Genomic DNA, 113692 nt, shown 5'->3' on the forward strand with positions numbered 1-113692 from the left:
TCGACGAAGGCCAGCAGGCTGTCCGTCGCACCCGAAACGGCAGCGCCGGAGGGAAATTGGGGGCGGTCACCAAGATGGCGCCCACCACGGATCATGGCGATGTTGACGCAGGTCAGTCCGTCCTCTTCGACTGCGGCGAGGACGTCGACATCCTCATCCTTGCGGCTATCGACGAACTGCCGGTGAAGTACCGCCTGCAGCACGCGCACCTGGTCGCGGCACGCGGCCGCCTCTTCGAAGGCGAGGCGCTCGGCTGCCGTGTGCATGCGCTTGCTGAGATCATCGATCACTTCGTTGGCCTGACCGTCGAGAAACCGGCTGGCCAGTCGGACGTCGGCTGCGTATGCGGCGTTGTCGATCAATCCGACGCAGGGGCCTGTGCAGCGCCGGATCTGATGGAGGAGACAGGGGCGCGAGCGGTTCTGGAAAACCGAGTTTTCGCAGGTCCGGAGCTGGAAGGTCTTCTGCAGCAAGTGGATGCTCTCACGTACTGCGTAGGCATTCGGAAACGGGCCGAAATAGCGTGCGCCCTTCGCAAACGCACCACGATGGTAGGCGAGACGGGGGAACGCGTCTGCAGAGAGTTCGATGTACGGGTAGGTCTTGTCGTCGCGAAACAGGATGTTGTAGCGCGGCGCCAGGCTCTTGATCAGGTTGTTCTCGAGAATCAGCGCTTCGGCCTCGGATCGCGTCGGCGTGATATCCACGCGCACGATCTGCGCCACCATCATGGCAATGCGGGGGCTGGGCTGGGTGCGCTGGAAGTAGCTCGATACCCTGCGCTTCAGATTCTTCGCCTTGCCCACATACAGCACCTTGTCTTCCGCCCCAATCATGCGATAGACACCGGGCTCCTCGGTGAGGGAGCGCAGAAACGATTTTGCGTCGAAGGCGGGCGCGTCGGCGGGTTTGCTCATTTTCAGCGTGTGTGAGTGGTGAGAGCTGACAGGTGATTCCCCTGCAAGCGCATTATCGGCCCCTGCCCCGACCGGCGCACGCGCGGGCATTTCCGAGCGGACGCGCCCTGGACACGATGCCAGCGGCGCCTTGAGCCTGCAGCGGCACTCAGCCGAGCGGCTGATCGCCGATGGTCGACGCCGTCATTGCCGCGCCTGACGCCGAGCCGTCGTCGATGGCGCGAACCTGCTCGCGGGCGCTCAGATAGGGGGCGTGGAGTTCGAGTGCAAAGAGGTCCGGACGATCCCCACGGGGCGTCGCCAGCGCCGCCAGGCGTCGCAGGCTCACCGCATCGGGTGCAGGCACCCAGCGGTCGAGCAGATCGGCTGCCAGGTCCGGGCGATTGCATACCAGCACCATGTCACAACCAGCCGCATGGGCGGCCTTGGCCCGTGCGACGATGTCGCCCGCGACGCTTGCCCCTTCCATGTTCAGATCGTCACTGAAGATCACGCCCTCGAATCCGATACGCTGGCGCAGCACGTCCTTGAGCCAGAATGACGAAAAACCGGCCGGGTCGGGCGCGATTTGCGGATAGATCACATGCGCCGGCATGACACCGGCCAGCTGCCGGCCAAGCCGATGGCGATAGGGCGCGATGTCTTCGTTCCAGACCGTTTCGAAATCACGGGTGTCGAGCGGGATGTCGTGATGCGAGTCGGCCTCGACAAAACCATGTCCGGGAAAGTGCTTGCCGACGCACCCCATGCCCGCCTCTGCCATGCCCGCCACCAGCGCCTGTGCCAGGGAGGCCACCACCTGCGGATCGCGATGGAAGGCCCTGTTTCCGATTGCCCTGCTGACGCCATAGTCGAGATCGAGTACCGGGGTAAAACTCAGATCCACGCCATGGGCGATCAGCTCGGCGGCCAGCACATAGCCAGTCGCGCGTGCGGCATCGAGTGCCTTCAGATGATCGTAATCCCAGAGCTGGCCGAGACTTCGCATCGCCGGCAGACGCGTGAATCCGTCGCTGCGGAAGCGCTGCACCCGCCCACCCTCGTGATCCACGGTCACAATCAGGGCGGGGTCGCGCAGGCCCCGGATCTCGGTGGTCAACGCAGCCAGCTGTTCCGAACCGGTGAAATTGCGGGCAAACAGAATCACGCCCCCGACCAGCGGATCGCACAGACGCTCACGTTCGTCGTCGGTCAGCACGGTACCCGCCACGTCGATCATGACCGGGCCGCGCGGCAAGCTCAGGGCAGCATTCTTCATAGGGTCTCTATCACCGCAAAAGCAACGACGTACTCGTGCTCGTCGGTCAGGCTCAGGTGCGCCCTCAAGCCGCGCTCGAGCATGTGAGCCGCCAGTCGTTCGTCGTACCGAAACAGCGGCTTGCCCAGCTCATCGTGGGCGATGGAGACGGCATGCAGGGTCGCCGGTACGGCCACTCCCGTACCGAGGGCCTTGCCGAAGGCCTCCTTGGCGGCAAAACGCTTTGCGAGCATGCGCGCCGGATCGCGGCTGGCGAGCCAGGCATCGCGCTCATCCTCGGCGAGGATACGGCGCATGAAACGCTCGCCGTGGCGCTCCATGCTTGCGCGCAGGCGATCGATTCGTACGATATCGGTGCCGATGCCGTGGATCATCGTGTCAGCGCACGACAGCTGGCGCCGCGGCTTCGCGGATGAGTCGTTTCATCTCCGCGACCGCCTCGCGCAGCCCGACGAACACTGCGCGGCTGACGATGGCGTGACCAATGTGCAGCTCACGCACGCCGGGCAGCGCCGCGACGGCCTGAACGTTGTAGTAGTTGAGCGCGTGACCGGCATTGAAGCGCATGCCGAGTTCTAGCACGCGTTCGCCGGCGAGTCTGAGCTTTGCCAGTTCGGCCTGCACCGCCGGGCTTTCGGCGTCGCGTCCGGCGTCATGAAAGGCGTGTGCGTAGGGGCCGGTGTGGATCTCGCACACCCTCGCACCGATTCTCGCTGCCGCTTCGATCTGCGGCAGTTCGGCATCGATGAAGACGCTCGTCACGATGCCATTGTCCGCAAGTCGCGCCACGACCTGCTTGAGCCGCGCCTCCTGCGCCAGCACATCGAGGCCACCCTCGGTGGTGATCTCGTGCCGCCCTTCGGGCACCAGCATGGCCATCTCGGGCTTCAAGCCACAGGCGATACCCACCATCTCGTCGGTCGCACCCATCTCGAGATTGAGCTTGATCTGGGTAAGCTCCCGCAGCCGTCTTACATCGACATCGTTGATATGACGGCGATCCTCGCGCAAATGCACGGTGATACCGTCGGCACCTGCCAGATGCGCCTCGACGGCAGCCCATACAGGGTCCGGCTCCCATGTCCGGCGCGCCTGGCGCAAGGTGGCAACATGGTCGATATTGACGCCCAGTTCGATCACAGTTCCTGCAACTCCTTCAGTACCCGGCGCGACTGCAGCACCTGTCCGCCCAGATAGTGGTTGATCAATGCACGCAGCAGTCGCTTCGATTGAATCTGCGTCTCGGCGCGCGAAAAGTCATCTGCAGCCATGTCCAGCAGCGTCTGTCCGCTGAGCGGCAGGTCGTCTTCGCCGCAGGCTCCGTCGACCCACTCCAGCCCGTCGGCATCCATCGCCACCGGACCGCGCTCGATTATATAGCGGTAACGTCCGTCGGGCCGGACGGCGCCGTCCTCACCGGCATCGAGCGCAAGACCATAGCCGAGCTCGTGCAGCAGAGCGACTTCGAACCGGCGCAACACCAGCTCGAAGTGCTCATTGCGAGCCAGTGCGGACACGGCCGCTTCATAGGCCGCGAACAACTGCGGATGCGGGTCTTCGCGCGCAGTCAGGCGCAGCATGAGTTCGTTCAGGTAATAGCCGCACATCAGCGCGCGCCCGGTCAGCAACGGCTGCCCGCCCCGCCATTCGGCACGGATCAGGGTCTTGACCTCTCCCCCACCCGACCAGTCCATGAGCAGGGGCTGAAAAGCCATCAGCACGCCCCGCAGCGCCGACATCGGCCGCCGAGCCCCCTTGGCCGCCAGCGCCGCACGTCCGTGCTCGAGCGAAAATACCTCGACAATCAGGCTGGTTTCGCGCCAGGGGAGCGTATGCAGCACCCAGGCCGGCTGCTGCTCGATACGTTGCTTGAGCGCCACGGCAACGCCACTTACTCGTAACCCAGGCTCTTGAGCGCGCGTTCGTCGTCGGCCCAGCCGCTCTTGACCTTGACCCAGACCTCGAGAAAGACTTTGCCGTCGAACAGTTTCTCGAGCTCGACGCGCGCCTCGGAGGAAATGCGCTTGAGTTTCTCGCCCCCCTTGCCGATGACGATGCCCTTGTGCCCGGCCTTGTCGACGATCACCGCCGCATGGATCCTGCGTAGCTGCCCTTCGGTTTCGAACTTTTCGATTTCGACCGCGATGCCGTAGGGCAATTCGTCTCCGAGCAGGCGGAACAGCTTCTCACGAAGGAATTCCGCTGCGAGAAAGCGCTCGCTGCGGTCGGTGATCTCGTCCTCCTCATACATCGCAACGCCTTCGGGGAGCAAGGGCGTCGCTGCGCTGATGAGGGTGTCGCAGTTACTGCCGCGCTCGGCCGACAGCGGAACGATCTCCGCAAAGTCGCGCAGGCCCCGCACGCTGTCGATGAAGGGCAGCAAACGCGCCTTTTCCTTCAGCTGATCGACCTTGTTGATCACCAGGACGACTTTTGCGTTTTCCGGAATGACCTCCAGCACCCGACGATCATCGTCCCCCATGCGTCCAGCCTCGACCACGAAGAACACCAGATCGACGTCCGCGAGCACCTGCGACACCGTGCGGTTCATCGAACGATTGAGGGCATTGCGATGCTGGGTCTGGAACCCTGGTGTATCGACGAAGACGAATTGCGCATCGGGGTTAGTGAGAATGCCGGTGACGCGATGACGCGTCGTCTGCGCCTTGCTCGACACGATGCTGATCTTCTGCCCGATGAGGCGATTCAGCAGCGTCGATTTGCCCACATTGGGCCGCCCGACGATCGCGACGAAGCCTGCCCTGAAACCAGGCTTCTCGATGGTTTGATCCGTGTCCGACGCGATGTTCATTTTTTCCTCAATTTGGCCAGTGCCAGTTCGGCCGATTGCTGCTCGGCCGCGCGCCGGCTCGGGCCGCGGCCAGTCGTGCGCACGCCAAGCTTCGGCACCTCGCACGACACTTCGAATTCCTGTGCGTGCGCCTCACCGAGTACTTGGACCATGGTGTAGGTCGGCAGTGCAATCTTGCGACCCTGCAACCACTCCTGCAACGCTGTTTTCGGATCCTTCGACGGTGCAGACGGATTGATCTCGGCGAGCAGCGGAACATACAGGCGGTCGATCACTGCCTTGGCCGCAGGAAAACCCGCATCCAGAAAGACGGCTGCGATGATGGCCTCCATCGCGTCGGCCAGAATGGACGGCCGCCGAAACCCGCCAGACTTGAGCTCGCCCTCGCCCAGTCGCAGGCAGTCCCCGAGCCTCAGGTCGAGCGCCAGTCGATGCAGCGTCTCCTGCCGCACGAGCGACGCGCGCACCCGGGACAATTCACCCTCCTTCAGATCGGCAAAACGATCGTAAAGGGCAATCGAGGTGACGCAATTGAGCAGACTGTCGCCGAGAAACTCAAGCCTTTCGTTATTGGGCGAGCCGAAGCTTCGGTGAGTCAATGCCTGCTGCAGAAAGTCGGGATTCGTGAAGACGTGGCCAATCTCGCGTTGCAGGCGATCAGTGAATTCCGACATCAATTTTCGGCGCTCGAGGCCTGAAAGTCGAACAGCAGACTGACATTGCCGGCAACGGGCACCTTGCGCGCGTAGCTGGTCTCGACCACGACCTTGCCCGCAACCTTTCTGATCTCGAGATCCGCACCTGTGATCGACGATACATCGTCGATCTGCCCGCGGCGATCGAAACTGCGCCGCATCTCGGAAATGGAGGAACCGTTGTCGCCCTCGTCCGCCACAATCTTGACCACGCGCTTGATCGTAAGATATTCGTTGATCGCCGGTACGGTACGAAAGCCGATCAGCAACACGAAAGCCATGAAGGCGCCAACGATGAGAATGCTGATCAGGCTGAGGCCGCGTTGGCGGAATTGAGTCATGACTGCTGTCTCCGTCTTCAGTGGAAGCGGCCGATGCGCTTCATGTCATTGAAATTGAACCAGATGAAGAAGGCCCGACCGACGATGTTCTCGTCCGGCACGAAACCCCATACCCGACTGTCACTGCTTGCATCGCGATTATCCCCCATGGCGAAATAATGCCCTTCGGGTACGATGCAACGCACGCCGCTGCTAGTATAGGTACAGTTATTGCGATTGGGGAAATTGAGCACTTGGGGAACATAGGCGGGTGCCTCACGTTCATTCAGGATATTGTGCTCAACGTCACCCAGTTTTTCGACGAACTGCGGCGAGTAATAGAGACGATCGGGATGCAAGTAGTTTTCCACTTCCCTGGTCGGCACTTCCTCACCGTTGATGCGCAGCCGCTTGTCGATGTACTCCACCTTGTCGCCGGGAAGCCCGACCACCCGCTTGATGTAGTCCATCGATGGATCAGCCGGATAACGGAAAACCATCACGTCGCCACGATGGGGATTATTGATCGAGATGATCTTCTTGTTGATGATCGGCAGGCGGATCCCGTAGGTGAACTTGTTCACCAGGATGAAGTCGCCCACGAGCAGGGTCGGAATCATCGAGCCCGAAGGAATCTTGAACGGCTCGACGACGAAGGAGCGCAGGCCGAACACGATCAGGATGACCGGGAAGAAGCTCGCACCATACTCGACCCACCACGGCGACGGCGCGCCCGCCGCACGGCGCTTGCGTGCGTGGAAGCGGTCGAAGGCCCACAGGATGCCGGTTGCAACAAGCAGCAGAAACAGGATCAAGGCAAAATTCACGCAGACTCCAGTCGGTTGAGACGCCGCCGAGACGTCGGGTTACAGGTTTACTTGCCCTCGTCCGTGCGCAACACGGCAAGGAAGGCTTCCTGCGGAATCTCGACGTTTCCGACTTGCTTCATGCGCTTCTTGCCTTCCTTCTGTTTCTCCAGCAACTTCTTCTTGCGCGTGATGTCACCACCATAACACTTGGCCAGGACGTTCTTGCGCAATGCCTTGATTGTCTCGCGTGCAATGATGTTGGAGCCGATCGCGGCCTGAATGGCGACGTCGAACATCTGCCGCGGAATCAGACCGCGCAGTTTGGCCGACAGTTCACGACCGCGGAAGGCTGCGTTGACCCGGTGCACAATCACCGACAGCGCGTCGACTTTTTCGCCGCCGACCATCAGATCGAGCTTGACCAGATCCGCCGTGCGATATTCCTTGAACTCGTAGTCGAGCGAGGCATAACCACGCGATACCGATTTCAGCTTGTCGAAGAAGTCCATCACCACTTCGTTCATCGGCATGTCGTAGATCAACTGCACCTGACGTCCGTGATAACGCATGTCAACCTGAGCACCGCGCTTCTGATTGCACAGGGTGATGACCGGCCCCACATAATCCTGCGGCAGGAAGATCGTTGCAGTAATGATGGGTTCACGAATTTCCTGATACTTGCCCTGGTCGGGAAGCCTGGAAGGATTCGAAACGGTAATGACCTCACCGTTATTGAGCACAACCTCGTAGATCACCGTCGGCGCGGTGGTAATGAGGTCCATGTCGAATTCGCGTTCGAGCCGTTCCTGGACGATGTCCATGTGGAGCAAGCCAAGAAAGCCGCAACGGAAGCCGAACCCCAGCGCTTGCGAAACCTCGGGTTCGAACTGAAGCGACGCGTCATTGAGGCGCAGCTTCTCCAGCGAATCCCGCAACTGATCGTATTCGCTCGACTCGACCGGATACAGGCCCGCGAACACCTGCGGCTTGATCTCCTTGAAGCCGGGCAAGGGCGATGCGGCAGGCTTGGCCGCAAGGGTCACGGTATCGCCGACTTTTGCCGCTTCGAGCTCCTTGATGCCGGCGATGATGAATCCCACCTCGCCCGCCGACAGCTGATCGCGGCTGACCGATTTCGGCGTGAATACGCCGACCTGTTCGCACGGATACTGCGCGCCATTGGACATCAGCAGGATGCGGTCCTTGGGCTTGAGCACCCCGTCGACCACCCGCACCAGCATGACCACGCCGACATAGTTGTCGAACCAGGAGTCGATGATCAAGGCCTTGAGTTGGCTGTCCGGGTTGCCCCTGGGGGCAGGCACCTTGGCCACAACCGCCTCCAGCACCTCCTCGATGCCGATGCCGGTCTTCGCCGAACACAGGATCGCATCACCGGCGTCCACGCCGATGACGTCCTCGATTTCCTGACGCGCATTCTCGGGATTGGCTGCAGGCAGATCGATCTTGTTCAGAACCGGGATAACCTCAACATTCTGATCGAGCGCGGTATAGCAATTCGCCACCGTCTGCGCCTCGACCCCTTGCGACGCGTCGACGACCAGCAATGCGCCTTCGCATGCGGCCAGCGAACGGCTGACTTCGTACGAAAAATCGACGTGTCCCGGGGTGTCGATCAGGTTGAGGTTGTAGACCTTTCCGTCCTTCGCCTTGTACTGCAAGGCGGCCGTCTGGGCCTTGATGGTGATCCCGCGTTCGCGCTCGATATCCATCGAGTCGAGCACCTGGGCCTCCATTTCACGGTCGGAAAGTCCGCCACAGAAGTGAATCAGTCGGTCGGCCAGTGTCGACTTGCCATGGTCGATGTGGGCAATAATGGAGAAGTTTCTGATATGTTGCATGCGCACGCAAAAAGGGTGCCTTTCGGCACCCGTTCTGGAATTGGTTGGCCTCGTCAAGCCCCGGATTCTAGCGGAAAAGCACCGCAATAGGCACGGATGGCCGATTCATCGAGATGGTAATGACACAGTTCGTGCTCGCCATGGAGCACCACCGGGACGAATTCGTCCCACTTGGCCTCGAGTTCGGGGTGCTGGTCGACATCGACGACGCGCACCGCCCACCCAAGCTCTGCGGCAAGCGGTGACAGCGCATCGACGAGGTCGTGGCACAGGTGGCACCACTCGCGGCTGAGTACGGTCAGTTCCGGTGTCACTTGCCGGCCCGCAGACTGATGTAGGAGCTGACCTCGCCGCGCTGCACCAGCAAACTCAGCTGCTGCCCCTCCTTCAACTCCCGCACGAGCTGTTCGAAGCTATCAACGGTGGTCAGTTTGGTCTGCTTGCCCGCCAGGATGACCGCCAGCACGGCATCGCCCACCTGCAAGGACGAGCGCGCAGCCGGACCTTCAAGGCGGTCCACGATCAGCCCCGCCGCATCGCCCTGATCCCGTCCGCGCGTGAGCGGCGCCTGAATCAGCAACAGGCCGAGGCTGTTGCCGGTGCCCGCCAGCGCGCTCGTCATTCGTGGTCTGGATGGTTTGGGATCGCGCCACTCGCCGAGCGTCACATTCATCTCCTGCGCTGCGCCGCCGCGATAGACCATCATCCTGGCGTTCGTACCAGGACGGTTCGATGCCACGATCCGCGGCAGGTCACTCGATCTTTCGACATTGCGGTTATCGAAACGCATGATGACGTCTCCACGCTCGATCCCCGCCCTGGCTGCCGGGCTGTTGGGCTCGACTGCGCTGACCAGCGCTCCAGCCGCGCGCGGCAGGCCGAAGCTCGCAGCCAGGTCAACCGTCACCTCCTGAATGGCGACACCGATTCGTCCGCGCTGAATCCGTCCGGTCGTGCGAAGCTGCTGCTGCACATCCATCGCCACATCGATCGGAATCGCAAACGACAGCCCCATGAAGCCGCCGGTACGGCTGTAAATCTGCGAGTTGATGCCGACCACTTCGCCGCGAAGGTTGAACAGCGGCCCGCCGGAATTACCCGGATTGATCGCGACGTCGGTCTGAATGAAGGGAACGAAATTCTCGTCCGGCAGGCTTCGGTCCTTCGCGCTCACGATCCCGGCGGTCACCGTCTGTTCGAAGCCGAACGGCGAGCCGATCGCCAGCACCCATTCACCGACCTTGAGCTTTGACGGATCGCCCAATATGATGCGCGGCAGTTCTTTCGCTTCAATGCGGATCAGGGCAACGTCACTGCGACTATCGGCCCCGACGACCTGCGCGCGATACTCACGCTTGTCGGCGAGCCGCACCAGGATCTCGTCGGCATCCTCGACAACATGCGCATTGGTCAGAATGTAACCGTCGCTGCTAATGATGAATCCGGAACCGAGCGACTCGTTGTCCGGATCCTCTTTCGGAACGGCGCGGTGACGCGGAATGATGCGGCGAAAGAAATCGAACATCGGATCCGACTCGTCCAGACCGGGGAAGGCCTGCCCCTTCTGGCTCGCACTCGAAATCGCGCTGATATTGACCACCGCAGCCCCCTGCCTGGCGACAAGCGCGGTGAAATCGGGAAGCGAATCAACGGCCCATGCCGACAAGGTCGACACGCACACCAGGACGCCAAGCAGGACAAGACGGAGCGAACGGATCATGGCGTATGGAAATGTGTGCATTCGGCGCCATCAGGCTGAATGGAGACACCGAGACGATGACGCCAGTGCCTGCTTCGCGCCAGCAACCGGTTGACCCCAACGGCAAGCACCAGCCCTGCCACCATGCCGGCAAGCGCGCCCGCGTCGGACGATCCCGCCTCCGCCACCGCGCTTCCGCCGGCCGCACCGACAAGTACCAGCACCGCCGCAAGTCCGTAACTCATGAGCGCAGCGCGCAGCGGCCCGCCGTCGGGCATCGACAGCCTGACGCGGTCACCGGGATGCAGCGTGAGGTCGCTCCTGAGCGCAAAGACGTCCGTCTGCTTGCCGAAGGCATCGGTGATCCGCATCGAGCGACAACCGCCCGGTTCGTCGCAACGCCCGCAACCGCCCTGGCGTTCACGCAAGCGCACCCAGACGCGGCCACCTTCAACCCGGACCACCTCGGCAGGCGCCTCCATCATTGCGCGCTCGCCTCGATACCCTCGGCGATTCGCTGTACGGCGCGCGGCGGAACCTCGCCCAGCGCAGTAACCAGATGCGAACCGACAGTCCGTCTGAAAATATTGATCGCACCGCTTGCCGACGAGCCGGCTTGCACATTCGAATCCGCAGCGGCCGGCTCGACAAAGACCGAGATCGATGCCAGGCCATCACTGAATACCATGTGCATGGCCTCACCCCGCTCCGAGCCAAGCGGACGACGCACCACGGACGCCAGCGTAAAACCGGGCACGGGCGTTCGCAGCGACCACCCCGCTTCCAGCTTGCCAACTTCATCGCCGCGCACGCTGACGACGCGCCAGCCATCGCCCTGCTCGTAACGCTGCCTGAGCAAGGCCTTGTCGACCTCGCCGCCGATCCGAAGGTCGCTGAAGGTAAATTGCTCGATCATGTCGCCTCGCGCATCGATCATCCTTGACTTCAACAGCAAGCCCGTCTGCAACTCCGCCCAGAAGATGTGCCCGTAACGCATGTCATCCCTGGGTTCGAGAATGATCGATTGCGCCTCATAGCCGGCGACCCGGCTGACCTCGCCCTTGCGGATGCGATAGTTCTCCGCAAGACCATTGTACGAAGCAGGAAGTCGAGCCGGAAATGCCCGTCGTCCGCCCGGCTTGTCGACAATGACGGTGCGTTGCTCGGGCAGGACGCAACGAACCTCGTTCGCGCTCCTTATGACCTCGCGCGGACTGCCATCGAGCACTTCGAGGCGTTCGAACTCCCCGTCGCCGTTGGCCTTGTGCGCGATGCGGGAGGTCTCGATCTGCTTGCCGAACTGATAGGTAAAGGTGCCAACGTAGTTCAGGCGCTGACTGGCGGTCGAAATTCGTCCAAGCCAGGAAATCGGATCGCTGGGCGCTTCCGCGCTTGCGGCAGACTGCAGGAAAAGCGAGCAAAGTCCAATGGCAACAAACCAGCGCCTCATTGAGCGGCTTCCTTGAACTGCGCGGACACCGTGCGGACATACTGCGAGGCGCCCGGCATCGAGCCGCCCCCGGTCATGGCCTGATGCACGAACAGGTACTCCCGGTGCGCCACCTCGTCGGGCGTCGCCGACACCAGCGTGGCCGCCTGCGACACCGGCGCCGCGCTGACGCGTTTGGCAGCCGCGACCGGCGCCACGCTGCCATCGGAACCATACATCGTGGCGGCAACCAGCCCGACCGCAGCCACCCCCATGACCGAGGCCGCGATCGGCATCAGGGAATGCCACAGGCCGCGCCGGGCGGCATCGGCCGGTCTCCCACGAGGCGCAAGCACCGTCGGTTCCGCATCCAGCCCGGCCATCACGCGCTCAACCATGTCCGGCGTGCCGCCATGCTCGTCGCGGATGACATCGCCGATCAGGCAGTAGATATCCCAGTCTTTCCTCAACGAATCATTACGATTCAGCTGATCGATCATCTGGCTCGTCGGCAGATCATCAAGGTCGCCGTCAATCAGTGCAGAGAGTTTTTCGTTCATGCCATCCACCTACCAACGTTTATCGTGCGTCGTGCCAAGCAACGGCCGCAGTCGTTCAGCAATCGCCTCACGCGCACGGAAAATCCGGGAACGCACCGTTCCAATCGGACAATCCATAATGTTGGCGATCTCTTCGTAACTCAGGCCTTCAAGTTCCCGCAACATGATGGCCGTCCGCAATTCCTCTGGCAGCCCGGCCATTGCGTCGTCCACCGTTTGCGCAATCTGCTTCGTCATCATCAGGCGCTCGGGCGTGTTGTTGTCACGCAACTGATCGCCATCATCGAATGTTTCTGCCTCCTCGGAATCGAAGCCGGTGGACGTGGGCGCCCTGCGCTTCTGGGAGACGAGGTAATTCTTCGCCGTATTGATGCCTATCCTGTACAACCATGTATAAAAGGCGCTTTCCCCCCTGAACGATCCCAAGGCTCTGTAGGCCTTGATGAAGGTTTCCTGGGCTACATCTTCAACTTCTGCCGGATCGCGAATCAAACGGGAAAGCAGGCGATTCAACTTGCGCTGGTATTTCGATACCAGCAAGCCGAAAGCCTGCTTGTCGCCGCGCTGAACGCGTTCGACCAGTTGCTGATCGATTTCACGATCACTCATTGGAGGTCTGTTCTTCTTGGTAGGGTGGAATAACCCCGGAAGTATAAGCGACCGCCGCTGGACATCGCAAAATCGGGTCCTGCTGATGAAGACCGGCCGGTGTGCAATTAGTTCATACGACAGAAGGGGCAATGTCGTCGTTATCGACAGCAAGGTCTCAGCCCGTCACATAATGTTCATCTCGCTGCCTCGCGCTCACGCACACCGAAATCTGCGTGATATATTCGAGCGCTTCGTCCTTGCCTGGCCGCCATCTTGCAAAAACAGTACGACGTTCTCATTCTGGGGAGCGGAACCGCGGGCCAATCGCTCGCACTTCGCCTCGCTGACAAGCTGCAGGTTGCCATTGTCACCAAGCGCGAACTGGCCGATAGTGCAAGCGCCTGGGCACAGGGCGGCATCGCTGCGGTACTCGATACCGCAGACAGTATCGAAGCGCACATCGAAGACACCTTTACCGCGGGAGCAGGCCTGTGCGACGCGGAAGCCACGCGCTTCGTGGTCGAGAACGGGCGCAAGGCCATCGAGTGGCTGATCAATCGTGGCGTTCCCTTTACCCGCGAAGACCAATCGGCACTCGGTTACCACCTGACACGCGAAGGGGGCCATTCCCACCGCCGGATCATCCACGCGGCCGACGCAACCGGCGCAGCTGTCCAGGCCACGCTGAGCGAAGAGGTTCTCGCGCATCCCAACATCACCGTTTTCGAACACCACATCGCAATCGACCTGATTCTTGGCGAGAAGATCGGCCAACCCGAACTCGGATGCGTCGGTGCCTATGTACTCGATATCGAGCGCGACGAGGTCATCACCTTCGGTGCGCGGGATACCGTTCTTGCGACTGGCGGCACCGGCAAGGTCTATCTCTATACGACCAATCCCGACGTGGCGACCGGTGACGGGGTCGCCATGGCCTGGCGCGCAGGATGTCGCGTGCGGAACATGGAGTTCATTCAATTCCACCCGACCTGCCTCTATCATCCGCAGGCGAAGTCCTTCCTCATTTCCGAGGCCGTGCGCGGCGAAGGGGGCCTGCTCCGCCTCCCCGACGGCACCCGCTTCATGCCTGATCACGACGCGCGCGCAGAGCTGGCACCGCGCGACATCGTCGCCCGTGCAATCGACTTCGAGATGAAGAAGCGCGGTCTCGACTGCGTCTACCTCGACATCAGTCACAAGCCTGCAGACTGGCTCAAGGAGCATTTTCCCAACATCTACGCGCGCTGCCTCGAACTCGGCATCGATATCACCTGCGAGCCGATACCGGTCGTGCCTGCCGCGCACTACTCCTGCGGCGGGATTCTTACCGATCTCACGGCACGAACCGACGTTCCCCGTCTTTATGCGGTCGGCGAATCGGCTGGCACGGGACTGCATGGTGCGAACCGGCTTGCCAGCAATTCCCTGCTCGAATGTCTCGTTTTCGGTGAAGCCGCGGCGCAGGACATTCTCTCCCACCAGGATCGCGATCAGCCCGCGTTGCCGGCATGGGACGAGAGCCGGGTCACCGACGCCGACGAAGAGGTCGTGATTTCGCACAACTGGGCCGAGTTGCGCCGTGCCATGTGGGATTACGTGGGCATCGTACGCACCACGAAGCGGCTCCAGCGCGCCCAGCACCGGATTCGCCTGCTCGAACGCGAAATCCACGAGTTCTACACCAACTTCCGCGTATCGAACGATCTGATCGAGTTGCGCAATCTCGTCGTCACCGCCGAACTCATCGTTCGCTGTGCGCTGAAGCGCAAGGAGAGCCGCGGCTTGCACCACTCCCGGGACTTTCCGCACACGCTCGGACGTGCCCGCGACACGGTATTGACGCCACGCACCTTCAAGCAGACAAGACTGACGCGCTGAGACTGCGGTGCCTTAGCCAGATCTGCAACTGACGCCACTGATCGCCACACACATTGGCGCGCACCAACATGACTCGCCACCGCCGGGCCGGGCTCGCCTGTACCGGCGGGATGTCGATCACCAGCCACGCTACACCGGCAAAGGCCATCGCGGGCGTCGCCAGTCGAACGGGCACAAGGGCAGACGACGTGCGACCGAGCAGCATGTGACCATCGCCCGCAAGGGCCAGGCAGATGCCCGCTTTCCGTGCTTCACCGTGCCAACTCTTCCATGCCGAAGCCAGGATCAGCATAGTGCACAGCGCCCGGAGCCAGAACGGCTCGAGCGCGAAGAAAAGCGCCAGCCCTGCGCTACCATGTAACGCGAGGACTGACGCCTGGACGAATCTCGACACCGACAGGTGCAGTCGCAGGGGAGCGGCCATCTGTCCCCCGCCGGCGCTGAAACTCAGATCTTCCGGAACACCAGCGTCCCGTTGGTCCCGCCGAAGCCGAAGTTGTTCTTCATCGCCACGTCGATCTTCATTGAGCGCGCTTCGTTCGCACAATAATCAAGATCACATTCCGGATCCTGCTCGAAGATGTTGATCGTCGGCGGCGAAATCTGATGATGCACGGCAAGCACGGTAAAGATCGACTCCAGACCGCCCGCTCCGCCAAGCAGATGCCCAGTCATGGATTTGGTGGAATTCACGACGAGCGACTTTGCTACATCGGCGCCAAAGGCGAGCTTGATCGCATCGGTCTCGTTCTTGTCACCAAGCGGTGTGGAAGTGCCGTGAGCATTGAGATACTGCACCCCGTCGGCATTGACACCAGCGTTGGTCAAGGCATTAACCATGCTGCGACGCGGACCGTCGGTGTCGGGTGCGGTCATGTGATAGGCATCGCCACTCATGCCGAAACCGGCCAGCTCAGCATAGATCCGGGCGCCCCGCTTGACCGCATGTTCGTACTCCTCGAGCACCATCACGCCAGCCCCCTCGCCGAGCACGAAACCGTCGCGATCCTTGTCCCACGGGCGACTTGCTGTCGCAGGATCGTCGTTGCGCGTGGATAGCGCCTTTGCCGAGGCAAAACCACCAACGGCCAGCTCGGTGACCGTCGACTCGGCACCACCACAGACCATCACGTCCGCATCGCCGTACTCGATCATCCGCGCGCTCAGACCGATGGCATGCAAACCGGTGGTGCACGCCGTCACCACCGCAATATTGGGCCCCTTCATGCCGAACATGATCGACAGATTGCCCGAGATCATATTGATGATCGTCCCGGGGATGAAGAAGGGGGAAATTTTCCTCGGACCACCTGCGACGAAATCGACGTGGGTGTTCTCGATCATTGGCAAGCCGCCGATTCCGGAGCCAATGTTCACGCCAATGCGCTCGGCATTGGCTTCGGTGACTTCGATGCCGGAATCACGAATCGCCTGGATGCCAGCCGCCATGCCGTAGTGGATGAACACATCCATCCGGCGTGCTTCCTTCGCGGACAGGTAGTCGGTGACCTCGAAATTCTTGACCTCACCGGCGATACGCGCGGAAAAGGTACTTGCATCAAAGCGGGTGATAGGACCGATGCCGCTCTTGCCAGCAATCAGGTTTTCCCATGCTTCGGGAACAGTATTGCCGACCGGCGAGACGAGTCCCAGACCGGTGACGACGACTCTACGACGCGACACAGGCATCTCCGTAAGAAATCAGTGCGGAGGTGAAAAATCAAGCCGGACACTGCCTTGGCAGCGTCCGGTGTAGATACGGTTACTTCTTGAGGTGGGCGGTGACGTAGTCAATCGCCTGTTGAACGTTTGTGATCTTCTCGGCCTCTTCATCCGGAATCTCGCATTCGAACTCTTCTTCCAGCGCCATGACCAGTTCCACGGTGTCCAGCGAATCCGCGCCCAGATCATCCACGAACGAAGATTCGTTCTTGATCTCCGATTCGTTTACGCCAAGTTGCTCAGCAACGATCTTTCTTACGCGTTGTTCGATGTTCTCCATGAACATACTCCTTCCCTGAAAGTGCAGGTGTGTTAGAAAAAAACCTGTGTATTCTACCAAAAAGGAACGCTTCCGCTATCGCGGCAAACGTTCACGACATATACATTCCGCCATTGACATGAAGGGTCGTGCCGGTAATGTAAGCTGCCGAGGGCGACGCCAGGAACGCAACCGCACCGGCGATCTCTTCTGGCCTGCCAAGACGCCCGAGTGCGATGTTTCCGAGCAGCGCATCGCGTGCCGCATCGGGCAGCGCCTTCGTCATGTCGGTATCGATGAATCCCGGTGCAACGCAATTCACTGTAATGTTGCGGCTACCCAGCTCGCGGGCGAGTGCGCGACTCATCCCGGCTACGCCCGCCTTCGCTGCGGCGTAGTTGGCCTGACCCGGATTCCCGGCACTGGCCACCACCGAAGTGATGTTGATGATGCGTCCGGTGCGCGCCTTCATCATCCCCTTCATGACCAGGCGTGACATGCGAAAGACGGCCTTGAGATTGGTGTCGATCACCGCATCCCACTCCTCGTCCTTCATGCGCATCGACAGATTGTCACGTGTAATGCCGGCGTTATTCACCAGGATGCCGACAGCACCGAAGCGCTTTTCGATCTCACCGATGACGCCCTCGCATGCAGCCGCATCGGTGACATTCAGCTCCAGACCCGCGCCCTTGATGCCCACCTGCGCGAGCGCAGCCTCGATTTCGGCCGCACCGGCGGCACTGGTTGCCGTTCCGATGACGGTTGCGCCCAAACGCCCGAGTTCAATCGCCACCGCGCGTCCAATCCCGCGCGACGCACCGCTGACGAGAGCTACCTGTCCTTCAAGAGAAAAACTCATGCCGACCTCACTGTTGCCACCATCTGTTCAAGGCTCGCAGCATCATGCACCGAACCGCCTTCGACTTCCTTGGCAATGCGCTTGGTCATACCGGCGAGGACCTTTCCCGGTCCGCACTCGATGATGTGCGTCATGCCGCGGGAAGCCATGACCTGAATCGTCTCGATCCACCTGACGGGCGAAAAAGCCTGACGAATCAAGGCATCACGAATCTGATCGGGTTCGCGACACACGGCGACATCTACATTATTGAGGACATCGATTGACGGCACCATGACATTGACCGCACGCAAACGCTCCGCGAGACGCTCGGCCGCAGGCCCCATCAATGCACAATGGAACGGCGCCGACACGGGCAACAGCATTGCGCGCTTGGCACCGCGACCCTTTGCTGCCTCGATGGCGCGTTCCACCGCAGCCTTGGCGCCAGCAATCACGATCTGACCCGGTGCATTGAGGTTCGCCGCCTCGACGACCTCCCCTTGCGCGGCTTCCGCACAGGCTTCGCGCACCGCATCAACCTCGAGCCCGAGCAATGCAGCCATTGCGCCGTCGCCAGCTGGAACGGCCTCCTGCATGGCTTGCGCACGAAAGCGTACCAACGGCACAGCATCGGCAAAGGCCAGCGCCCCCGCGGCCACGAGTGCCGAATACTCGCCCAGGCTATGGCCAGCCACCATCGACGGGCTCGCCCCGCCGGCCTCAAGCCATGCGCGATAGGCTGCAACGCCCGCGGTCAGCATCAGCGGCTGGGTATTGACAGTCAACGCCAGTCGTTCAGCAGGGCCGTCACACACCATCTGCCACACATCCTCGCCCAGGGCTTCAGAGGCTTCCGCGAAAGTGTCGCGAATGACCGCAGACTCGCCATAAGCGGACATCATTCCGACCGATTGCGAACCCTGGCCAGGAAAAACCAGTGCAAATGCCATCGTATCTCCAGTAGAAATGGGAAGATTCAGAATTCGATCAGGGCCGCGCCCCAGGTGAACCCGCCACCGACGCCCTCGATCACGATGCGGTGTCCGCGCTGGATGCGACCGTCGCGCACCGCGAGATCGAGCGCCAGCGGAATCGAGGCCGCCGACGTATTGCCATGCTTCTCGACCGTGGTAATCACCTTGTCCATGGGCATGCCGAGTCGCTTCGCCGTCGCCTGGATGATGCGGATATTAGCCTGGTGCGGAATGAGCCAGTCGACGCTGGCAGCTTCGACACCGGCGCTGTCGAGCACCTCGTTCGCAACGTCGCCGAGCACCTTGACGGCGAACTTGAATACAGCTTGACCATCCATGCGCAGGAACGGGTCGCCGATCACCTGACCGGAAGCCACCCCGCCCGGAACACAGAGAATCGGATGATGACTGCCATCGGCATGCAATGCGGTGGCAATGATACCCGGCGTCTCCGACGCCTCGATGACCACCGCACCGGCACCGTCACCAAAAAGCACGCAGGTACCACGATCGGACCAGTCGAGAATGCGCGAGAACACCTCGGCCCCGACGACCAGCGCCCGCTTGTTGGCTCCCGAGCGGATGAACTTCTCCGCCACCGTCAGCGCGTAGACAAAACCGCTGCAAACCGCCTGAACATCGAACGCTGCGCCACCATTGCGAATCCCAAGCTTGGATTGCAACAGCGCAGCCGTACTCGGAAAGATGTAGTCCGGGGTCGATGTTGCGACGATGATGAGATCGATATCCCCTGCCTCGCATCCGGCTGATTCGATGGCGCGCTGGGCGGCGATCAACGCCAGGTCGCTCGCGCCGGTTTCGGCCGACGCCAGGTGGCGGAAACGGATGCCCGTGCGCGTCGCAACCCATTCATCAGAGGTATCGATACCGCGCTGCACGAGATCGTGATTGCTGACGGGCTCACCCGGCAGATAGCTCCCGGTTCCGGCGATCCTTGCGTGAATCATGCTGCTGCCTCGTTCAAGCTTGCCATTTTTTCGGTAATCCGCTCGATCAGTCGATTTCCTGCCGCATCGGCTGCACGCGCGATGGCTTGCTCGAAGGCGAATCCATCTGCGGAGCCATGACTCTTGACCACAACACCGCGCAAGCCCAGCAGTACTGCACCATTGTATCGACGGTGATCCACACGATGTTTGAACTGCTTGAGGACCGGCAGCGCCACAAGCGCCATCAGGCGAGTCAGAATGTTGCGCCTGAACGACTGGCGCAGGAAGGTCGACAGCATCTGCGCCAGACCCTCGGATGTTTTCAGCGCGACGTTGCCGACGAAGCCATCACAGACGATGACATCGGCTGAACCCATGTAAATGTCGTTGCCCTCGACGTTGCCGCAGAAATTCAATCCGCTGGCACGTAGCAACTCCCCCGCCTGCTTCACCACCTCGTTGCCCTTGATCGCCTCTTCGCCGATATTGAGCAGGCCAACCTTGGGTCGATCGATATGATCCACTGCGGCCACCAGCATGGAGCCCATGATGCCGAACTGAAGCAGATGCTCCGCGGTGCAGTCGACATTCGCCCCCAGGTCCAGCACGTGAGTGTGACCCTTCAGCGCCGGCAGAATCGAGCAGATGGCGGGACGGTCAATGCCGGGCAAGGTCTTCAGAACGAAGCGGGAGATCGCCATCAGCGCCCCGGTATTGCCCGCAGAGATCGCAGCGGCGGCTTCTCCGGCCTTGACCAGATCGATCGCCACGCGCATGGACGAATCTTTCTTGGTACGCATGGCAATGGCTGGCGGATCGTCCATGCCGACGACTTCGGATGCGTGGAGAACACGGATTCGGGGACCGAACGTCGCCAGCGCGTCGCCGAGCAGCGGCGTCAGCGACGCTTCGCGCCCGACCAGGATTGCGCTCACGGCAGGATGGCTGCGCAGAAACGCCAGCGCAGCGGGCACGGTCACGACCGGACCGTGATCGCCACCCATGCAGTCAATTGCAACGGTGACACCCATCGGCTTCTCGCGTGAATCGAAATAAGGAGATAAAAAAAGCGGCGTGGGCGCCTCGCGCCCAGCACCGCCTTCAGCGTGTCAGGATAAGGACTTATTCGCCCTTGACCTTGAGCACCTTCTTGCCGCGATAGAAGCCGTTCGGGCTGATGTGGTGGCGCAGGTGAGCTTCACCGGTGGTCGCCTCGACAGCCAGAGCCGGCGCGGTCAGGAAATCGTGTGCACGATGCATGCCACGCTTGGAGGGGGACTTCTTGTTCTGCTGGACTGCCATGAAAAACTCCTAATACAAAAACATTACCTAGCTTGCATTGCCCTTGGCCTTGAGGGCCGACAGCACCGCAAAAGGCGATTCCTTTACAGCCCCGCCCTCAGGGCGAGACGGTTCACATTCATCATGGCGAGGCGCAAGCGGCAGAGCGAGAATGATCTCGTCCTCCAGAAGCGACAACACGTCGAGATCACCATCAACCTCGATCGCGTCGACTTCGTCGTCTTCCAGCTCTTCCTCGGGGATTTCCTGCCCCGATCGAACCGGTTGCAACGCATTGCTGACCGCCAGATCCCAACCAAGCCCACCGAGGCAACGCTGACAACGCAACATCAGACGTCCGTCAATGCTCAGGGTCAACCGCGGCCTGCGCATTGCATCGAGATCACCTTCGATCCGGTATGTCAGCACGCCCGCGGGTTCGGCAAGAAGATCAGACAACCGTTCGAAAACAGCCACCTTCACTTCGCCGGACAGCGTGCGCTGCTCATACGCGAACTTGAATACGTCCGCGATGTACCCGAGTTTTGCGTCTTGGTTGGACATAAGCCCAGCATGATATTATTTTTTGCCAGCCCCTGTCAAAGCCCATCAATGCGCGCATGCGGAGAATATCCCGCACGGCCGATCAAGCCATGAAAATCGTACTCGCCTCCACCTCCCCCTACCGCAAGCAATTGCTCGAGCGCTTTCAACTCGACTTCGATACCGCCCGCCCGGAGACCGACGAAACGGCGCATCCCGATGAAGCGCCAGCTGCCCTTGCCGAAAGGCTCGCCACCGAGAAGGCACTCGCAGTAGCGAGAACGACGGATGACGCCCTGGTCATCGGCAGCGATCAGGTTGCGTGCATCGGCTCGGAAATCTTCGGCAAACCAGGCACCGTCGAGCGCGCCATCGCCCAACTTCACCGTCTCAGCGGCGAGGAGGTCATCTTTCATACGGCCGTTGCGGTAATCAACAGCAGCACGGCGCATGTGCAGTGCGAGAACGTCATGACCCGTGTGCGCTTTCGCGTGCTCGGCGACGCGGAGATTCGCCGCTATGTCGCCACCGAACGCCCGCTCGACTGTGCCGGTAGCGCCAAGTCGGAAGGACTCGGCATCACCCTGCTGCAGGCCCTCTCCGGCGACGACCCGACCGCACTGATCGGACTGCCACTCATTGCCCTGGCACGCATGTTGCGCGCCGAAGGTGTTCAGCTGCCATGACAGCACCCGCACGCGGCACCCTGTTCCTCGTCCCGGTCAGCCTCGGCGAGGCGCCATGGCACACTTTCCTTCCGGCAGCTGCCCAGCACTGCGCCGCGGGGCTGAAGCACTTCGTGGTTGAAAACGCCCGTGCAGCGCGCGCCCATCTCAAGCAGATCGATTTTCCCGGGGTGTTGCGCGACACGGACATCCGCGAACTGCCTCCGCGGGCGGACGACAGCGCACTTGACGCCCTTCTCGCCCCCGCGATGCAGGGTGGCGACGTCGGCCTGATGTCGGATGCGGGCTGCCCCGCCGTGGCCGACCCCGGCGCCCGCCTCGTCGCCCGGGCCCATCAGCTCGGCATCCGTGTCGTACCGCTGGTGGGCCCCTCCTCCATTCTGCTCGGCCTGATGGGCTCGGGGCTCAATGGTCAGAGCTTCGCCTTTCACGGCTACCTTCCCGTTGCCGAAAATGCGCGCGACCTGCGCCTGCGCGAACTGGAAGAGGAATCACGGCGAATCGGCCGCACCCAGATCTTCATCGAAACCCCCTACCGCAACGACCGCATGTTCGAAGCGCTGCTCAAGGTCTGCAACGGCGACACCCGTCTGTGCATCGCCTGCGACCTGGCCACCGAAAGCCAGCTGCTGCTGACCCGAAGCATCGCCGCCTGGCGCAAGGACGAACCGCCATACATCGCGAAACGGCCCACAATCTTCTTGCTCCTCGCGGGCGCACACTGAAAGGCGCAAGTCGGGGCTGCGGCGACCTGCGAGCCGCGACAGGCGTCCGGCGCATGCCGTGCCGCACGGACGATCCTAGCCGCCACCTTCCGTCACGAGGTAAACGGCACCATGCTCCTCGACGACGCTGAGCGCCCGCAGCGCACCGCCCTTGCACGGCCCCATGACGCAGCGGCCGTTGCGCGGGTCGTAATGTGCGCCATGGACTGCGCAGACGAGCAGATGCCCGGTCAGATCGAAGAATTTCCCCGGCATCCAGTCAAGCTCAACCGGAACATGCGCGCATCGGTTCAGATAGGCGTGAAGCCGGCCACCATAGCGCACCACAAAGGCGGCACCACCGTGAAGGTCGTCACCGGGCACATTGAAGCGGACGCCATCGCCGGCTTCAACAACCTCGACGCTGCGGCAGATCAGATGTTTTTGCGCAGCCATGCATCGAGCTCGGCAGGGGTCGCCACGCAGGCCACCGGTGTTTCGGCCAGCAGCGCCTCGACCGGATGCGCACCGAAGCTCACCGCAAGGCCTGCAGCACCCGCGTTTTTTGCCATCTGGAGATCATGCGTGGTATCGCCGATCATCAGCGTACGCGACGGCGGCACATCGAACTCCTCCATCAACTGCTCGAGCATCGCCGGATGCGGCTTGGAGAAGCACTCGTCGGCACAGCGCGTGCTATTGAAGAACCGGCCCAGCCCGGAGTGCGCAAGTGCACGATTCAAACCAACCCGGCTCTTGCCCGTCGCCACTGCCAGATAGCGCCCCTGCCCTACGAGCCATTCGATGGTGCCGGCCACGCCGGGAAACAACGTGAGCTCGTGGTCGGCCGCGAGGTAGTGGTGCCGGTAGCGTTCGACCATTCTCGGATACTGATCCTCGGACAGGGCAGGCACGGCATGACGCAGCGCATCGCCGAGACCGAGGCCAATCACATAGCGGGCGCGCTCCTCGCTAGGCTCGGGTAGACCGAGGTCGCGACAGGCAGCCAGGATCGAACGCACGATGGCCGCAGCCGAATCGAGAATAGTGCCATCCCAGTCAAATACGATCAGATCAAAACGCTCAGCCATGATTACGTGGTTCCAGTGCATCCAGGCGATCGATGAATTGCTGCAACTCCAGTGGCAGCGCCGCTTCGAGCGTCAGCCGCTCGCCTGTCAACGGGTGAATGAAACTCAGCTTCGCCGCATGCAGGAACATGCGCTTCAGCCCCTCGCCTTCGAGCCGCTTGTTGAGTGCAAAGTCGCCATACTTGTCATCCCCGCACAACTGAAAGCCAAGATGAGCAAGGTGCACGCGGATCTGATGCGTGCGCCCGGTCTTGAGTTCCACTTCGAGCAGACTGTATTTCTCCCAGCGCCGAACCAAGCGAACGATACTGTGTGAGGGCTTGCCCTCCGGACTCACCCGCACCCGCCGCTCGCCGTCGGCCGTCAGGTACTTGTACAGCGGCGCTTTCACATGCTGCAGCGGGTTGGTCCAGCGCCCCGGCACCAGCGTCAGGTAGCGCTTTTCCATGGCGCCGTCGCGCATCATGTCGTGCAGCACGGTCAGGGCCGAGCGCTTCTTTGCGACGATGAGCAGACCCGAGGTCTCGCGATCGAGTCGGTGCGCGAGTTCGAGCATACGCAACTCAGGACGCTGCACACGAAGCTGTTCGATCACGCCGTGGCTGATTCCACTCCCCCCATGCACGGCTTTGCCGGAAGGCTTGTCGATGACGAGAATCGCATCGTCCTCATACACCACGGGCAAAGCCTTGCCCGCCGGCGGCGGCACGGCACGGGCGGTCTCGGCAATGCGTATCGGCGGAATGCGCACCTCGTCACCCAGCGCAAGCCGATATGTCTGCTGCACGCGCCCGCCATTCACCCGCACTTCGCCGCTGCGCAAGATGCGATAGACGTGACTCTTGGGCACCCCTTTCGCCAGGCGCAGGAGATAGTTGTCGATACGCTGGCCGGCCGCCGATTCGTCGATTGTTTCATGCCGAACCGCAATCGCTTTGCCTTGAGTCGTCATCCTGAAATATACTTCCCTGCGGTTGAATCCGGTTGCGGTCGGCATCCCCTCGCGCCAAGAGGCGGCTGAGGATGTACGACGATGAGCCCGCACCAGCGCTCCCGGTAAACCGAAGCGTGCCACACGAAGCCCAAAAAGGGCGCCGATGGTAACGCAAACGACAAACTTCGACACACCCATCCAGCCTCGCGGTTGGATTTAGACGCGCAGCACATACGCAGGATCAAATGCATTTGCCTGCTGATCCACGGACACTAGCAGGCAGATTCAAGAGAGTATCGACCAGCCGACCCATCACAGCCAATATTGACCTATTGACCACCGGATGAAAGTAGCCTTACCAAACTGCTCCTGACCCCGGAAAGCGCGATGGTGCGCGCCGTTCGTCCTGCCCGTGTGCATTGCGCGGGAGAACGATCCAAATGAAGCGAATGCTCTTTAATGCGACGCAGGCAGAAGAACTGCGCGTCGCGATTGTCGACGGTCAGAAACTGATCGATCTCGACATCGAATCGGCCAACAAGGAAGAACGCAAGAGCAATATCTACAAGGCGGTCATCACCCGCCTCGAGCCCAGCCTCGAGGCCGCTTTCGTGGATTACGGCGCCGAGCGCCATGGCTTCCTGCCTTTCAAGGAGATCTCGCGTTCCTACTTCCAGCCTGGCGTCGACGCCAGCAAGGCGAGCATCAAGGAAGCACTGCGCGAAGGCCAGGAGCTGATCGTCCAGGTCGAGAAGGACGAGCGCGGCAACAAGGGCGCCGCGCTCACCACCTATATCTCGCTGGCCGGCCGCTACCTTGTGCTGATGCCGAACAACCCGCGTGGCGGTGGCGTATCGCGCCGTGTCGAGGGTGACGAGCGTGCTGAACTGCGCGAAGTGATGGACAATCTCGAGGTTCCCTCGGGCATGAGCCTGATCGCCCGCACCGCCGCCATCGGCCGCGGGGCGGAAGAACTGCAGTGGGACCTCAACTACCTGCTGCAACTGTGGACCGCCATCGAAGGCGCAGCCCAGGGTCAGGCCGGTGCGTTCCTGATCTACCAGGAAGGCAGCCTGGTGATTCGCGCCATCCGCGATTACTTCCAGCCCGACATCGGCGAGATTCTGATCGATACCGACGAGATCCATGAACAGGCTCACCAGTTCATGGCCCACGTAATGCCGGGCAACGTCAACCGGATCAAGCGTTACAGTGACGATGTTCCGCTGTTTTCCCGCTTCCAGATCGAGCACCAGATCGAGTCCGCCTATTCGCGCCAGGTCGGCCTGCCTTCAGGCGGCGCGGTGGTCATCGACCACACGGAGGCGCTGGTCTCCATCGACGTCAACTCGGGCCGCGCGACAAAAGGTGCCGACATCGAGGAAACCGCCTTCCGCACCAACCTTGAAGCGGCCGACGAGATTGCCCGTCAGCTGCGTCTGCGCGACCTCGGCGGCCTGATCGTCATCGACTTCATCGACATGGAGTCGCAGAAGAATCAGCGCGAGGTCGAGAACCGTCTGCGCGAGGCCTTGCGCCACGATCGTGCTCGCGTACAGACCGGCAAGATCAGCCGGTTCGGCCTGCTCGAGCTGTCGCGCCAGCGCCTGCGTCCGGCCCTGGCCGAGACCAGCTACATCACCTGCCCGCGCTGCAACGGCACCGGCCATATCCGCAGCACCGAATCGTCCGCCCTGCACATCGTGCGCATCCTCGAAGAGGAGGCCATGAAGGACAACACGGGCGCGGTGCATCTGCAGGTGCCGGTTGACGTCGCCACCTTCCTGCTCAACGAGAAGCGGGTCGACATCGCACGCATCGAGTATCGCCACAAGGTTCAGCTGATCATTGTGCCGAACCGACACATGGAAACGCCCGCACACGAAATCGTCCGCCTGCGTCACGACCAGCTCAATCAGGAAGATATCGCGCTGGCCAGCTACCAGATGGTGCAGCAACCGGCGGACTCCATCGCCGGAATGCCCAGCAAGGAAGGCGAGAAACCGGTGCGCCAGGAAGCGGCCGTCAAGGGCATTTCTCCCGCCCAACCAGCGCCAGTCGTCGCAGAAAAGGTGGAGACGCCCCCGGTCGCAGCGCCCGCAAAGGGCCTCATCGCCCGTTTCCTGGGCTGGCTTACCGGCGAACCCGCCCCGGCCGCAGCGCCCAAACCGGCTGTCGAATCGACCCCGAAACGCGAGCCGCGTGGACGTGGTGAGCGCGGCGGCGAACGTCGGGGCAACGGCCGTAACGGCCGTCGCGACGGTCAACGTGGAGAACGCGCCGAAAGCGAAGCCGGTGCCCGCAACCAACGCGCCGACAAGACCGACAGCTCCGAACGCGAGAAGCCACAGCGTCAGGCGCAGGAGCGGGGTGAGCGCGGCGAGCGAACCGAGGAAGGCACGCGCAACCGCGGCCGGCGCCAGCGCCAGCCACGCCAGGACGAGGCGAGCAAGGTCAGCGAAACCAATGTCGAACTGCTGGCTACCGAAGCAGCGGTCGCCGCTGCCGCCGTGGCCGAAACGGTAAGCTCGACGGTTGCGCCGACGAACGATGAAGGCACCCCCGAGAAACGCCGCCGACGCAGCAGGGGACGTCGCGAACGTCGCAACGGTGAGAATCAGGAAAATGTCGAGCAGCAGTCGGTGACGACGGAAGACAACACTGAAGCCGCCCCCGCGGCCGATGCGTTGCCGCAGGCACCTGCAGCGCAGACTGCCGCTGAACCGTCACCGGCCCCGTCGCTCGAATCACCAGCGGAGTCGCCCGTGATCGAAGCCGCACTTCCGGTTGCCGTTCCCGAATCAGCAGTGCAGACCGAAGTGGCAGCCCCGTCCGAGCAGGCACCATTGCCGGTTGCGGTCTCGACGCTCAGCGCCGACCCCGCGATTGAAGCAGCTCCCGCCACAGTCGAGGCTGCACCTGCGCCTGCTGACGTTGCCGAAACCGAGCCTGTGACCGTCGTCGCCGAAGCCATCGTCGACACAACGGCGGAGCGCGCCGATGCTGCTGGGACCCCGGACACGGTATCTGCAGCCGTTGCGCCCGTACAGGAAACCGCCGCAGCGTTCGAGGATTCAGTGGTCGACGGCGAACCAGCACTTGCATCGGCAGCGGCCACGGAGACGGCACAGGCACCCGAAGCGGACCTTGCCCGTCACACCGCGACAACGACGGATCAGGCCACTGTCGCTGCAGACGAAATGCCTGCCGGCGGCGCGAGCGCCTCAGCCCAGGCCCCGGCCACACTGGGACCGATCGACCTCGCCGGCGCCCTGGAGGAGTCCGGACTGGTCATGATCGAGACCAGCGAGGACAAAAAGGCTCGGTTTGGTACCGGGGCGCCGGAAGCCCCCCAACAGCTTGGACGCAAGCCCCGTCCGCAGGTGGTCGTCATCGAGGAACCCTTGCAACAGGTCGAAACGCAGAAGTAAGCCAAGTCTGACCGCACCTGCGGGTGCGGCAGCACAGCACGAAGCCGCCGGCACACGTCCGGCGGCTTTTTTTCTTTCGGACGACTGCCGTACCGGACTACCTTCGTCAGTTGTCGTGATCGGCAGTCGCCGCAAGCGCGGCCAGGAGTGCCTTGACCCCCTCCTCACACTGATCCAGCACGTACTCGAAGCCCTTCAGACCGCCATAGAAGGGGTCGGGCACTTCATCATGCTCGGCGGATGGGGCAAATTGCATGAACAGACCGATCTTGTGCCGGTACACCTCGGGGCAATCCCGCATCATGAACTCGAGGTGGCGACGATCCATCGCGAGCAGAAGATCGAATTCCTGATAGTCGCGGAGCTCGATCTTGCGCGCACGCAAGGTAGTCAAGTCATAGCCGCGCTGCGCCGCCGCGCGCGCGGATCTCGGATCCGGGCCTTCTCCGGCGTGATAGCCCTGCGTGCCAGCCGAATCGACCTCGATCTCGTCACCAAGTCCGGCGGCTTCGATGAAATTCCGCGCAACGCCCTCCGCCGTCGGCGAACGGCAGATATTGCCCGAACACACGAACAGTATTCTTTTCATGTTGATCCCTCTCCCTGTCAGCCGCTTCCGTGCTGGTCGGCACCGAAAGCCCTCTCCCGTAGGCGGAACAGTTCGTCCCGCGCTGCTGCAGCCTTCTCGAATTCGAGATTGCGCGCATGCTCCTGCATCTCTTTTTCCAGCTTCTTGATCATGCGGGCAAGCGCTTTTTCGTCCATGAGAGCGTAATCCGCCCGCGCCTCGGCCGCAATGGAAGCACGCTTTTCATCGTCCGCGGAATAGACCCCATCGATGATGTCCTTGATGCGCTTGCTCACCGTCCTTGGGACAATCCCGTTGGCCTCGTTGAAGGCAATCTGCTTCGTGCGCCGGCGCTCGGTCTCGTCGATGGCCAGTTGCATCGATCTTGTGACGCGATCGGCATAGAGAATGGCCGTACCGTGGATATGGCGTGCCGCGCGCCCGATAGTCTGGATCAGCGATCGTTCCGAGCGCAGGAAACCCTCCTTGTCGGCATCGAGAATGGCAACAAGTGACACCTCGGGAATATCGAGCCCTTCGCGGAGAAGGTTGATGCCGACCAGAATGTCGAACTCCCCCAACCGCAAGTCGCGGATGATCTCCACCCGTTCCACCGTGTCGATATCCGAATGCAGATAACGCACGCGTACGCCGTTCTCGTTCAGATAGTCGGTCAGGTCTTCAGCCATACGCTTGGTCAGCACCGTAACGAGGACCCGCTCCTTCGCCGCCACCCTGCGCTTTATTTCACCGAGCAGGTCGTCCACCTGAGTGCTGGCCGGGCGCACCTCGACGACCGGGTCGATCAATCCGGTTGGGCGCACCACTTGCTCCACGACCTGCCCCTGGTGCTCGGCCTCATACGCTGCGGGCGTGGCGGAGACGAAGATGGTCTGCGGCATCAGGCGTTCGAACTCGTCGAACTTGAGCGGCCTGTTGTCCAGCGCAGAAGGCAGGCGAAAACCGTAGTTCACCAGATTCTCCTTGCGCGACCGGTCGCCCTTGTACATCCCGCCCACCTGTCCGATCGACACGTGCGATTCATCGATGAACATCAGCGCATCGGGCGGCAGATAGTCGATCAGCGTCGGTGGCGGCTCCCCCGGACTGCGGCCGGACAGATGGCGCGAGTAGTTCTCGATGCCTTTGCAGAACCCCATTTCATTGAGCATTTCGAGATCGAAGCGGGTGCGCTGCTCGATGCGCTGCGCCTCCACCAACTGCCCCTGGGTCTGGAAGTGGTTGATCCTGAGCTCGAGCTCGGCCTTGATCGCCTCGATCGCCTTCAGCACGGTCGCGCGCGGGGTGACGTAGTGGCTGGACGGATACACGGTGAAGCGCCCGAGCCGGTGCTTGAGGTGGCCAGTCAGCGGATCGAACAGCGTCAGGTGTTCGACCTCGTCGTCGAACATCTCGATCCTGATCGCCAACTCCGCATTCTCCGACGGGAACACGTCGATCACATCTCCGCGCACGCGAAAGGTGCCGCGCCGGAAGTCGATGTCGGAGCGTGTGTATTGCATCGCCACCAGGCGCTGGATGAGATCGCGATGCGCCATCTTCTCACCCTCACGCAGGTGCAGGATCATGGCGTGATAATCCACCGGATCGCCGATACCGTAGATGCACGACACCGTCGCCACGATCACGACGTCGCGCCGCTCCATCAGACTCTTTGTCGCCGAAAGACGCATCTGCTCGATGTGCTCGTTGATCGACGAATCCTTCTCGATAAACAGATCGCGCGAAGGCACATAGGCCTCGGGCTGGTAGTAGTCGTAGTAGCTGACGAAGTACTCCACCGCGTTTTCCGGCAGAAACTCTCGAAACTCAGCGTACAACTGCGCCGCCAGCGTCTTGTTGGGCGCCAGCACCAGCGCCGGCTTGCCCATGTGAGCAATCACATTGGCCATCGTGTAGGTCTTGCCCGAGCCGGTCACCCCGAGCAGGGTCTGATACATCAACCCATCCTCGACCCCCTCGACCAGTTTCGCGATGGCCTCCGGCTGATCTCCGGCGGGCGGAAACGGCCGATGCAGGCGAAACGGACTGCCCTCAAAAGTAACGATGTCGACTGCGTGCTGCGAAGCACTGTCGTCTGAAGTCTGCATGCTAGAATTTCCGATTGTGCCGAGTGTCACCGGAACATCCGGAGAGACTCGCGTCAAACGTTGATTATTTCCCAAAACGCACGTCACGGCTCGGCCCGATTGCCAGCCCGACGGGCGAGAACCGCAAGCGCAACTGGAGCTAACATGTCTGCATCGATCTTCGCCAATGTCGAAATGGCGCCCCGTGACCCGATCCTCGGTCTGAACGAAGCCTTCAACGCCGACGCGCGCGCCGAGAAGGTGAACCTCGGGGTCGGCGTGTATTACGACGACAATGGCAAGATTCCGCTGCTGGGGGCGGTTCGCGCGGCAGAAAAAGCCCGTCTCGAAGCCATGCCGCCGCGCGGCTACCAGCCGATCGAAGGCGCCGCCAACTATAACAGCGCCGTTCAGAATCTCCTGCTGGGCAAGGATTCGCCGCTCATCGCCAACGGCCAGGTCGTCACCATCGAAGCACTGGGTGGCACCGGCGCGCTCAAGGTCGGTGCCGACTATCTGAAGCGTCTGCTGCCGGGCGCCAGCGTCTACATTTCCGATCCGAGCTGGGAAAACCATCGCGCGCTGTTCGAGTCCGCCGGCTTCACGGTCGAGAACTACCCCTACTACGATGCAGCCACCCGTGGTGTCAATTTCGACGCCATGAAGGCAAAGCTCGACAGCCTCCCGGCCGGCTCGATCATCGTCCTTCATGCATGTTGCCACAACCCCACCGGTGCCGACCTGTCCGATGCGCAATGGGACGAAGTGGTCGCCGCCTGCCGCAGCCGCAACCTGGTTCCCTTCCTCGACATGGCCTATCAGGGCTTTGCAGACGGCATCGACGCCGATGCCGTGGCGGTACGCGCGTTCTCCGCCAGCGGCCTGCAGTTCTTCGTCTCCAGCTCCTTCTCGAAGAGTTTCTCCCTCTATGGCGAGCGTGTCGGCGCACTGTCGATCATCACCTCCGGCAAGGAAGAAAGCGCACGCGTGCTGTCCCAGGTCAAGCGCGTCATCCGCACCAACTATTCCAACCCGCCCATCCATGGCGGTGCGGTGGTCGCAGCCGTGCTCAACTCGCCTGAACTGCGGCAGCAGTGGGAAGACGAGCTCGCCGGCATGCGTGATCGTATCCGCAGCATGCGCACCAGTCTGGTCGAGCAACTCAAGGCGGCCGGCGTCACGCAGGATTTCTCCTTTGTCATCAAGCAGCGCGGCATGTTCTCCTACACCGGCCTGAGCGCTGCACAAGTCGAGAAGCTCAAGGCCGACTTCGGCATCTACGCTGTATCGACGGGACGGATCTGCCTTGCCGCGCTCAACTCCAAGAACATCGCCTATGTGGCAAACGCAATCGCCGCAGTGGTGAAATAAGTTGTCCGAAGGGAATACGCGCAAAATTTGCGTTTAATTCCTTGACGAAATGGCGCGTGCTGCCTACAATGCGCGCCTCTGTTCCTCGATAGCTCAGTCGGTAGAGCGCCGGACTGTTAATCCGTAGGTCCCTGGTTCGAGCCCAGGTCGAGGAGCCAGACTGAATACCGGGCAATCATCAGCATGACGAAGTGATTGCCCTTGGGGGTCACCCCGACAATTTGATTTGCAGATTTATTCCTCGATAGCTCAGTCGGTAGAGCGCCGGACTGTTAATCCGTAGGTCATCCGTAGGTCCCTGGTTCGAGCCCAGGTCGAGGAGCCAGCATCAAGCGGAAAGCCAACCTTTCGAGGTTGGCTTTCTTGCGTTCGGCGGTCCCGAGTCGCGCACAATGACACGGGATGGATCATGCCCCCCAATGCCCCCACACGCGCACCCCAATCGGCTTTTCCGTCGTGCCGGCCGCCCGGCACCGTACTCGATGCACGCAAGCCGCGTCCTGCCGTAAGATTGCGAGCCACGCCCGGCGTTATCAAAATTGGAAGGTCCCCCCAAATGCTCGAACCGCACAAACCGCTCTCAGGGGTCAAGGTAGTCGAATTGGGGACGCTGATTGCCGGACCGTTCTGCACGCGGATACTGGCGGAGTTCGGTGCGAAGGTGATCAAGGTCGAATCCCCGGACGGCGGCGACCCCTTGCGGAAGTGGCGCAAGGTGTATGAGGGCACCTCCCTGTGGTGGTACGTCCAGGCGCGCAACAAGCAGTCCGTCACCGCAAACCTCAAGCATCCTGAGGGCATCGCCTTCGTTCGGCGTCTGCTTGCCGGCGCCGACATCCTCGTCGAGAATTTTCGTCCCGGTGTTCTGGAAAAACTGGGGCTGGGCTGGGAATCATTGCGGGCGGAGAATCCCGGCCTCGTCATGGTTCGCCTGTCCGGGTTCGGGCAGACTGGCCCATACAAGGATCAACCCGGCTTTGGCGCCGTCGGCGAATCCATGGGCGGACTCCGCTACGTGACCGGCTTCCCCGATCGTCCGCCGGTGCGCACCGGCATCTCGATCGGCGACTCCATCGCCGCCCTGTGGGGCGCAATTGGCGCCCTGATGGCGCTGCGGCACAAGGAGGTCAATGGCGGACCAGGGCAAGTGGTCGATGTCGCACTCTATGAAGCCGTTTTTGCGATGATGGAGTCGATGGTGCCTGAATTCGACGTCGTCGGTTTCGTTCGCGAACGCACCGGGAACATCATGCCCGGCATCACCCCGTCCAATACCCACACCACCCGCGACGGCAAGCACGTCACCATCGGCGCCAACGGCGATGCGATCTTCAAACGTCTCATGCTCGCGATGGAACGTCCGGATCTGGCCAATGATGCGACACTTGCCGACAACACCGGGCGGGACGCGCGACGCGAAGAACTCTATCGTTTGATCGATGAGTGGTGTGCGCAGAAGGATGAGGCGGAAGTGCTGGCCATCCTCGCCGAAGCGGCGGTTCCGGCGTCACGAGTCTACTCGGTGGCCGACATGTTCGCCGACCCTCAGTTCATTGCCCGGCAAATGATCGAACGCACACAACTGCCTGACGGCAAGCCGTTCAGCATGCCGGGCATCGTCCCAAAACTGTCGGAAACACCGGGCAGCACCGAATGGCTGGGTCCGCAACTGGGCGAGCACACGGACAAGGTGCTGGCCACGCTGGGCTACACGACCGAGCAGATCGCTGCGCTAAGAGCGGATGGTGCTGTCTAGTCGCGCCCATCTCGTCCAGACCTATCCCACCCTCACGGTGCGGCATGGCGCGCATACGGATCGATCGATGAAGGTAGAATGCGCGCATTCCTTCGACGGCTCCGGTTTCGCGAGCCGTACTCACCCTCGCTTGAAGTCAGTTAGATGATCCGTTTCTTTCTTCTTTTTCTTGCGCTCCTGGGCGGCCTGCTGGTCTTCGAATTGACGCCGCCTGCTCAGCAGTGGGTCGTCGTGCCATGGACATCCCTGCTCACCCGGATCAGCGCCGCGCTGATGCAGGCCTTCGATCCGGACGTCGTCGCCCATGGCAAGGTATTGATGGATGCGACCAGCGGCATGGGGGTTTCCGTTGAAGCCGGCTGCAACGGTATCGAAGCCTGCATCATCCTGCTGTCGGCCGTGCTCGCCTACCCGGCCCCGTGGCGGATGAAATTCGTCGGACTGATCTGCGGTATGGTCGCCATTCAGGCCGTCAATGTGCTGCGCGTGATTTCACTGTTCTATCTTTCCATCTGGAACCACAGTATCTTCGAATTCGCCCACCTGTATCTGTGGCAGGCCTTGATCATGATCGATGTACTGATCGTGTGGCTGGTCTGGATCCGTCTCGTGGCGCGTCGGGACGCCGGCCACAGGCCACTTCCCCCACCCATGGCGCAGGGTTCCGCATGACCCCGGCGCCGGCCTTCAGCGTGATCGGCGGGTTCTTTCTGCGAATCCTGCTGTTTCTCGTGCCCACACTCATGCTCTGGTACTGGGGGCGTGACTGGGTGGCCGCCGCGCCCGCATGGCTGGCCGGGAAGACTCTGCACATGTTCTTTCCGCACTGGGTCGTGACGGTCGAACGCGAAGGGCCGGCGCATGTCCTGGTCACACTGCTGCGAGTGGCCATGCCTGATGGCCGCGTTGGCGAACTCACACCCGAAGTGCGCGCCCTGAGCTACTGTTACGGCAGCGCCCTGCTCCCTGCCCTGCTCCTTGCAAGCCGGGCCACCCGCCTGTGGTGGAAGATTCCACTCGGACTGGTCCTGCTGGTTCCTTTTCAGGCCTGGGGCCTGAGCTTCGCGTGGCTGCTGCAGATCGCATTTCAGTCAGGGACGTCGGTGGCGGCCCAAGCCGGCATTTCGGCGTTCGGCGCCAACCTGATCGGCGTAGCCTACCAGTTCGGCTATCTGCTCATGCCGGCGCTGGCGCCAATCCTGATCTGGTTTGCCCTCGACCGCACGATGGTGGCCACCGTATTGATCGAGGGCGCACTTTCGGGCCGCCAGTAACCGCCGACGTCTGGCAATCTGGCTCGCATTACCCGCCGCTGAGCGCCTGCACGATCAGCAGTTCATCGCCGTCCTCAAGCCGAGCCGCCAGATCGAAAACCATCTGCTGCCGCCTGAACAGGCGAATATGGCGACGAATGCGGCCCTGCTCGTCGATCATGCGGAAGCGGATGCCCGGGTACTGCCGCTCCAGATCGACAAGTACCGCTGCGACCGTATCGCCGGTGGCATGCACCCAGTCAGTCCCAGTGTACGACCTCAGCGCGCTCGGAATGAGGACTCTCATCGGCGTGCGCTCAAGGCAGTTCGGTAACTTCGACAGCATAGATTTCCGGCAGATGCTGCGCCATGCAGGCCCAGCTCTCGCCCTCATCCCGGCTATACCAGAGCTCACCGCTGGTGGTGCCGAAATACAGCCCGACCACGTCCTGCGCATCGGCACACATGGCCTGACGTTTCACCGTCCACCACGCCTGCGCGCCCGGCAGGCCGCGGTCGAGACGCACCCAGCTGTCACCGCCGTTGTGGCTCACATACGCGGCGGGTCGTCCGCCGGGGCTGGTACGCGGCCACACATCGGTGCCATCCATCGGAAACACCCACAGGGTGTTGTCGTCACGCGGATGCACGACGATCGGAAATCCGATGTCACCGACCTCTGCTGGCATGCTCACACCGATGCGCTGCCAGCGCGAAGCCGGCCGATCCAGCCGATAAATGCCGCAGTGGTTCTGCTGGTAGAGACGATTCGGATTGCTCGGGCACAGCCGCACGCAGTGCGGATCGTGGAAGCTCGCATCGGTAGCGTCGAACCCCTCGACCACCTGCAGGCCCTCGATCAGCGGCGCGAAATGGCGCCCGCCATCGACCGACTCATGAACACCGCCGCCGGACATGGCGAAATAGAGATGGTCGGGGTCGCGCGGATCGATGATGATCGAATGCAGCTTGGGGCCGTCGGGCGTGCCGTCCTGAACGGTGCCAAACCATTTTCGATATTGCGGATCGTCGTTGATGCAGGAATACGGAGACCATGACCTGCCGCCGTCGTCGGACCGGAACAGTCCCTGCGGCGAGGTGCCGGCAAACCACACGTCCGGCTGCGCGGAATGTCCCGGCGTCAGGGCGAAGGTGTGATTGACGGCACGCGCCTCCAGCCCATTCACGGCGGGGCCGAACGCGGGCGGTCGCTCCGCTTCCTTCCAGCTGGCCCCGAAGTCGGTGGAGCGGAATATCGTCGGCCCCAGATGCCCGGTAGACGCCGCGGCCAGCAATGTGCGGCCGTCACGGGGGTCGAGCACCATGTGGTTGATGATGTGCCCGAGAAAATGAGGGCCGTCCGCGCGCCAGTGTTGTCGCGAAGCATCACCGCGAAAGATCCAGGCACCCTTTCGCGTAGCGACCAGAACAGCCGGATGTATATGGTTCGCGCTCATCGTTCTGCTCCTTTGGCCCGTTCAGCCTCGATCGCCGCCACGGTTTCACGAATCGGGCGGACGGGACGAATCTCGATACTGCCCACGCGCGCAGGCGGTATTGCGGCCGCCAGTGATATGGCCTCATCCAGATCGCGCGCGTCGATCATGTAGAAGCCCGCAAGCTGTTCCTTGGTCTCGGCGAAGGGGCCATCGGTCACCAGGCGCCGGTCGTTGCGGACCCGCACCGTCGTGGCCGTGCTCACCGATGCCAATGCCTCGGACGCGAGACAGTGTCCGCTGCCGCGGATCTCACGGTCGTAGGCCACGCACTCCTCGTCCGGCAACTCCGCCAGCCGGGACTCATCCAGGTACACCAGGCAGAGGTATTTCACGGCTGGGCACCCTCCATGCTTCCCTCGACATTGACCATCCAGCCAACGCCGAAGCGATCAACCAGCATTCCGAACGCAGGAGACCAGAAGGTGGGTCCCAAGGGCATGCGGACACTGCCCCCTTCGGCGAGCGCGGCAAACAGGCGAGCGGCCTCGACAGGGTCGGCGGGCGACAGCGAGAGCGAGAAACCGGCGAAGCCCGGATCCTCGTTGCAGCCGTCCGACAGCATGAGCACCGACTCGCCGAGCTTCAGCGATGCGTGCATCACTTTTTCATCGTAGCCGGGCGGCACGGCGCCGGGCGGCGGGGTATCGGGACTGTCCTTGTAGCGCATGAACATCTGCAATTCGGCACCCAATGTCGCGCGATAGAATTCGATCGCCTCTTCGCAACAACCGGGAAAAAAAAGATAGGGCTGGATGTGCATGATCTGCCTCCGCATGTTTGATTTGAACGGATGAATCACTTGGACCGCGTGCGCGATTCGCATCGCCGACGCCCTGTAGTCGATTGGCACCCGTCCAAATCGACACGCAGACAAAAAAATCTTCATCGCCGCGACAAGTGCGCATCTGGCCGCGTGCGCGCTCCGGCAGATGGCCTTGCCGCATCCGCTATCGGCTGCATTCAGCCTGCGAGTTCGATCAGGCGCCGCTCGATAAGCCGGCGCTCGGAAACCTGTCGCGTCAACGCCAGCGCACGCCGGTAGGAATTCAATGCTGCCTCCCTGCGCCCCAACCTGCGACAAAGATCGGCATGCGCGGTGTGGGCAAATCGATAGTCGCTCAAGGCGCCTGTCGCCATCAGCGCCTCGATCAGCAGCAAGCCGGCTTCGGGTCCGTCGCGCATCGCCACCGCAGCGGCACGATTGAGCTCGACTACCGGCGAGGGGTCGAAGCGGAGCAAGACATCGTAGAGTCCGACGATTTCGTGCCAGTCTGTTGTGTCCGTGCTCGGCGCTTCGGTCAGCACCGCCGCGATGGCTGCTTGCAGGGCATAGGGGCCATAGCGGCGCGATCGCAAGGCATGCTGCACCAGCCGTCCGCCCTCCTCGATCAGGGCCTGGTTCCACAATGACCGGTCCTGCGCGTCCAGCAGAATCAGGTCGCCGTCGGCCGAAATGCGCGCCGCACGCCGGGACTCGTGCAGCAGCATCAACGCCAGCAAACCCTGCACTTCGGGTTCGTCCAGCAGGGTCACCAGCAGACGCGCGACCCGGATGGCCTCGGCGGACAAGTCGCTGCGCGTCGGCGAATCCCCCGTCGAGGCGAGATAGCCCTCGTTGAACACCAGGTAGATCACCTGCAGCACGCTGGCGAGGCGTTCCGGCAACTCGTCAGGCGAGGGCAAGTGATAGGGAATGCGGGCAGTGCGGATCTTGGCCTTCGCACGCACGATGCGCTGCGCGAGTGTGGGCGCAGGAACCATGAACGCATTGGCAATCTGCTCGGTGGTCAGACCGCACACTTCCCGCAGCGTAAGCGCGATGCGCGCGTCCGGCGCAAGCGCAGGATGACAGCACAGGAAGACCAGCCGCAGCCGGTCGTCCTCGATGCCTTCGTCGGCCTCCGCGGGTTCGCAACCCATCGAATCGACCAACTCGGCCACGTCCTCCTGCGACACGAAGCGTGCGCCGCGGCGGATGGCATCGATGGCCTTGAAGCGCCCGACGGAGACCAGCCATGCGTAGGGGTTGTGCGGCACGCCCTCGACCGGCCAACGCTCCAGCGCCGCCCGAAAAGCGTCGTGCACCGCTTCTTCCGCACGGTCGAAGCCACCGAGCAGACGAATCAGCGTCGCCAGTACCCGCCGCGAGTCCCGGCGATAGATGACCTCAACCCGTGCGGCGATCTCGCGGGCATCGTCCGCAGGCGGCGCACCACGCGCCGGATCATCCGCGCGCGCGTCCATCTTCCCCTTCCCGCACGAAAACCAGGCTCAAATCGACCACTTCTGCCCCCTGTTCCGCAGGCTTCGGCTAGACGCCAAGCGCGCAAGGATACGATCCCTGCGCAGTCATCGCCCCCTTGCGAACTATAGTCCGGGAAGATGAGCCGCGAGCGAACGCGGCGTCCGGCCCTGACTCAAATTGCTCACCGCCGGCGTCCGCGAGCACTACCGCCCGACCTCGCAGGTCGGCGGCCCCGTAACGCGTCCTCATCGACCTTGGGCTTGGGCATCAGCAGGTTCTTGCCCCCCTGTTTCGACAGCGCAGCCTGAACGCGGAGTGCCTCGTCGAACTCTGCGCCCCCGATCGGGATGGAGGGACTCTTCTCCGCCGGCATATAGACCGACAGCTTTTCGCGCAGCAGAAAGACCTGCTCATCCGGCTCGGCCTTTCGAGGCAGTTCCCGCGCCATGCCTTGCGCACTGTCCGAGGCCAGGTAGCCGCCATCGGCCGCCAGCAACAGTCCGTGCGTCGCCAGGCGACGAAATGCCTCGCCCCACTGATTTGGCACCGCTACCTGAAAACCCAGCAGATCGGCCGCGGCCACGATGTCGGGCAAGGTGGCAGGGCGACGCTTGGCCGAGAGAAGAACCGCCAGTAGCAACTGGGCGTCGATATTGTGGATCGGGTACATGGCGCGCCTCGGGGCAGTCTCTGCCCTCAAAGCGCGCCATCATGCCCTAGTCGGGCCTCGAACGCATCAACGGCCGAAGCCCCAGCCCTGCGCGAGTGGCATGTCCCGTTGCGGCATGCCAATGTGGAATCCCTGCACGTAGTCGACGCCGATGTCCTGTAGCAGGTCCAGGGTTTCCTCGGACTCGACGAACTCGGCAACCGTCCGGATGCCGATCTCCTGGCACAGTTTGGACAGATTCCGCACCAGTGCCCTGTCGACGGCAGAGCTCGCGATATTGCGCACGAACGCACCGTCGATCTTCACGTACTCGAAATGCAGCTCGCGCAAATAGTGGAAGGAGTTGTAGCCACTGCCGAAATCGTCGAGCGCGAATTCGAAACCCTTCGCCCTGAGCCTGCTGAGAAAGCGGCGCATGCCGGTCATGTCGCCGATCGCGTCGCGCTCCAGGATCTCGAACACGACCTGATCCGGCCGTATCTGCAGCTTCTGACAGTGAGCCTCCGCAAACCCGAGAATGTCGCGCCCCTGGATCTCCTGCGCGGACAGGTTGATGAAGATGCGCTGACCCGCACCGCCGCCCGCGGCGGGAACCGCATGAAGATGATTCAGCGCCTGCTCGATCATGCTCCGGTCCAGGCTGCGCCCCAGACCGTACTTTTCCACCGTGTCGATGAAGGCCCCGGCAGCAATGGTCTCTCCCTCGGGCGTAATCATCCTTGCCACTGTTTCGCATGCAAAGAGCTCGCCACTACGGCAATCGACGATAGGCTGGAAGAACGGCACGATCCGCCGCTCATTCAATGCGACCCGCAGGATTTCGGCGTAGTCGCGGGTGGTACGGGTGGCAAGCAGCCGATCTTTCACCGCGTCGAGAGAGCAGGCACTGTCCTTGCCCATTTCCTTGGCGCGATACATGGCAATATCGACGCCTGCCATCAGATCGGTGATGGTGGACGCATCGCCCGGAAACACCACCACGCCGATCGACACCGTCACGTGAAAGTTTTTTCCACCGGGTTCGATGAAAGTGCGCTCGCGCAGCGCCCTGCCGAGCTTGTCCGCCACCCGCATGGCGCCTTCGCGTCCGGTCTCCGTGAGCAGAAGCGCAAATTCGTCGCCGCCGATACGGGTCGCAAGGTCGCCCTTGCGAATCGCCTCACGCACGGTTTCCGCGACACCGCACAGCACGCTGTCACCCGCCGGATGCCCGTACGAATCGTTGACGTCCTTGAAGTCGTCCAGATCGAGCAGAAGCACCGCGAACTCGTGCTGATGGCGCTCGGAGCGCCCGATCTCATACTCGAGCATGGCCTGGAACTGGCGTCGGTTGTAGAGCCCGGTCAACGGGTCGTGCGCCGCGTAGTACTCCAGTTCGCCCAGCGTGCGCGACAAGACCTTGCTCGATCCGACCACCATCACCAGCACCGCGAGAATCGACCGGATCACGCTCTGCTCGCGCGGATTCAAGGACATCGACGACAGGTAGGTCACCCCGAGCAGGCCCGCCAGTTGGGGGGCATGCTCGGGCACCTTGACCGTGATCATCTGGTTGTTTCGCGGATTCTGGATCTGCCGTCCGCTGGCAACGTGAAACTCTTCATAGTCGATCGCGGTAGATGCCGGCAGTCCGAGCCCCTCCACCATGTGCCGTGACAACTGCTCTCGAATCGCACGCCGTGCGTCATCGGTACTGCCGCCCATGTAGTACACATGCATCATCAGCCCGTTTTCTTCGGCAAAGGCGACGAAGAACATGTCGAACGGAAAGATGGCATGAAAATCCAGCAGGATCGCCTGAACGAACTCGCGCCATTGACCGACGCGCTCGTGCGACAGGATGATCTGCTCCAGGACCTTGCTTTGGCGCTCGAGCAGATCGCGCTCGATCAGCGAGTGCTGCATGATCTCGAACATGTGATTGAACTCGTCAATCACGCTGACCAGATGCCGTGTATTGGAGTTTGCCTGACGGTTGCGCTCATCCAGCAGCAACGCACGGCTGCCGTCCAGACGTTCGCACAGTCCCGCGATCTCCTCCAGTTCTGCAGCATCGTATTGTTCGGACATACCGTCGAGCCGCTGCCGGATCTCACCGAGCGTGGATTGCGCCATGTTGCCGAGCACACCTGCAAACCCGTTCGCCCGGACCTGCGTTTCCAGCAGCGATCCGAGCCGATCGATGACGCGGCGACGAAGCGCGCCGATGTTGATGACGGGCTCGGCGCCCATGACCGGCCCGCGTTCAGTCAGCATGGTCGAAACGCCCGCCCGGACCCATCAGGTCAACACCGCAACGCAGGTCGCGCAGCCACGCGAGGAACTGGCCCACCGCCTCGCCCCGATAGACGGGCCCATGCTGGGGCGCAATCATGTCGATATCGAGGCCGGAAATCGTTTCCAGCCAGCATCGGATCGCCCGGTTCGAACACATGTAGCGCCGATGAAAGCCCTCGACAAAAGGCAGATGGGCGGCAAAATCGTCCACATACGGATTGTCGCACTCGTTGGGCATCATCGCCGCACCGATGTCACCACTGAAGAGGATGCGTGAAGTCGGATCATAGACGTTGAACTGCCCCTCGGAGTGCAGGAAATGAGCGGGTACCAATTGCAGCGGCATGCCAGGCACCGGTTCGACGCTCATTCCCTCATCCGGAATGCCGACGAAACGTTCCATGTCCGACAGGCCGTAGTGCGGCAGAAAACGCAGCCAGATCCTCGAAATGAAGATGTCGGCCCGGATCAGCTCCATCCAGGTCGTCAGCCCGCCGATGATGTCCGGATCCTGATGCGAAAGAAATATGGCATCGACGGCTTCCGGCTTGATGTAACGCAGCAGCTCCGCCAGCACATGCGGCATGACACCGAAGCCACCCGGATCGAGCAGTACGCCGCGACCGTTGCGGACGATCAGGTACTGATTGGAACGGATTCCACCTTCTTCGTCGGTTTCGCTCTCATTAAGCAGGATGAAACGATGATCGTCGCGTCTGAACAGTTCGATATTTCGCATCTTTCTGAAAGGTAAGATCCGGCCGCGCAGCCCCCGACGGAGGAGGCCAGGCCCGGCGATATTTATCCTGAGGATGATCGCTGCTTCCGTCTATGCGACGTGGAAGCAGGCGATCCTTTGCCCGTGCAATTGATGTGGTTATCGGGGCAGGACTATAACTCCCCACACTGGGCAATAGAAGGTCATTCTGACTGTCACGTCGGATACCTTTCACACCAGCGTGCAAAAATGCACGACTCGCCCCAAAACACGCCAGACGGCCCTTTCAACCTTCATCGCGGACATCAGTGATGGGTGCGTCTTCGGCGTCGTACATCGCCATCTCCATCCGCAAAGGCGTGACGGGCCGCCGTCATGTCGGCGAGTACGGCTGCGACCTTGTAGTTCAGCGAACCGCGCGGCATCACGCCCTTCGAGTCCGGTACACCCGCCGGAATTCCGGTCAGGACGGCCATTGCCTCGTCGACCGTGCATACCGGGTAGATGTGAAAGCGTCCCGCCCGCGCCGCCTCGACCACATCCTCGCGCAGCATCAGGTGGCGCACACTGACCGCCGGAATGACCACGCCCTGAGTCCCGTCGAGCCCGCGCGCCACACACAGATCGAAAAAGCCCTCGATTTTCTCGTTGACGCCGCCGATCACCTGCACCTCGCCAAACTGGTTGACCGACCCGGTGATCGCCAAGCGCTGCTCGATCGGCAACTGCGTAAGGGACGATAGCAGCGCGCACAACTCGGCCAGCGATGCCGAATCACCTTCGACCGGTGCATAGGACTGTTCGAACACCAGGCTCGCCGACAGCGACAGAGGTTGATGGCGGGCATAACGCGCAGCGAGAAAAGCCGACAGGATCAGCACGCCCTTGGAGTGAATGGCGCCACCGAGCTCGGCTTCGCGCTCGATATCGACGACATCACCTTCGCCCAGGCGCACCGTCGCCGAGATACGCATTGGATGGCCAAAACGTTCGCCGGCGAGTTCGATCACCACCAACCCGTTGATCTGCCCGGCACGCGCACCGCTGGTGGCAATCAGCGTCGTGCCATCGAGCATCGACTCGCGAACGCGCGACGGATAACGGTTGCTGCGTCGCATGCGCGCTGCGAGCGCGGCCTCGACGTGCTGGCGAGTGACACATTCCGCACGATCCAGACGGGCAAAATGGTCCGCCTCCCGCATCAGATCGGCGAGCATCCGCGTCTGCAGCGACAATCGGGCCGCATCCTCGGCAATCCGGGCGCCGTGCTCCACCATTCGTGCGACCGCGCTACGGTGGAGTGGAAGCAGCTTGGCGTTGCGCGCGAGCATGGCCAGCAGGCGCGCGTACTGCAGTTCGTTGTCTCGCGTGCGTGGCAGATCGTCGTCGAAGTCCGCGGCAACCTTGAACAACTCCGCAAATTCGGGATCGTGCTCCATCAGCGTGTAATAGAGATCGCGATCACCGATCATCACCACTTTCAACGCGCAGGGTACGGCCTGCGGCTCGAGGGTCAGCGCGCCGCTCCAGCCCTGAGCTTCCGCCGGCGGCTCGATGCGGATTTCGCTCGAGCGAAGGGTGCGCTTCAGACCCTCCCATGCAAACGGCTGGGTCAGCAGGCGCTCGGCATCGACGACCAGGTAGCCGCCATTGGCGCGATGCAGCGCACCGGCTCGAATCAGGTTGAAATGGCTCACCTGGGCGCCCTGTTGCACCACATGCTCGACGCGGCCGATCAGGTTGCCGTAGCCCGGATTATTCTCAAAGACAATTGGCGCACCGGTCGAATTGGCGTGATCGACCAGCACCTTGACCTGATAGCGGCTGAACCGGCCGGCATCGTCGCTATCGGCTTCGTCGTCATCCTCGTCGATCACGATGCCATCCACGGCGTAATCGAGGACATCCTTGACCACTGCATCGAAGAAGGCCAGGACTTCTGGCAGGTCTGCATGGCGCTCACGCATCGCGCGCATCAGGTGGCTGACAGCGGGCGACAATGCCTCGTGCTCAGCCCGAATCATCGCTTCGCGCAGGCTCTTGCGCCAACCCGGGAATTCGTTGAGCAGATCTTCCAGCTTGTCGCTCCAGCGTGCGACCCGCGCTTCGATCGCATCGCGCTCACTCTCGGGCAAGGCATCGAAGGCCTCGGGGGCCATGACCTCGCCGTCGGTCGAAGGCGCAAAAACGAAGCCATCGGGCGTCTGCAGCAAGGAGATCCCTTCGCCCGCGCATTGCTGGCCGAGCTCGCGCAGGGCGGTCTCCTCACGGTTCTTGTGGGCGGACTGCAAGGCCTCGATGCGTTCGTTGTGAGGATCGCTGCCGAGCGCGCTCTCAATGGCCGGCCCCAGATCGCGAATGAAGGTCTGCATCTCGGCACGCAAGGCCGCGCCGCGCCCCGGCGGCAAGGTCAGCAGGCGCGGATGCAGGGGCTCATCGAAATTGTGCAGGTAGCACAGATCGGGCGGCACGGGCTCGGCCGCGGCACGTTCGCGCAGCAGGCGGAAAGTCGTGGCGTGCTTGCCGCTACCGGCTTCGCCGAGGACGAAGACGTGATAATCGCTGTGCCCCATCGACAGACCGAACTGAAGGGCCTCCATGGCCCTCGCCTGTCCCAGATCGCCGGGATGGTCGTCGAGTGTCGCAGTGGTTTCGAAGGGAAACTGCTCGGGGTCGCAGCAGGCCCGCAGCTGCAGTGCGGACAGAGGCGCAATGTCGGCCATGTTGTTGTTCTCCTGAAGCCGAAACGAGGATGTAGGGTGTCCGGCCATTCAGACCGGACCCCCTACATCTTTACCTCTGGCGCGCGTGGCGGCAAGTTGCAGATTGAATCATCTGCCCGCGGGGCGGATCCGTTCATCCCCCCAGCGCAGGTCCACCGGCTCGTTTTCGAATTGGGGAAACAACCTGTCGTGCTCCATCTGCAGTCGCATGATCGTCATCGCATGTTCAGGCAGGAAGCCCTGCCGCTTTCCACCGCGAGTGTCCGTCATCAAGTTCATCAGGTAACGCCGGCACTCGCGCGACCCCCACATGAGATCGATCTGCTGCAGATGCGGATAACGTTCATAAAGCGCCTTCGTGTCCGTCTTGTACGGAAGCGGGCCAACTCGTGCATTCACGATCCAACTCCTTCTGCCAGGCAAACCCGGGAGGCTTGTGGCCGTAGGGTCCATATAAGCATTTTTATCATTTAATACCGAATTAAATCGTAATGTTCAACTTTAGTATTAGATTAATACAGTGCGTGCCCATCACGTGTGAGCGTTTTCACGCTTCACGCCCCAATCTGGGCTGTCCTGCGCTATAAACCACATGAAGGGGCTTGCGTTGTTCGGCTTGACCGCAGACAAGGCCTTATGGAACAGTCAGGACGAAGATGACCCGGCATCGAGAAATCCGCCGACCGAGACCATGAAAATCATCCCCATACGAGACGCCGAATCACTTCCGATTCCCCACGCAACGACGCCCGACGGCCCCTTGTTCGACCGGCGGGGCCGGACCGTGCGTGACCTCAGGATCTCTGTCACGGACCGCTGCAACTTCCGCTGTGTCTATTGCATGCCGCGGGAAGTGTTCGACAAGGACTATCCCTTCCTGCCGCGCACGCAGCTCCTCAGCTTCGAGGAGATCGTCCGCGTCGCACGGGTCTTCGTGGCCAGGGGGGTGCGCAAGATTCGCATTACCGGTGGCGAACCCCTCCTGCGCAAGGACATCGAACGCCTGATCGAGATGCTGGCGCGAATCGACGGCGTCGAACTCACGCTGACGACCAACGGGGTGCTGCTGCCGAGAATGGCACAGACCCTGCGCGATGCCGGTCTGCACCGGGTGACGGTGAGCCTGGACGGCATCGACGATGCCGTCTTCCGCCGCATGAATGACGCCGACTATCCGGTGGAACGGGTGCTGGAAGGGATTGCTGCGGCGAGTGCCGCCGGCTTCGAAGCGATCAAGGTCAACATGGTGGTCAAGCGCGGCAGCAACGATCAGGAAATCGTGCCAATGGCGCGCCACTTCCGCCACAGCGGGCACATCCTTCGCTTCATCGAATTCATGGACGTAGGCGCCAGCAATGGCTGGAAAATGGACGAGGTGGTGTCGTCACGCGACGTCGTGGCACGCATCGCGGAACATTTCCCGCTGGAAGCCATCGACCCCAACTATGCGGGCGAAGTCGCCGAGCGCTGGCGCTACGTGGACGGCGGCGGCGAGATCGGCGTCATCTCCTCCGTCACCCACGCGTTCTGCGCGTCGTGCACACGAATCCGCCTGTCGACCGAAGGCAAGCTATACACCTGCCTGTTCGCACAGCGCGGCCATGACCTGCGCAGCCTCCTGCGCGGCGGCGCCGATGATCATGCGATCGACGACGCGCTGGCCGGCATCTGGACGCAGCGTGACGACCGCTACTCGGAACTGCGCACCGCGGCAACGGCGGCTGCGCCCAAGATCGAGATGTCCTATATCGGGGGCTGAAGCGCGCCCGCCGGCGCATCGTCCGGTTTATCGATCTCGTCCAGGCGGGCGGACTCGATCTTGTGGAAATGGGCGCTGATCTTGCGGCTCGAAGTCTGCACGTCCTGCACATCCTTGCTCGCCTGCTCGATATGCCGCGCCAGCGCATTCATGCGTTCGTCGAAGCGATTGAAATCCTTGGCGAGCTTACCCAGTGCATCCTGGATGACGTGGATCTGCTTGCGCGTTTCGACGTCCTTCAACACCGCGCGCGCGGTGTTGAGCACCGCCATCAGCGTCGTCGGCGAGACGACCCACACCCGCTTGCCCTGTGCATAAGCGATCACCTCCGGATGATACGCATGCAGCTCGGCGAACACCGCTTCGGCCGGCAGGAACATCATTGCACCATCCGAGGTCACCCCGGGCAGGATGTATTTGCCCGCGATCGCATCGACATGGCGCCGGACATCCGCACGAAAGGCCATCTGCGCCGCCTTGCGGTCGAGTTCGGCCAGCCCGTCGTCGAACATGCGGTGATAATTCTCGAGCGGAAACTTCGCGTCGACCACGACTGCCCCGGTGGGCTCCGGCAGTTTCAGCAGGCAGTCGGCGCGCATGTTGTTAGGCAAGGTAGCCTGAAATTCGAATGCGTCGGGCGGCATGGCGTTGCGCACCAGGGCCTCGAGCTGGACCTCGCCGAACGCCCCGCGCGCGCGCTTGTCGCCGAGCAATTCCTGCAGACTGACCACGTTGGTGGTGAGACCATCGATCTTCTTCTGCGCCTCGTCGATCGTGGCAAGCCGTGACATCACACTGGCGAAGGTGTCGTTGGTTTTGCGAAAACCCTCGTCCAGGCGTTCATTCACCTGACCCGCGAGCGTCTGCAGGCGTCCATCCACACTGCGGGTCAGCGCCTCGATGCTGCGCGAAAGCTGCACCGATGCCGCCCCCAGCCCGCGCTGCAGCAACTCGCGGTCGGCGCGCGCATGCTCGCCGATGCGATCGGTCTGCCGGCTCAAGCCTTCATGCAGGTCACGCAATACGTCGCGGTGCTGCGCGCCCAGCGCCTGATCGAGGCGCTCCCCCAGCCTGGATTGCAGGTCGCGCTCGATCCGGCCAGTGCGCAGCAGGACCCACAGCATCAGGACACCGACAAACAGCGTCAGGCCGACGAGGACCAGTTCCGCTTCTGTGAATAAACTCGTCATTTCAGCCCAGCGCCCTCAGGCTGGCCAAGGGAGGTCTCGACAGCAGCCCCCGAGTACCCAGCCAGCCGCCGAGCATCACGCCCGCTGCGCCCACCAGGGCGGACAGAATCAGCACTGCAGCATCGGGCGCGTAGGGCATCTTGAAAACGTAATGCGCCAGCCCCCACGCGATCGCCATCGCGCCAATACCGGCGAGCGTCCCCGCCACGACACCGAGTACCAGGAACTCCGCCCCGAGCGCCTGTCTGACCTGCCGATTGCGCGCGCCAAGGGTGCGCAACATCGCCAGCTCGAACTCGCGCTCGTCATGCGTCGCCTGCAATGCGGCCGCCAACACCACCAGCCCGGCGAGCACCGCAAAGCCGAAAACGAACTGCACGATCATGATCAGCTTGTCCGTCATCGACCTGACCTGGGCCAGCACGGCACCGATGTCGATCACCGACAGGTTGGGAAAGGCGGCGACCAGCCGCGTGGTGAAATCATGACTGTCCGCCGGCAGATGAAAGCTGGTGATCAGACTGGACGGATAGTTCTCGAGTAAGCCGTTCGACGCAATGAAGAAGAAATTGACCCGCATCGAATTCCAGTCGAGTGCCCGAATGCTGGTAATCGGCGCCTCGACCGACTGTCCCGCCACCTCGAAGCGCACCCGGTCGCCAAGCTTGAGCCCGAAGGTGTCGGCCAGCCCCTTCTCGACCGAAAACTGCGCCTCGGCACTTTCACCATGCCAGCGCCCGCCGACGACCTCGTTGCCCGCTGGCAATGCACTGGCGTAGGACAGATTGAATTCGCGCTCGGCCAGACGACGGGTGCGCCTGTCCTCGTAATCTTCCGCTTTCACCGCCACGTCGTTGATCGCCATCATCCGCCCGCGAATCATGGGTTCGATACCGGGCCGGGGCAAACCGGCATCGACAAAGAAGGCTTCGAGCGCTTCGCGTTGATCGGGCTGGATATTGATCACGAACCGGTTTGGCGCATCGGGCGGCGTCATCCGCTGCCAGCTGTCGAGCAGATCCCCTCGCACCAGTGCAAGCAGCAGCAGCGCCGTCATGCCGAGGCCCAGTGCGCTCACCTGAATCACGCTTGGCAACATTCGCCGGCCCAATGCGGCAATGCCGTACCGCCATCCCCCGCCGCGCAGGCTTCCCCTGCCCCTCGCCCGGGTCGCAAGCACAAGCGCCGCCCATCCCGCCAACGCGAACATACCGAGTGCAATCCCGAATCCGCCCGCCACCGCAAGGCCGAGGCGCAGATCCGCCGCAATCCAGAAAATCAGACCGAGCAAGGCCAGCATGCCAAGCACCCACACACTGCCACTCAAGGGTTCGGCGGACGAGATCTCCCGACGCAGCACGCGCAGCGTCGGCACCTTGCCCAGACGCAACACCTGCGGCAGCACGAAGCCGATCAACAGCACCATGCCGACCGCCAGGCCGTGCGCGAACGGCAGCATCGACGGTGCCGGCAGTGCGGTCTCGAGAACCTGGTGCAGACCATTGCCCAGCCCCCACTGCACCACCCATCCCAAGGTCGAACCTAGCATCGATACGACAAGACCGAAGATGACGAACTCGCCGACGACGATGCCCAGCACCTGCGATTGCCGGGCACCCAGGCAGCGCATCACCGCGCACGCGTCGAGATGGCGCTGCATGAACCTGCGCGCCGACAGACCGACGGCGACCGCCGCCAGAATCACCGCCAGCAATGCAGCCAGACGCAGGAAGCGCTGCGCCTGATCGAGCGCCGCGCGTACTTCGGGCCGCGCATTCTCGATCGTTTCCACTGACTGCCCGCGCCCGAGCGCACCCTTCGCCCATGTTTCGTACGCGGCAATGCCTTCCGGCGTCCCGGCCAGATGAAGGCGCCAGTTCGCCCGGCTTCCGGCCGTGATCAGACCGGTGGCCTTCAGATCCGACAGGTTGAAGATGGCCCGCGGCAGCAGGCTGAAGAAATTCGCGCCGCGATCGGACTCGAAACTGATCATGCCGCCGACGCGGAACTCGCGCACGCCAAGACTGACGGTATCGCCGACCCTCGCGTTGAGTTCGGCAAACAGACGCTCGTCCAGCCACACTTCGCCGGCCCCGGGCACGCGCCCCGCCACTGCATCCGGCTGGTTCGGACCGGCCGCCAGACGCACCGCGCCGCGCAGCGGATAACCCTCCTCCACCGCCTTCACGCCCGCCAGCACGGCGGCATCCGCGGTGCCCACCATGCTCGTGAACAGCACCGTCTTCGCCACCACCAGCCCGCGCCGCCGCGCCTCGTCGACAAAGGTGTCTGGCCACGGCTGGTCCGCACGCAACAACAGGTCGCCACCGAGCAACTGGTTGGCTTCACGGTCCAGACCCCGCCCTACCCGATCGGCGAGGAACCCGACGCTGGTCAGGCTGGCAACGGCAATGATGATGGCAAGACCGAGCAGATGGAGTTCGCCTGCGCGAAGATCGCGGCGCATCATGCGAAAGGCGAGACGAAGTGAATTCATGAACAATCCGGGAGACGTAACACGGAGATTGACGGCCCCGCGGCAATTCGGTTCAACGCAGCCACCCTGCCCGATCAGGCATGAGGGGGCAGGATTCGCTTCACCAGCTCCACCCAGTAGGCAACACCGACATTGAGGATATCGTCGTTGAAATCGTAGTTCGGGTTATGCAGCATGCAGCCGCCCTCGCCCGGCCCGTTTCCGATCCAGACGTAGGCGCCGGGTTTGCGCTGCAGAAAATAGGCAAAGTCCTCTGCGCCCATGCTGGGGCGCGCACCGGTATCCACGTTCTCGCTGCCGACCAGGCTGGCCGCCGTCTGCGCACACAGCGCAGCCTCGGCAGCCGTATTGATGGTCGGCGGATAGCCGCGGCGATAGGCCAGCTCGATACGCACGCCGAAGGCCGCTCCCACACCCTCGCACAGCTCCCTCAATCGACTTTCGATGCGCTGCTGCACCGATTCCGAGAACGCCCGCACCGTTCCGCACAGCGTCGCCCGGTCCGGAATCACGTTGTAAGCTTCGCCCGCATGGAACTGCGTGACCGAGACCACGGCCGCATCTGCCGGGTCGAGCGTGCGCGAGACGATGGTCTGGATCGCCTGCACCAGTGCGGCACCGGCAGCCACCGGGTCGGCCCCGAGGTGCGGCATCGCCGCATGCGCCCCGGTACCGAACACCTCGATGTCGAAGCGGTCCGCACTCGCCATCACCGGCCCCGTGTGCACCGCGAACTGCCCCGCGGGAATGCCCGGCCAGTTGTGCATGCCGAACACGGCCTCCATCGGAAAACGCTCGAAGAGCCCGTCTTCGATCATGACCCGGCCGCCCCCTTCACCCTCTTCCGCAGGCTGGAAGATCACATAGACGACGCCGTCGAAGTCGCGCGCCGCGGCCAGCGCCTGCGCCGCGCCGAGTAGCATCGTGGTGTGACCGTCGTGTCCGCAGGCATGCATGCAGCCGGCGTGGGTGGAGCGATGTTCGAAGGTATTGCGCTCAGTAATGGAAAGCGCGTCCATGTCGGCGCGCAGCCCGATCGCCCGCAGCCCGCGCCCGCCCCTGATCACCCCGACGACGCCAGTGCCACCAATCCCCTGATGCACTTCGATACCTGCCTTCTGCAACTCGCGCACGACGACGGCAGCAGTGCGGTGCTCGGCAAACGCCAGTTCGGGATGCGCGTGAATATCGCGCCGAATGGCCTTCAGCTCTGGCGATACGGGGGCAATTCGGTCGATGGCACTCATGTTCTTGCCTGTTGTATGTGAGTCAATGGCGTGGGGGCTTTTAGTGTATTACACCCACTCCGTCATTGCTGTGCAGGCTGCTTGGCGCACAATGGCGCCAACCGAGCGATTTGGGTGCTCGTCGATACGGGGTAGCACCAAACCGGTGCATCCATTGGAGGTTTCCCGCCATTTCCATGCAGTTCATCATGGCGCGGGAATTGCTCATGTTCATTTCATTCTGACCGAGAACGAGGAAGCACTCATGTCGATCCATGTGGCACTGTCTCACGTAACTTCGTACCACTACGACCGTCCGATCAAGCTCGGCCCGCAAGTCGTTCGGCTGCGGCCGGCGCCGCACAGCCGCACGCGCATCCTGTCCTATTCGCTGCGCGTGCTGCCCGAAGAGCACTTCATCAACTGGCAGCAGGATCCTCAATCCAATTACCTGGCCCGCCTGGTGTTCGAGAAACCGACGGACCACTTCCGCGTAGAGGTGGATCTGGTCGCCGAGATGACGGTGATCAACCCCTTCGAGTTCTTCCTCGAGCCGTACGCCGAGAACTTCCCGTTCAAGTATGTAGAGTCGCTGAACCACGAACTCGCGCCCTATCTGCTCAAGCTGCCGCTGTCGCCGAAGTTCGACGAATACCTTAAATCGATCGATACCACCGAGCGCCGCAGCGTTGACTTCCTGGTCAAGGTCAATAGTGACCTGTATTCACACATCGGCTACCTGATCCGGCTCGAGCCGGGCGTGCAGACGCCCGAGGAAACGCTGCTGAAGAAGTCCGGATCGTGCCGCGACTCGGCGTGGCTGCTCGTACAACTGATGCGCCACCTCGGACTGGCCGCGCGTTTTGTCTCCGGCTATCTGATCCAGCTTACCGCCGACGTCAAGTCGCTGGATGGCCCCAGCGGTCCGGAGCAGGACTTCACCGATCTGCACGCATGGTGCGAAGTCTATCTGCCAGGTGCAGGCTGGATCGGTCTCGACCCGACGTCCGGCCTGTTCGCCGGCGAGGGCCATATTCCGCTGGCCTGCTCACCCGACCCAACGTCCGCCGCCCCCATCACCGGCGCGCTCGAAAAGTGCGAGGTCAGTTTCGAGCACGAGATGAAGGTCACCCGCATCTGGGAGGCACCCCGCGTCACCAAACCGTACACCGAAGAGCAGTGGGACGAGATCGTCCGCCTCGGTCATGCGATCGACGGCGAACTGGTCGAACACGACGTCCGCCTCACCCAGGGCGGCGAACCGACCTTCGTCTCGGTGGACGATGCCGAAGGTGACGAATGGAACACCGCGGCCATGGGCCCGGACAAGAAGCGACTGTCGATCGACCTCTATCACCGCCTGCGCGACCAGTACGGCGCCAACGGTCTGGTGCATTTCGGACAGGGCAAATGGTATCCGGGCGAGCAGCTGCCGCGCTGGTCACTCAACTGCTACTGGCGAAAGGACGGCGAGCCGATGTGGTCGCGTCGCGAGTTGATTGCAGACGAAACCAAACCCGGTAGCGCTGACGACATCGTCGCCGGCCGCTTCCTGCGCGGGGTGGCGGACAAGCTCGGTCTGGCCGCAGAGTTCGTCTTTCCGGCCTACGAGGACGTGTTCTACTACATGTGGCGCGAGCGTCGTTTGCCAGCCAACGTTGATCCCTTCGATGCAAGAATCGATGACGAAATGGAACGTGAGCGCCTGATGAAGGTGTTCACCCAGGGGCTGGCGAAGGTCACCGGCTACGCCTTGCCGGTGGCCCGCAACCTTGCCACCGGCAGATGGCAGACCGGACCCTGGTTTCTGCGCAGCGAACGCTGCTACCTGTTCCCCGGCGACTCCCCGATGGGCTACCGCCTGCCGCTCGACTCGCAACCGTGGGTCACGCCTGGAGACCGTCCGGTGATTCATCAGCCGGACCCCTTCGACCACTACCCGCCCTTGCCTGCACACGCCGCACTCCGTCACCAGCTGAATCCGGCATCGCGGCTCGAGGGTGCAACGTTGCGCCGCTCCGGTGTCACCGGCGCAACGTTTGACCACAGAGCCGATGCCGGCAATGGCGCGGGAGTGGCTGCTGCCAGCAGCAAGGGCACGAGCGCGGCCGAGTCCACCGATCGTCGTCCGGCACGCAAGGAATCCGCCGGCTGGATCACGCGGACCGCAATGTGCGCCGAAGCCCGCAACGGCACGCTCTACATCTTCATGCCGCCAACCGAGTCCCTGGAGGATTACCTCGAGATCGTCGCGGCCGTTGAAGCGACCGCCGAGCAACTCAACCAGCCCGTTCTGCTCGAGGGCTATGAGCCGCCGCGCGATCCGCGTATGCAGCATTTCCGCATCACCCCCGACCCTGGCGTCGTCGAAGTCAACATTCATCCGGCCACCAACTGGGACGAACTTGTCGATCAGACCGAGCATCTCTACGAGGCCGCACACTATTCCCGTCTCACCAGCGAAAAGTTCATGGTCGACGGCCGTCACACCGGCACTGGCGGCGGCAACCACTTCGTCATGGGCGGCGCCACGCCCGCCGACTCGCCTTTCCTGCGCCGACCGGACCTGCTGCGCAGCCTGATCAGCTTCTGGCACAACCATCCAAGCCTGTCCTACCTGTTCTCGGGCATGTTCATCGGACCGACGTCGCAGGCGCCGCGCATCGACGAGGCACGTAACGACTCCGTCGCCGAGATCGAACTCGCGTTCAAGGAAATGACGCGGGTCATCGAAGCGTCGCCGAATGGCTGCCCACCGTGGATGGTGGACCGGTTGCTGCGCAACCTGCTGATCGACGTCAGCGGCAATACCCACCGGGCCGAGTTCTGCATCGACAAGCTCTACTCGCCGGACGGCCCCACGGGTCGCCTTGGACTGCTCGAGATGCGCGCCTTCGAGATGCCCCCGCACGCACGGATGAGCCTGACCCAGCAACTGTTGCTGCGAGCGCTCATTGCCCGCTTCTGGAAGGATCCCTATACGCCCCCCAAACTCGTGCGCTGGGGCACCGAGCTGCACGACCGTTTCCTGCTGCCGCATTTCATCTGGCAGGATTTCTGCGATGTCATGGAGGATCTCCAGGCCGACGGCTATCCGATCAAGCCCGAGTGGTTCGCCTCTCACCTCGAGTTCCGTTGTCCGAAGTACGGTGACTACGCCATCAAGGGCATGACGCTGGAGCTTCGCGCCGCACTCGAACCCTGGCACGTGATGGGTGAAGAAGGCGCCGCCGGCGGCACGGCACGCTATGTCGACTCCTCGCTCGAGCGTGTTCAGGTCAAGCTCACCGGCGCCGCGCCCGACCGCTACGTCGTCACCTGCAACGGCGTTCCGGTTCCGATGCAGCCCACTGGCGTCGTTGGCGAGTTCGTTGCCGGCGTGCGCTATCGTGCGTGGCAACCGCCATCGGCGCTACACCCCACGATCGGCATCGACAGTCCGCTGACCTTCGACATCGTCGACACCTGGAATCAGCGCAGCCTTGGCGGGTGCCAATACCACGTCGTGCATCCGGGCGGTCGCAACTACGATGATTTCCCGGTGAACGCATTTGCGGCGGAGAGTCGACGGATATCGCGCTTCTTCCGCATGGGGCACACGCCGGGCAAGATGTCAGTAGGGGAAGTTCGCACACACCCCGAGTTTCCTTTCACGCTAGACTTGCGCCATTACTAATCCGCACGCCGCCCGTCGAGCCTTCGACGGGCGGGTGTTCTGTGTGCAAACATGCCCGTCGGTCTCACCAAAAATTATCCGCTCAGCGACAATCGTTTCGATGAAATGATGTCCGCCAGCGGCGAGGCTCGTCCGCACTGGCAGTCCTTTGTCGACCGTCTGGAAGGCTTTCCTGACGAGACGCTGACCCAGCGCGCCGCCTTTGTCCGCAGCGCAATCGAATCGGATGGTGTCAGCTACAACGTCTACGCCGACCCCAAGGGCACCAAGCGCCCGTGGGAGCTCGACATGTTGCCGCTGATCGTCGGTAACGACGAATGGCAGATGCTGTCCACCGCAATTGCGCAGCGTGCACGGCTGCTCAACGCCATTCTCGCCGACCTCTACGGGCCCCAGCACCTGCTGGCCGAGGGGCTGCTGCCACCTGCACTCGTGTTCGGTCAACATGGATTCAAATGGCCCGCGCGCGGCCTCACCCCACCCGGCAACGTCTGGCTGTTCAGCTATGCGGCCGATCTGGCGCGCGCGCCCGATGGCCGCTGGTGGGTCATTGCCGACCGCACCCAGGGTCCGTCCGGCGCCGGCTACGCCTTGCAGAACCGCATCATCGTCTCGCGCGCTTTTCCGGATGCGTTCCGCGAATTGCACGTCAATCCGCTTGCGAACTACTTCCGGACCATGCAGGACAGCCTTGCGCGCCTGGCCCCCGCCGACGGGGACGTGCCGCTCACCGTGCTGCTGACGCCCGGCCCCTACAACGAAACCTATTTCGAGCACGCCTTTCTCGCCCGTTACCTCGGCTTTCCACTGGTCGAGGGGCAGGACCTGACGGTGCGCGACAACACCGTATTTCTCAAAACCTTGCGCGGACTGCGCCGGGTCCACGCGATTCTGCGGCGACTCGACGACGATTTCTGCGACCCGCTCGAACTGCGCTCCGATTCGGCCCTGGGCATTCCCGGCCTGCTGGGCGCGATCCGGGCCGGGCGGGTGCTGATGGCCAACGCCGTCGGCAGCGGGGTGCTCGAATCCGGCGCCCTGTTCGGCTTTCTGCCCGCCATCTGCGAGCGCCTGCTGGGCGAAAAGATGGCGATGCCCTCGGTCGCGAGCTGGTGGTGCGGCGAACCACCGGCGCTTGAATACGTGCTCGACCATCTCGACGAACTGGTCATCAAGCCCGCATTCCCGAGCATGCGCATGGAGGCGGTCTTCGGCCACGAACTCAAGGGCGACTCGCGTCGGCGCATGATCGAACGCATCCTGGCCCAACCCCATGCCTATGTCGCCCAGGAATGGGTCCGTCTTTCCCAGGCACCGGTGTGGAACCGTCGCCTGCTGCCGCGCTCGGTCGGCATTCGCGTGTTTGCCAGCGCCACGCCCGAAGGCTATAACGTCATGCCCGGCGCACTCGGCCGCATCGCTCCGCGTGCGGGCATGGAAGTCATCTCCATGCAGCGCGGCGGCCTGTCGAAGGACACCTGGATACGCGCCGAAGCCCCCGTCGTTCGCACCACCCTGCTCAAGCGCCGCCTTGCGGTCATCGATCTCGTCTGTGGCGGCGCCGACATTCCTTCGCGAGTGGGCGAGAACCTGTTCTGGATGGGTCGCTACGCCGAGCGGGTGGAGGCCGGCGCACGGCTGCTGCGCGCCGCATTCGTGCGCGCCGCGAGCACCGATGCGGAGACTGAATCCGGCCTTCAAGGGGTGCTTCAGGCTACGCGCAGACTCGGGATCATCGTCGATGACGACGAGGACAAGGACGAGACCAGACCCGACGACATTCCATCCCAGCTGTTGCGCGCCCTGCTCGATCACAGCCGTCCCGGTTCGGTGGCCAGCAACCTGCGGGCGCTGAGTTTCTCCGCCAGTCAGGTGCGCGAGCGCCTGTCATCCGACAACTGGCACGCGCTCAATCGCCTTGAGCAGCTGCTGTCCGAGCAGATCACCAGTATCGACCAGGCCCTGTCTGCAATCGACCGGGTCATGCAGTCCTGCATTTCCCTTGCCGGATTCGCGATGGACGACATGACGCGCGACGAGGGTTGGCGCTTCCTCATCCTGGGACGGCGTATCGAACGCCTCGAGGGGCTGGCCGGGCTGATCCGGGTGCCGATGCAAGCCGAACCCGACGCACGCGAGCGCATGTTCGAGTGGCTGCTGGAAGCGGCAAACTCGATCGTCACCTATCGTGCCCGCTACCGGCGCACGCCAGAACTGCTGCCGCTGATTCACCTGCTGGTGTTCGACCGCACCAACCCGCATTCGGTGGGATTCCAGGTCGACGTGCTGCAGAAGTACCTTGCCCGCAGTGCAAGAGAGCTTGGACACCCCTACCCTTCGCTGCTGATCGACCCGCTGGCCCGACGACTGGAGAACTTCGATCTGACACGTTTCGAAGCCGACGATTGCGAGCTTGCAATGGGGACGCTGGGCACGCTCCTGAACGAGTCCATCGATACCGCCCTCAATCTGTCGGACGAAGTCCATCGTCGCTATTTCACCCACACATTGCGTCCAATGCGACTGCGGAGAGTTGCATGACCCCGGTCCGCTACCATATCCGCCACGACACGCTGTATCGCTACGACCAGCCCGTCGGCGAGTCGCGCCAGAACCTCCGTCTCACCCCGCGCGAACTCCCCGGTCAGCGCTGCGTATCGCACAAGGTCGTGGTGCGTCCCGAACCCCAGCGCGTCGAGGATTTCGCAGACGGATTCGGCAATATGGTGAGATCCCTGCACTTCGAACGCGATCACGACGAGTTGTTCGTTCGGGCGGAAAGCTGGATCGAACTCGATCCCCGGCCTCCGCTGGTGCTGGAGAGCTCCCCCCCCTGGGAATCGGTACGGGCGGATCTTGCCTACCGAGCCGGCCGGACTGTCAGCCCCGCGATGCTGGAAGCCTGCGGCTACCTTTTCGAGTCCACGCATGTGCGCGTCAAGCGCGACTTCGCCGACTACGCCGCCGCCGACTTCGGCCCGGATGTTCCTTTGCTGCTGGCCGTCGACAAGCTCATGCGCAGGATCAACAAGGAGTTTGCCTTCGATCCCGAGGCCACGGACATTTCCACCCCGGTGACCGAAGTCTTCGAGAACCGGCGTGGGGTGTGCCAGGATTTTGCCCACCTGATGCTATCTTGCCTGCGCTCGATGGGCCTGTCCGCACGTTACGTAAGCGGCTACATCCTGACCCGCCCGCCCCCGGGCAAGCCCCGTCTGGTGGGTGCCGATGCCACCCACGCCTGGGTCTCGGTGTACTGTCCGCTGACGGGATGGGTCGATTTCGACCCGACCAACGCCCTGATTCCGTCGCAGGAGCATGTCGTCATCGGCTGGGGGCGCGACTTCGGCGATGTTTCCCCGTTGCGCGGCGTCATACTGGGCGGCGGCGGCCACGAACCCGAAATCGCCGTCACGATGGTGCCCGAGAACGAGTTCGAGACGCTCTACACCAACGCCGAGGCACCTGTCGCGAACCTGCTGCAGGTGACGTCCTAGTGTGGTGATTTGCTCTTGATGGCGATTATCTCAAGGGGCCGTTGCGATTGATAGCTTTTTGCTCCCTCCCCTTCAAGGGGGTGAGAGCGGGGTTTCAGCGAGCATCGCTCGCTGCCGCTCGAACGACAGCACGTCTCTGCGCTGGCTACCGGGTTGAGGTGGCGCTGTCTGGCTCCCTCCCCTTCAAGGGGAGGGTTGGGGTGGGGATGGGTTTTGACGGTTCGCCACAAAACCCATCCCCATCCTGTCCTTCCCCTTGAAGGGGAAGGGACCTGCCAATGAGGTTCGAGAGGGCAGCTTTTTTCTCCCTCCCCTTCAAGGGGGAAGGTCTTCGCAAAACCAACTTAAGTGTCAAACGACGCGCAACGCAACACTACACTAACCTCCCGCAATGGGGCGCATGTCGGACCCGGGACACCTTGAAACTCTTCTACGCAGACCACTTCGTGCTCCCACTACCGGAAGGCCATCGCTTCCCGATGGTCAAGTACGCCCGCCTCAGGGCGCGGCTGCTGGCGTCGGCGCTTTTTCACCCCGACGATTTCGTCGTGCCCGACGCTGCGACGGACGAAGCCATCCTGCGTGCGCACGACGCCGCCTATCTCTCCCGCGTGGCCGAGGGGTCACTCGATGCTGCCGAGATCCGCCGCATCGGCTTCCCCTGGTCACCCGGCATGGTGGAACGCTCCCGCCGCTCGGCCGGCGCGACGCTGGCCGCGTGCCGCGCAGCGCTGACCGAAGGTTGCGGGGTCAATCTGGCCGGCGGAACGCACCATGCTCACCGCGATTTCGGTTCCGGATTCTGTGTTTTCAACGATGCGGCCATCGCCGCGCTGGCCATGCGTGCCGAGGGGCGTGCGCGCAGGATCGCCATCATCGACTGCGATGTCCATCAGGGGGACGGCACAGCAGCCATCCTGCGGGACAAGCCCGATATCTTCACCTGCAGCCTGCATGGTGCGAAAAACTTTCCCTTCCGAAAACAAACCAGCGACCTCGATGTCGAACTGGCGGACGGCACCGGCGACGAGGATTACCTCAAGGCCCTCGAGCTGGCGCTCGAACAGGTCTTCACCCGTGCAGCCCCGGATCTGGTGATCTACCTGGCCGGCGCCGACCCCTACAGCGGGGACCGACTCGGTCGTCTGGATCTGAGCATCGAAGGACTCGCGCGCCGCGACCTGACGGTATTGAGCACTTGCCGCGCCCACGGCTCAGCGGTGGCGGTGGCGATGGCGGGCGGCTACGCCAGCGACATCGACGACACCGTTTCGATTCATGTCGCAACGGTGTTGACCGCCGCGCGCGTATTTGCCGACAACGGGAACCGTGACGCCCCTGCACGACTGACAACCGAATCGAGGTGACGAGCGTGACCATGGCACATCATCCGAACCCGGCCTGGACCGGAAACGTTCGCCTGCTCGGGGTCGATTTCACCTCGGCGCCTCGTCCGGCAAAGCCGATTACGGTCGCCTCGGGCCACCTCGACGGCACGTCCATACACCTGGAGACACTCGAGCACTGCCCGGACTGGACCTCGTTCGACGCCATGCTGGCCTGCCCTGGCCCCTGGCTGGGTGGCTTCGACTTTCCCTTCGGCCTGCCACGCCGCGCCGTTGAAGACCTCGGATGGCCTCTCGACTGGGCCGAACTCGTCGCCCACTGCGCAACGCTCGGGCGCGAACGCTTTCGCGCGGCACTCGATGCCTATCGACAGTCACGCCCGATGGGCAGCCGCTACCCCCATCGCGCCACCGACCTCCCGGCGCGCTCGCACAGCCCGCTCAAGCTGGTCAATCCGCCGGTCGGCCTGATGTTCCTCGAAGGCGTACCGCGCCTTTACGCCGCTGGCGTCACCGTTGCCGGCATGCATTGCGGCGATCCGGCTCGCGTTGCGGTGGAAGCCTATCCCGGCTTGCTCGCACGCTGGATCCGCGCCGATTCATACAAGAGTGACGACAGACGCAAGCACACGGCGGAACGGACCCAGGCGCGGGCGCACATTGCCGACGCACTGGCGCTCGGAAACCATCCGCTGCGGCTCAGACTCGACATGTCCGCGCAGCTTCGCCAGCGTCTCATCGACGACCACAGCGGCGACCTGCTCGATGCCGCCCTCGCGCTGGTGCAGGCGGGCTGGTGCGTGAGCGCTGGCCCACCCGGGTTCGGCCTGCAGGACGGGTTCGATGCGCTCGAAGGCTGGATTGCCGGCGCGCAGCTCGGCGACGCCGCAGTCTGAGCGCCCTGCGCGTCCTTGCCTACCTGCGTCGCGCCGCAGTCTGGATCATGTCGGCAATATCGGTATTGCCGTTCGACAACGCCCAATCGACCGCCGTCAAGCCGGCGTCGTTGCGCCGGTCGAGCGGCACGCCAAGCTTGAGCAGATGCGCCACCATGTCGGCATGGCCATTGCGGGCGGCGAGCATCAGCACATCGGACTGGTTCGGCGCCAGCGCATTGATGTCCGCACCGGCGGCAAGCAGCTTGTCCAACAGCGCGACCCGTCCCTCGAAAGCAGCATAGTGCAGCGCCGTCCAGCCCTCGTGGTTGACGGGGGCGCCAGCCTTGAGCAGCACATCGACGACGTCATCGCGACCGCCCAGCACCGCCAGCATCAGGGCGGAATCGCCTGCCATGTTGCGGTAGCCGATGCGGGCGCGAAACCGGAGCAAGGTGGCGACGGTTTCCGCATTGCCTTCGCGGGCGGCAATGATGAGCAAGGTATTCCCGCCGGCATCGACCGTATCCGGGTCGATGCCCCGTGCCAGCAGGCTCGTCAGCTGCGGCGTATCCCCCTGCCGCGCGGCATTCATGGCGTCGTCGTAGCTGCCGGCGGTGGCCGGTCCGGCCAGCAGAAAGCTGCTTGCCGCAGCAATCAGGAACAAACGGATGGTGTCAGATCTGAGCATGGGTAAAAAGCCGGAAGAAGTTGTCGGTCGTGGTCTGCTCGACGGTCTCGAGCGGCAGATCGCGCAAGCGGGCGATCTCGTCCGCCACATGCACCACCCAGCCCGGCTCGTTGGTCTTGCCCCGATGCGGCATGGGCGCGAGATAGGGCGCATCGGTTTCGATCAGCATGCGCTCGAGCGGCACCCACGCAGCCACCTCCTTGAGCGCCTTGGCATTGCGAAAGGTCACGATGCCGGAAAAGGAGATGTAGAAGCCCATCTCCAGCGCAGCCTCGGCCACTTCTCGCGACTCGGTGAAGCAATGCATCACGCCACCGCAGGCCTGGGCGTCTTCCTCGCGCATCAGGCGCAAGGTGTCGGCAGCCGAATTGCGCGTATGGATGATGAGCGGTTTGCCGCATGCGCGGGCGGCGCGGATATGGGTACGGAATCGGTCGCGCTGCCACGCCGGCTCATCCTTGTGCCAGTAGTAGTCGAGACCGGTCTCGCCGATGGCCACCACCCGTGGATGGTCGGCAAGCTCGAGAAGCCGGTCGACATCGGGCTCCTCGCACTCGGCATTGTCGGGATGCACCCCCACCGAGGCCCACAGATTGCCGTGGCGCTCGGCCAGACTCCGGACCCGGGGGAAGTCCTCGAGCTTGACGCTGATGCACAGCGCATGACCCACCCCGTTGACCGCCATCGTGGCCAGGATCTCATCCTCCCGTGCGGCAAGGTCGGGAAAGTCCAGATGGCAGTGCGAATCTACGAACATGTATGGCTCAAAGAGTGTGGGTCGGTCTGCTCGATCCGAGGTGACCGGCCAGGATCTGCTCGATACGGTGGCGCAGCCCGGCGCCGGCTTCGTCGCTGGAAAAATGTACGCCGATGCCCGCCGCCTTGCCCCCCTGGGCGCCGGACGGCGTCACCCATACCACGGTGCCCGCGATCGGATGCTTGGTCGGATCATCCATCAGCTGCAGCAGCATGAACACCTCGTCGCCCAGGTTGTAGGTCTTGGGCGTGGGCACGAAAATGCCGCCGTTGGAAAGAAACGGCATGTAAGCGGCATACAGCGCCGACTTGGAATTGATGTTCAGCGACAGCACGCTCGGACGTGCGACATGGGGACGATTTGCTTCGCTCAACTCCGGGCTCCTTTCAGTGCGCGCGCATAGCGCATCAGCATGTCTTCGATGAAGAGGCGAAGATTCAGCGGATGTGCCACCACACGTCGAATCTGGGCGAGCTCATTGTAGCAGTTGCTCGCACTTGCCACGTTCATGCGTGCGGCAAGGGCGGTCAGCGTTTTTTCCTGCCCGGGATAGAAGCGGGCGCGCCCACCCAGGCGAAGCGCAACGAGGTCGGCGACCCAGCGCTGCATCCAGTCGACCAGCATGGGCAGTCCGAACCCTGCGGCGAGCGACTCTTTCGACTTCAACCACGCCTCCCATTGTCCGGCCAGTTTCAACACGTCGGGATCGCCGGACAGGTCACGCACGAAGCGCGCGGCAAAGGCAGCGCCGTCGCGTTCGGCCAGCCGGGTGGCCGCCAGCGGCAGACCGCCGGCAAGATCGAGCAGGACCTCGATATCCTTGCCCTGTCCGCGCAGCCAGACCTCGCGCTGGGCGGCATCCGGACGCGGAAAGCTCCATTGCTGGCAGCGGCTGCGAATGGTGGGCAAGAGTCTTCGCGGCGCCGACGACACCAGCAGGAAGGTGCAGCCCGCGGGCGGCTCTTCAAGCAGCTTGAGCAGGGCATTGGCGGTAAACGTGTTCATCGCCTCGGCAGGATCCACCACCACCACCCGCTGTTCGCTGTGATGGCCGGTCACCGCCAGCGCGGACTGCAGCTCGCGGATCTGTTCGATCACGATCTGACTCGACTTGGCCTTTCCAGCCCCGCCGTCGGCCGCAGCCGTGGCACCGCCCTCCTCCCCGCCGTCGGCCTGGTCGGCCACCGCCGCAGGCACCACGCGATAGAAATCCGGATGATTGCCGCCTGATCGCCAATTGCACGCATCGCAGGTGCCGCAGGCATGGCCGTCCGCCCGCGGCGATTCGCACAACAGCCGGGCGGCCAGCGCTTCGGCCAGATCCCGCTTGCCCAGGCCCGGCGGTCCGACGAACAGCATCGCGTGCGGCAGCCGCGCGCCCAGCGCAAGCAGCCGTGCCCACGCGGATTCGAGCCATGGCTGAATCATGTGAAGAAACGCTCCCGGACCACCGCCTCGATCTCCGCTCGAATCAGCGCCGGCTCGCGGTTGGCGTCGATTACGCAGATGCGTGCCGGATCGCGCTGCGCCCGCAACAGATAGGCCTCGCGCACGCGCTCGAAGAACGCACGCTGCTCGCGCTCGAAACGGTCCGGGCTTTCGCCGGTGGAGGCCACGCGCGCAGCGGCGATCTCCGGCGGCAGGTCGAACAGTAGCGTGAGATCCGGCTGCAGCCCGGGATGCACCCAGTGTTCGAGCACCGCGAACTTGTCCGGGTCCAGGCCCCGCCCGCCCACCTGATAGGCGAAAGTGGCATCCGAGAAGCGGTCGCACACCACCCATTGCCCGCGCGCCAGCGCAGGGGCAATGCGCGCGGCAAGGTGTTCGCGCCGGGCGGCAAACATCAGCATGGCCTCGGTTTCGAGATGCATGGGTTCATTGAGCAGCAGAGCGCGCAAGGCCTCGCCAAGCGGGGTTCCGCCCGGCTCGCGCGACTGCTCGACCGCGACGCCGTTCGCCGTCAGCATGCTGACGACGGCCGCGATCTGGCTGCTCTTGCCGGCGCCATCGATGCCTTCGAAAGTGATGAAACGGCCCCGTTGCACGACGTTCTGCAAAGACTGCTCCTCAGCGCTGGTAGCGATCCACCGCGCGGTTGTGTTCATTCAGGTTGCGCGAGAACTCGCTACTGCCATCTCCGCGCGAAACAAAATACAGGTAATCCGTTCTTTCCGGATTGACGGCCGCACGCAAGGAATCCAGCCCGGGCATCGCGATCGGGGTCGGCGGCAAGCCTGCGCGGGTATAGGTGTTCCAGGGGTGGTCCGTATCCAGATGCCGACGGCGCAGCCGCCCGTCGAAATCCGATCCCAGGCCATAGATCACCGTCGGATCGGTCTGCAAGCGCATGCCGATGCGCAGGCGATTGGAGAACACCGATCCCACCCGCGCGCGATCTTCGGCGCGCCCGGTCTCCTTTTCGATGATGGAGGCCAGGGTCAACGCCTCGTATGGCGTGCGCAGCGGCGAAGCCGGATCGCGTCCCGCCCAGGCCTCCGCCAGTCTGGCCTGCATGGCGCCATACGCCCGCGCCAGCAGTGCCAGCGCGCTCGAATGCTTGTCGAACAGGTAGGTGTCAGGAAAGAACAGGCCTTCGGGGCTGGATTCCGTGGCCCCGATCCGCGCCAGAATATCGCCGTCGCTCAGACCGGCAGTGTCGGCGACCAGGTTCGGGTTGTTCTCCAGCGCCGTCCTGACCTGGCGGAAGTTCCACCCCTCGACCAGCAGCAACTCGCCTTGCGACACGTCGCCCGACGACAGCTTGAGAATCAGCAGCCAGGGCGTGATGCCCTCGTGCACCTCATAGCTGCCGGCCTTGATCAGACTCGCCTTGCCACCCAGGCGGGCGAGCCAGTACAGCAGCGCCGGCCGGATATCGACGCCGGCATCTGCGATGACGCCCGCCGCCTGCCGCATGTTCGATCCGCGCTGCACGGTAAAGTCGACGACCGGCGTCTTCAACGTCAGCGGACGATGGGCAAACCACCAGCCCAGGGCACCGGCTGCCATCGCAAGCAGCAACACCAGCAAAGTGATACCAACAATGTGTTTCTTCATCAAAATCGGATAAGCGGGCCTGTCGATGGCCTTCGACAGGCGAAAGCGACGCCGACAAGGCGCTGCCTGAGCGCGGCGGGGCCCTATAATACTTCATCGACAGGGCCGCTGGCCCCACCCTCAAACATCCTGACACTGATCGGCGAGACCATGACAATCTGGACCGAATACCTTTCCGGCGAGGGCGCCGCCCTCGACAACAACGGCATTTCCTTTGGCAACGCGGGAGCGGATGCAGACATCCTGGCGACGGGGTCGGCGGTCGTTCCCCTGGTGCATCTGGGAATGGTGCAGAGCACCGGCCCGGATTCCGCGCCCTACCTGCACAACCTGTTCTCCAACGATGTGAACAAGCTGCCTGCCGGCGCCGCGCAATGGAACAGCTTCAACAGCCCCAAGGGGCGCATGCTGGCGAGCTTCCTGCTGTGGCACGAAGCCGAAGGGCACAGTCTGGTGATGTCCGCCGACATCCTGCCGGCCATGCACAAGAAGCTGTCGATGTACATCCTGCGCAGCAAGGTCAAGCTGTCCGACGTCAGCGCCGGGTACGCGCTTATCGGGCTGACGGGCAAGGCGACCGCAGCTTGTCTTGCCGCCGCTGCGCTGCCGTTTCCGGCGGCCGACATGCAGGAAACGACGCACAACGGGGTGCGCGTGATTCGCCTCGGCGCCGAATCGGCCGTCGTGGTCACCGCAACGGACAATGCCCCCGCGGTCTTCGCAGCGCTCCGCAGCGCAGGTGCCGTGCCGGCCGGCACCGACACCTGGCAGCTGGCGATGGTGCGCGCGGGCCTGCCCCTGGTGACCGCGCCGACGCAGGAGGCATTCGTCGCCCAGATGCTGAACTACGACCTCATTGGCGGCATCAGCTTCCAGAAGGGCTGCTATCCGGGTCAGGAAATCGTGGCCCGTACGAAATACCTCGGCAAGCTCAAGAAGCGCATGTACCGCGTGTCGCTGGCGGCGGGCAGCACCCCGGCCGTCGGCGCCGACCTGTTTTCGCCCGAGTTCGGCGATCAGTCCGCGGGCGTGCTGGTCAACGTCGCCGCCTTGAACGACGGCCGCTTCGAAGCGCTTGCGGTGATGCAGACCAGCGCCGCGGAAAGCAATGACATTCACCTCGGCGCGCCGGACGGTCCGCGCCTCGAAGTGCTGTCGCTGCCCTACGCCCTGGCCTGACGGCCCGTCACGGAGCAATGCGATGGCAGCAGACGACAAGGCACCGAGACATTACTTCATCTACTACCGCGTCCGCGACGATGTGGACGTGGACGACGCCCACGCCACCGTGCGCAGCATGCAGGTCGAACTCGAGAAAGCGTGCGGCGTGGCCGGACGCCTCTTCATCCGCGCGCACGAGGACGCCACCTGGATGGAAGTCTACGAGGGCGTGACCGAGCCCGAGCGCTTCGAGCACGCCCTGCGCGAGGGCGTCGTCCAACATGCACTCGAAGACATCGTGCAGCCCGGCGCGGCGCGTCACATGGAGTGCTTCGTCGAGTGTGTCTGATCGTTGTCGGCTGGCATGCCCATCCGGATTATCCGCTCGTCGTGGCCGCCAACCGCGATGAGTTTCGTGCCCGTCCGGCCAGTCCCGCGCATTGGTGGATCGACGCGCCGGACCTGCTCGCCGGCCGCGACCTCGAGGCCGGCGGAACATGGATGGGCATCAGCCGCAGCGGCCGATTCGCGGCGCTGACGAATTACCGCGACCCCAGCCAGCGCAACAGCGGACGCCCCTCGCGCGGGGCGCTGGTGCGGGCGGCGCTGGAGAACTCGGCAGACACCCTCGCCACGCTCGACGACATCGCGCGCACCAGCGCAAACCATGCCGGATTCAATCTGCTGGTCAGTGACGGCCGCCAGTTCGGCATCCACGAAAGCACCACCGGCCAGGTGCGCCTGCTGGATGCAGGCATCTACGGGCTGTCGAACCATGTGCTCGACACCGCGTGGCCGAAGGTGACACGCGCACGCGATGCGTTCGCGCGCGCACTCGACACGCTGCCCGATCGCGGCGCCTTCCTGGCGCTGCTGCGCAACACCACCCGGGTGCCCGATGAGGAATTGCCCGATACGGGTGTCGGCCTGGAATGGGAGCGCAGGCTATCGACCGAGTTCATCGACGCCCCTGCCTACGGCACCCGTTGCTCGAGCCTGCTGACCATCGATCACGCAGGCAAGGTGTGCTTTACCGAATGGACCTGGCACGCCGGCGGCAAGTTGCGCGGCGAGCTCACGCACCGCTTCGCGATCGACGCATCGCACGGTGACGAATGCCCGCCTCCATGAAGAACTCGCCTTCGGCCATGAAGCCATGGCGAAGGTAGAACGCAATTGCATCGACCTGGGCATTGAGCAGTACCTCGTCCATCCCGCGCGCCCACGCCGCCGACACCAGCGCTTCGAGCACACGTCCCCCCACCCCGCGGCCGCGCCACGCCGCATCGACTGCCATCCGGCCGATATGTCCGTCCGGCAGCAGGCGCCCGGTTGCAACCACCGCTTGCCCCGCATCGAGTGCCAGCGCGTGACAGGACACCGGGTCGAACTCATCCAGTTCCATCTCCGCAGGCACGCCCTGCTCCACCACGAATACGCGCTCGCGCAGCGGCATCGCACGCGCGGCAGCGGCATCCCAATCCAGGATCAGTACGTTGATATCGGTCATTCGACGATCTCCACCGGTGTGCCTGCGCTCACCAGATCGAACAGTTCAATGATGTCGTCGTTGCGCATGCGGATGCAGCCATGCGAGCGCGGCACCCCCATCGGCTGATCGTCTCCGGTGCCGTGGATGTAGATGTAGCGCCGCATGCTGTCGACGAGCCCGCCGCGATTGACGCCCACCTCCTCCCCGCACAACCACAGGATGCGCGACAGAATCCAGTCCCGACCCGGATGCGCGGCGGCGAAAACGTCGGACCACACCTCGCCGGTCGGACGCCGACCGCGAAAGACCGCGCCCCGCGCGGCCCCCGCACCGATACGGGCCCGGATGCGATGACGGCCGCGCGGCGTGCAGCCGCTGTCCATCTGCTCGCCCGCCCCATTGGCGGCGGTCGACACGGCATAGCGACGGATGCAGCAGGCATTCCCGTCGAACAGTTCAAGGCGCTGCGTGGACAGCGCAATACGGATATACATGGCGAAACTCGTGCAGATGCATGGGCCTGCACCAAAGAAGGAAAGCGCACGTGCCGCCCTCCCGGTGCAAGACATGCGCGCAGTTTAGCCCACACATCCGCCCCGCCGCACCGGGCGCGGCGAATGTGCTCAAACCTCCACGAGTCGTCGATTGCCGCTTCCGGGCAGCACACCCAGCGTCTTCTCCAGCCTGCTGGTGAATCCAGGGGTTTTCACGCTGGAAACAAAATGCCACTCGGCCTCGCACGCCGTGGCCGTTGCGGTGACGAGCATGTAGCCGCGTTCGCTGGTATTGGCGTATTTCAAGGGCTCGACAATCTGGACGACGCCGGCCGCCACGACGGCCGGGTCATCGGTAATGTACTCTTCGAGGCCCGGTGAAGACACCGAAGTCGTCGCAAACTCGACGCCCACCTGATTGCCATCACTGTCCTGCAGATCGTTTGCCCACGCATTGTGCGTATCGCCGGAAAGAACAATGAGATTCTTGTCGTATGCGCGCGCCATTCCAAGCACGGTTTCGCGCGCAACGGCGTAGCCGTCCCAGGCGTCGAGGTTGTAGGGAATCGAGGGCTGGGACAGCATCGCCAGCTGCTCCGCGGTCAGCGTTTCGGGCGCGGTCTGGGCCTGGGCCGCCAGCGCCGCGTAGGCACCGAACCCGATTGCCTGGGTTGCGATGGGCGCCGGCAGCCACATCCGCCCCATCACCACCTGCTGGCCGAGTATCTGCCACAGCGCGGGCGACGCGGCAAACTGCCCCTGCAGCCACGCGCTCTGCTCGGTACCCAGCAGTTGACGCGCTGGATCGGCCATCGCAGCACCGAAGGCCGTGGTGTCGAGGCTGCCATCCGGGTTCATGAAATCGGCGTAGGCCAGTTGCCGGTCGCGCCCGATGATCCGGGTATCGAGCATGTGCAGGGAGACCAGGCTGCCGAAATCGAAGCTGCGATAGATGCGCTCCGGATTGGCTGCATCGGCCGTCCGAACGGGCAGCCATTCGTTAAATGCACGGATCGCCGCCGCGCGACGCTCGGTGAACGCGCCTTCGGTCGCGGGGTCGTGATTCTCGGCGCCGTCCTTCCACGTGTCGTTGGCCACCTCGTGGTCATCCCACACGACGATGAAGGGCGCCCGCGCATGCAAGGCAAGCAGATCGGGGTCGGTGCGATACTGCGCATGGCGGCGGCGGTAGTCGTCCAGCGTCAGCAGTTCGCCCGCCGGTTCGACCAGACGGCCAAGCGCCTCGGCGTCAGCCGACGCGTATCCGCCACGCTCGTATTCGTAGATGTAATCGCCGAGGTGGACAACCGCGTCGATATCGTCCCGTGCCGCCACGTCGGCATACGCGTGAAAGTAGCCGGCCGGATAGTTGGAACAGGAGAACACGGCAAGGCGCACCTGGCTCACATCTCCCGCAGGAAGCGTGCGGGTGCGACCGACCGGCGAGGTGACGCTGCCGCACTTGAAGCGAAAATAGTACGACTGGCCGGCCGCCAGACCGGTGGCATCGACCTTGACCGTGAAATCGCCGGCTTCGGCAGCATTGGCCGTACCACTGGCAACGACGGTGGAGAAGCGATCGTCGGTCGACACCTCCCAAGCCACGTCGACCGTACTCGTGATGCCGCTCACCCGGGTCCACAGGATCACCCGGTCGGCCAGGGGATCACCGCTGGCAACACCATGTACGAAACTGGCCTTCGTCTTGTCCCCGTCACTGTCGGAGCCCACACAGCCGCTCAGCCCGGCTCCGCTTCCGAGGACAAGCGTGGCGAGACCGAGGTCTCGAATGAATTGACGGCGGGCAGGCTTGATCGGCTGCATGGACATGACCCTTTGTGAATGGAGCGCATAGGGTATGTCTCGCGCTTGACGGGACCATGACGGTGACGGCGCCTTCGTTCGCTGCGCGGCGGGCGGGGTGCGGATGACGCGTGGGCAGTGGCCGGGCGCGGGGCGGATCTCGTGAGCCTGTGGAGGTGGTGGGTTATTGGTCGGATAGCGTTGAGTTCTGGTGTCGGAGTGGGTAAACATGGACGGGCCGGGCCGGCTGCCTCCGTCTGTTCGCGCTAATGGATCGCGGACTGGTGCCTGCCCTCTGCTGAGGTTCGAACTGTCTGAGGCCGAGAGACGAGAAAGCAATGCGCGACAGCTGTTGATTTCCTACCGACTTTGAGGCGGCAATTTGTCGATCGGAGCTGTCAGCCCGACGAGTCCATTTAACCTACAACCTCGGACCCCGAGCGGTCAGTCGGGCTTCAGTAAGCAGAAATCAAAGCGATGCGTCAGACTACAACGCATGCCTCCTTGCAGACCCGATAAACATGCTAGTACCACCCCACCGGCGCAACTTGCAAGACGGCCTTGTGCGCGGGAGCAATTGCGATGTCTAGCCACGTCCGGGAACAAGACGCACGCCGAGGCCGTCCCGATGTACTAGAATCACGCGACGCTTAGGGAGAAAAAGTAAGAATGACAAGCGATGCTCCGGTGAAGCCAGTGTTGAGATGGGCAGGAAGTAAAAGGCAGATACTTCCGAAACTGACCAGCCTGTCACCACATATAACAGGGCGCTACATTGAACCGTTTTGCGGGTCTGCCTGCCTGTTTCTAGCTCTAAATCCAAGTCGCGCCCTGCTTGGTGACGTGAACCCGCATTTGGTTTCCGCATATAGAACGCTTCGAGCAAGGCCAGAAACCGTCGCATCCGTCTTGGGAGGTTGGACTGCTAGTAAAGAAACATACCTCCACTTGCGCGCCTTACCGCCGGGAATGGACGACACTTTCGATGCGGCGAAATTTCTTTACCTGAACCGCTACTGCTTTAACGGTGTATATCGCGAGAACCGCCAAGGACAGTTTAACGTTCCATTCGGCGGATATCGAACTGGCACGCTGCCAAGCGTGGAGCACCTTCGTCAATTTTCGGCTCGGTTGCAAAACGCAGAACTGTACTGCGGTGACTTTTCGCATGCTGTCCAAGAAGCAACTGCGGGCGATTTCATCTACCTGGACCCGCCGTATTACTACGGCAGCGTCCGCAACCGAGGTGAATACGGTTGGAACGCGTTCTCCGACACCGATGTCGAGAGATTGATTGAACTGGTGCGATCGGCTCATGAGCGCGGCGTCAGAATTCTAATTTCATACAATCAAGCTCACTCCCTGCGCAAAGCACTGCCAGGCTGGTTACTCACATACGCTCTCGTTCGGCGAAGCGTCGCCGGATTTTCGAAGGGACGCAAATCAGTGCGAGAGTATCAGCTCCGCAACTATGGGTAGGAGCCGGCGCATGAACCCAAGAGTCACATTTGCGGTATTGAGCGACCTTCATGCCGCCCCAAAAAGTAGCGACCCGAAGGGAACCGAGGTGAAGCTATATTCGGACGGTGACAGCTTTGGGAAGCATGATAATCCTCTATCGTCACTTTACGAACTTATCAGTCGGGAACCATTGTCTGCAGACTTTGTAGTATGCCCTGGTGATATGACAAATCGCGCTGACGGAGGTGCGCTAAAGTACGTATGGGAACAATTACATAACCTAAGGGCGAAGCTCAACGCCCAGCAGGTTATAGCGACCGTCGGCAACCATGACGTAGACTCTCGCTGTCACGATGTGGGAACTATCCCTCGCGAAGCCCTAATGCGACTAATACCGAGATTCCCAATTCCCGTCGATACACACGCCGACCATTTTTGGGCCCACGGTTACTTCCTGACGACCATTGGTATGGTTCGCTTTCTCGTTCTCAATTCGTCCTGGTTGCATGAGCATCGAGACGAACTTGAGAGAGGCTCAGTGACAAATTATACCTTGGAAAAACTACGCCAAGACCTAGAAATGCACCCCGTCGCTGCATTCAATGTCGCAGTATGTCATCACCACCCTCACGTGCACAGCGACCTTGATCTTGGCGGTGACATTATGTTAAACGGTCAAAAATTCCTTGATGTCTTGTCGGCAGACGCCGCATGGCTAGTCATTCATGGACACAAGCATCATCCAAAGATCGAGTTGGCCCAAGGGGAGTTTCAGCAACCCATCGTTCTTGCATGCGGCAGCTTTTCAGGAAAGCTTGAAGGAGCGAACGCCACTGTTTCCCGTAACTATTTTCACATGGTGCACGCTGAGAAATTTGGGCAGGACGCCGAATTGAGGGGCGTTGTTGAGTCATGGAATTGGGTGTCAGGCTTAGGGTGGGAACGTTATGGAAACGCAAACGCCACATTTCCTAGCCGTCTCGGTTTTGGATTCGGAGGTAGCATTCAGGAGTTGGTGCGTAAAGTGGCTTCGTCAATGGGTGCTCATCAGCTGAAGAGATGGGAGGAGATTGTGACGTTACAGCCCGATTTGGCGCACCTCACGCCTCGTAAGTTGAATGCTCTCTGCACAGAACTTCAAGTTCGACACGGCATAGTGATAGCACGAGACGAGACAGGACTTCCGTCCGAACTCGGGGTAAGGTCAACATGCTGAAAATCGAGAGATCAAGCCTCGCAATCAACGCGGAGGCGTTTAACGCTAAATACCTTGGGCCGACAGAGGTCGCACGCGGCTTTGTATACTCCACCCATTTCGAGCAGCTTGCTGGCGACTATCATGCGGTACTCATCGGACCAAGAGGTAGCGGCAAGACAACATTACTTAAGATGCTTCAGCCGAGCGCACTTGCCGCTTGGTCTGGTCCGAGGGCGGGGGCCTTTCGCGCTGCTGTCAAGTACAGCGGCGTATTCATTGCTTCCGATATAAGCTGGTCTAAGCAGCTGAATTCCCTTGGCTATGGGAAGCTGAACGAGCAGAACCACAGGGCGCTCGTCTTGGCATGCTTCACAACGCACGTCATTCATTCCGTATTGGAAACGATGGCTTCGCGTGCAAACTCCAAGACCGAATACCGAGCCGTCAGTCTAAACGGCGACCAAGAGGCACTCTTAGCTCGAGATCTAGCTGCTGCGCTCAGAGTCAAGCCCGCAATTCCGAGTTTGCTCGCTATTCGCCAAGCGCTGCGAAACCGTCTTTCCGACATTCGAGCGCTTGCGAACTCCTGCAGTCTGCTTGAAGATGAACAATGCTCGAGGGAGTTAGCCTCGATGGACTATCTTCATCTCGACTTTCTTGATATATGCTCGAACATATGCGCGACGTTTAATGAAGCGGTTGGAGAGTCTGGCGCCAGATGGGGACTTCTTTTTGACGAACTCGAGACCGCTCCGGATTGGATTATTGACCAACTGTTCTCCGCTCTTCGCACCTCTGACCCGAGGCTCTACCTTAAGCTCGCCATCAGCCCTGTTTCCGCAACTGCCTATAGAGCACTATTCAAGCAAGATGGCGCATCCCTAGGCCACGACTATCATCAAATTCGTCTTTGGTATTCCGACCGCACTGATTCAAAAGCATTTTGTCGAGCCCTGTGGTCTTCTCTGGTGCAAAAGCACGGGCTAGACATTTCGGCCGAAGAGGCATTAGGGCGCTCTGTTTTCGAGCCAAGAGACTCCCGCGGTGCTCGCAGACGCAGCCCGTACAGCCCGGGCGAGCATTGGCACAAAGTGTTTACCTCTCTTGCGAAGAAGGACCGCTCATTTATTTCTTTTCTCAGACAAAAGGGAATAGACCTGACTACAGCTGAGAGTCAGTGGGAACATCAGAGGGACAGTGTCCTTCGCAAAGCCGCCCCTATCGCCGCTCTGCGAGATTTCTTCTTGCATCAATCAAAAGCTGGCATGGTCTCCGCGCGACAGCGTAAAACGTTAGAGCTTTACACCGGAGCTGATTCGATATTTGCAATTACCGAAGGAAATCCACGATGGTTTATCGGTCTAGCATCACCTCTCGTTAACTTTCTTGTACGAAGCGGCGTCAAAAAGGTGCCCAATGCAGAACAGGCGAAAGAAATTGATGCATTCGCAGACCGTCTAATTGCATTATTAAGGACAATTCCCGTAGAGTCCGCGGGCGAGCGGGGAGATGACTTGCCGCTTGATTCACTACTCGGTGAAATTGGAGCCAAATTCCACTCGGAACTTGTTGAGACGAGATTCAGCATTGACCCGGCGCAGAGCTTCATTGTGGATGACAGTGTTTCGGAAAGAACACGAGAGCTGCTTGCATCCGCAGTGAACCGTGGCGCAGTAATGCTCGTGGATGAGTCGTCGTCAAAGGCGATTGTTGGGGAGATGCTGAATGCGAAGTTGAGATTGAGTTTTCTTCTGGCGGCAAAATATGGCCTACTCATTCGAAAAGGGAAAGCCGTACGTCTTTCTAGCCTTCTACCCGTTCGCGAACCCGTGCCTTCAGCTCGCGTGACTGGCCCTGCGCAGCTCAGGTTGGATATGGACTAAAATGCTCGCACTAACTTCAATTCAGAATTGTGAGACTTCAACCTCAATGGAGGTCGATATATTTATTGCCGCATGCGGCTATGAGGGAAGAGCGATAGATGCCTCCAAGCGTTTTCATAATCAAGCGAAAAGAAAACTTGCCATTGGTTTTGCGTTGCAACAGGAGCTTGAATATGGCAGAAACAAAGAATGGTTCGAGTCAGCCGGATTTGAATTTGTAGAGGTGAGCGACGATAATTTTCGGGAGACCATTAACCAATATCTCCGCCAAAGCAAACCGGAGCAAGACACGTTCGCAGTAGAAGTCGACATATCCTGTTTCAATCGATTCCGTTTGGCACATTTAGTTGACGCATTGCGCTCACTCCCAAGTCAGGAAGTAAAGGTCACATTTCGCTACTCAATTGCAGAGTTCACGCCACCGTCAGAGGATACAGCTCCTACTGTCAAGATGGAGCCTGTAATTCCTCAGATTGCGGGATGGACGACCAGACCAGACCGACCGCCTGCCGCTGTTGTTGGGCTTGGATATGAACCGAACAAGGCTATTGGGGTCGTTGATCATCTAGAAATCAACAACGCTACTTGGGCATACTATCCACTTGGTCCAATACCGGAGTATTACCAAAGGGTGCTCGAGGCCAACCAGTCGCTCTTGGGGATTATTCAGGCAGATGGAAGATGCCAGCCTTATGACTTGAATAATCCAGCGCAACTGTTCAAGGAAATTAACTCTATAGTCGATATGTTGAAGCCTCACTTCAATATCGTTTTAATTCCTTTCGGCCCTAAGCTTTTCGCACTCGTTACTCTATTGATAGCTTGCTCACACGATGACGTCGGCGTTTGGAGAGTAAGCAGCGGCTCTCTTGAGACGCCAGTGGATCGCAAGCCATCTGGGCACATCATCTCCATTTCGGTTATCTTTCGCGCCAACGGCTAGCTGACAAAATAGCGCTACTCAGAGTAGCGTCGATTTTGACCGTACTCGCACTGGCTAACGGCAGGTAAGTGGCGCATGGCTGGCCACGCTCGCTGAACGCCAATAGTCGCTCAGGCCGAATTATGTGAATTGTTCTTCTACTTTTATTTTCAAGGGAAGGACGGGGATGGGTCTTGCTGGTGGCACGTGAACCCCATCCCCTCACGAGTCCATACTTCTCTACTACTTCTGCTCGGAGCTCTACTCCCTGAAACCCATCCCCCTCCCAGCCTCCCCCTTGAAGGGGGAGGGGCTCCGTTCCGTCCCCTTCCTTAAGAATACAAGCGGGAAGCGCCTCCGGACTCGATCAGCCGCCGTTCCCGGAACGTACTCTGGACTGGAGTCGCGGCATCGCAATCGAATTGTCCTCGCCTGATTGAAGACAGGTTCAACTATCTCAGTCCCGCAGCATCACCAAGCCCAGCCTTACGCGATCAATGTCCTGCTACGCCTCGACGCGAAGAACGACGACAGCATGCCGCCGCATTCGTCTGCCAGCACGCCGCCCTCCACCGTTGCGTGGTGATTCAGGCGGGGTTCGGCGAACAGGTCGACCACGCTACCTGCCACGCCGGTCTTGGGGTCGCGGGCGCCGAATACTACGCGCGCGATGCGTGCGTGCATGATGGCGCCCGAGCACATCGCGCACGGCTCCAGAGTCACGTACAACTCGCAGCCGGGCAGACGGTAGTTGCCCAGGCGCTCGCCGGCATCGCGCAGGGCCATGATCTCCGCATGGGCGGTCGGATCATGGCGCAGGATGGGCTGATTGAACCCCCGTCCAACGATTTCCCCGTTCAGCACCACGATGGCGCCGACCGGCACTTCGCTGCAGGCGCCCGCTTCCCTGGCCTGTTCCATGGCCAGGCGCATGAAATCTTCGTCGTTCATAGCGATCAACACTCAACAATGTCGTCCAGTGTACCCGAGTGCCGCTATGGCAAAGCGCCTCGAATCGTGAAAGACTCGCGATGCGGACACCGCTGCGAGTGGACAGGAGCCATCAGAGACCATGCCGGCCGACCAGACCGCGCCGAAGGAAAGGCCGCGTTACTTCTTTGACCGGGAAATCTATGCCTGGGTCGTCCTCTGTGTTTCGCTCGTGCTCACCGTCGCCTTCTGGTCCTACGCCAATGGCGCTTTCAAGCAGCGGGGGCAGGAGCGATTCAAGTATCGCATCGAGAAGGAAACCGCCACCCTGGTGGCGCGCATGCATGCCTACCAGCAGGTGCTGCTCGGGGCGCGCGGGCTATTCGCCGCCAGCGATGTGGTCACCCCCGACGAGTGGCACATCTATGTCAGCCAGCTCGACCTGGACGAGAACCTGCCGGGCATTCTGGGCACCGGTTTTGCGGCTTTCGTGCGCCCGAACGAGAAGGACGCGCACATCCGGTCGATGCGGGCGAGCGGGCACCCGGCGTACGACGTCGTCCCCGCAGGCGATCGGGATGCCTATACGCCGATTGCCTATCTCGAACCCTTGAACGAGCGCAATCAGCGCGCAGTGGGCTACGACATGTTTTCGGACCCGGTGCGACGCGAAGCGATGGAGCGCGCGCGCGACACCGGTGAGGCCGCGATGAGCGCGCGCGTCACGCTGGTGCAGGAAACCGATGTGGATGTGCAGCCCGGCTTCCTGATCTACCTGCCGGTGTATCGCAATCACGCCCCCCTCACGACCATGGCGGAGCGCCGCGCCGCCCTGCTCGGCTTCGTCTACAGCCCTTTCCGCGCCCATGACCTGATGCGGGGCATCTTCGCCAGCGGCAACCTGGACACCGAAATCGAGCTGTATGACGGCCCCGCACAGCCGGAAAACCTCCTGTACAGTACGATCGACACGCGCCGCCGCCCCAGCTACGTCATCTTCAACACGGCGGTGATCGGCGGTCGTCTGTGGACCCTTCGCTTCGAAAGCCGGCCCGAATACGAGGCTGCAACCACCAGCGTGCAGCCCTTGATGATCCTGTTCGGCGGCGCCGCGCTCAATTTCCTGCTGTTCGTCGTGATGCTGACCAACGCCCGCCACATTGCGCGCATGCAGGCTGCGGCCCGATCGATCACCCAGAGCCGGGATCGCTATCTGAACCTGGTCGACAACGTGCCGGGAACGGTCTTCCGCGCCGAACCCAAACTGCCAAGGCGTTTCGACCATGTCAGCAGAAACATCGCAACGCTGACGGGAGAGCCTGCCGAGGCCTTCCTCGACGACGGGATGGCCTTCGGCCACTTCATCCATGCGGACGACCTTGCCCGGGTGGACGCCACGGTGCGCGCCGCGCTGGACCGGCACGAACCCTACGAAATGGAATACCGCATCCGTCAGCACGACCGGACGGTGCGCTGGGTGACCGAGCGCGGACGGGGGGTGTTCGATGATAAGGGGCGTGCACTGTGGGTGGACGGCGTGATTCTCGACGTCACCGAGCGCAAGCTGGCAGAGAACGCCTTGCGCGATCTCGCCTTCTACGACCCGCTCACCGCCCTGCCGAACCGCCGTCTGCTCGACGACAGGCTGCGGCAAGCCATGCTGGCGAGCGAACGCAGCAAGCAGCGCGGCGCGATCCTGTTCGTCGACCTCGACAATTTCAAGGCCATCAACGACCACTTCGGCCACGAGACCGGAGACCTGATCCTGTGCGAGGTCGCGCACCGTCTGCGCGAGTCGGTGCGCGAAGCGGACACCGTCGCCCGCCTCGGTGGCGACGAGTTTCTGGTCATGCTCGAGAACCTCGGCACCACAGACGACGGCGCGCTGGAAAGAGCGCAACAGATCGCGACGAAGATTCTCACCGCGCTCGATGAGCCCTACGTCATTGCCGGACAGGCCCATCGCAGCACGCCCAGTATCGGCATCACGAGTTTCGTCGGCCAGGCGCAGAATGCCGGGGGGCTGATACGTGAGGCCGATCAGGCCATGTACGATGCAAAACAGGCCGGGCGCAATACGATTCGCGTTTTCCGCGGCGGCAGCGTGCGCGAGGCCGAGTAAGCATGACAACGCGATCCCTTCCCGCCTCCGGGCAGAAGCAGCTTTCGCAGGCAGGCGCCGAAGCCGCCGCCCAGTCCGGCGAGCCGCCTGCCACATCGAGGGCCGCGCCGTCCGTCATCGACGAAGCGATGGCCGATGGCCGCCGCGATTTCGTTCCGCGCAAGGTCCTGCTTTTCAGCGGACATCTGGCCGATGCACCCGGGCGTCAACCACCGCGCTTTCCAAAATCGATGGAGACCGCCGCCGCACAGCGCATTGGCGATGTCCTCGATCAGTTGCAGGCCGGCCCTGAAGACCTCGCGCTGACCCAGGGCGCCAGCGGGGGCGACATCCTCTTCCTCGAGGCCTGCCACGCACGCGGCGTGCGCCTGCAACTGATGCTCCCGCTGCCAGAGCCCGAGTTTGTCCGCCAGTCGATTCTGCCCGCGACTGACGGAGAACGTTGGGCCGCGAGATACCGACACCTCCGCACCCATCTCGCCGCACCTCCCCAGGTGCTGAACGAAGAACCGGCCCCGGCCTTGCCTCTATCGTCGCTTCCCGCCGACAACCCGTTTGCGCGCTGCAATCTATGGCTGCTGAACACCGCGCTGGCTTTCGGCATCGACCGGCTCGCCTTCATCTGTCTGTGGAACGGCGCGAAAGGCGACGGCCCGGGTGGCACCGCACACATGGTCGATGAGGTCGAACGCCGCGGGGGCCGGATCTTCTGGATCGACACCCGCAGTCTTTGACGACGACCCCTGCCGTCCGGGCGCGGCCGACGTGCGATGCTCAGGGCTTCGACTCGCCGCCGCCGGTGGGCGCGTCTGGACCGGCACGCCCCACCGTGAACTCGATCTCCGCGACCCCGGTGGACACGCTCCCCGACTGCATCCGGAAGTGAATGAGGGGCCCGTCCACCGTCCCCCAATAGTGATGCTCCAGCTCGCTCACGTCGGACGCCCCCAGGCGGGCCGTGCTGCGTGTCATGAAACGCAGGCTGCCATTTTCCAGGCGGCCGGACTCGATCGCACGTGGCACCCCCAGAAACCCGGCCGTGCCGCCGAGCCGTGTGCCGTCGACGCTGAACCTGAAGCGTTCCAGCTGATTCACCCCCCATGGGTATTCCACCTGCCCCGACCACTCCCCGGCAATGCCGTCCTGCCCACCGTCGACGCCGCTTCGCAACGCAAGCCAGGCGAGCAGAACGGCCAGCAGCACGACGACGCCGAGGCCAAGGCCAAGTCTCAGTCCATGGCGGCCCATGCGCGCGACCCTGGCCGACAGTGCCGCCAGGCCCCAGGCGTTGGCGCTACCAGCTGCAGATCGATTCTCGCCCTGCAGCACTTGAGCCAAGCTGGCGAGGTCTGCGCGCCACGACGCATCACGCAGGTCCACCTCCTGGCGCGAAGCGAGCGCCCGGATGGATGCCGGCAGCAGCGTCGCCTCCGGCATCTGCGCGCCGCCGACCAGTACCGGCACGACAGGCTTGCCTGCCGCCAGCGCGGATTCAATCTCGCGACGGACGAAATCGTCGGCGCGGTCCAGTCGCCGCAGGCCGCTGCTGTCGGCGTCGAGCCACCGCGGCCCGATCAGCACCAACACCCAGTCCACTTGCGCCAGCCTCGCGTCGATGACGCGCGCAAAGTCTTCACCGGGGACGATGTCGTCGACATCACGGAACACCGAATCGGCACCAAAGCGCTGCTCCAGTGCATCCGCAAGCCTGCCTGCATGGCCCGCGCTGTCGTCGCGACGATAGGAAACGAATACATGCACCATCATCGGGCTCCTGCAAACCGCGCACGATCGGGCGCCCTGCAAGCTGATTGAAGCACGCGGCTGCCGGTGTTGCCAACGCGAACGCCGGATGTACCGTCATGCGGGCTCGGGATGCCATTGACTTCAGCGTGGTTATAATGCCTTTTCCAGCGCTCATCCCACCCGGAGACCCCCTGCACATGGCCGACGACAACCCGTTTTTCCGTGCCGTCCGCGACTTCTGCCAGCGCGATGTCGTGACCTGCGCGGCGGGCGACAGACTGGTCGACGCGGTCGGCATCATGCGCAGCAGGAACATCTCCAGCATCGTGGTCGTGCGTGACGACATGCCGCACGGGATCTTCACCGATCGCGACCTGCGCAACAAGGTCGTGGCCCAGGCCCGGGATCCGGCCGCGCTCACCGTGGCTGACGTCATGCACACCCCGCTGTCGACGATTGCCGAGCGCGACGTGCTGTACGAGGCGCTGTACCGCATGTCGAAGCAGAAGATCCACCGCCTCGTGGTGGTCGATGACACCGGTCGCCTGACCGGCATCATCACCGACACCGACATCCTGCGCCTGCAGGCGCACTCGCCGCACCAGCTCGTGCTCGATATCGAGAAGGCGGGCTCGATTGACGATCTGCGCCATCTGCACCACCGCATCCAGCAACTGGTGGTGCACATGAGCGGCACCGGCATCGCGATCCGTGATCTGGTCAAACTGATCGCGAACCTCAACGATCAGGTCCTGATCCGTCTCATCGGCCTGCTGCGCGCAGAGAAATATCCCGATCTGACCGACCGCTTCGCTTTTGTCGTGATGGGCAGCGAGGGCCGCAGCGAACAGACGCTGTCGACCGATCAGGACAACGCCATCGTCTACGCTGACGACCTGAGCGCGGACGAACTCGCACGCCTGGAAGCCTTCTCGGTCGAGCTGATCGATACCCTGATTGCGATCGGCGTGCCGCCCTGCCCCGGCGGCATCATGGCCAAGAACGCCGCGTGGCGGCACAGCCTGTCGGAGTGGAAGCAGACGCTGAATCGCTGGCTGACCACGCCCACGCCGGAGCATGTGATGACCGGCAGCATGTTCATGGACCTGCGCACGCTGTATGGCCCCGACGAACTGGTGCAGGCGCTGCGGGAGCAGGCTTTCCGCACCATGAGCCAGGACCAGGGCTTCCTGATGCGCATGGCGCAGAACATGACGCGCTTTCTGCCGCCGCTGAGCTGGCTGGGTCGTATCAAGGTGGAGAAATCAGGCCCCCACCGCGGCAAACTCGACATCAAGAAGGCGGGCATCTTCGCCATCACCGACGGCATCAAGGCGCTGGCGATACAGGCACGTGCGCTCGATGGCAGCACACATGACCGCATCGAGGCACTGGTCGCGGCCAAGGTGATGAAGGAGGCCGACGCGGCCGATCTGCGCGCAGCCTTCGACTTCATGGTCAGACTACGTCTGCGCGGCCATGTCGAAGCCCTGCACGCCGGCACGGAACCGAGCAACTACATCTCGCTCGAGCAGCTCAACGCGATGGAAAAAGGCGAGCTCAAGCTCGCCTTCGAAGGTGTTGCGCGCTTCCAGGGCTTCATCAAGCATCACTTCAGCCTGCAGCTGCTGCGCAACTGATCACACCCGCTCGAGCAGCAGCGCAATGCCCTGACCGACACCGATGCACATGGTGCACACCGCGTAGCGCCCGCCGCTGCGCTGCAGCTGCCAGGTGGCGGTGGTGACCAGGCGGGCCCCGCTCATGCCCAGAGGGTGACCCAGCGCGATGGCGCCGCCATTGGGATTCACATGTGCCGCGTCGTCCGCCAATCCCAGTCCGCGCAGGGTGGCAAGCGCCTGACTGGCAAAGGCCTCGTTGAGCTCGATGAGGTCGATCTGATCGATGTGCAGCCCGGTCTTCGCCAGCAGCTTCTGCGTCGCCGGCAGCGGTCCGATGCCCATGATGCGCGGTTCGACCCCGGCCGTGGCGGTGGCGACGATGCGTGCGCGCGGCGTCAGTCCGTGGCGTGCCGCCGCCGCTTCGGAGGCGATCAGCAGCGCGCAGGCGCCATCATTGACCCCGGACGCATTGCCTGCCGTCACCGACAGATCCGGACCATTGATGCCCTTGAGCCGGGCCAGGGCGTCGAGCGTGGTGTCGGGGCGGGGATGCTCGTCCGCCACCACCCGCACCACCTCGCCTTTCTTGCGCGGCACGTCCACTGCAACGATCTCGTCGGCAAACAACCCGGCATCGAAGGCCTTCTTCCAGCGCTGCTGGCTGCGCAGCGCGAAGGCGTCCTGGTCGGCACGTGCAATGCCGAACTGCGCGGCCACGTTGTCCGCCGTCTGCGGCATCGAATCGATACCGTAACGCGCCTTCATCAGCTTATTGACGAGGCGCCAGCCAATGGTCGTGTCCTCGATCGAGCTGCTGCGGCCGAACGCGGTGTCGGCCTTGGGTACGACGAAGGGCGCGCGCGACATCGACTCCACACCGCCAGCCACGCCCATGTCGATTTCCCCGGCGCGGATCGATCGCGCGATGAAGGACACCGCATCCATGCCGGACCCGCACAGGCGGTTGATCGTGCTCCCCGGCACCGTCACCGGGTAGCCCGCCAGCAGCAGCGACATGCGCGCCACGTTGCGGTTGTCCTCGCCCGCCTGGTTGGCACAGCCGAGCACGAGTTCCTCGATCGCGGCCGGGTCCACGCCGGGGTTTCGCGCCAGCAGCGCCGACAACGGAATCGCCGCCAGATCGTCGGGGCGGACGGAAGAAAGTGCGCCGCCGTAGCGCCCGATGGGCGTGCGGACGGCGTCGCAGACGAATGCGTCGGCCATGGAAAACCTCAGGTTGGGTAAATCGGAAGAGCGCGTGCGGATCAGCCTTCGGGCGTGAGCAGTGACACGCCCAGCCGCGCCCGGCGGATCAGCCACGGACTCGGGCGATAGCGCGGATCGCGGGTATAGGCCTGCATGCGGTCGAGAATCTCGAGCACCCGCGCAGCGCCGATGGCGTCGCCCATTGCCAGCGGACCGGCCGGATAGCCCAGACCGAGCCGCACCGCGGTATCGATGTCCTGTGGCGAGGCAATGCGCTGCTGGGCGATGTCGCAACCGAGATTGACGATCATCGCCAGCACACGCTGGGTGACGAAGCCGGGACTGTCGTGAATGACCGAGACGGCCACGCCGTCGGCGCCGAACAGGCCGCGTGCGGCGTCGACCATCGCGGCATCGGTGAGCGGCGTGCGCATCAGCGTGCGGCGGCGCCCGAGATCGGGCAGCAGATCGATTGCGACGGTTCGCCTCGGGTCCAGACCCGCAGCCAGGCAGGCGCTGGTCGCATCCTCGCCCCACGGCGCCACCATGCACAAGGCATCGTCGGCGGGCTGCGCGCCCGCATCCAGCGTTCCGCCCAGGCGGATCACCAGTGCACTCAGACGCTCACGCTCGCCTTCATCCCCGATCGCGAGAAACACCCGGGCCGGGCGCGCATCCGGCGCGGGCGCTTCGGGTGCCACCACCGCGGCGCCGTCGCGATAGACGTAGAAGCCCTGCCCGCTCTTGCGCCCCAACAGGCCCGCCGCCAGCCGTTGCCGTGTGATCGGCGAGGGCCGGTAGCGCGGTTCCTGGTAATACTGGTCGTGGATCGACTCCATCACCGGATGCGACACATCGAGCCCGGTCAGGTCGAGCAGCTCGCACGGCCCCATGCGGAAACCCGCGGCTTCGCGCAGGATGCGGTCGAGCGTGACCACGTCTGCGACACCCTCACCGAGAATGCGCAGTCCTTCGGTAAGGTAGGCACGGCCGGCGTGGTTGACGATGAAGCCCGGCGTGTCCTGCGCCCGCACCGGCGCATGGCCCATCTGCCGGGCAAGCGCCAGCAGCCGCTCGCACACATCGGGACGGGTGCGCGCGCCGTCGATGACCTCGACGATCTTCATCAAGGGCACCGGACTGAAGAAATGCAGCCCCGCCACGCGCGCCGGGTGGGCGCAAGCGGCCGCAATCGCGGTCACCGACAGCGACGAGGTATTGGTCGCCAGGATGCAGTGCTCACCGACCACGGCCTCGAGCTCGCGCATCAGCGCACGCTTCGCTTCGAGGTTCTCGATGATGGCCTCGACCACCGCGTCGCAGCCCTCGAGCTCGGCCAGCGTGGCGGCAGGGCGCAGGCGCTGCCGTGCAGCCGCCGCGTCATCCGCGCTCAGGCTGCCCTTGGACACCAGCTTCGCGAGCATCGGCTCGATGGCGGCAATGGCTTCGCGCGGTGCATCCGCGCGGGTGTCGAAGAGGCGTACTTCGATGCCGCCGATGGCGGCGATCTGGGCGATACCCCGCCCCATCAGCCCGGCACCGACGATGCCGAGCGTTAGTACAGGACAATCCGGATTCAAGTCAGGCTCCTGCCGGTGGGGCGAGCGTGAAGTTCAGCGCCCTTTCCACACCGGTTTGCGTTTTTCGAGGAAGGCATTCACGCCTTCGTTACGGTCATCGGTACCCGCGAGCACGACGAAATTGCGCCGTTCGAGCACCATGCCCGCCGCCAGCGGCGTCTCGAACGCCTGCAGCACGGCATCCTTGGCCAGGCGGACCGCCAGCGGCGCCTTGCCTGCGATCTTGCGCGCCAGTTCGTGCGCACGACCGATGCACGCGTCGTCCGCGGTCACTTCGGCCACCAGGCCGGCGGCAAGGGCTTCACGCGCGGGGATGAACTCGCCCGCGAGCACCATTTTCATCGCCAGCGACTTGCCGACTGCACGTGTCAGGCGTTGCGTGCCGCCCGCACCGGGGATGATGCCGAGATTGATTTCGGGCTGGCCGAACTGCGCCGATTCACCGGCGACGATGATGTCGGCGTGCATCACCAGCTCGCAGCCGCCACCCAGCGCGTAGCCACAGACGGCACCGATCACCGGCTTGGGGAAACGCCCGATGGCGGCAAACAGGCGCGGGCGCTCTTCGAGCAGGACTGCCTGCATGTCCTTCGAGGCCATCTCGGCCAGATCCGCACCCGCGGCGAAAACGGTGTCACCGCCGGTAAGGACCACGCAGCGCACGCCATCATCAGTCTCGGCCCGCTCCAGCAGCCCGACGATGCCGCGCAGCACCGGCGTGGACAGCGCATTGCGCGCCTCGGGCCGGTTCAGCCGGATCTCGAGCACACCGGCCTCCGGTCCGTTGACGATCAGGCCCTCGGGCGCCGCATAGTTAGTTTCGTTCATGTCTCCGCTCCGTGATAAGAATGGTCTTGTTGCGGGCGCGTATTGACCCGGCAATTGAACAGGCGAGAGATGGAGGGCGCCAAACTGAGGCCCCCGAACCTCAATAGCAGGTTCCTTCCCCTTGTATGTTCAAGGAAAGGGCAAGAACAGAGCTCCTCCCCCTTCAAGGGGGGCGTAGCCGGGGTTTCGGCGAGCACTGCTCGCTGCCGGCGTAGCGGCGAGGCATTGCCGAGACTACCGGTTGGGAGGGGGATGGGTTACTGCGGCAGTCGGAGAACCCATCCCCACCCCAACCCTCCCCTTGAAGGGGAGGGAGCGACCGTGCTGAACTCAACCTTTCGTCATCTAATTGATTGCCGGGCTAATAATGAAAAAACAGCGACCAGGGGTCGCCGTTCTTCCTGATGCAGACGGTGTTATTTGGCGGCAGCGCGTGCCTGGTCCAGCCAGCCCTTGTAGGTGGCTGCATGGCCCTTGATCCAGGCATTGACATGACGTTCGATGTCGGCAGCCTTGTTCTCGCCGTCACGCATGCGCTTGTTCTGCGCACTGATGTCGTTGTTCGACAACTTCATGATTGCGAACAGCTTGGCTGCGGCTGGATTCGCCTCCGCCCAGGCGCGATTGGCCACGATGTGCTGATTGTTGGCCTGGAAGCCATAGTTCGATCCATCCGGCAGCGAGGTATCCACATCTTTGCGCTCACCCGGCAGCGACGAGAACGGCACCTGCAACCAGGTGACATCCTTGCCCGGCACCAGCACGCCGCTCACCCAGTAAGGCGTCCACGTGTAGTAGAAGATCGGCTCACCCTGCTTGTGGCGGGCAATGGTGTCGGCAATGATTGCAGCATACGAGCCCTGCTTGTGGGTCACATGATCGCGCAGGCCGTAGGCGTCAAGATGATGTTCGATGACCTTTTCGCAGCCCCAGCCGGGGTTGCATCCGGCCAGATCGGCCTTGCCGTCGCCATCGGTGTCGAACAGCTTGGCGATGGCCGGATCCTTGAGCTGGTCGATACGCGTGATCTTGTACTTGTCGGCGGTGGCCTTGTCGATCAGGTAGCCCTGCAGCGCGCCGCCGGAATACACGCCCTCGCGATACAGCTTGGCATCGCCACCGGCCTTCTCGTAAAAATCAACATGCAGCGGATTCCAGTGATCGGCCATGAAGGTGGCGTCGCCATTGCCGAGCGCGATATGGCCCGCGGCATATTCGATCTCCTTGATCGGCTGCACGTCGTAGCCCAGATCCTTGAGCGCATGCATCACCAGCAGGGTCTGAAAGGTTTCCTCGGCAATCGAACTCTTGATCGGCTGCACCTTGACCCCGGCACCCGGCATGTCCGCCGCAATGGCGTGAATCGGTGCGGCCGTGGCCAGCGCGATGGCGACGCCACCCAGGATCTGCTTCAGGAAATTTCTCTTTTGCATCTGTTGCTCCTCATTGAAGGTTTGCAGGCGAAAGCAGGCAGCGAACCTAGGCCGCTTTCGCCGATTCGGTGGTACTGGTGGTCCGGCTGCGGCGCAAGGCGAACAGCAGACCGAGGGGACCCGATTCGTACCAGCGTCCGGCCTTACGCCCGGGACGCGCCATTGCCTGGGTGATGCGGTCGAGCATGATGGCCAGGATCACGATGCCGAGCCCGCCAACCGTTGCCAGCCCCATGTCGAGGCGACCGATACCGCGCAACACCATCTGCCCCAGACCGCCCACGGCGATCATCGAGGCGATGACGACCATCGACAGCGCCAGCATCAGGGTCTGGTTAATGCCGGCCATGATGGTGGGCATGGCCAGCGGCAACTGCACCTTGGTCAGCATCTGCCAGGGCGACGCACCGAACGCTCGCGAAGCCTCGATGAGATCGGCCCGCACCTGCCGGATGCCGAGGTTGGTCAGCCGGATCAGCGGCGGCAGCGCAAACACGATGGTCACGACCACACCGGGGACGTTGCCGATGCCAAACAGCATCACCACCGGCACCAGGTAGACGAAGGCCGGCGTCGTCTGCATGGCGTCGAGCAGCGGTCGCGCAAACGCCTCCATGCGGTCGCTGCGCGCCATCATGATGCCCAACGGCAACCCGATGACCATGCAGAACGCCACCGATGTCAGCACCAGCGCGAGCGTGACCATGGCTTCGCTCCAGGCGCCGATGAAGCCGATCAGCAGCAGCGACAGCACCGATCCGATCGCCAGGCGCCGGCCGCTGGCCTGCCAGGCGATCAATCCCAGCAGCGCGATCATCAGCAATGGCGGTACCGCCAGCAGCCCGTGTTCGATGCCGGTGAGCGTGGCATCGATCGGCACGCGTATGGCCTGGAAGGCGGGACGAAAGTGATCCACCGTCCAGGTCAGGCCGCTGTCGACCCAGTCGTCGAGCGGAATCACCGCGTTGTCAAAGGGACGGGACCAGTCGAAGGATGGCGCGGGGACGTCTGTCGGTGCCGCGGATTGCGCCAGCCAGTCGTTCGCACTGTCGCCGACAGGCATCGCCGGGGCATCGGCACGCCCGGAGGACACGGCATCCGGCGCCGCCCAGGGATTGCCGGCAGGTGTCGCCACTGGCGTGTCGCCACCCGTTGCCCATGGATTGGCTGCCGGTGCCTGCGCGTCGGCGACGGCGGGGTTCGCGTTGCTGTGTTCGCTCATTGGCTCGCCTCCGCAGTTTGTTGATGGAGGAATTCCAGCATCATGTTGCGGGTAATCGAACCACGGTATCGACCCTTGTCATCGACAACCGGCAAGCCGTAGGGGTGGCGCGTCAGCGGCTCGTAGAGTTCCGCGATGCATTGCTCCTGCGCGATCACATGGATGTCGGGCAGGAAGGCATCGCGCAGTTTCGGGTCGTCACTTGTGGCAGCGGCGCTCTTGAGCGAATCCACCGACACCACGCCCATCAACTTCTGGTCCGGGCTCACCACGTAACCGAACTCGCGATCATGGGTGCGCAGGCGTTCGAGTGCGCTGCGCACGCCCATGCCGGCGTGGTCGATGATGTTAATCTGGGTGCGGCGCGCAATATCGGCGGCGGACAGGATGGAAGTGGCGTCGACACCGCGAAAGAAGGACTTCACGTAATCGTTGGCGGGATTGCGCAGAATCTCTTCGGCGGTGCCTACCTGAACCACGTTCCCGCCTTCCATGATCGCAATGCGGTCGCCGATGCGGATGGCCTCGTCCAGATCGTGCGAAATGAAGATGATGGTGCGCTTCTGTCCGGCCTGCAGCTTGACCAGTTCATCCTGCATCTCGGCGCGAATCAGCGGGTCGAGCGCGGAAAAGGCCTCGTCCATCAACAACACGGACGGATCGTTGGCCAATGCCCGCGCCAGTCCGACGCGCTGCTGCATGCCGCCCGACAGCTCATCCGGATAGCTCGATGCCCACTGCGCCAGCCCGACCTGCTCGAGCGCGGTCATGGCCCGTGCGTTCCTGATGCGCTCCGCCTCGCCGGCCAGCATCAGTCCGAAGGCGGTGTTCTCGAGCACGCTCAGGTGCGGCATCAGCGCGAAGGACTGGAACACCATGCTCATGTGCTTGCGCCGGAACTCGCGCAGTTCCGTGTCGCTCATCCTGGCGATGTCGCGGCCATCGACGACGACCTGTCCCGCCGTAGGTTCAATCAACCGATTCAGCAGCCGCACCAGGGTGGACTTGCCCGAACCCGACAGCCCCATGACGACGAAGATCTCGCCTTCATACACTTCGAACGATGCGTTTTTCACACCGAGCGTCTGGCCAGTCCTGGAAAAGATCTCGGCCTTGTCCAGCCCTTCTTCAACCAGTTTCATGGCCTCGCGGGGACGCTCCCCGAAGACCTTGTACAGATTCTTTACAACGAGTTTTGCCTGCATCGAATGGGCGCTGGCGCCGCGACACGGAGGATAAACGCAAAGGACAAACCCGGATCGAAGCCGGCAGCATGAACTGCCGGGACCACACAAGGCCTCATCCAGTTACGCTGGGCCGCAGGATGGGACACGCAATAGGGAGGCGCATCCGTTTCGCCAGCAATGACTGTTTTTGGACTGAAATTGTAACATACAATTTTGTCCAAATATATTTTCGGCAATTGCGTTTCCTACCCCCGATCGTCAGCGCCATTGCGGACCGAGCGCCGGACTACTGCATTACGGCGCGCTCCACGCGAACTGCAGTTGCGCGCGGTCGTATCTCGAGACCCCGAGCCTGCACGTTCGCACGCGTAAACGCAGCGCCGAGCAGCAGGATCAGCGAGGAGTAGTTGACCCACATCAGCAATAACACCAGGGACCCCGCGGCGCCGTAGGTCGATGTGGTCGCCGTCGTCGACAGGTAATGTGCGATCAGCGTTCGTCCAAATCCGAACAGAAGCGCCGTCACCACTGCCCCCAGCCAGACATCGCGCCAGGCAAGGACGACGTCGGGCAACACGCGAAAGATGGTGGCAAAAAGCAGGGTGACGACGACCAGCGATACAACGCCGTCAAGCACGAGCAATACAACCCCTGGGACTGGCAACCAATCCTGCGCAAACGCCACGACGCCCTGCACGAGCGCACCGAGCACGAGGGACACCAGCAGCACGAAACCAATCCCGAGCACCACGGTGAGCGACAGCAGGCGTCCCTTGATGAAAATCAGCAGACTGCTGCGCGAAGGGCGTGGTGCCACCCCCCAGATTGCGTTCAGCGCGTTCTGCATCTGCGCAAAGACGGTAGTGGCACCGAAGAGCATCGCCCCGATGCCGGCCACCGTGGGCAGCAATCCACTGTGTTCCACGCGGCTGCCCTCCACAGCAGTCTGCACCGCAGCGGCCGCCTCGGGACCGATCGCCGCCTGGAGTTGCTGGGCGATCTGACCTTGAGCCGCACTTTCGCCAAGCACCAGCGCAACAATGCTGACCGCCACGATCACCACCGGCGCGATGGAGAAGACGGTGAAAAATGCTAGCGCCGCGGCGTGAATGAAAACCTGCGCATCGAGCCAGATGCGTACCGTATTCCGCACGAGGCCAATCAAGTACCTGATCCATCCGTTCATCGCACAAGCCTCCATTTCATCAGACCATTTGCGGCGACCCTGCAACTCATCGTGCAGATTTTCTGATTCGTTCGACCCATGCAGCTTGGATGACGAGATCGACGATGTGACCGCCCGATCGAAAAAGCCCGTGAGCGAATGGCTGTGCGACGCGGCGATTTCGAGCACGCCGAGAGGCCGGATGCGAGCATGCGTGCCTCACTTCCGAAAAAATGCCCGCCACCGCAACACGTGCAGTACCGGGCATTGCTCGATGCCTGAACCGCTCAACTGCCTCGCATCAATGCCTGAAGCGAGCGACGGATGCGCGCAGTTCAGCTGCCACGCCGTCAAGCATATGGGCCGACTCCGCCGTCGCTTGCATTGACGCGCCAGTCTCCTCGACCATCTGGGCAATACTCTCGACCTGCTGCGCGATTGCGGTACTTGCAGTGCTCTGCTCCCTCGTCGCAAGCGCAACCTCGCGAATCCTCAGCACCATGGCACCCGCCCCTGCCCGAATGTCCCGCAGTGACTGCGCCGCATCCTGAGCCAGGGCGACGCCATGTTCAACCTGGGGCAGCACCCTGTCCATGGTTCCGACCGCCTGCGCGGTATCTCCCTGAATGGCGCCAATCATTCCACCAATCTCTTCGGTGGCCCGAGACGTCCTTTCAGCGAGCTTTCGGACCTCGTCAGCCACGACGGCAAACCCTCGCCCCTGTTCTCCGGCGCGTGCAGCTTCGATCGCGGCATTCAGGGCCAAGAGGTTCGTTTGTGCCGCAATCTCCTTGATAACATTCGCGATCGACGAAATTTCGTTGGTCCGACTCTCAAGCGTACGCAATTGTTCCGCGGCATTCACCACGGACTGACTGATCTGATGCATCTCACCCGTCGCGCTGGCCACCTTTTCCTCGCCGCTCGATGCCATGTCGGACGCCGCATTCGAATCGCGCTCGGTATCCAGTGCACTATCGGATATATGCGTGATCGACACCGTCATCTGCTCAATGGCAGCGGCCATTGCCGATGTCGAGTCGGCCTGGCGATGCGCCGCAATCGCCACCTGATCAGAAGAGTGCGTAATCTCTGCCACGGCTTCCGACATCCTGACTGCACCATCCGAGATTTTCGCAATCATTTCGCGGAATGCCCGGAGCATTTGGGCAAGCCCCGCCAGCATGCTGCCTTCTGCAACCCGCCCGACCTCCACCGTCAGGTCACCGCTTGCCGCGCGCTCCATTAGCGCCATCGCTTCGGAAGGCTCGCCACCGATCTGGCGCAATATCGATCGCGCGATCAGAAATCCGAACCCGACAATGAATGCCATGATGGCAGCACCAATGCCCGCGTCGCGGACCAGGAGCTGCAAAAACGCCTGATCCACGTCATCGACATAGACGCCTGTTCCGATCATCCACTGCCATGGTTGGAACACCATGACATATTGAAGCTTATCGACCGCAACCTTCGTGCCCGGTCTCGGAAACGACGTCTCGACGAATCCCATTCCGTTCGCCTTCGCGACCGCGAGCATATCCTTGATGGCATAACGCCCCTGGCCGTCCCGGACATCCTCGACGACGTTTTTTCCCGCCCATTCCGTGCGGATGGGGTGCATCTCGGTAATACCTGAAGTGTTATACACGTAAAGGTATTCCGACTTTCCGTCACCATATCGCATGCTGCTCAAGGACTTGAGCGCCTGCCGCTTCGCCTCTGCCTCGCTCAACTCGCCCTTGCCGACCTGGTCGTGGAATCCTGCTACCAGCTGCTCGGCCGATTGAACGATCGAAGCAATCTGCTCCTTGCGCCCTTCCATGAGGGCTTGTCTCACTTCAAGCGCACCAAATACGCTAGTCAGTGCAATTCCGATAAACGCCGCAAGGACGAGCGACGCAATTCTGGTCCTTAACGTGAGACCTTTGAACATATACATCCCTTTTAGGAACAAACGGTGACGGTGAGGCAGCTTGAACGCGCCAGGTGACGTCAATCCACTCATGCGCGCAAACCACCAGGCTTGGACGACTCGCGAATTCACCGCAAAGCGTGCTTTCGGCACAGCCAGCTACAATCACTCAAAAACCAATTCTTATATAAGAATGAGCATATAAGACAAGATATATATCTTTATATGCTTATAAATTCGCCCAATCATTTGAGCTGCGCTTACCGCTGTCCACACATTCTGAACTTCGACCCAACACTCACCCCCTGACCGCATCGAGGATCTGGTGGCGCTCGTCCTGTGAATCATGCAGCAAAGGCTTCAGGTCTTCGGGATCAATCCCGAACGCACTTGCCGCATCGATGCCGCGCAGCGGATGCAGTCCGAGCAAGCCATCGAGTGGATTCGGACATTCGGATACCAGAGAGGCAATCTGCACGATGTGGAGGAGCTTGCCCGGCGGCCAGGTGCCGCTGTACGCCTCCTCCTCGAGACTGTCGACCAGCGTTTCCGGGATCTCGAAAACCTCCAGCACGGCGCGCCCCACGCGCCGGTGCAGACCGTCCACGAGCTGCGCGAACTGGTCGATGTTCTGTTCCATGGCGGGGTAGTCCGACGCCCGCGCCACCAGGAAAAGCTGACCGATGTACGACATCATGCCTGCCATCAGCGCGGTATCCGGATTGGCCGCTCGCGTCTTGCGGGCCAGCGCAAAACACCAGGACGCAACATCGACCGACCGCAGCCACAATCCGAGCGCCAGCGTACGCATGTTGGGCGACCGATGATCGCCCGCGATCTGTTCCGACGCCACCGCAAACGCCAGACTGCGCAGCGGACCAAGACCGATGCGGCGGACGGCCACACCGACCGAATCCACTAGTGCGCCATAGGGGTTGAGCGCGACGGTGTTGGCCATGCGGATCGTCTTCGCTGCCAGCACCGGCTCCGCCTGAATCACGGCCACGATCTGATCGAGACCGACATCGGGATCATCCGCCAGGCGTTTGATGCGCAGGGTCACCTCCATCGACACCGGGAACACCAGCCGTCGCGCCTCCAACTCGGCTTCGACGGTTTGCGTGAGTGCATTGGCCTGACGCTGGAACTCGCTCATTGTGTCCTCCCCTGTCGCCTCGGTGTTGCCTGTCTTCACCCTTGGGCCGCTGCTGGCACACGGCCCCGATCATTTCAATGTACCAAATAATCCGTCTCTCCAGCGCTGTCGGACACGGCCAGGCGATCGGGGTAAACACCAATACGCCTGGCTTGCGCCCGCGGCTTGCGCCACAGAAAGATCGCACATTTGTGTCAGACCAATGACGTTTAACGAAACTGCAATGCATTTGGCGGAGCATGCAGTCATCGCGGTCGCCGTGGCAGCCGGTCGGATGTCTAACTCTTTCGTACTAATCCGTGTGACTACGCCAATTTCAGTCGATCCGCAGCACCACTCCACACCGGCCAGACATGCTCACGAAGACGGGCTTACCGAGTTGCCTAGACGCGGCATCCTGCGCACACTGAATTCGTGGTCCCTGGCCATGCTGGCCGCGCTTGCACTGTCCGGTGTACAGATCTGGGGCTTGTGGACTCTTCGCGCCACCACGGATGCCGAGCCACGCGCCGTGATGACGCGCGCGCTCACCTTGCTGATGATCACGGCGACGACGGCCTTCATCATTGTTGTCAGGCGCTGGCAGCGCACTCATGCCAATCAGGTGGCCGCGTTAGTGCAGCAAACGCACCTCAATGCGCAGCTGAGCGCCGAGAAGGGCGCGGTCTATCAGCTCGCCTCCTACGATCACCTGACGGGCCTGCCGAACCGGATGCTGTTTTCCGAACTGGCGAACAGCCACCTCTCGCGCACCCGGCGCAGCCATGCCCCCTTCGTAATGATGTTTCTCGACCTTGATCGATTCAAACTGATCAATGACACCTTGGGACACCGCATCGGCGACTTGCTGTTGCAAGGCGTGGCGCAGCGCCTCAATGCATCCGTGCGTGACGCCGATATCGTGGCCCGCCTGGGCGGGGACGAATTTGTCGTGCTGTTAACGGAGTTGGAATCGATCGACGATGCGGGGCGGGTGGCGAACAAGCTGATCAACGAGATCGGCCGCCCGATGCAGATCGAGGCGCATGAACTGGAGATGCGCCCGAGTATCGGTATTGCCGTCCATCCGCGCGACGGGCTCGACCTCGACGCCCTGATGCGAAATGCCGACTCGGCGATGTACGAGGCCAAGCGTGCCGGACGCGGCTGTTTCCGCTTCTACGATCCGTCATTGAACACGCGCTCGGCGCTGCAGGCCGATCTGAGCGGCCGCTTCCGGCGCGCGATCATGGGTGGTGAATTCGTCCTCCACTACCAGCCGCGCATTTCACTCAACGGCTATCGCATCACCAGCCTGGAAGCTTTGATCCGCTGGCAGCATCCGGAGCGCGGTCTGGTCCTCCCCGGCGAATTCATCGACTACGCCGAGCAGGAGGGTCTGGTGGTGGAGCTCGGCAACTGGGTCGTGCGCGAAGCCAGCCGCCAGATTGCGGCCTGGCTTGCCGGCGGCGTCGATGTGGTGCCGGTCGCGATCAACGTATCGCCCAAGCAATTGCGCGACCAGACCTTCGTCGACCACCTGCGCAACACCGTGGCCGACTTCGCCATCCCAGCCTCCTTGCTCGAAATCGAAATCACCGAACGCTGTGTGGTGGAAGACTTCGAACGCCCGCGCCTCGCCCTCGAGGCGCTCTCCGCGCTGGGGCTGAAAATCGCACTGGACGACTACGGCACCGGCTTTTCCAGCCTGAGTTACCTGAAGCGGCTCCCGATCAACATCATCAAGATCGACCGCAGCTTCATCAGCGACATCCGCAACCAGAGCAACGATGCGGCCATCGTCGCCTCGACCATTGCGCTCGGCCATAACCTGGGCCTCACCGTCATTGCCGAAGGCGTCGAGACGCGCGAACAGGTCATCTACCTGCGTACCGCTGGCTGCGACGAGGTGCAGGGCTACTATTTTCAGAAACCGGTGCCCGCGCACGAAATCATCGACGCGCTGCGGGCTGGCGAAGTCGTGCGCTGAAAGCCCCCGCCCGCGAAGTCCATCATCGCGGGCCCGATCGACGCCGGGCCCGGGCACCATCACCCCAGATGGGTATGACGCTTGCCGAGCGCGCCGGCATCCATCGACGCCAGACCCCGCAATATGCCGCAGGTATCGAGCGCCCGCTCCGACGGACATTGCTGACGCAGCGCACTCAGCTGCTGCTTGAGATCGGTGAGTTCGCGAATACGCCGGTCGACATGGCCGATGTGTTCATCAACGAGATCATTGACAGCGCCGCATCCTGCGTCAGGCGCATCCATTAACGCAAGCAAGGCACGAATCTCGTCGTGCGCCATGTCAAGTGCGCGGCAGTTTCGAATGAATCGCAAGCGCTCCAGATGGCCATCGCCATAGCTGCGATAGTTGCTCGGGCTTCTTTCCGCCGCCGGGAGCAGGCCTTCCTTCTCGTAGTAGCGGATGGTTTCTGCCGAGCATTTTGCCTTGCTGGCCAGTTCGCCGATCTTCATGTCGATCTCCGGAAATCACACTTGACCTTGAAGTGGCTTCAAGGTCTTGAATAGCGACATACGATGACACCCGGGGCGCAATCATGTCCACTTGCTGCAATCAAGATTCCGCGCCGCACTCGGCGGCACCACCAGCACACGAGCAGCCTGAGCCCGACTTGACGCAGGGGCATTCGCAGCACGGTCAACACACCCCTGCGGCACCGGCCACAGGCGGCTGTTGCGGGTGTGGCACGTCCGCGCCTGCGCAGCCTTTGGGACCCGTGCCCGCGACAAAGGTTGCAGGCGGCGTCCGCAGCACCCTGCGCATCCTGCAGATGGATTGCCCCACCGAAGAAGCCCTGATCCGCAACAGGCTCGCCACGATGCCCGCAGTCGGGAACCTGGATTTCAACCTCATGCAGAGAACGCTGACGGTCGACCATACGCCCGACGCCCTTGATGCCGTCCTCGACGCGGTGCGTTCGCTGGGTTTCGAACCCGAATTGACAGCGCCCGGCCAGCGCGCCCGGCCGGTCGACGAAAGCCCCCCGCTCCGGTGGTGGCCGCTGGCGGCCGCCGGCATGTTGGCACTCGCCGCGGAGGCGCTCGACTGGTTCGGTCAGCCTGCCTTGCTCGCCGCCGCATGCGCGCTGGCTGCCATTGCCATCAGCGGTACCGGCACCTACCGCAAGGGCTGGATCGCCATCCGCAACGGCAACCTCAATATCAATGCCCTGATGAGCATCGCGGTCACCGGCGCCATGTTGCTGGGCGAATGGCCCGAAGCCGCGATGGTGATGGTGCTGTTCTCCGTTGCCGAAGTCATCGAGGCACGCTCGCTCGATCGCGCGCGCAACGCGATCAGGGGGCTGATGCAACTCGTGCCGCCGAGCGCGAGCGTGGTGAACACCGATGGTAGCGTGACACGGATCGATGCCGCCGCGGTGGCCGTCGGACAAGTGGTTCGCGTCCGCCCCGGCGAACGCGTGGGCCTCGACGGCATCGTCATCAATGGCCGTTCGACGCTGAACCAGGCCCCCATCAGCGGCGAGAGCCTGCCGATAGACAAGGGCCCCGGCGACACGGTCTTTGCCGGCTCCATCAATGAGTCGGGCGCCTTCGACTATCGCGTCACCGCTGCGGCGAACGACACCATGCTTGCCCGCATCATCCATGCGGTGGAAGAGGCGCAAGGGGCGAAAGCGCCGACCCAGCGCTTCATCGATCGCTTCGCGCGCGTCTACACCCCGGTCGTGTTCGCGCTTGCGCTCGCGGTCGCGGTGCTTCCCCCGGTCTTCGCCGCAGCCGACTGGCATGAATGGATCTACAAGGCACTGGTGCTCCTCGTCATTGCCTGCCCCTGCGCACTGGTGATCTCGACCCCGGTCACCATTGTCAGCGGCCTCGCTGCCGCTGCCCGCCACGGCATTCTGATCAAGGGCGGCGTCTATCTGGAGAACGGCAGAAAGCTGGCGTGGCTGGCCTTCGACAAGACCGGCACCCTGACCCACGGCAAACCCGAACAAACCGACTTCGAGTCCATCGGCGACGTTGACGCCGAACGCTGTCTGCGCTTGGCAGCCAGCCTCTCGGAACGCTCGGACCATCCTGTTTCGCAGGCCATCGTGCGCGCAGCCGCAGCGGCCGGCGTGACGCCTGAGCAGGTCGAATCCTTCGAGGCCGTTGGCGGTCGTGGCGTCAGGGCGACGATAGACGGCGCCCGCTATGCGCTTGGCAATCATCGCATGCTGCACGAACAGGCCCTGTGCTCGGACGCGCTCGAGGCACGCGTGGACATGCTCGAGCGCCAGGGCAAGACCGTCGTCGCGCTGTTCGACGACGCGCGCGTACTCGGCCTGTTCGCCGTGGCCGACACGCTCAAGGACAGCAGCCTGGCCGCCGTTGCCGAGCTGCATCGACTGGGCGTGAAAACGCTGATGCTCAGCGGCGACAACCCGCACACCGTGCAGGCGATTGCGCACGCGCTGGGGATCGACGAAGCCCGCGGCAACCTGCTCCCCGCCGACAAGCTGGCGGCAATCGAGCACCTGGCGGCACAAGGCATGGTGGGCATGGCTGGTGACGGTATCAACGACGCCCCTGCGATCGCGCGTGCGGACATCGGCTTCGCCATGGGCGCCATGGGCACGGATACCGCCATCGAAACGGCGGACGTTGCCCTGATGGATGACGATCTGGGCAAGATCGCCACCTTCGTCCGCCTGTCGCGATCCACTCACGCGCTGCTGGTGCAGAACATTGCGCTGGCGCTGGGCATCAAGGCGGTCTTCCTGTTGCTCACCCTTGCCGGCATGAGCACGATGTGGATGGCGGTGTTCGCCGATATGGGCGCCAGCCTGATCGTGGTGGGCAACGGCCTGCGGCTGCTGCGCAAGGGATGATGTCGCGCGCCTGTCCCGGCGCGCTTGCGCACGGACTCAGCGCCCGACGATCAGGCGTGCACCGAGCAGCACGAAGATGCCGCCGGCCGCACGATCCAGCCACAACGCCAGTCGCGGCCGACGCGCCAGGCGCTCGCCGATCGCCCCCGAGAACCAGCCGATCAGGGCAAAGATCAGCGCCGCCTGCACCGTGAACACCACGCCAAGCTGCATGATCTGCCAACCTGTATGCCCACGCGCACCGTCGACGAACTGTGGCAGGAAGGCGAGAAAGAACAGGATCACCTTCGGATTGATGGCATTGGCTAACAGCCCCCTGAAAAAGAGGCGCCTTGCGCTTTCATCGGCCGCTGCAGGCGCCGCACCGGGCCCCGCGAGCGCACGCGCCCCCAGTATGGCGCGCACGCCAAGCCACACCAGATAGAGACCACCGGCGACCTTGAGCGCCATGAAGGCAGTCTGCGAGGCTGCGATCACGGCACTGACGCCCAGTGCAGCCAATACCGAATGGTTGAGACATCCGGCGCCGCAACCCAGTCCGAACGCCACGCCCAAACGGCGCCCGCGCGCAATGCCGAGGCTCAGGACCATCAGGTTATCGGGGCCGGGCGCCAGTGTGATCAGAATCGAGGCGGCCAGGAAGGCAGCAAACTGCTGCACCGTGATCAAGGTATCCATGACAATCCTCCCGCCTGGCCACCCTCGCGTAACCCGGGCGCAAAAACGACAAGGCCAGCTCCGAAGAACTGGCCCAAGCGCTTGATTTTACTGGTGCCCCCGGCAGGAATCGAACCCGCGACCTTCGGTTTACAAAACCGCTGCTCTACCGACTGAGCTACAAGGGCATTGCATCAGGCCGCGGATTATAGCCGAACTGTCGCGACATGCCAGCAATGCGTGGCCACCTCGCTCCACATCGGAATGTGCGCGCAAGGCTTTTCTTTTTCCGATAACTGTATAAAATTACAGTTATCGGGGCGACACACAGGCTCGCCGGAATTCCCCCGCGAAAGGAGAGACGCGATGACACCACGAATCAATCAGCTGTTGATGGGGTTTGGCCTGCTGGCGGGGCTGCTGCTGGGCACGGGAAATACTGGCGGGGGTGTCGCGATGGCGATCGCCGGCGCGGCGGGCGCATGGCTGATGCGCACGCGGCCAGGTCAGGAACGCAGCCTTTGGTGAGTAACCTGGAGCGAATCAGCGCTTTAGCGGAATGGGGGTCGCACCATCAACGGCAACAGCGGTCACGCTGTTCTTGGGACTGCCATCGACAAGTTTGTCTGAATAGGTGAGATACACCAGCACATTGCGGCGGGCATCCACCATGCGCACGACTTGCAGGCGTTTGAAGAGCACGGAGAGGCGCTCGGAAAAGACCTCTTCCTGCTGCGGGATGGGCTCGCGAAAGCGAATCGGACCGACCTGCCGACAGGCGATCGACGCCTCCGACAGATCCTCCGCCAACCCGACCGCTCCTGACAGACCGCCGGTCTTGGCACGCGACACGTAGCAGGTGACCCCTTCGACGCGTGGATCGTCATAGGCCTCGACCACCACCTTGTGATTGGGCCCGATAAGTTTCCACACCGTCGACACATCGCCGATCTTCTCTGCGTATACGACCGAGGCACCCAACATGGCACCCAGCAACACTGCTACGCGAAGCAGATGGCGAGAACGGGTCATTTGCCGAATTTGCTCATCAATTGTTGAAGCTTTTCGTCCCGGCGACGTTCAGCCTCTTCGCGCTTGCGCTCGGCCTCTTCGGCCTCGCGCTTCGCGCGTTGCTGTTTTGCCACCGCAGCAAAGCGCTCCTTGAGCGTCGCCGATGCGTGCGCGCGCTGCTCCTCTGTCACCTCACCGGCCACATTGCCGTCGAAGTCGAAGCGCTCGGTCGCTTTCTCCATTGCTTTCAAGTAGCGGGTAGACGCCGTGTGCATGCGCAGCGCAGAGCGCAACGTGCGTTTCTCGAACTCGGGAAAGCGCTCGAGAATATTGGTATCGATGCGAATCGCCAGCGGCTTGCATTCCCGAAACGTGGGCGATTGTTCCTGCAATTTCTGCAAGAGCGCCCGGGGCTCGAGGGAGGTCTTCGGAGAGGGTGCTTCGTTCGTCATGGTGCGGCAATGTTCGGCTTGGAGCCAGCATTCTACCTGAGCCATCTGCCGACATTGGCGGTTTGATCGCACAGCGGACGATCCGTGCGGGCGATACGTCGCATCAGGGCAACGCAATGGGCGGAACCTTGCGCGCCTGTCGTCGTCTGTGCCGTAGGGGATGCCGCGATTGCACCGGATGAACATTAACCCATGCTAATATTCTCGCGTTCGTCGATTCGTCATCACTGCCTTTCTGGACTACCGACATGGAAAAACGCTGGAAGCGCCTACCAGGATCGCGGATCGAGCCTGCCGGATCCGAGCGCAAAGTGCTGCGCAGACTCCCGGTGATTGCACTGGCGGGCACCGCGTTGTGCGTCGCCGTCTCGCTCGTGGCACGCCTCGTGTGGTGGGGTGAAACGGCCGACGAAATTCTGCGCACACTGCAGATGATAGATATCTGGGTGGTCGCGGCCATCGTATTGCACTGGACCGTGGTACTCACCGTTGCAATCTTCTGCTTCATCATCTTCGTCATGAAGGGCCCGGCCTACGTCGCCGATGGCTATGACCTCCCCGACACGAACGCCCCGCGCTGAGCCGTGCCATCGGCCGAAATCCTGGGAGCGCACTGCGGTCGAACCCCTGTTCATCAATCCAACCATTCACACAGGATATCCATGAAGTCAGCTCACGATCTGGTAAGCGCAGCAAAATCGCGAATTGAGGAAATCTCCGTTGAAAACGCAGAGGGCCTGATCAGGGATGCCGACGTCGTCATCGACGTTCGCGAAGCCGACGAGTTTGCGGCAGGCCACATTCCGGGTGCGATCCACATCCCCCGCGGCTTGCTCGAATTCAAGATGAGCGGCACCCCGGAACTGGCCGCACGCGACCTCGGCATCATCGTCTATTGCAAGACGAGCGGCCGGGCGGCCCTTGCCGCCTGTGCGCTGGCCGAAATGGGCTATCTTTCCGTCCGCTCCATTGCCGGCGGCTTCGACGCCTGGTCTGCCGCCGGCAAACCCGTGATCAAACCGGCATTGCCAAGCTTCGAATAGTCTCATCCCCTTCGCGCTGGGCCCGACCCAAGGCCCAGGCGCGCCGGTCGAAGCAGACGAGGGTCACGACCGGCATCCGCATCTCGGTCTGCCCCCTGTGACACTCGATGGCCACCCTTGGCCAATTGTTGCGATCGCGCAACTGCGGCTTCGCCTGCCGCCTTCGACCGTTTTGGCTCGATACTGTGCAAGCGCCACAGCCTGCCCGCAAGGACGTTGCGGCACGGCGCCCACCCCGTTCGCCAACTGCTTACGTGCGGCGCCCGACGGGCAACCTGCCGGCGATGCGGTAAAATGCCGCGTTTTTCGCCCCGGGGCCGCCGCCCTCCTCCAACGGAAGTAGACCCACTTTGAAAACCCGGCAAGAAAACGCGCCCGCGGCCGACGACTTTCCCGGCCACACGCCAATGATGGTCCAGTATCTGCGCATCAAGACGCAGCACCCGGACACCCTGCTGTTTTATCGCATGGGCGACTTCTACGAACTCTTCTTCGACGATGCCGAAAAAGCGGCCCGACTGCTCGACATCACGCTGACGACCCGCGGCCAGTCCGCGGGCAAGCCGATCAAGATGGCCGGGGTGCCGTTCCATGCAGTCGAGCAATACCTGACCCGCTTGGTCAAGCTGGGCGAATCGGTGGTGATTGCGGAGCAGGTCGGCGAACCGGGCGCCACCAAGGGACCGATGGAGCGCGCGGTCAGCCGCATCGTGACGCCCGGCACACTCACCGATGCCGCGCTGCTCGACGAGCGTCGCGACGCACTGCTGCTATCGGCGAACCTTCACCGCGGCGTGCTCGGCCTGGCCTGGCTCAATCTTGCCAATGGCGATCTGCGGCTGATGGAATGCCCGGCCGAGTCGCTGCAAGCCCAGTTCGAGCGCCTGCGCCCGGCCGAAGTGCTGATTCCGGACGGCCTCTCGCTGCCCTTGATGGAGCAGCTTTCCCCCGCACTTCGCCGGCTCGCCGACTGGCAGTTCGACGCCGAAACCGGCGTGCGGCTGCTTACGGGCCACTTTGCCACCCGCGATCTCGCCGGGTTTGGTGTGGACGAACTGCCGGTCGCACTCGGCGCCGCGGCCGCACTCTACGACTACGCCAAGACCACCCAGCGCCAGAGCCTGACCCATATCACCGGCCTGACCGTGGAACGCGAGTCGGAATATCTCCGCCTCGACGCCGCGACCCGCCGCAATCTCGAGCTAACCGAGACCCTGCGCGGCGAAAGCGCACCCACGCTGCTGTCGCTGCTCGACACCTGCGTCACCAGCATGGGTTCGCGCTGGATGCGCCACGCGCTGCATCATCCGCTGCGCGACCGCAATCTGCCGGCAGCCCGTCATCAGGCCGTAGCCGAACTCGTCGGCGACGGCAACGGGGAGATCGCCTCGGCCGTACGCGGTGCCCTGCGCGGCGTGGCAGATGTCGACCGGATCACCGCGCGCATTGCCCTGCGCAGCGCGCGCCCACGCGATCTATCGGCCCTGCGCGAAAGCCTGACGCGCTTGCCTCAGCTTGCCGCAGCGCTGGCCCCGGCCCGCGCCGACCTGTTGTCGGGAATCGGTGTGGCCTTGGCGATCTCACCCGACGCGCTCGAACTGCTCGCGCGCGCGATTGCCGACGAGCCCGCAGCGATGGTGCGTGACGGCGGCGTGATCGCACCGGGTTTTGACGCCGAACTGGACGAGTTGCGCGACATCCAGACCAACTGCGGCGAATTCCTGATGGCCCTCGAGGTGCGGGAGCGCGAGCGCAGCGGCATTCCGGGCCTGAAGGTGGAATTCAACCGTGTTCACGGCTTTTACATCGAAGTCAGCCGTCTGCATGCGGACAAGGTGCCCGACGACTATCGCCGCCGCCAAACCCTGAAGAACGCCGAGCGCTACATCACCCCCGAACTCAAGGCCTTCGAGGACAAGGCGCTGTCGGCGCAGGAACGTGCGCTCACGCGCGAGAAACTCCTCTATGAACAGATTCTCGATGCCCTCGCGCAGCACATCCCGCCGCTGCAGGCCATCGCCCGCGCCCTCGCCACGCTCGACGGACTCGCCGCCTTTGCCGACGCGGCGCTTCGCTACGGTTATGTCGCACCGGTGTTCTCCGAGCAGCCCGGCGTCGCCATCGTCGGCGGACGTCACCCGGTGGTCGAGCGTCAGGTCGAGGACTTCATCCAGAACGATGCCCGGCTGGCCCCCACCCGGCGCATGCTGATGATTACCGGCCCCAACATGGGTGGTAAATCGACTTTCATGCGCCAGGTCGCGCTGATCTGCCTGCTCGCGCACGTGGGTAGTTTCGTGCCCGCCCAAAGCGCGACGCTGGGGCCACTGGACGCCATTTTCACCCGCATCGGCGCCTCGGACGACCTCGCCTCCGGACGCTCGACCTTCATGGTCGAAATGACCGAAGCTTCGGCGATCCTGCACGGCGCGACCGAGCACAGCCTGGTGCTGATGGACGAGATCGGCCGCGGCACCTCCACCTTTGACGGTCTCGCTCTCGCCTTCTCGATCGCGCGCCACCTGCTGGAGAAAAACGCCAGCCTGACACTGTTTGCCACCCACTACTTCGAACTCACCCGGCTCAATACCGAGTACCCGGAGTGCGCCAACGTGCATCTGGACGCAGTCGAACATGGTCACCGCATCGTCTTCCTGCATGCGCTGGAAGAGGGGCCGGCAAGTCAGAGCTACGGGATCGAGGTCGCCGCACTGGCGGGCATTCCGGCGTCGGTCATCCGCGACGCCAAGCGCCGCCTGCGCGCGCTGGAAAACCGCGAGATCGGCAGCGGCCCGCAGGCCGACCTCTTTGCCGCGCTGCCCGAACCGGACACCGCGCCGCTATCGCATCCGGCGCTCACCGCACTGGCCGATATCGACCCTGACAGCCTCAGCCCGCGCGAGGCGCTCGAACAACTGTATGCACTGAAGCGGATGACGACATGAGCACGCCGATCGACATTTCAGAAGAGGCCGGCGTTCGCTACCTTCATTTCGGTTCCGAATGGATACAGGGCGCGATGCGCATCCGCAAGCCCAATGCGCTGGAACTCGCCTATACCCGCGAGATGATGGCCGGCCTGCTGCTGCGCGACGGTCTTGTCGAGGATGCCGGCGAGTGGCCGCGCCGCGTCCTGCTCATTGGCCTGGGCGCGGCCTCACTGGCCCGCTTCATTCATCATCATCTGCCGCAGAGCCGGATCCAGGTGGTCGAGATTGCCCCCTCCGTGGTCGCCGCGGCGCGACAGTTCTTTCGCCTGCCGCAGGAAAGTGCCCGGCTCTCGATCCACATTGGCGACGGCGCACAATTCGTCATTGAGAAGGACACCCGTTACGACTACATCCTGGTCGACGGCTTCGACCGCAACGCTCGCGCCGGCGCGCTCGATACCCTGCCCTTCTACCAGGCCGTGCGTGCCCGCTTGTCCGACCAGGGTCTGATGTCGGTCAACCTATTCGGCCGCTCACGTGGCTACAAGGCCAGTATCGAGCGCATTCTGTCCGCCTTCGACGATCGCGCCATCGCATTTCCTTCGTGTGACAGCGGAAACGTGGTGGCCTTCGCCGCTGCCGGCGACCCCCTGAACCGTCCCATCGCCGAGCTTCGCACACGCGCCGCATCGCTCAAGACCGCAACCGGACTCGACCTGCTGCCTACGGTGACCCGCCTCGAGCAGGCCGGCAGCCTGCCCGGTGGCACGCTTTGTCTTTAAGAACTCTGCGGGTCGCGGTATTGTCCACTCTGACCGACTCCTGAATTGAAACCGGACATGCCATGAGTACATTCATTCTTGCCATCATTGTCGTCGGCATTCTGTTTGCCGCGATGGCGATCGGAGTGATCTTCGGGCGCAAGCCGATCGCTGGCAGCTGCGGCGGCCTGGGCGCGGTCGGGCTCGAATGCGAGGGCGGCTGCGAGAAGCCCTGCCCCGAGCGGCTTGCACGCATGAAAGCACAGGCCGAACAAGAACAATCACAATCCTGAACACACTTCCGGAGGCGCGATGCTCCATTCCCTGCTCGTCAAGGACTACATGATTGGCGACCACCTGGCCCTCCATCCGGAGGACGAGGTTCTGCATGCCATCCATACCCTCATCGAACACGGCCTCAGCGGTGCCCCCGTTGCCGACGACAACGGTCACCTGATCGGCTTTCTGTCCGAGAAGGATTGCCTCAAGGTCGCACTCAACGCCTCCTATTTCGAACAGCAGGCCGGACTGATCGCCGATTACATGAGCAAGAACGTGGTATCGGTCAAGGGTGACAGCAGCCTGATCGACGCCATCGAGATCTTTCTCGGGCAGTCCTATCGTTGCCTGCCGGTCGTCGAAGGCCAGCGCCTGATTGGCCAGATCTCGCGCCGCGACATCCTGAAGGGCCTGGAAAAGCTGCGGGCCAGCCACAAGACCACCCGCGTTCGCGGCTAGCCCCGGCCGCGGCGCCATCGTGGCGGCCTTGTGCGCCGCCGCCGAGCGTTCAGCGTGACCGCGCCCGATCACGCGTCCGCGGATTGCGGCGGCAGCCACAGGCACGCCCCCTTCTTCGCCATCTCGCCGAGAACGGCCTCGTGCGCCTCCAGCTCCTCCGCCGAGGCACGCAACACCATCACCGCCGGGCGTTCGACGATCAGCCCCGTCGCATCGGTGTGGGTGGCGCCCGGCTCCTCCTCAAGCGCCATGATCAGGCTTTCCTGGCCACGGGTCATCGCCAGATAGACCTCGGCCAGCAGTTCGGCATCGAGCAAGGCGCCATGCAGCGTGCGATGACCGTTGTCGATCGCGAAGCGGTCGCACAGTGCATCGAGCGACGCCTTCTTGCCCGGATTCTGCTCCTTGGCCAACTTCAAGGTATCGATGACACCGGCGCAGAGCTGGTCGATCACCGGCCGGCCGAGGAGGCTCAACTCCATGTTGAGAAAGCCGACGTCGAAGCTGGCGTTATGGATGATCAGCTCGGCGTCACGCACGAACGCCTCGAAACCCGCAGCAATTTCCGCAAACTTGGGCTTGTCGGCAAGAAACTCCAGCGAGATGCCGTGCACCGCCTCGGCCTCGGCATCAATCTGGCGCTCGGGATTGATGAACACATGGTAGTGGCGCCCGGTGAGGTTGCGGTCGAGCAACTCCACACAGCCGATTTCGATGACACGGTCACCATTGCGCCAGTCCAGCCCTGTTGTTTCGGTGTCGAGAACGATCTGTCTCATTGCTGCACCCTCGCGCCCGTCATGCCTGTACCGCCCGCCCCGCCCGGCGGACCTCGTCTACGCCACGCCGTGCCAGTTCGTCCGCGCGCTCGTTCTCCGGGTGGCCGGCATGCCCCTTCACCCATAGCCACTTCACCTGGTGCCTGGCCACCGCCTCATCGAGCATACGCCACAGGTCGGCGTTCTTCACCGGCTCCTTGGAGGCCGTCTTCCAGCCCCGCGCCTTCCAGCCATGAATCCACTCCGAGATGCCTTTCTGCACGTACTGGCTATCGGTATGCACCCGCACCACCACGGGCCGCTTGAGGAGTTCGAAAGCGCGGATCACGGCCATCATTTCCATGCGATTGTTGGTCGTCTGCGGCTCACCTCCCCAGATCTCCTTCTCATGACCACCACTGCGCAGGATCGCGCCCCAGCCTCCGGGACCGGGGTTGCCGCTACAAGCGCCATCGGTATAGATATCGACTTCTTCCATGCTTATTGAGTATTCCTTGTACTGCGGGGATGAATTTCGCGCTGTGCCACTGCGGACAAGCGCTTCGAGCGCGCACGCCCATCGTTCCAGTTCGGCATGATGACCCGTGTACCCTGCACCCGTTTGATGCCCTGCACCACGTACACCGAACCGCACACCGGCCACCAGCGCGCGCCGACGCGGTCCATCAAGCGCCACCGATCAAGCCATTTGGGCGACGTCACCGCCGGCGCGTAACAGCCGAACCTGCCCGCCTGGGTTTCAAAACCGAGCAGGGTCAGCCAGTCGCGGATGCGCGGCACCGACAGATACTGCCCGGTCCACGGCACTTCGCCCCGCTTGCGCGCCGCCAGTCTGCGCAGTCCCCACAAACTGTAGGGATTGAAACCACAGATCACGACACTGCCTTCGGGCACCAGCACCCGCTCGACCTCACGCAACACCTGATGCGGCCGTGCGGCGAACTCAAGCACGTGCGGCAGCACGACAAGGTCGAGGCTCGCACTCGCAAACGGCAAGGCATCCTCTGCCGCCACGACGGCAACCCTCCCCGCCCGGTTGCAGGCAAAGCGGAACGGCATTCGATTGGCGTGCAGCAGGTCCACGCCAGGCAATCCGAGTTGCAGGGCGTGGTAGCCAAAGATATCGGCCACCACGGTATCGAGCTGCTTCTGCTCCCACGCGAGCAGATAGCCACCCTGTGGTGTTTCCAGCCATTCCGACAAACCGGGGATTGACACGAATCGTCAGCGCTTCAAAATCATAAGAATGAACATTATCCCCCTTCCCGCCTTCAGCGATAACTACATCTGGCTCATTCACGATGACCACCATGCAGTTGTCGTGGACCCGGGCGATGCCGCCCCGGTTCTCGCCTACCTGTCCACTCACGGCCTGAGCCTGTCCGCGATACTGGTTACACACCATCATGCGGACCACGTCGGCGGCCTGCCGGCCTTACTCGAGGCCTGGCCGGTACCGGTATTCGGGCCTGCCAGCGAACACATCGCCGGCGTCAGCGAGCCGCTGTCCGACGGCGACCGCATCCGCGTTCCGGGCATCGGACTCAAACTCGAGGTGCTGGAAGTCCCGGCCCACACCGCCGGGCACATCGCCTACTACGCCCCCGGCATCCTGTTCTGCGGCGACACGCTGTTCTCGGCGGGTTGCGGGCGCCTGTTCGAGGGCACGGCGGAACAGCTCGACGTCGCCTTGCGCCGGCTCGCAGCGCTGGACCCTCACACCCGGGTCTATTGCACCCACGAATACACCTTGTCGAACCTGGCATTCGCACGCGCCGCCGAACCGGAGAACGCCGAGCGCGACCGTTACGCCGCCTATTGCGAAACCCTTCGCGCCAACGGTCGCCCGACGGTGCCGAGCACCATTGCACTGGAAAAGGACATCAACCCGTTCCTGCGCGCAGGAGAGCCGGGCGTGATTGAAACGGTCGCTCGGCACACCGGCGTCCGCCCCAAGAACACACTCGAGAGCCTGCGCGCGCTGCGCGCCTGGAAAGACACGTTCTGAAGCCGGACAAGGATGCCGCCGCGGGCGACCTAGGCAGGCATCCTTAGCCCGAGCGCGCGGGATACGGTTTCGATCACGCGCGCGGCGTTGAAGGGCTTGAGGACCATGCCCGCAGCACCGTGACCCACGACTTCGACCACCGTATTTCGGTCGCTCATCGCCGTTATCATCAAGACCTTCAGGGTCGGGAAGCGGTCGCGCAGCTCCGCCAGTACCTCCAGACCGCTGCGTCCCGGCATCATGACATCCAGGCAGACCAGGTCGGGGGCCAGTTTTTCCACCATCTCGGCCACACCTTCGCCATCGCGCGCCTCCCCGACGACCTCGAAGCCGGCCTGGCGCAAGATGGCACGCAACGAGATCCGGATGATCTCGTTGTCGTCAACAACGACGATCTTCTTCTTTCGGCTCTTCGTCACGCGCTCAGTCCTGCTTCCAGTTCAATCGCATCCGCCGCGGACACCACCCGGTTGCGCCCCAGGTCCTTCGCGCGGTACAGCGCATCGTCCGCGGCCTTGATCAAGCGCGAGATGCCCGTCTCGTCGCCTCTGCCCGGGACTGTGCTGGCCACGCCGATGCTGATCGTCACCACGCTGGCGGCAAGCGAGAAGCGATGCGTGATGCCCAGCGACTCGACGCCCTCGCGCATCAGTTCGGCCACCCCGATCGCCCCGTCGATCGCCGTCTCGGGCAGGATAGCCGCAAATTCCTCACCGCCATAGCGCGCCACGAGGTCAGTCGGTCGGCGCAGGCGCTGCTCGAGCGTGCGCGCCACCGCTTTCAGGCACTCGTCACCCACCTGATGGCCGTAATTGTCATTGAAGGGCTTGAAGCAATCCACATCGACAATCAGCAGCGAAAGGGCCTGGCCAGCACGCGAGGTCCGCCGCCATTCGCGCAGCAGCGTCTCGTCGAATCGCCGCCGGTTGGCGATGCCGGTCAAACCGTCGACCGACGACAGCCGCGTGAGCTCCCGGTTGGCGTCGTCGAGCTTGCGCGTGAGCACCAGCAGCGCCGAACGCATCTGCGCGATACGTTGCATCGCGCTCACCTTGGCCTTGAGCACCACCTCGGATACCGGCTTGACCAGATAGTCGTCACCACCGACCTCGATCGCGCGTTGCAGGTCGGCGTCGCTGGCACGCGCAGTCAGAAAGATGATCGGCGTCCAGTCGCCCGCCTCTTCAAGCTGCCGAATCCGGTGCGCCACCTCGAAACCATCCATGCCGGGCATGATGATGTCGAGCAATACCAGATCCGGTCGCTCGCGCCTGAACATCTCGATGCCGCTGGCTCCGTCCCGGGCGTGCGACGCAGACAGGCCCATCTTCGTGAGTTGGTGGCACACCAGCGTCGCACTCGTCACGGTGTCTTCGATAACCAGAACTTTCATGTCGTCCCATCGGGCACGTGGATTCTCAATTCCTCAATCCTACCAAGGGAATAGTGCCCGCGTGGCGTCTTTCGGTGTCGGGACGACAGTTTGACGCCCCTCCAGCGGGTCGATAGACTCCAGTGCTTTTCGTCGGCCGGTTCCGATGGCGAAGCTCGTCTCGCTGTTCCTGGGTGTGTTATTGCTGCTCCCTGTCGCGCTTTCAAGGCCTGCGATGGGTGCAGAGGAAGAACCGCGCCCGGCAAGCGTTGCTGTGGAGGCGGCAGAGGTGGCCCCGCCGCGGGTACTCACGCTCGATCTCACCCGCAATGCCAACGACATCTGGGATCGCATCAGACGCGGCTTCGGCATGCCCGACCTCGACAGCCCGCTTGTTTCCGAGCAACAGATCTTCTATCTCAACCGTCCGGGCTTTCTGAAGCAGGTTTTCGCCCGCGGCGGCCGGTATCTCTACTACATCGTCGATGAACTCGAACGCCGCGGCATGCCGACCGAACTGGCCCTGCTGCCGATGGTGGAAAGCAGCTACAACCCGCTCGCCTACTCGCGTTCGCACGCGTCGGGCCTGTGGCAGTTCATTCCCTCGACCGGGCGAAACTTCAACCTGACCCAGGATAACTGGGTGGATGAGCGTCGCGACGTCGTTGCCTCGACCAATGCGGCGCTCGACTACCTGCAGTCCATCTACGAGATGCATGGTGACTGGCATCTCGCACTGGCTTCCTACAATTGGGGTGAAGGCGCCGTGGGAAGGGCCATGCAACGCAACCGGGATGCAGGCCTGCCGGTGGAATACAGCGAGCTCAGGATGCCGAACGAGACGCGAAATTATGTCCCCAAGCTCCAGGCGATCAAGAACATCGTCGCTGAGCCCGAACTGTTCCACATCGAATTGCCCTATGTCGCTAACGAACAGCACTTTGTCACCCTGAACGCACCACAAGGAATCGACCTCGGCACCGCCGCCAGTCTGGCGGATATGTCTCTGGAAGAGTTCCTTGCGCTGAACCCGGGCTTCAACCGTCCTGCCATCACCACGCCCGGGCAAACACTGGTGGTGCCGGCAGACCGTGCCGCGCGATTTGCCAGCCGGCTTAGCGAGTTCGAACTCTCGGGCAAGGGCTGGCGCACCCACGAACTTGCGCCGGGGGAAAAGCCGGGGGCGGTGGCCGATCGCCACGGTCTGACCCTCGCCCAGTTGTTGCAACTCAATGGTTTATCATCGGGCAGTCGAATCAATCCCGGCTATACACTGCTCGTTCCGGACGGTATCGACCCCAGTGGTGCCCTCGCCGCCAGCCGATTGCTGCCGGCCAATGCCCGCCTCGCGTCCGCACCGACCATCAAGTTGAGCACCGGCAACATTGCCTCGACCCCGGACAGGAGCTCGACACGGAAGACCGCCGCCGCAAGGGCGTCGAAGTCCAAAGACAAGTCCGGTTCGGGTCCGGCCAGGAAGAAATCAACCAAGTCCGGCACCAGCGCCGCCGTCACCCGGCAGACGAAGTCGGGCTCGGCAAGCGCTAACCCGCCGAAACCTTCCATTGCGAAACCGGTGACAACAACGCCATCCAAGGCGAAATCGCCGGCCAGCAGCAATGGCAAGCCAAAGCCGACGGAATCCCCGAAGAAGCGCTGACCCTGTCAGCCTTTCCGTCAACGGCACGGTCGCACGCGAGCCGGATCGAGGCGCATTCAATATGCGATTTCACCCCTGTTCGCACGGCGTCGGAGGATCGCAACCCGCGTCGGCAACGACGCGGGACCCGGGGCAGCTGAAAGTGCGGCATATTGATGTCAATGGCATTTTTTGACATGCATCAAGGAATGAAGATCAACTGAAATCGCGCTATTGAAAGGCGATCTGCTGTGCTATCGTTGATATGAAATCACGCCCGGAGAGGCGGCGATGAGGTGTAGTGAATTCGATTCACAAACGAGGAGGAAATCCATGGCGACGAATAAGCAGGATCAGTTCAACGAGCTCCAGAAAAAAAACCTGGAAGCGGCCATGCGGCTGGCTCAGCTCTCAATCGAGAACTCCCAGCGCGTGATGGAGATTCAGGTCGCAACGGCAAAATCCCTGTTCGAGGAAGGCGTGCAGAATGCGAAGGCGCTCACCGCCGTCAAGGATCCGAAGGAAGCTGTGGAGTTGCGCACCCAATATGCACAGACCACAACCGAGAAGATGCTCTCCTGCGCGCGCGAGATCGCCAACATTACGACCAAGACCCAAGCCGAAGTCGGCAAGCTGGTCGGCGAACAACTGAGCACAGGCAGTCATGACGTGTTCGAAGCCATGCAGAAGATGTTCCAGGGCATTCCGATTACCGACCAGAATGCAATGGGCGCAATGCAGACGGCCATGGATACCGCGCGCGCCGCATTCGAGCAGATGACGCGCGCCTCGAGCGAGGCCTTCCAGGCGTTCTCGCAGAACAGCTCCGGCAAGGGCCGCAAGTAATCCCTGTTAGCGGGAGCATCACCCAGAGGGCGCCTCAGGGCGCCCTTTCTCATATCCGCGCGGACACGAAACCGGCCTTCACCGTCTTTGATCGAT

Annotated in this window: 109 protein-coding genes and 3 tRNA genes (2 of these 112 cut by a window edge); 38 read left to right on the forward strand and 74 right to left on the reverse strand. The window is 62.7% G+C overall.

Annotated elements, in window-relative coordinates; all coding sequences use genetic code 11:
* From uvrC to rpoE, 16 genes are all read right to left on the reverse strand, one after another.
* Positions 1–917 carry the 5' portion of an excinuclease ABC subunit UvrC gene (gene uvrC / locus J5J83_RS06170; protein ID WP_212346671.1) on the reverse strand. It extends 901 nt beyond the left edge of the window, so the window shows 917 of its 1818 coding nt (coding positions 1–917); it begins with the start codon at positions 915–917; its stop codon lies beyond the left edge, outside the window.
* A 148-nt stretch (positions 918–1065) separates the two neighbouring features.
* Positions 1066–2175 (reverse strand): beta-N-acetylhexosaminidase, encoded by a 1110-nt coding sequence (nagZ, locus tag J5J83_RS06175; protein ID WP_212346673.1) that lies wholly within the window; start codon positions 2173–2175, stop codon positions 1066–1068.
* Positions 2172–2549: a holo-ACP synthase gene (gene acpS / locus J5J83_RS06180; protein WP_212346675.1), complete on the reverse strand. Its 378-nt coding sequence runs from the start codon at positions 2547–2549 to the stop codon at positions 2172–2174. Before acpS ends, nagZ begins: the two co-directional genes overlap by 4 nt.
* 4 nt (positions 2550–2553) lie before the next feature.
* A complete protein-coding gene (locus J5J83_RS06185; RefSeq protein WP_212346678.1) occupies positions 2554–3315 on the reverse strand; it encodes a pyridoxine 5'-phosphate synthase in 762 nt (253 codons plus the stop codon).
* Positions 3312–4055 (reverse strand): DNA repair protein RecO, encoded by a 744-nt coding sequence (gene recO, locus J5J83_RS06190; protein ID WP_212346681.1) that lies wholly within the window; start codon positions 4053–4055, stop codon positions 3312–3314. The genes J5J83_RS06185 and recO overlap by 4 nt, the downstream gene beginning before the upstream one ends.
* A gap of 11 nt (positions 4056–4066) precedes the next feature.
* Entirely contained in the window at positions 4067–4987 is a 921-nt protein-coding gene (gene era, locus J5J83_RS06195; protein ID WP_212346684.1) for a GTPase Era, read from the reverse strand.
* Positions 4984–5661 carry a ribonuclease III gene (gene rnc / locus J5J83_RS06200; protein WP_212346687.1) on the reverse strand — a complete coding sequence of 226 codons (678 nt, stop codon included), beginning with the start codon at positions 5659–5661 and terminating at the stop codon, positions 4984–4986. Before rnc ends, era begins: the two co-directional genes overlap by 4 nt.
* Complete coding sequence (locus J5J83_RS06205) at positions 5661–6023, reverse strand: DUF4845 domain-containing protein (protein WP_212346690.1); 363 nt, start codon at positions 6021–6023, stop codon at positions 5661–5663. The genes rnc and J5J83_RS06205 overlap by 1 nt, the downstream gene beginning before the upstream one ends.
* Positions 6024–6040: 17 nt before the next feature.
* Entirely contained in the window at positions 6041–6829 is a 789-nt protein-coding gene (lepB, locus tag J5J83_RS06210) for a signal peptidase I (RefSeq protein WP_212346693.1), read from the reverse strand.
* Between the two features lie 47 nt (positions 6830–6876).
* A complete protein-coding gene (gene lepA, locus J5J83_RS06215) occupies positions 6877–8673 on the reverse strand; it encodes a translation elongation factor 4 (RefSeq protein WP_212346696.1) in 1797 nt (598 codons plus the stop codon).
* 53 nt (positions 8674–8726) lie between these two features.
* Positions 8727–8987 (reverse strand): glutaredoxin family protein, encoded by a 261-nt coding sequence (locus tag J5J83_RS06220; protein ID WP_212346700.1) that lies wholly within the window; start codon positions 8985–8987, stop codon positions 8727–8729.
* Positions 8984–10393, reverse strand: coding sequence for a Do family serine endopeptidase (locus tag J5J83_RS06225; RefSeq protein WP_212346702.1), 1410 nt, complete (start codon positions 10391–10393; stop codon positions 8984–8986). The genes J5J83_RS06220 and J5J83_RS06225 overlap by 4 nt, the downstream gene beginning before the upstream one ends.
* Positions 10390–10857 (reverse strand): SoxR reducing system RseC family protein, encoded by a 468-nt coding sequence (locus J5J83_RS06230; protein WP_249115633.1) that lies wholly within the window; start codon positions 10855–10857, stop codon positions 10390–10392. Before J5J83_RS06230 ends, J5J83_RS06225 begins: the two co-directional genes overlap by 4 nt.
* The gene (locus tag J5J83_RS06235) at positions 10854–11822 is read right to left on the reverse strand and encodes a MucB/RseB C-terminal domain-containing protein (protein ID WP_212346706.1); all 969 of its coding nucleotides are present in this window, start codon (positions 11820–11822) and stop codon (positions 10854–10856) included. Before J5J83_RS06235 ends, J5J83_RS06230 begins: the two co-directional genes overlap by 4 nt.
* Positions 11819–12361, reverse strand: coding sequence for a sigma-E factor negative regulatory protein (locus tag J5J83_RS06240; protein ID WP_212346708.1), 543 nt, complete (start codon positions 12359–12361; stop codon positions 11819–11821). Before J5J83_RS06240 ends, J5J83_RS06235 begins: the two co-directional genes overlap by 4 nt.
* A 9-nt stretch (positions 12362–12370) precedes the next feature.
* Positions 12371–12970: an RNA polymerase sigma factor RpoE gene (gene rpoE / locus J5J83_RS06245; protein WP_212346710.1), complete on the reverse strand. Its 600-nt coding sequence runs from the start codon at positions 12968–12970 to the stop codon at positions 12371–12373.
* A gap of 255 nt (positions 12971–13225) precedes the next feature.
* On the opposite strand from rpoE, the gene nadB reads away from it, so the two are divergent.
* Positions 13226–14830, forward strand: coding sequence for an L-aspartate oxidase (nadB, locus tag J5J83_RS06250; RefSeq protein WP_212346712.1), 1605 nt, complete (start codon positions 13226–13228; stop codon positions 14828–14830).
* Here the strand turns inward: nadB and J5J83_RS06255 are convergent.
* The 9 genes from J5J83_RS06255 to J5J83_RS06295 all read right to left on the reverse strand — a co-directional run bounded on the left by J5J83_RS06255 (position 14805) and on the right by J5J83_RS06295 (position 21424).
* Complete coding sequence (locus J5J83_RS06255; protein ID WP_212346714.1) at positions 14805–15254, reverse strand: hypothetical protein; 450 nt, start codon at positions 15252–15254, stop codon at positions 14805–14807. The two genes, nadB and J5J83_RS06255, sit on opposite strands and share 26 nt — an antisense overlap.
* Positions 15255–15277: 23 nt before the next feature.
* Positions 15278–16513, reverse strand: a complete 1236-nt coding sequence (fabF, locus tag J5J83_RS06260) for a beta-ketoacyl-ACP synthase II (RefSeq protein WP_212346716.1) — start codon at positions 16511–16513, stop codon at positions 15278–15280.
* A gap of 79 nt (positions 16514–16592) precedes the next feature.
* Positions 16593–16832 (reverse strand): acyl carrier protein, encoded by a 240-nt coding sequence (acpP, locus tag J5J83_RS06265; protein WP_108951194.1) that lies wholly within the window; start codon positions 16830–16832, stop codon positions 16593–16595.
* A 91-nt stretch (positions 16833–16923) separates the two neighbouring features.
* Positions 16924–17673 (reverse strand): 3-oxoacyl-ACP reductase FabG, encoded by a 750-nt coding sequence (gene fabG / locus J5J83_RS06270; RefSeq protein WP_212346718.1) that lies wholly within the window; start codon positions 17671–17673, stop codon positions 16924–16926.
* On the reverse strand, positions 17670–18605 hold the full coding sequence (gene fabD, locus J5J83_RS06275) for an ACP S-malonyltransferase (RefSeq protein ID WP_212346721.1): 936 nt from the start codon (positions 18603–18605) through the stop codon (positions 17670–17672). The genes fabG and fabD overlap by 4 nt, the downstream gene beginning before the upstream one ends.
* Positions 18606–18631: 26 nt before the next feature.
* A complete protein-coding gene (locus tag J5J83_RS06280; RefSeq protein ID WP_212346724.1) occupies positions 18632–19597 on the reverse strand; it encodes a beta-ketoacyl-ACP synthase III in 966 nt (321 codons plus the stop codon).
* Positions 19594–20610 (reverse strand): phosphate acyltransferase PlsX, encoded by a 1017-nt coding sequence (gene plsX / locus J5J83_RS06285; protein ID WP_212346727.1) that lies wholly within the window; start codon positions 20608–20610, stop codon positions 19594–19596. The genes J5J83_RS06280 and plsX overlap by 4 nt, the downstream gene beginning before the upstream one ends.
* Positions 20611–20701: 91 nt before the next feature.
* Positions 20702–20881 carry a 50S ribosomal protein L32 gene (gene rpmF / locus J5J83_RS06290; RefSeq protein ID WP_212346730.1) on the reverse strand — a complete coding sequence of 60 codons (180 nt, stop codon included), beginning with the start codon at positions 20879–20881 and terminating at the stop codon, positions 20702–20704.
* Between the two features lie 27 nt (positions 20882–20908).
* A complete protein-coding gene (locus tag J5J83_RS06295; RefSeq protein ID WP_212346733.1) occupies positions 20909–21424 on the reverse strand; it encodes a YceD family protein in 516 nt (171 codons plus the stop codon).
* Between the two features lie 89 nt (positions 21425–21513).
* Between J5J83_RS06295 and J5J83_RS06300 the strand changes: the two genes are divergently transcribed.
* Together J5J83_RS06300 and J5J83_RS06305 are read left to right on the forward strand one after the other, a co-directional pair.
* Positions 21514–22089, forward strand: coding sequence for a Maf family nucleotide pyrophosphatase (locus tag J5J83_RS06300; RefSeq protein WP_212346736.1), 576 nt, complete (start codon positions 21514–21516; stop codon positions 22087–22089).
* Complete coding sequence (locus J5J83_RS06305) at positions 22086–22814, forward strand: SAM-dependent methyltransferase (protein ID WP_212346739.1); 729 nt, start codon at positions 22086–22088, stop codon at positions 22812–22814. The genes J5J83_RS06300 and J5J83_RS06305 overlap by 4 nt, the downstream gene beginning before the upstream one ends.
* Positions 22815–22889: 75 nt before the next feature.
* Here the strand turns inward: J5J83_RS06305 and J5J83_RS06310 are convergent, their stop codons facing one another.
* From J5J83_RS06310 to J5J83_RS06320, 3 genes are read right to left on the reverse strand one after another with little or no spacing between them, the layout of a single operon-like run.
* Positions 22890–23249: a Rieske 2Fe-2S domain-containing protein gene (locus J5J83_RS06310; RefSeq protein ID WP_212346742.1), complete on the reverse strand. Its 360-nt coding sequence runs from the start codon at positions 23247–23249 to the stop codon at positions 22890–22892.
* Positions 23228–23884, reverse strand: coding sequence for an HAD-IIIA family hydrolase (locus tag J5J83_RS06315; RefSeq protein ID WP_212346746.1), 657 nt, complete (start codon positions 23882–23884; stop codon positions 23228–23230). The genes J5J83_RS06310 and J5J83_RS06315 overlap by 22 nt, the downstream gene beginning before the upstream one ends.
* A complete protein-coding gene (locus J5J83_RS06320; RefSeq protein ID WP_212346748.1) occupies positions 23877–24836 on the reverse strand; it encodes an RluA family pseudouridine synthase in 960 nt (319 codons plus the stop codon). Before J5J83_RS06320 ends, J5J83_RS06315 begins: the two co-directional genes overlap by 8 nt.
* Before the next feature lie 422 nt (positions 24837–25258).
* Between J5J83_RS06320 and J5J83_RS06325 the strand changes: the two genes are divergently transcribed.
* Positions 25259–28249 carry an Rne/Rng family ribonuclease gene (locus tag J5J83_RS06325; protein ID WP_212346751.1) on the forward strand — a complete coding sequence of 997 codons (2991 nt, stop codon included), beginning with the start codon at positions 25259–25261 and terminating at the stop codon, positions 28247–28249.
* A gap of 106 nt (positions 28250–28355) precedes the next feature.
* On the opposite strand, the gene J5J83_RS06330 is transcribed toward J5J83_RS06325, so the two are convergent.
* Positions 28356–28838, reverse strand: coding sequence for a low molecular weight protein-tyrosine-phosphatase (locus J5J83_RS06330; protein WP_212346753.1), 483 nt, complete (start codon positions 28836–28838; stop codon positions 28356–28358).
* 17 nt (positions 28839–28855) lie between these two features.
* Complete coding sequence (gene uvrB, locus J5J83_RS06335; protein WP_212346755.1) at positions 28856–30928, reverse strand: excinuclease ABC subunit UvrB; 2073 nt, start codon at positions 30926–30928, stop codon at positions 28856–28858.
* Positions 30929–31072: 144 nt separating this feature from the next.
* Between uvrB and J5J83_RS06340 the strand changes: the two genes are divergently transcribed.
* From J5J83_RS06340 to J5J83_RS06365, 6 genes are all read left to right on the forward strand, one after another.
* Complete coding sequence (locus tag J5J83_RS06340; RefSeq protein ID WP_212346757.1) at positions 31073–32278, forward strand: amino acid aminotransferase; 1206 nt, start codon at positions 31073–31075, stop codon at positions 32276–32278.
* Between the two features lie 82 nt (positions 32279–32360).
* Positions 32361–32436 (forward strand) — tRNA-Asn (locus J5J83_RS06345).
* 80 nt (positions 32437–32516) lie between these two features.
* A tRNA-Asn gene (locus tag J5J83_RS06350) sits at positions 32517–32603 on the forward strand.
* Between the two features lie 231 nt (positions 32604–32834).
* A complete protein-coding gene (locus J5J83_RS06355) occupies positions 32835–34034 on the forward strand; it encodes a CaiB/BaiF CoA-transferase family protein (protein WP_212346759.1) in 1200 nt (399 codons plus the stop codon).
* A 144-nt stretch (positions 34035–34178) separates the two neighbouring features.
* Entirely contained in the window at positions 34179–34706 is a 528-nt protein-coding gene (xrtH, locus tag J5J83_RS06360) for an exosortase H (RefSeq protein ID WP_212346761.1), read from the forward strand.
* Positions 34703–35308, forward strand: a complete 606-nt coding sequence (locus tag J5J83_RS06365) for an exosortase H-associated membrane protein (protein ID WP_212346763.1) — start codon at positions 34703–34705, stop codon at positions 35306–35308. The genes xrtH and J5J83_RS06365 overlap by 4 nt, the downstream gene beginning before the upstream one ends.
* 28 nt (positions 35309–35336) lie before the next feature.
* Here the strand turns inward: J5J83_RS06365 and J5J83_RS06370 are convergent, their stop codons facing one another.
* The 10 genes from J5J83_RS06370 to J5J83_RS06415 form a co-directional block, all read right to left on the reverse strand.
* Positions 35337–35594 (reverse strand): MoaD/ThiS family protein, encoded by a 258-nt coding sequence (locus J5J83_RS06370; RefSeq protein ID WP_212346765.1) that lies wholly within the window; start codon positions 35592–35594, stop codon positions 35337–35339.
* A 10-nt stretch (positions 35595–35604) separates the two neighbouring features.
* On the reverse strand, positions 35605–36744 hold the full coding sequence (locus tag J5J83_RS06375; RefSeq protein WP_212346767.1) for a sialidase family protein: 1140 nt from the start codon (positions 36742–36744) through the stop codon (positions 35605–35607).
* Positions 36741–37118, reverse strand: a complete 378-nt coding sequence (locus J5J83_RS06380; protein WP_212346769.1) for a YciI family protein — start codon at positions 37116–37118, stop codon at positions 36741–36743. The genes J5J83_RS06375 and J5J83_RS06380 overlap by 4 nt, the downstream gene beginning before the upstream one ends.
* A complete protein-coding gene (locus J5J83_RS06385) occupies positions 37115–37546 on the reverse strand; it encodes a VOC family protein (protein WP_212346772.1) in 432 nt (143 codons plus the stop codon). The genes J5J83_RS06380 and J5J83_RS06385 overlap by 4 nt, the downstream gene beginning before the upstream one ends.
* Before the next feature lie 200 nt (positions 37547–37746).
* Positions 37747–39030 carry an RNA polymerase sigma factor gene (locus J5J83_RS06390; protein ID WP_212346775.1) on the reverse strand — a complete coding sequence of 428 codons (1284 nt, stop codon included), beginning with the start codon at positions 39028–39030 and terminating at the stop codon, positions 37747–37749.
* A 182-nt stretch (positions 39031–39212) separates the two neighbouring features.
* Positions 39213–39701, reverse strand: coding sequence for a hypothetical protein (locus tag J5J83_RS06395; protein ID WP_212346778.1), 489 nt, complete (start codon positions 39699–39701; stop codon positions 39213–39215).
* Positions 39702–39767: 66 nt separating this feature from the next.
* The gene (locus tag J5J83_RS06400; protein ID WP_249115635.1) at positions 39768–41957 is read right to left on the reverse strand and encodes a bifunctional diguanylate cyclase/phosphodiesterase; all 2190 of its coding nucleotides are present in this window, start codon (positions 41955–41957) and stop codon (positions 39768–39770) included.
* Positions 41947–42717 carry an MBL fold metallo-hydrolase gene (locus J5J83_RS06405; RefSeq protein ID WP_212346780.1) on the reverse strand — a complete coding sequence of 257 codons (771 nt, stop codon included), beginning with the start codon at positions 42715–42717 and terminating at the stop codon, positions 41947–41949. The genes J5J83_RS06400 and J5J83_RS06405 overlap by 11 nt, the downstream gene beginning before the upstream one ends.
* Before the next feature lie 284 nt (positions 42718–43001).
* Entirely contained in the window at positions 43002–45419 is a 2418-nt protein-coding gene (locus J5J83_RS06410; RefSeq protein ID WP_212346782.1) for an ATP-binding protein, read from the reverse strand.
* A 108-nt stretch (positions 45420–45527) separates the two neighbouring features.
* Complete coding sequence (locus tag J5J83_RS06415) at positions 45528–45818, reverse strand: hypothetical protein (RefSeq protein WP_212346784.1); 291 nt, start codon at positions 45816–45818, stop codon at positions 45528–45530.
* Positions 45819–46110: 292 nt separating this feature from the next.
* Between J5J83_RS06415 and moaA the strand changes: the two genes are divergently transcribed.
* Positions 46111–47178, forward strand: coding sequence for a GTP 3',8-cyclase MoaA (gene moaA / locus J5J83_RS06420; RefSeq protein ID WP_212346786.1), 1068 nt, complete (start codon positions 46111–46113; stop codon positions 47176–47178).
* Here moaA and rmuC read toward each other — a convergent pair.
* The 3 genes from rmuC to J5J83_RS06435 all read right to left on the reverse strand — a co-directional run bounded on the left by rmuC (position 47163) and on the right by J5J83_RS06435 (position 52112).
* Positions 47163–48368 carry a DNA recombination protein RmuC gene (gene rmuC / locus J5J83_RS06425; protein ID WP_212346789.1) on the reverse strand — a complete coding sequence of 402 codons (1206 nt, stop codon included), beginning with the start codon at positions 48366–48368 and terminating at the stop codon, positions 47163–47165. The two genes, moaA and rmuC, sit on opposite strands and share 16 nt — an antisense overlap.
* 1 nt (position 48369) lies before the next feature.
* A complete protein-coding gene (locus J5J83_RS06430) occupies positions 48370–50865 on the reverse strand; it encodes an FtsX-like permease family protein (protein ID WP_212346791.1) in 2496 nt (831 codons plus the stop codon).
* A gap of 74 nt (positions 50866–50939) precedes the next feature.
* On the reverse strand, positions 50940–52112 hold the full coding sequence (locus J5J83_RS06435) for a M20 aminoacylase family protein (RefSeq protein WP_212346793.1): 1173 nt from the start codon (positions 52110–52112) through the stop codon (positions 50940–50942).
* Positions 52113–52356: 244 nt separating this feature from the next.
* On the opposite strand from J5J83_RS06435, the gene J5J83_RS06440 reads away from it, so the two are divergent.
* The 5 genes from J5J83_RS06440 (at position 52357) to J5J83_RS06460 (ending at position 61506) form a co-directional block, all read left to right on the forward strand.
* Positions 52357–55767, forward strand: coding sequence for a transglutaminase family protein (locus tag J5J83_RS06440; RefSeq protein ID WP_212346795.1), 3411 nt, complete (start codon positions 52357–52359; stop codon positions 55765–55767).
* 51 nt (positions 55768–55818) lie between these two features.
* Positions 55819–58308 (forward strand): circularly permuted type 2 ATP-grasp protein, encoded by a 2490-nt coding sequence (locus tag J5J83_RS06445; RefSeq protein ID WP_212346796.1) that lies wholly within the window; start codon positions 55819–55821, stop codon positions 58306–58308.
* Positions 58305–59264, forward strand: coding sequence for a transglutaminase family protein (locus J5J83_RS06450; protein WP_212346798.1), 960 nt, complete (start codon positions 58305–58307; stop codon positions 59262–59264). Before J5J83_RS06445 ends, J5J83_RS06450 begins: the two co-directional genes overlap by 4 nt.
* A gap of 419 nt (positions 59265–59683) precedes the next feature.
* A complete protein-coding gene (locus J5J83_RS06455; protein ID WP_212346800.1) occupies positions 59684–60631 on the forward strand; it encodes a histone deacetylase in 948 nt (315 codons plus the stop codon).
* Between the two features lie 11 nt (positions 60632–60642).
* On the forward strand, positions 60643–61506 hold the full coding sequence (locus J5J83_RS06460) for a DUF429 domain-containing protein (RefSeq protein ID WP_212346802.1): 864 nt from the start codon (positions 60643–60645) through the stop codon (positions 61504–61506).
* Positions 61507–61525: 19 nt separating this feature from the next.
* Here the strand turns inward: J5J83_RS06460 and J5J83_RS06465 are convergent, their stop codons facing one another.
* From J5J83_RS06465 to mltG, 6 genes are read right to left on the reverse strand one after another with little or no spacing between them, the layout of a single operon-like run.
* Positions 61526–62176 carry an ankyrin repeat domain-containing protein gene (locus J5J83_RS06465; RefSeq protein ID WP_212346804.1) on the reverse strand — a complete coding sequence of 217 codons (651 nt, stop codon included), beginning with the start codon at positions 62174–62176 and terminating at the stop codon, positions 61526–61528.
* Positions 62163–62933 carry a TatD family hydrolase gene (locus J5J83_RS06470; RefSeq protein WP_212346807.1) on the reverse strand — a complete coding sequence of 257 codons (771 nt, stop codon included), beginning with the start codon at positions 62931–62933 and terminating at the stop codon, positions 62163–62165. Before J5J83_RS06470 ends, J5J83_RS06465 begins: the two co-directional genes overlap by 14 nt.
* A 7-nt stretch (positions 62934–62940) precedes the next feature.
* On the reverse strand, positions 62941–63306 hold the full coding sequence (locus tag J5J83_RS06475; RefSeq protein WP_212346810.1) for a PilZ domain-containing protein: 366 nt from the start codon (positions 63304–63306) through the stop codon (positions 62941–62943).
* Positions 63303–64361 carry a DNA polymerase III subunit delta' gene (gene holB / locus J5J83_RS06480; protein ID WP_212346813.1) on the reverse strand — a complete coding sequence of 353 codons (1059 nt, stop codon included), beginning with the start codon at positions 64359–64361 and terminating at the stop codon, positions 63303–63305. The genes J5J83_RS06475 and holB overlap by 4 nt, the downstream gene beginning before the upstream one ends.
* Complete coding sequence (tmk, locus tag J5J83_RS06485; RefSeq protein WP_212346816.1) at positions 64358–65038, reverse strand: dTMP kinase; 681 nt, start codon at positions 65036–65038, stop codon at positions 64358–64360. Before tmk ends, holB begins: the two co-directional genes overlap by 4 nt.
* Entirely contained in the window at positions 65001–65990 is a 990-nt protein-coding gene (mltG, locus tag J5J83_RS06490) for an endolytic transglycosylase MltG (protein ID WP_212346819.1), read from the reverse strand. Before mltG ends, tmk begins: the two co-directional genes overlap by 38 nt.
* Before the next feature lie 150 nt (positions 65991–66140).
* Here mltG and J5J83_RS06495 point away from each other — a divergent pair, with 150 nt between their 5' ends.
* The 3 genes from J5J83_RS06495 to J5J83_RS06505 are packed head-to-tail and all read left to right on the forward strand — an operon-like array spanning position 66141 to position 68282.
* Complete coding sequence (locus J5J83_RS06495) at positions 66141–67169, forward strand: folate-binding protein YgfZ (protein ID WP_212346822.1); 1029 nt, start codon at positions 66141–66143, stop codon at positions 67167–67169.
* Positions 67170–67191: 22 nt separating this feature from the next.
* On the forward strand, positions 67192–67500 hold the full coding sequence (locus J5J83_RS06500; protein WP_212346824.1) for a DUF4936 family protein: 309 nt from the start codon (positions 67192–67194) through the stop codon (positions 67498–67500).
* On the forward strand, positions 67491–68282 hold the full coding sequence (locus J5J83_RS06505; RefSeq protein WP_212346826.1) for an NRDE family protein: 792 nt from the start codon (positions 67491–67493) through the stop codon (positions 68280–68282). Before J5J83_RS06500 ends, J5J83_RS06505 begins: the two co-directional genes overlap by 10 nt.
* On the opposite strand, the gene J5J83_RS06510 is transcribed toward J5J83_RS06505, so the two are convergent.
* From J5J83_RS06510 to J5J83_RS06520, 3 genes are all read right to left on the reverse strand, one after another.
* Positions 68227–68661 carry a GNAT family N-acetyltransferase gene (locus tag J5J83_RS06510; protein WP_212346829.1) on the reverse strand — a complete coding sequence of 145 codons (435 nt, stop codon included), beginning with the start codon at positions 68659–68661 and terminating at the stop codon, positions 68227–68229. The genes J5J83_RS06505 and J5J83_RS06510 overlap by 56 nt on opposite strands.
* Positions 68658–69137 (reverse strand): L,D-transpeptidase, encoded by a 480-nt coding sequence (locus tag J5J83_RS06515; RefSeq protein ID WP_212346831.1) that lies wholly within the window; start codon positions 69135–69137, stop codon positions 68658–68660. Before J5J83_RS06515 ends, J5J83_RS06510 begins: the two co-directional genes overlap by 4 nt.
* 129 nt (positions 69138–69266) lie before the next feature.
* The gene (locus J5J83_RS06520; protein ID WP_212346833.1) at positions 69267–70967 is read right to left on the reverse strand and encodes an alkaline phosphatase D family protein; all 1701 of its coding nucleotides are present in this window, start codon (positions 70965–70967) and stop codon (positions 69267–69269) included.
* Positions 70968–71609: 642 nt separating this feature from the next.
* Between J5J83_RS06520 and J5J83_RS06525 the strand changes: the two genes are divergently transcribed.
* From J5J83_RS06525 to J5J83_RS06540, 4 genes are read left to right on the forward strand one after another with little or no spacing between them, the layout of a single operon-like run.
* Entirely contained in the window at positions 71610–72419 is an 810-nt protein-coding gene (locus tag J5J83_RS06525) for a Dam family site-specific DNA-(adenine-N6)-methyltransferase (protein WP_212346835.1), read from the forward strand.
* A gap of 10 nt (positions 72420–72429) precedes the next feature.
* Positions 72430–73617 (forward strand): metallophosphoesterase, encoded by a 1188-nt coding sequence (locus J5J83_RS06530; protein ID WP_212346838.1) that lies wholly within the window; start codon positions 72430–72432, stop codon positions 73615–73617.
* Complete coding sequence (locus J5J83_RS06535; protein WP_212346841.1) at positions 73611–75482, forward strand: hypothetical protein; 1872 nt, start codon at positions 73611–73613, stop codon at positions 75480–75482. The genes J5J83_RS06530 and J5J83_RS06535 overlap by 7 nt, the downstream gene beginning before the upstream one ends.
* Before the next feature lies 1 nt (position 75483).
* Positions 75484–76425 (forward strand): hypothetical protein, encoded by a 942-nt coding sequence (locus J5J83_RS06540; protein WP_212346844.1) that lies wholly within the window; start codon positions 75484–75486, stop codon positions 76423–76425.
* A gap of 465 nt (positions 76426–76890) precedes the next feature.
* Here the strand turns inward: J5J83_RS06540 and tadA are convergent, their stop codons facing one another.
* On the reverse strand, positions 76891–77355 hold the full coding sequence (tadA, locus tag J5J83_RS06545) for a tRNA adenosine(34) deaminase TadA (RefSeq protein ID WP_212346846.1): 465 nt from the start codon (positions 77353–77355) through the stop codon (positions 76891–76893).
* Between the two features lie 121 nt (positions 77356–77476).
* On the opposite strand from tadA, the gene J5J83_RS06550 reads away from it, so the two are divergent.
* Together J5J83_RS06550 and J5J83_RS06555 are read left to right on the forward strand one after the other, a co-directional pair.
* Positions 77477–79456 carry a GGDEF domain-containing protein gene (locus J5J83_RS06550; protein ID WP_212346848.1) on the forward strand — a complete coding sequence of 660 codons (1980 nt, stop codon included), beginning with the start codon at positions 77477–77479 and terminating at the stop codon, positions 79454–79456.
* A gap of 2 nt (positions 79457–79458) precedes the next feature.
* Positions 79459–80190: a hypothetical protein gene (locus J5J83_RS06555; protein WP_249115636.1), complete on the forward strand. Its 732-nt coding sequence runs from the start codon at positions 79459–79461 to the stop codon at positions 80188–80190.
* Between the two features lie 40 nt (positions 80191–80230).
* On the opposite strand, the gene J5J83_RS06560 is transcribed toward J5J83_RS06555, so the two are convergent.
* A complete protein-coding gene (locus tag J5J83_RS06560; RefSeq protein ID WP_249115637.1) occupies positions 80231–81223 on the reverse strand; it encodes a toll/interleukin-1 receptor domain-containing protein in 993 nt (330 codons plus the stop codon).
* Positions 81224–81399: 176 nt separating this feature from the next.
* Here J5J83_RS06560 and J5J83_RS06565 point away from each other — a divergent pair, with 176 nt between their 5' ends.
* On the forward strand, positions 81400–82842 hold the full coding sequence (locus tag J5J83_RS06565; RefSeq protein ID WP_212346850.1) for a putative nucleotidyltransferase substrate binding domain-containing protein: 1443 nt from the start codon (positions 81400–81402) through the stop codon (positions 82840–82842).
* On the opposite strand, the gene pcaF is transcribed toward J5J83_RS06565, so the two are convergent.
* The 9 genes from pcaF to J5J83_RS06610 all read right to left on the reverse strand — a co-directional run bounded on the left by pcaF (position 82843) and on the right by J5J83_RS06610 (position 94516).
* Entirely contained in the window at positions 82843–84048 is a 1206-nt protein-coding gene (pcaF, locus tag J5J83_RS06570) for a 3-oxoadipyl-CoA thiolase (RefSeq protein ID WP_212346853.1), read from the reverse strand.
* Positions 84049–84089: 41 nt separating this feature from the next.
* Positions 84090–85610: a 3-hydroxyacyl-CoA dehydrogenase gene (locus tag J5J83_RS06575; RefSeq protein WP_249115638.1), complete on the reverse strand. Its 1521-nt coding sequence runs from the start codon at positions 85608–85610 to the stop codon at positions 84090–84092.
* Positions 85611–85643: 33 nt separating this feature from the next.
* A complete protein-coding gene (locus J5J83_RS06580; protein ID WP_212346855.1) occupies positions 85644–86438 on the reverse strand; it encodes an enoyl-CoA hydratase-related protein in 795 nt (264 codons plus the stop codon).
* A 416-nt stretch (positions 86439–86854) separates the two neighbouring features.
* Complete coding sequence (gene proX / locus J5J83_RS06585) at positions 86855–87871, reverse strand: glycine betaine/L-proline ABC transporter substrate-binding protein ProX (RefSeq protein ID WP_212346858.1); 1017 nt, start codon at positions 87869–87871, stop codon at positions 86855–86857.
* A gap of 46 nt (positions 87872–87917) precedes the next feature.
* A complete protein-coding gene (proW, locus tag J5J83_RS06590) occupies positions 87918–89093 on the reverse strand; it encodes a glycine betaine/L-proline ABC transporter permease ProW (RefSeq protein ID WP_212346861.1) in 1176 nt (391 codons plus the stop codon).
* Complete coding sequence (gene proV / locus J5J83_RS06595; protein WP_212346863.1) at positions 89090–90298, reverse strand: glycine betaine/L-proline ABC transporter ATP-binding protein ProV; 1209 nt, start codon at positions 90296–90298, stop codon at positions 89090–89092. The genes proW and proV overlap by 4 nt, the downstream gene beginning before the upstream one ends.
* A 268-nt stretch (positions 90299–90566) precedes the next feature.
* Positions 90567–91466, reverse strand: a complete 900-nt coding sequence (locus J5J83_RS06600; RefSeq protein WP_212346866.1) for a YihY/virulence factor BrkB family protein — start codon at positions 91464–91466, stop codon at positions 90567–90569.
* A gap of 280 nt (positions 91467–91746) precedes the next feature.
* Positions 91747–93453: a methyl-accepting chemotaxis protein gene (locus J5J83_RS06605; protein ID WP_249115639.1), complete on the reverse strand. Its 1707-nt coding sequence runs from the start codon at positions 93451–93453 to the stop codon at positions 91747–91749.
* 205 nt (positions 93454–93658) lie between these two features.
* A complete protein-coding gene (locus tag J5J83_RS06610) occupies positions 93659–94516 on the reverse strand; it encodes an HDOD domain-containing protein (protein WP_212346868.1) in 858 nt (285 codons plus the stop codon).
* A gap of 274 nt (positions 94517–94790) precedes the next feature.
* Here J5J83_RS06610 and J5J83_RS06615 point away from each other — a divergent pair, with 274 nt between their 5' ends.
* The gene (locus J5J83_RS06615; RefSeq protein WP_212346870.1) at positions 94791–96485 is read left to right on the forward strand and encodes an EAL domain-containing protein; all 1695 of its coding nucleotides are present in this window, start codon (positions 94791–94793) and stop codon (positions 96483–96485) included.
* Positions 96486–96544: 59 nt separating this feature from the next.
* Here the strand turns inward: J5J83_RS06615 and cadR are convergent, their stop codons facing one another.
* The gene (gene cadR / locus J5J83_RS06620; protein WP_249115640.1) at positions 96545–96976 is read right to left on the reverse strand and encodes a Cd(II)/Pb(II)-responsive transcriptional regulator; all 432 of its coding nucleotides are present in this window, start codon (positions 96974–96976) and stop codon (positions 96545–96547) included.
* A gap of 263 nt (positions 96977–97239) precedes the next feature.
* Here cadR and J5J83_RS06625 point away from each other — a divergent pair, with 263 nt between their 5' ends.
* Positions 97240–99360, forward strand: coding sequence for a heavy metal translocating P-type ATPase (locus tag J5J83_RS06625; RefSeq protein WP_349251867.1), 2121 nt, complete (start codon positions 97240–97242; stop codon positions 99358–99360).
* Between the two features lie 36 nt (positions 99361–99396).
* Here J5J83_RS06625 and J5J83_RS06630 read toward each other — a convergent pair whose 3' ends face one another.
* Both J5J83_RS06630 and J5J83_RS06635 read right to left on the reverse strand, forming a co-directional pair.
* A complete protein-coding gene (locus tag J5J83_RS06630; protein WP_212346873.1) occupies positions 99397–100038 on the reverse strand; it encodes a LysE family translocator in 642 nt (213 codons plus the stop codon).
* A 91-nt stretch (positions 100039–100129) separates the two neighbouring features.
* Positions 100130–100205: transfer RNA gene (locus tag J5J83_RS06635), tRNA-Thr, on the reverse strand.
* Between the two features lie 178 nt (positions 100206–100383).
* Between J5J83_RS06635 and J5J83_RS06640 the strand changes: the two genes are divergently transcribed.
* Positions 100384–100545, forward strand: a complete 162-nt coding sequence (locus J5J83_RS06640; RefSeq protein WP_212346876.1) for a hypothetical protein — start codon at positions 100384–100386, stop codon at positions 100543–100545.
* Between the two features lie 15 nt (positions 100546–100560).
* On the opposite strand, the gene J5J83_RS06645 is transcribed toward J5J83_RS06640, so the two are convergent.
* A complete protein-coding gene (locus J5J83_RS06645; protein ID WP_249115914.1) occupies positions 100561–101001 on the reverse strand; it encodes a CreA family protein in 441 nt (146 codons plus the stop codon).
* A 44-nt stretch (positions 101002–101045) separates the two neighbouring features.
* Entirely contained in the window at positions 101046–101480 is a 435-nt protein-coding gene (locus J5J83_RS06650; RefSeq protein ID WP_212352860.1) for a ProQ/FinO family protein, read from the reverse strand.
* A gap of 248 nt (positions 101481–101728) precedes the next feature.
* Between J5J83_RS06650 and J5J83_RS06655 the strand changes: the two genes are divergently transcribed.
* From J5J83_RS06655 to J5J83_RS06680, 6 genes are all read left to right on the forward strand, one after another.
* The gene (locus J5J83_RS06655) at positions 101729–102061 is read left to right on the forward strand and encodes a hypothetical protein (RefSeq protein WP_212346881.1); all 333 of its coding nucleotides are present in this window, start codon (positions 101729–101731) and stop codon (positions 102059–102061) included.
* An 81-nt stretch (positions 102062–102142) separates the two neighbouring features.
* A complete protein-coding gene (locus J5J83_RS06660; protein ID WP_212346883.1) occupies positions 102143–102523 on the forward strand; it encodes a rhodanese-like domain-containing protein in 381 nt (126 codons plus the stop codon).
* A gap of 407 nt (positions 102524–102930) precedes the next feature.
* On the forward strand, positions 102931–105468 hold the full coding sequence (gene mutS, locus J5J83_RS06665; RefSeq protein ID WP_212346885.1) for a DNA mismatch repair protein MutS: 2538 nt from the start codon (positions 102931–102933) through the stop codon (positions 105466–105468).
* Positions 105465–106235: a fused MFS/spermidine synthase gene (locus J5J83_RS06670; RefSeq protein ID WP_212346887.1), complete on the forward strand. Its 771-nt coding sequence runs from the start codon at positions 105465–105467 to the stop codon at positions 106233–106235. Before mutS ends, J5J83_RS06670 begins: the two co-directional genes overlap by 4 nt.
* A 62-nt stretch (positions 106236–106297) precedes the next feature.
* A complete protein-coding gene (nqrM, locus tag J5J83_RS06675) occupies positions 106298–106507 on the forward strand; it encodes a (Na+)-NQR maturation NqrM (RefSeq protein ID WP_212346889.1) in 210 nt (69 codons plus the stop codon).
* A 19-nt stretch (positions 106508–106526) separates the two neighbouring features.
* Entirely contained in the window at positions 106527–106952 is a 426-nt protein-coding gene (locus J5J83_RS06680) for a CBS domain-containing protein (RefSeq protein ID WP_212346892.1), read from the forward strand.
* Positions 106953–107020: 68 nt separating this feature from the next.
* Here the strand turns inward: J5J83_RS06680 and dnaQ are convergent, their stop codons facing one another.
* From dnaQ to J5J83_RS06695, 3 genes are read right to left on the reverse strand one after another with little or no spacing between them, the layout of a single operon-like run.
* Positions 107021–107731, reverse strand: a complete 711-nt coding sequence (dnaQ, locus tag J5J83_RS06685) for a DNA polymerase III subunit epsilon (RefSeq protein ID WP_212346895.1) — start codon at positions 107729–107731, stop codon at positions 107021–107023.
* A 19-nt stretch (positions 107732–107750) separates the two neighbouring features.
* Positions 107751–108209 (reverse strand): ribonuclease HI, encoded by a 459-nt coding sequence (rnhA, locus tag J5J83_RS06690; RefSeq protein WP_212346897.1) that lies wholly within the window; start codon positions 108207–108209, stop codon positions 107751–107753.
* A gap of 2 nt (positions 108210–108211) precedes the next feature.
* Complete coding sequence (locus J5J83_RS06695) at positions 108212–108949, reverse strand: class I SAM-dependent methyltransferase (RefSeq protein ID WP_212346900.1); 738 nt, start codon at positions 108947–108949, stop codon at positions 108212–108214.
* A 28-nt stretch (positions 108950–108977) separates the two neighbouring features.
* On the opposite strand from J5J83_RS06695, the gene gloB reads away from it, so the two are divergent.
* On the forward strand, positions 108978–109739 hold the full coding sequence (gene gloB / locus J5J83_RS06700; RefSeq protein WP_212346902.1) for a hydroxyacylglutathione hydrolase: 762 nt from the start codon (positions 108978–108980) through the stop codon (positions 109737–109739).
* A gap of 29 nt (positions 109740–109768) precedes the next feature.
* On the opposite strand, the gene J5J83_RS06705 is transcribed toward gloB, so the two are convergent.
* Both J5J83_RS06705 and J5J83_RS06710 read right to left on the reverse strand, forming a co-directional pair.
* The gene (locus J5J83_RS06705) at positions 109769–110158 is read right to left on the reverse strand and encodes a response regulator (protein ID WP_212346904.1); all 390 of its coding nucleotides are present in this window, start codon (positions 110156–110158) and stop codon (positions 109769–109771) included.
* Positions 110155–111132 carry a diguanylate cyclase gene (locus tag J5J83_RS06710; RefSeq protein ID WP_212346906.1) on the reverse strand — a complete coding sequence of 326 codons (978 nt, stop codon included), beginning with the start codon at positions 111130–111132 and terminating at the stop codon, positions 110155–110157. The genes J5J83_RS06705 and J5J83_RS06710 overlap by 4 nt, the downstream gene beginning before the upstream one ends.
* A 145-nt stretch (positions 111133–111277) precedes the next feature.
* Here J5J83_RS06710 and J5J83_RS06715 point away from each other — a divergent pair, with 145 nt between their 5' ends.
* Positions 111278–112771, forward strand: coding sequence for a transglycosylase SLT domain-containing protein (locus J5J83_RS06715; protein WP_212346908.1), 1494 nt, complete (start codon positions 111278–111280; stop codon positions 112769–112771).
* Between the two features lie 312 nt (positions 112772–113083).
* Positions 113084–113596, forward strand: a complete 513-nt coding sequence (locus J5J83_RS06720; protein WP_212346910.1) for a phasin family protein — start codon at positions 113084–113086, stop codon at positions 113594–113596.
* 78 nt (positions 113597–113674) lie between these two features.
* Here the strand turns inward: J5J83_RS06720 and moaE are convergent, their stop codons facing one another.
* Positions 113675–113692, reverse strand: the end of a protein-coding gene (moaE, locus tag J5J83_RS06725) for a molybdopterin synthase catalytic subunit MoaE (RefSeq protein WP_212346912.1). It continues 462 nt past the right edge of the window; only the last 18 of its 480 coding nucleotides appear in the window; the start codon falls outside the window, past its right edge; the stop codon is at positions 113675–113677.

Source organism: Azoarcus sp. L1K30, assembly GCF_018122735.1.
Lineage (GTDB): Bacteria > Pseudomonadota > Gammaproteobacteria > Burkholderiales > Rhodocyclaceae > Parazoarcus.

Excerpts from the sequence above, each read along its gene's own strand:
- nagZ (WP_212346673.1), bottom strand. The coding sequence starts at position 2,175 with ATGAAGAATGCTGCCCTGAGCTTGCCGCGCGGCCCGGTCATGATCGAC.
- acpS (WP_212346675.1), bottom strand. The coding sequence starts at position 2,549 with ATGATCCACGGCATCGGCACCGATATCGTACGAATCGATCGCCTGCGC.
- era (WP_212346684.1), bottom strand. The coding sequence starts at position 4,987 with ATGAACATCGCGTCGGACACGGATCAAACCATCGAGAAGCCTGGTTTC.
- rnc (WP_212346687.1), bottom strand. The coding sequence starts at position 5,661 with ATGTCGGAATTCACTGATCGCCTGCAACGCGAGATTGGCCACGTCTTC.
- J5J83_RS06205 (WP_212346690.1), bottom strand. The coding sequence starts at position 6,023 with ATGACTCAATTCCGCCAACGCGGCCTCAGCCTGATCAGCATTCTCATC.
- lepA (WP_212346696.1), bottom strand. The coding sequence starts at position 8,673 with ATGCAACATATCAGAAACTTCTCCATTATTGCCCACATCGACCATGGC.
- J5J83_RS06225 (WP_212346702.1), bottom strand. The coding sequence starts at position 10,393 with ATGATCCGTTCGCTCCGTCTTGTCCTGCTTGGCGTCCTGGTGTGCGTG.
- J5J83_RS06230 (WP_249115633.1), bottom strand. The coding sequence starts at position 10,857 with ATGATGGAGGCGCCTGCCGAGGTGGTCCGGGTTGAAGGTGGCCGCGTC.
- J5J83_RS06235 (WP_212346706.1), bottom strand. The coding sequence starts at position 11,822 with ATGAGGCGCTGGTTTGTTGCCATTGGACTTTGCTCGCTTTTCCTGCAG.
- J5J83_RS06240 (WP_212346708.1), bottom strand. The coding sequence starts at position 12,361 with ATGAACGAAAAACTCTCTGCACTGATTGACGGCGACCTTGATGATCTG.
- rpoE (WP_212346710.1), bottom strand. The coding sequence starts at position 12,970 with ATGAGTGATCGTGAAATCGATCAGCAACTGGTCGAACGCGTTCAGCGC.
- J5J83_RS06255 (WP_212346714.1), bottom strand. The coding sequence starts at position 15,254 with ATGGCCGCTCCCCTGCGACTGCACCTGTCGGTGTCGAGATTCGTCCAG.
- acpP (WP_108951194.1), bottom strand. The coding sequence starts at position 16,832 with ATGGAGAACATCGAACAACGCGTAAGAAAGATCGTTGCTGAGCAACTT.
- fabG (WP_212346718.1), bottom strand. The coding sequence starts at position 17,673 with ATGAGTTTTTCTCTTGAAGGACAGGTAGCTCTCGTCAGCGGTGCGTCG.
- fabD (WP_212346721.1), bottom strand. The coding sequence starts at position 18,605 with ATGGCATTTGCACTGGTTTTTCCTGGCCAGGGTTCGCAATCGGTCGGA.
- J5J83_RS06280 (WP_212346724.1), bottom strand. The coding sequence starts at position 19,597 with ATGATTCACGCAAGGATCGCCGGAACCGGGAGCTATCTGCCGGGTGAG.
- plsX (WP_212346727.1), bottom strand. The coding sequence starts at position 20,610 with ATGGGTGTCACCGTTGCAATTGACTGCATGGGTGGCGATCACGGTCCG.
- rpmF (WP_212346730.1), bottom strand. The coding sequence starts at position 20,881 with ATGGCAGTCCAGCAGAACAAGAAGTCCCCCTCCAAGCGTGGCATGCAT.
- J5J83_RS06295 (WP_212346733.1), bottom strand. The coding sequence starts at position 21,424 with ATGTCCAACCAAGACGCAAAACTCGGGTACATCGCGGACGTATTCAAG.
- J5J83_RS06300 (WP_212346736.1), top strand. The coding sequence starts at position 21,514 with ATGAAAATCGTACTCGCCTCCACCTCCCCCTACCGCAAGCAATTGCTC.
- J5J83_RS06305 (WP_212346739.1), top strand. The coding sequence starts at position 22,086 with ATGACAGCACCCGCACGCGGCACCCTGTTCCTCGTCCCGGTCAGCCTC.
- J5J83_RS06310 (WP_212346742.1), bottom strand. The coding sequence starts at position 23,249 with ATGGCTGCGCAAAAACATCTGATCTGCCGCAGCGTCGAGGTTGTTGAA.
- J5J83_RS06315 (WP_212346746.1), bottom strand. The coding sequence starts at position 23,884 with ATGGCTGAGCGTTTTGATCTGATCGTATTTGACTGGGATGGCACTATT.
- J5J83_RS06320 (WP_212346748.1), bottom strand. The coding sequence starts at position 24,836 with ATGACGACTCAAGGCAAAGCGATTGCGGTTCGGCATGAAACAATCGAC.
- J5J83_RS06325 (WP_212346751.1), top strand. The coding sequence starts at position 25,259 with ATGAAGCGAATGCTCTTTAATGCGACGCAGGCAGAAGAACTGCGCGTC.
- J5J83_RS06330 (WP_212346753.1), bottom strand. The coding sequence starts at position 28,838 with ATGAAAAGAATACTGTTCGTGTGTTCGGGCAATATCTGCCGTTCGCCG.
- uvrB (WP_212346755.1), bottom strand. The coding sequence starts at position 30,928 with ATGCAGACTTCAGACGACAGTGCTTCGCAGCACGCAGTCGACATCGTT.
- J5J83_RS06340 (WP_212346757.1), top strand. The coding sequence starts at position 31,073 with ATGTCTGCATCGATCTTCGCCAATGTCGAAATGGCGCCCCGTGACCCG.
- J5J83_RS06355 (WP_212346759.1), top strand. The coding sequence starts at position 32,835 with ATGCTCGAACCGCACAAACCGCTCTCAGGGGTCAAGGTAGTCGAATTG.
- xrtH (WP_212346761.1), top strand. The coding sequence starts at position 34,179 with ATGATCCGTTTCTTTCTTCTTTTTCTTGCGCTCCTGGGCGGCCTGCTG.
- J5J83_RS06365 (WP_212346763.1), top strand. The coding sequence starts at position 34,703 with ATGACCCCGGCGCCGGCCTTCAGCGTGATCGGCGGGTTCTTTCTGCGA.
- J5J83_RS06370 (WP_212346765.1), bottom strand. The coding sequence starts at position 35,594 with ATGAGAGTCCTCATTCCGAGCGCGCTGAGGTCGTACACTGGGACTGAC.
- J5J83_RS06375 (WP_212346767.1), bottom strand. The coding sequence starts at position 36,744 with ATGAGCGCGAACCATATACATCCGGCTGTTCTGGTCGCTACGCGAAAG.
- J5J83_RS06385 (WP_212346772.1), bottom strand. The coding sequence starts at position 37,546 with ATGCACATCCAGCCCTATCTTTTTTTTCCCGGTTGTTGCGAAGAGGCG.
- J5J83_RS06390 (WP_212346775.1), bottom strand. The coding sequence starts at position 39,030 with ATGGACGCGCGCGCGGATGATCCGGCGCGTGGTGCGCCGCCTGCGGAC.
- J5J83_RS06395 (WP_212346778.1), bottom strand. The coding sequence starts at position 39,701 with ATGTACCCGATCCACAATATCGACGCCCAGTTGCTACTGGCGGTTCTT.
- J5J83_RS06400 (WP_249115635.1), bottom strand. The coding sequence starts at position 41,957 with ATGCTGACTGAACGCGGGCCGGTCATGGGCGCCGAGCCCGTCATCAAC.
- J5J83_RS06405 (WP_212346780.1), bottom strand. The coding sequence starts at position 42,717 with ATGCGAAATATCGAACTGTTCAGACGCGACGATCATCGTTTCATCCTG.
- J5J83_RS06410 (WP_212346782.1), bottom strand. The coding sequence starts at position 45,419 with ATGGCCGACATTGCGCCTCTGTCCGCACTGCAGCTGCGGGCCTGCTGC.
- moaA (WP_212346786.1), top strand. The coding sequence starts at position 46,111 with ATGAAAATCATCCCCATACGAGACGCCGAATCACTTCCGATTCCCCAC.
- rmuC (WP_212346789.1), bottom strand. The coding sequence starts at position 48,368 with ATGACGAGTTTATTCACAGAAGCGGAACTGGTCCTCGTCGGCCTGACG.
- J5J83_RS06430 (WP_212346791.1), bottom strand. The coding sequence starts at position 50,865 with ATGAATTCACTTCGTCTCGCCTTTCGCATGATGCGCCGCGATCTTCGC.
- J5J83_RS06435 (WP_212346793.1), bottom strand. The coding sequence starts at position 52,112 with ATGAGTGCCATCGACCGAATTGCCCCCGTATCGCCAGAGCTGAAGGCC.
- J5J83_RS06440 (WP_212346795.1), top strand. The coding sequence starts at position 52,357 with ATGTCGATCCATGTGGCACTGTCTCACGTAACTTCGTACCACTACGAC.
- J5J83_RS06445 (WP_212346796.1), top strand. The coding sequence starts at position 55,819 with ATGCCCGTCGGTCTCACCAAAAATTATCCGCTCAGCGACAATCGTTTC.
- J5J83_RS06450 (WP_212346798.1), top strand. The coding sequence starts at position 58,305 with ATGACCCCGGTCCGCTACCATATCCGCCACGACACGCTGTATCGCTAC.
- J5J83_RS06460 (WP_212346802.1), top strand. The coding sequence starts at position 60,643 with ATGGCACATCATCCGAACCCGGCCTGGACCGGAAACGTTCGCCTGCTC.
- J5J83_RS06465 (WP_212346804.1), bottom strand. The coding sequence starts at position 62,176 with ATGCTCAGATCTGACACCATCCGTTTGTTCCTGATTGCTGCGGCAAGC.
- J5J83_RS06470 (WP_212346807.1), bottom strand. The coding sequence starts at position 62,933 with ATGTTCGTAGATTCGCACTGCCATCTGGACTTTCCCGACCTTGCCGCA.
- holB (WP_212346813.1), bottom strand. The coding sequence starts at position 64,361 with ATGATTCAGCCATGGCTCGAATCCGCGTGGGCACGGCTGCTTGCGCTG.
- tmk (WP_212346816.1), bottom strand. The coding sequence starts at position 65,038 with ATGAACACAACCGCGCGGTGGATCGCTACCAGCGCTGAGGAGCAGTCT.
- mltG (WP_212346819.1), bottom strand. The coding sequence starts at position 65,990 with ATGAAGAAACACATTGTTGGTATCACTTTGCTGGTGTTGCTGCTTGCG.
- J5J83_RS06495 (WP_212346822.1), top strand. The coding sequence starts at position 66,141 with ATGACAATCTGGACCGAATACCTTTCCGGCGAGGGCGCCGCCCTCGAC.
- J5J83_RS06500 (WP_212346824.1), top strand. The coding sequence starts at position 67,192 with ATGGCAGCAGACGACAAGGCACCGAGACATTACTTCATCTACTACCGC.
- J5J83_RS06510 (WP_212346829.1), bottom strand. The coding sequence starts at position 68,661 with ATGACCGATATCAACGTACTGATCCTGGATTGGGATGCCGCTGCCGCG.
- J5J83_RS06515 (WP_212346831.1), bottom strand. The coding sequence starts at position 69,137 with ATGTATATCCGTATTGCGCTGTCCACGCAGCGCCTTGAACTGTTCGAC.
- J5J83_RS06520 (WP_212346833.1), bottom strand. The coding sequence starts at position 70,967 with ATGTCCATGCAGCCGATCAAGCCTGCCCGCCGTCAATTCATTCGAGAC.
- J5J83_RS06525 (WP_212346835.1), top strand. The coding sequence starts at position 71,610 with ATGACAAGCGATGCTCCGGTGAAGCCAGTGTTGAGATGGGCAGGAAGT.
- J5J83_RS06530 (WP_212346838.1), top strand. The coding sequence starts at position 72,430 with ATGAACCCAAGAGTCACATTTGCGGTATTGAGCGACCTTCATGCCGCC.
- J5J83_RS06535 (WP_212346841.1), top strand. The coding sequence starts at position 73,611 with ATGCTGAAAATCGAGAGATCAAGCCTCGCAATCAACGCGGAGGCGTTT.
- J5J83_RS06540 (WP_212346844.1), top strand. The coding sequence starts at position 75,484 with ATGCTCGCACTAACTTCAATTCAGAATTGTGAGACTTCAACCTCAATG.
- tadA (WP_212346846.1), bottom strand. The coding sequence starts at position 77,355 with ATGAACGACGAAGATTTCATGCGCCTGGCCATGGAACAGGCCAGGGAA.
- J5J83_RS06550 (WP_212346848.1), top strand. The coding sequence starts at position 77,477 with ATGCCGGCCGACCAGACCGCGCCGAAGGAAAGGCCGCGTTACTTCTTT.
- J5J83_RS06555 (WP_249115636.1), top strand. The coding sequence starts at position 79,459 with ATGACAACGCGATCCCTTCCCGCCTCCGGGCAGAAGCAGCTTTCGCAG.
- J5J83_RS06560 (WP_249115637.1), bottom strand. The coding sequence starts at position 81,223 with ATGATGGTGCATGTATTCGTTTCCTATCGTCGCGACGACAGCGCGGGC.
- J5J83_RS06565 (WP_212346850.1), top strand. The coding sequence starts at position 81,400 with ATGGCCGACGACAACCCGTTTTTCCGTGCCGTCCGCGACTTCTGCCAG.
- pcaF (WP_212346853.1), bottom strand. The coding sequence starts at position 84,048 with ATGGCCGACGCATTCGTCTGCGACGCCGTCCGCACGCCCATCGGGCGC.
- J5J83_RS06580 (WP_212346855.1), bottom strand. The coding sequence starts at position 86,438 with ATGAACGAAACTAACTATGCGGCGCCCGAGGGCCTGATCGTCAACGGA.
- proX (WP_212346858.1), bottom strand. The coding sequence starts at position 87,871 with ATGCAAAAGAGAAATTTCCTGAAGCAGATCCTGGGTGGCGTCGCCATC.
- proW (WP_212346861.1), bottom strand. The coding sequence starts at position 89,093 with ATGAGCGAACACAGCAACGCGAACCCCGCCGTCGCCGACGCGCAGGCA.
- proV (WP_212346863.1), bottom strand. The coding sequence starts at position 90,298 with ATGCAGGCAAAACTCGTTGTAAAGAATCTGTACAAGGTCTTCGGGGAG.
- J5J83_RS06600 (WP_212346866.1), bottom strand. The coding sequence starts at position 91,466 with ATGAACGGATGGATCAGGTACTTGATTGGCCTCGTGCGGAATACGGTA.
- J5J83_RS06605 (WP_249115639.1), bottom strand. The coding sequence starts at position 93,453 with ATGAGTGGATTGACGTCACCTGGCGCGTTCAAGCTGCCTCACCGTCAC.
- J5J83_RS06610 (WP_212346868.1), bottom strand. The coding sequence starts at position 94,516 with ATGAGCGAGTTCCAGCGTCAGGCCAATGCACTCACGCAAACCGTCGAA.
- J5J83_RS06615 (WP_212346870.1), top strand. The coding sequence starts at position 94,791 with ATGTCTAACTCTTTCGTACTAATCCGTGTGACTACGCCAATTTCAGTC.
- cadR (WP_249115640.1), bottom strand. The coding sequence starts at position 96,976 with ATGAAGATCGGCGAACTGGCCAGCAAGGCAAAATGCTCGGCAGAAACC.
- J5J83_RS06630 (WP_212346873.1), bottom strand. The coding sequence starts at position 100,038 with ATGGATACCTTGATCACGGTGCAGCAGTTTGCTGCCTTCCTGGCCGCC.
- J5J83_RS06640 (WP_212346876.1), top strand. The coding sequence starts at position 100,384 with ATGACACCACGAATCAATCAGCTGTTGATGGGGTTTGGCCTGCTGGCG.
- J5J83_RS06645 (WP_249115914.1), bottom strand. The coding sequence starts at position 101,001 with ATGTTGGGTGCCTCGGTCGTATACGCAGAGAAGATCGGCGATGTGTCG.
- J5J83_RS06650 (WP_212352860.1), bottom strand. The coding sequence starts at position 101,480 with ATGACGAACGAAGCACCCTCTCCGAAGACCTCCCTCGAGCCCCGGGCG.
- J5J83_RS06655 (WP_212346881.1), top strand. The coding sequence starts at position 101,729 with ATGGAAAAACGCTGGAAGCGCCTACCAGGATCGCGGATCGAGCCTGCC.
- J5J83_RS06660 (WP_212346883.1), top strand. The coding sequence starts at position 102,143 with ATGAAGTCAGCTCACGATCTGGTAAGCGCAGCAAAATCGCGAATTGAG.
- mutS (WP_212346885.1), top strand. The coding sequence starts at position 102,931 with ATGATGGTCCAGTATCTGCGCATCAAGACGCAGCACCCGGACACCCTG.
- J5J83_RS06670 (WP_212346887.1), top strand. The coding sequence starts at position 105,465 with ATGAGCACGCCGATCGACATTTCAGAAGAGGCCGGCGTTCGCTACCTT.
- nqrM (WP_212346889.1), top strand. The coding sequence starts at position 106,298 with ATGAGTACATTCATTCTTGCCATCATTGTCGTCGGCATTCTGTTTGCC.
- J5J83_RS06680 (WP_212346892.1), top strand. The coding sequence starts at position 106,527 with ATGCTCCATTCCCTGCTCGTCAAGGACTACATGATTGGCGACCACCTG.
- dnaQ (WP_212346895.1), bottom strand. The coding sequence starts at position 107,731 with ATGAGACAGATCGTTCTCGACACCGAAACAACAGGGCTGGACTGGCGC.
- rnhA (WP_212346897.1), bottom strand. The coding sequence starts at position 108,209 with ATGGAAGAAGTCGATATCTATACCGATGGCGCTTGTAGCGGCAACCCC.
- gloB (WP_212346902.1), top strand. The coding sequence starts at position 108,978 with ATGAACATTATCCCCCTTCCCGCCTTCAGCGATAACTACATCTGGCTC.
- J5J83_RS06710 (WP_212346906.1), bottom strand. The coding sequence starts at position 111,132 with ATGAAAGTTCTGGTTATCGAAGACACCGTGACGAGTGCGACGCTGGTG.
- J5J83_RS06715 (WP_212346908.1), top strand. The coding sequence starts at position 111,278 with ATGGCGAAGCTCGTCTCGCTGTTCCTGGGTGTGTTATTGCTGCTCCCT.
- J5J83_RS06720 (WP_212346910.1), top strand. The coding sequence starts at position 113,084 with ATGGCGACGAATAAGCAGGATCAGTTCAACGAGCTCCAGAAAAAAAAC.